We start from the raw sequence: 115,343 nt of genomic DNA, 5'->3' as shown, positions 1-115,343 counted from the left end.
CAACGACCATCTATTCCGGTATCGTGCGGATGCTCGACCTTGCTCTCGGGTCAGCGGCGCAGGCTCTGGAAGGGATGTTCCTTGTCGCGCCGGACAAGCGGGAGATTGATGTGCGGGAACAGTTGAAGCGACCGGCTTTCAGCAGGATTGCTGATCTGAAAGTCCGGTATCTGCCTTATGGAGCACTGGAGAAGGATCGTGAGGCAATCAGGCGTTTTGGCCATGGTCTGAAACCGATACAGAGCATTTCCCATCTTCTGACCCCAGTGTGATATCTGCAGTACATCGCCTGTTCTGACGCAAGTTACGATAAGATTGAAGCGACTGCAGCCCACCCTCGCATTGACCCCTTATCGGTCGTATTAGGCTTCGCCTTATTCGCGGCCGTAACCGCGGCTTTCGCCATCGAATCAGCCTCGCCTGCAGTGATCATGATTGGTATCACGATATGGAGGCTGACATTTGGCGAAGTCACGACGTTGCTCCAAACCGCGCTGGCCGATACGGCCAGGAAGATGCCGGGATGATGATCCGGGCCTTTCCAATCTGGAACTTTAGGGTCGTGAAAGAAAGCCTGTTCCAGACCAACATTTTATGATGCGGATATTCCGTCGGCCGCAACACGAAGATGAAGAGCTTGTCCCGGCTGTGGCCGAACATTTTCTGGTGCGGATCATCTCAGGAGAAGCACAGGTCGAGGAACGCGAACTGACAGGTGAATGGACGAAAAGTGAGGCCGGGTCCGGATCATTTTTCCTGACACAGACCGATGCGCCTTACCTCATGCGCTGGCAGGCTGATCCGGACCGTCCGTTTGAAGTCCTGCATCTTTATCTGGGCCCTACTCTGGTGAACCGCGTCGCCCGATCGTTAGGGCTTAATCCATCACGGCTTTCCATGCGCGCAATTTCCGGTGTTCAGGACGCATTTATCTCTGGCGTTCTGACAGGCCTGACGGCCGAGATCCAGACGACTCATTCGGCCAGTTCTCTATTTGTGAACGGACTTCTGGAAAGTCTGACCGTCCATCTTCTCCGTCATTATGCCCAGACACAGCCTTCGCCCACGTCCAGACCCGCACAACTGCCAGCGTGGAAGCTACGTAGGCTCAGGACTCATAGCCAGAACAAGACGGTTGCGGCGAGGCAGACTGCCGAGAAGAAGACGGTCGGGCATCTGTCATAGCGTGTTGCGACCCGTCTCCAGTCCTTGAGCCTGCTGAACATGATCTCGATACGGTGGCGTATTTTGTATTTCCGTTTGTCGTATTTGACCGGTTTTGCACGAGATTTTCGACCAGGAATACAGGGTTTGATCCCTTTCTCCTCCAGGGCCTCTCTGAACCAGTCAGCGTCATAGCCCCGGTCTGCCAGCATCCATTCGGCTGGTGGCAGACTGTCCAGAAGGGCAGCGGCACCAGTATAATCACTGATCTGACCTGCTGTCATGAAGAAGTCGAGCGGACGTCCGTTCCGGTCGGTGACAGCATGCAGCTTCGTATTCATCCCGCCTTTGGTCCGCCCGATCAAACGGCCTGAGCCCCCTTTTTTAACCGCAGGCTCGAAGCCGTGCGATGTGCCTTGAAATAGGTCGCATCAATCATGATTGTCTGAGGCTCTGCCTTGCCAGTAGCCAGTCCCTCCATCATGCGGATGAATACCCCCATAGCGCTCCAGCGCTTCCAGCGCTTCCAGCGGTTGTAGAGCGTCTTGTGTGGACCGTATTCCCGGGGCGCATCACGCCAGCGCAGACCATTTCTGTTCACGAAAATGATCCCGCTCAACACACGACGATCATCAACGCGAGGTTTGCCATGGCTCTTCGGGAAAAAGGGCCGCAGACGATCCATCTGCTCCTCCGTCAACCAATACAGGTCACTCATCTTCAGTCTCCTCACAGAGGCTGAATCAGATTTCCGCAATCATATCAATGGGTCCTGAGCCTAGCACTACAGTTGCATTTTGTGTCGTGAGTGAGCGCGGATAGCACTGGCCTGATGCGTTCGTCGAAAGACGGACCATCTGAGGATGTGAGAGACGGGTAGTCTGCGTTGTGCAAGTTTTACGACGAGGCGCCTGATCTCCTGAATGGACCAGCGGACAAGGACTGTCGTGTTCTGAGTTGTGTTTTTTTCGGTTTCAGTGAGTTTGCCTGGTAACGGACACTGGCCATGACGGCATAGGCCAGCATGACCAGAGAGACGTGCCGATGCCAACCATGCCAGGAGCGGGTCTCGTTATGATCAAGACCAAATTCGTTTTTGGCCGTCTCGAACCCTTCTTCGATCCTCCAGCGCGTCCCTTCAACGTTCACCAGTTCCTGCGTGGTTGTCCCTTTCGGGCTCCAGGTCGTAAAATAGGCAAGGTCCCCGTCAGCGATGTTTCGGCGGATCAACAGGCCACGTGTCCATGGTCCGGCTATAGGGCAGTCAAATTCTTCAGCATCCAGATCAGCAAGCGGAAGATACGCCCAGTCATAAAGTCGCTCACCTTTTGTGCCGTGCCCCGCTGACAGACGACGCCAGGCCTGGTCTGGCAGTCCTGCTGCAATATCTTTCGCCTCTCCGGCAATCAGCGGTTCCGTTGCCCATGATCCGAACCAGTGATTGCCCTTGACCCCAAGCACATATCCAATTCCTGCCCGGCGAAGCGTGCGTTCTACGTCGCCCACGCCATACACGCTGTCTGCTGCAACCCAGCGGAACGGCACACCGGCCTCAATACTTCGCTCAATCATCATCGAGGCTAACGCCGGTTTGGTTGCAAACACCACGTCATCGGGAACGTGGGCCCGCTTCAGACGCTCAGGCTTTGATGTCCAGTCTTTCGGGAGATACAGGGCGCGGTCAATAAAGGCATGCCCCCGTTCCGAAACATAAGCGCCAAACACACCAATCTGGCAGTTCGTGATCTTGCCGGCAGATCCCGTATACTGCCGCCCCACACCGCAGGACGCCTGACCCTTCTTCAGAAAACCGGTCTCATCAATGACCAGCACGCCCTCTTCAGTGCCCAGATGCTCAATCACATAATCCCTGACGACGTCACGAAGGGCATCGGCATCCCAGTGCCCGCGTCCCAGAAGCGCCTGCTGCCGCCATGGACCAGGATCTCCTGCGGCTTCCGCTCGCATCCATCCCGTCTTGCGTGGTTCATTGCCAATCAAAACATCAAGAAAAGCACAGGCCGAATCTACGACACGTTTTTGCGTGAACAGCGGCGCCATCCGATCCTTGGCGGACCGAAGCGAGCGCGCCCATAATTCCAGCGTCTCTTCAACAGACGTACCGCCACTCATCATATCCTGAATCATGGTTACCCATAGATTCAGAACTCAACACAAAATGCAACTGTAGTGCTAGCACTGACTTGTGCGTCAGGAGGAAGAACGTCCTCATATAGACGTCGGCCTGTCGCCAGACGCCTGCCGAGCGCTTCGATGAAGCCTTCATAACGCTCGGCCGCCTGCGCCCGTGCAGCAGCAGCCGAGCTTTCGGGCAAGGCGGGCGTCATGATCATCCAGAAACGGATGAACTGGGCCAATGTCTCGACGGTGATCCCGGTATCGCGCTCCAGTCGGGACAGGCGTTTATCGACACGGTCCAGCCGTCGGGTCAGTGCGGCCTGTCCGGTCCCCTCTTCAGGAGAGAAAAAGACAGACAGAGCCGTCTCGACCACGAGGGAGCCGGACTGACGGCGACGGGTGGCCGTATCACTGACAGCTTTGAACAGATCGGGATCGAGATAGACCGTCATCTGCTGCTTCTTGCGGGAGCGTTTCATGGTCCACCGATCTCCATCCCATCATCACGGTCAATGGCGGCCAGCCGCGCTACCTTCTGAAGATCCATAAAGTCCCGGTCCCACCGTGTCGTGCGATTGCCAGCTTCGGGTGATTTCGTCTGCTCCCGCGTGTCATCCCTCTCCGTACGCGGTGGAATATCACTCGGATCGGCGTCCGGTGTGCGCTTGTGACCGGCCCCCAGAGGCGTTTCTTCTTCCTGCGTTGACAGTGGGGGGGCGGCACCATGCACCACCGTCTCGGGCAAGGGACGTCTGGTCCAGTCATCCGGTTGTATCGCGGTCGGTGCTGATATCGTTCCTGGTTGGGGCGGTGGCAGTGCGCGCTCCCGGAAACGGGCATCACTATAATATCGAGCTTTCTTCGCACGAACGGGTGGCGTCCCCGCCGCCATGACAATCTCGTCGGTTGGTGGAAGTTGCATGATTTCACCTGGCGTCAGAAGCGGGCGGGCACTTTCCTGCCGCGAAACCATCAGATGCCCCAGCCAGGGTGACAGGCGATGCCCGGCATAGTTTTTCTGTGACCTGATTTCCGTGGCAGTGCCCAATGCATCTGAGACCCGCTTGGCAGTCCGTTCATCGTTGGTGGCAAAACTGACCCGGACGTGACAGTTATCGAGGATCGAATTGTTCTGACCGTAGGCTTTCTCTATCTGATTCAGGCTCTGGGCGATCAGAAAAGCTTTGATGCCGTAACCACCCATGAACGCGAGAGCGCTTTCAAAGAAATCAAGCCGCCCGAGCGCCGGGAATTCGTCCAGCATCATCAGCAGGCGATGGTTATGCTTATGCGCGTTCAGATCCTCTGTCAGTCTGCGCCCGATCTGGTTCAGCATCAGACGGATCAACGGTTTGGTGCGACTGATATCCGAGGGTGGCACGCTGAGATAAAGCGTGGTCGGACGACGCCCTTTGACAATATCCGCAATCCGCCAGGCACAACGCGAAGTGACTTTCGCGACGACCGGATCACGATACAGGCCAAGAAACGACATGGCGGTGGAGAGCACACCAGACCGTTCGTTGGGAGATTTGTTCAGCAGTTCACGGGCGGCGGATGCAACCACCGGATGCGGGCCATCCTTGCCCAGATGCTTCGTCTGCATCATCGCAGCAAGCGTGGCTTCAATTGAGCGTTTCGGATCAGACAGAAGATTGGCAACACCGTAGAGCGTCTTGTCTTTCTCCGCATACAGAACATGGAGGATGGCGCCCACCAGCAGAGAGTGTGATGTTTTCTCCCAATGGTTCCGGCGTTCAAGCGATCCTTCGGGATCGACAAGCACGTCCGCGACATTCTGGGCGTCGCGTACCTCCCACTCCCCCTGCCGGATTTCAAGCAGGGGGTTGTAGGGATCAGAGGCAGGATTGGTCGGATCGAACAGGAGCACGCTGCTGAAACGCGCCCGAAAACCTGCGGTGATCTGCCAGTTTTCTCCCTTGATATCATGGACGATGGCTGATCCCGGCCATGTCAGCAGGGTCGGAATGACAAGCCCCACCCCCTTACCGGAACGGGTCGGCGCGAAACACAAGACATGTTCAGGACCATTATGACGGAGATAATCCCGTCCATACTGCCCGAGAATGACCCCATCGGGATCGAGCAATCCGGATTGCTGCAATTCCTCACGGCTGGCCCAGCGTGCGCTTCCATAGGTTGCGGCCCGTCTTACCTCACGAGCCCGACGAATGGAAAGCGCGACCGCTGCCACAACAGCCAGTACGCCGCCACTACCGGCGATCCACCCGCCCTGATTAAAAATATCCGGGGCATAGGCGTCGTAGACATACCACCACCAGAAAACCATGGGGGGCCAGTAGACAGGCCAATGATGCGCAAGCGTGAATCAGGGCTGACCAAGCTGGGGCTGAAAGCCCAGTTTCCACGCCACCCATTGCGTCGCCATCCACCATGACAGGATGATCATGAGCAGGACGACGCTCACCTGCCCCCATAAAATCCGTGATCCGGACATAGTGCTTTCCTCCATAGAAACCCATGGAAGAAAGGAAACGAAGACACTTAACTGGATTCAATGTTTTCCGCCCTACCTGCGCGGCCCGGCGCAAAGAGGCGTAAAATTGTCGGCGCAAGCGTTACCAGAACCCATTCCAACAGCGTGTCTGGTCTTGGCGACAAAACGCACTAACGGCAGAAGTCCGGACATGTGCTGACCAGCCATGCAGGCATAGTCATACCTCGACGCACAATCTGACCATTCTCGATTTCAAGCACAGGCTCCGGCATAACGCCTGAATTATCGGAGATGACAACACGGTCAGACAGGCCAATAACAGTCGGAAGATTGGCGAGACTGCCAATATATCGTCTGCGAATGGCTTCCGGTTCAATGAAATGTCCACCACCCGCAGCACGTGCCCTGACGCGCTGAACATTCATTTCGACCGACGCCAGAGCAATATATCTCAGCTCGATATGATATCCGGCGTTCCGCGCCGCCGTGATGCGACGGATTACGGAACGGCCAGATAATGTCGTTTCGAGAGAAATCGACTTCCCGGCGGCCAGCGACGCGTTGAATATCTCGATGGCTCGCCGTCCGGCCTCCCTGTCTGCATCGCGCGGGCTGCCTGGGTTGATCCCCCGCGCTATCTGGTCGGGGTCAATGACGATGTCGACCGGCTCAATGTCAGCGCTCGTGCCAACCCGCAGACTGCTTTTTCCGGAGCCGTTCGGTCCTGCGTAAATCAGTAATCGTGTCACGCGGGATAGGGAAAATCTTCGTCGCGGAACTCTTCCAGCGGTGCAAGACGTTCAACCCGACCGCCGGGAAATTCGCGCACAACCCATCCCTTCTGGACATAGGTCATGATCTCGCCGCTCGCTGTCCGGGCTTCCCGTGCCCGCTCGCCAGCAACGCGGACCGCCTCAAAGCTGGCCCATGCATAGTGCTGCCGCTCCTGCATCTTGTATTCGGACATGACGACCCCGTTTATCCATGACGTTCTATGGAGTCACTCATAGCACAATCGTTGTCTGACGCGCAGAGGTCTTTTGCCCAGACGGACATCAGGCCTGCGTTGATATCCCCACAGAAGCCAGAACACCGACCGCTTCCCGTCTGAGCGGTTCTATTTCGTCGAGGGCCGCCAGCCAGAATGTAGCTCCTTGCAAACGTGTCAGGGCGTCCGTGGCTGCCCGCATAGGGTCATCAACCGCACCCTTTTCGAGGATTTCCGCCATTCGGGCGCGCAATGCAATTACGAAATCCCGGACAGCCGTCTTCGCCTCTGGCGTGTCAATCGGGACTCCGAAAGCCAGGTGGAAGCCTACACATCGTCCACGCTCGCTAAAGACTGCGACAATACGGTCGATCAGTTCTCGATAAGTGTGCATCCAGTCGACTGCCGGATCGGGAAGCCCTTCAAAAGTTTCCTTCAGGGTCAATTCGAGAACATCAACGACGAGCGATTCCTTACTTGGAAGACGATTATAAAGACTGGACTTCTTCAGACCGACCCGCTCGGCCAGGTCGTTCATCGAAGCGCCGGTGTATCCCCGTTCCCGGAAGAGTTCGCGCGCAGCAATCACGATATCGTCATAGGATGCTTTCATCTTTATTCTTCCATTAAGACCGATCGGTCAGGTTTCCTGATTCCGGGATCATTTCATTCTCAAAGTGTCAGTCCATCGTCAGGAGACTCAGTCATGAAACTCTATGATCTCGATGTATCCGGCAATTGCTACAAGGTGCGCCTGTTTGCAGCCCTTACCGGCATTCCTCTTGACCTTGTGCCGGTTGATTTTTCCAAAGATGAGCAACACAGCTCGTTGTTTACGGACCTGAATCCATTTCAGGAAGTACCGGTTCTCGTCGATGGCGAGACGGTCGTCCGGGATTCTCAGGCCATTCTCGTCTATCTGGCTTGCAGTCTGTCCGACCAGCGATGGTGACCCGATGACAGACGCGTTCAGGCGAACATTGTCGGGTGGCTGTCAGTTGCAGCCTGTGAGATCCGCAATGGGCCGAATGCCGCACGTCTGATCAGGAAGTTCGGTGTCGATCTCGACATGGAGGCCGCCCTTCACTGGAGCACCAAGATTCTTCCAATCCTCAACAAACATCTGGAAAGCCGAGAGTGGCTGGCATCAAGCCATCCTACAATCGCCGACTGTGCAGTCTTTCCTTACCTCTCGGTTGCGCACGAGGGCAGTGTGGACGTAAGGCCTTTCCCCGCGTTAATGGCGTGGATGACACGGGTCAGCCGTCTCCCCAATTTCATCCCGATGCCCGGTATGCTGACGTTACCATACTAAGTTGGCCAGCGAAGCGGGCGATCAAAGCCCGATCCCCATGTCCCGCTTCCGGCCGAACGACCAGTCCACGCCCCCGTCCTCCCGTGCGACGCCGGAGACATGACGTCCGATCTGTTTCTCCTGCGATGGCGTCCAGGGAACAAGCTGGAACCCGAGGCCGCCATCAATCATAGCAAAGCGCCCCGAAGCGAGGGTCAGCCGCTGTCGGTAGGTTCCAGTGACGTACTCGCCGGCCTCAGCACTCTGGATGGGCTGGCCGGTTTCGCGCGCCAGACGCCCGGCCACGTCCCGCATCTCCAGCGCCCGCATGGAGGCGACCATGCCACGCGGATAGCGCACGCGCGCTCCGTCCTGCTGTGCGATCCCCTGCTCGACCAGATGAGCGCTGCGCTGGCGTAGCGCGTCACGCACTTCCGCGCCGAAACCACCCTCTCCCAGCGCCACCGGTTCGCGAGCAACAAGCTGGCGGTCCAGCCATGTCGCGCCCCGCGCCAGCACCTGCTCTCCGATCGGCAGATCGGACCGCACCGCAAGTGTCGCCCGTCGCTGCCCCTTCGCATCCTGATAGGTCCGCAGTTCAACCAGCCCACCGTGCGGCACGTCGCCGGCCGCTTCCAGTGATGGCAGATGGACATGGTGCGTGCGCCCGTCCACGCCGTCGATCACCGCATAGGCACTCCCCTTCAGTTCATCATCCAGACCGCGCGCGACCAGACGTCCGATCACCGGCTCGGCCGGGTCTTCCCCGGCCAGCACCCATGACGACGAGGGCCGTTCGATCCCCTGTTCACTCAGACCACGGTGGATGCGTTTGATGATGTCATTGCGCTGCCCCATCTCGCGCAAGGTGACTTCCGCCGTTTCCTCCAGCCGCCATTGTCCGACCCCGACCTCATGGGCAAGGCCCATCCGTTCCAGTCGCCGCAGCCGTCCGACCTGGAGGGATCGAAGAACCCCTGATTGATGTGCTTGGCCGGTAATTTCTGGGTTTTGGCGATTTGATTGACGGTTTTTGCGATGGCCTCCGGTCTGCGTTTTGAGCAGATTGGGAGTTGTCCTCCGCTGGATGGCTATGCGCTCGCGTTCAATCTTTCGAGGAAGAGGAAGCGGCGCATATTGTAGACGATATTGGCGAGCCCGATCCTCATGGTGGCTCGGCTGATACCGACAGTCCGGACAAACAGCCCCGTCTGTGACTTCTGATCGGCAAAGACATGCTCGACATGCGACCGGATAATGGATTTTCCTGCATTCGATTTCTGGATATGCCGGGGCATAGGCTTGAGATGCGGCTTTTTGCGATGAACCTTGGAGACAAAGCCCTGCTTTTCCATGAAGTCTTCATTGGCTTTTGAGCGGTAGGCCGTGTCAGCCCAGACACTTGAGGCTGTATTGGTTTTATCCAGCAGCCCCTCTCTCAATCGCGCGCCATCACTGGCGGCGGCATGCGTTGTTTTCCATTTCCGGATGAACCGGTATTTTCGATCGATGGAAACATGCGATTTATAGCCAAAGAACGGGATGGCGAGATCGCTGGATGGCATGGTTCCATCATCCTGCCGCTTCGCCTTCGTGAACTTCAGTGTCCATCGCGCATGACGATCCTTGTGCGACAGCTTTGCGGGTTTGTCCTGCCAGTCTTCAGGAATACGTCCTTCCCGAAGATCGGCTTTCTCTGCATTGGTGTTCCGCTGCTTCGGAGCCGCTACCAGCGTGGCATCCAGGATCTGGCCTGACATCGGCAAATACCCGGCGTTGCGCAGGGTGGCATCAAAGCGGTTGAACAGCCCATCGATCGCACCCGCCTGGGTCAGACGCTTTTGACACAGCCAGACCGTTTTGGCATCCGGCACCCGATCTGAAAGTCCCAGACCAAGGAAACGCATAAAGGAGAGGCGATCGTTGATCAGATATTCCGTCCGCTCATCAGACAAATTGTTGAGCGTCTGGATCACCAGAATTTTGAACATCAGCACAGGATCAAATGGCGGTCGTCCGCCTTTGCTGCCGTCAGAATACGCCAGAGCCTTCTCCAGGTCAGGGCGGAAGACTTCAAAATCCACAGTCCGGGAAAATGCTTCGAGCTGATCACCAAGCCCGCTCAAGCGGGCAAGCCGCTCTTCAACGTCAAAAAATCCCGTCTGCTTCATGATCCATACTCCAATCAACGCAAGGAAAATGGAATCACAGAGCAGACCTCAATACCAGAGGGTTTTTCGAACCCTCCACCTGCAGTCATGGCAGCCGCTGCTGCATTATGGCACCGATCCCTTCACCAATGGCAGGCGGGCGCAGTTCTCGCGCGTGCTGGCGTTCTGCGTGCGGGCCGACTACCTCAGTGGCGGGGTGGGCTGGCTGGTGGGCACGCTGGGCGTGGCGCTGTTCGGCACGGCCATGGGCTGGCCCGCAGCCGACCAGGGGGCGGCGATGCTGTACATGACCACCATCGCGTTCATGAATTTTTCATGGTCGGCGGGGGTGTTCCGGCTGTGCAATTCCTTCTGGCTCAACATGCTGGTTGACCTGTCGGGCACGTTGGTGCGCACCGTGGGGTCGGGGCTGGGCTTCCTGTATCATATGGGGCTGGATTATTACCTGCTGGTGTGGAGCATGACACAACTGGCCATGTTCACCACCAGCACCGGGCTGGGCCTGCTGCAACTGCGGCTGGCGGGCGGCATCCGCTTCAATCCGTTTGCCCGCCTGGCGGAGGGCGATGCGCCGGGCATCTGGCGCTTCACCCTTTCCACCAGTGGCAACCATGTGCTGAGTTCGGTTTTCAACCAGTTCGGCACGCTGCTCGTCGGCGGCCTGCTGGGTCCGGCCGATGCCGCCGTCTATCGCGTCTCGCGCCAGATTGGCGAGGGCATTGCCAAGCCGGCCCAGCTCATGGTGCCCGCCCTGTACCCCGAATTCATCCGCCTGCGTGACAGGCAGGACTGGTACGGCATCAAGCGCGTGACCGTGCAGCTTTTCCTCACGATTGGTGGTTTTTCCATCGCCCTCATGGGGGTGGCGATGCTGATGGGCAACATCCTGCTGACATGGATGCTGCATGTGCACTGGCATGGTGGCCGCCACCTGATCATGCTCATGCTGGGCAGCGCCGTGCTGGGCCTGGGCATCGTGCCGCTCGAACCACTGCTGACCGTGATCGGCCAGGTCTCGCGCGTGCTCCGTGCCCGCATCATCGTGACCCTGACCTACCTGCCTCTGGTTTATGCCATGACCCGGCTGTGGCGGCTTGAGGGGGCTGCGGCGGCAGGCGTCGTGGCGGGACTGATCATGTTTGGCATCTGCCTGCGCCCGGTGCTGGCCTGGTTTGGCCAGATGGCGCCGGGCCGTGCACCCGCCCGCCCCGTCACGGCGGAAACACAGGGCGGGGAAGGCGGGACGGGCACCTCCTGATGGACCGCCCCGCTCAGATCAGAAGCTCGCCGTCAGGCTCACATTGAACGACCGCCCCATGCCGGGCAGGGCGCGCAGGCTGCCGGTGGCGGCGTAATCGGCCAGCGACCAGCCGCCCAGCGGCAGTTCGTATTTCTGGTTCAGCACGTTGTCGATGCTGGCATCGAGCGTCATGTAGCGCCAGTGATACTGCCCGCCCAGCCCCAGCAGGGCATAGCCGGGGGTGCGGGGTTCGTTGCGCACCCAGTCCACCGTGTCCTTGGCCTTGACGAAGGTCATCTCGACCCGGCCGCTCCAGTTCTTCCACCGTTCGTTCAGCGTGACGCTGCCATTGGTGGGCATCTGGTGGTACAGCCCCGCGCCATTGGTCAGGTCCTGCCCGCGCACCCAGTTGAGGTTGGCCACGATCTCGCCCCGGCCAAAGCGGGCATTCTGCCACAGCCGGTAATTGCCCGATCCGTTGATGCCGTAGCTCTGGGCATTATGGTTGGCAAAGCCCAGCGTGTAGAACTGCCTCGCGCTGGCAAGGCGGTAGGCGTTTATGTAGTCGTGGGTGTAGGTGTAGTAGGGCTGGACCTTGAGGTCCCACCGGTCGCCATCGGGGTCATGCCAGTCAGCGGTGATGGAGGCGGTATTGGCGACCTCGGGCTTGAGGTCGGGGTTGCCCACGTAGCCGTTGCCATCGCCAAACCAGTTGATCATGCTCGTGACCATGGCCGAGCGGCCCCAGGCATAGCGCTCGTACAGGTTGGGCGAGCGGGTCTTGCGGGCATAGCCGCCCTCGATGGTCAGGTCGCGGCGTGGCTTCCAGCGCACCAGGGCGGTGACATCGAAGTTCACATCCGTCCGGCCCCGGTCGGTGGTGTTGAAGGCATTGGCCGCGTTGATGTTGGCCATGTTCATCATGCTCATGGTCGATGAATAGCCCGATACCGGGCCGGTATTCATCATGACCAGGTCATTGCGAAAGCCCAGCAGCGTGGTCACGCGCGGGGTCCAGGCGGCCTCCCATTCCACAAAATGGCCCAGCCGGTCGCGGTGGCCGTTATTGATGCTGTGATAGGTGTCCGGCCCCATCATCATGCTGCCCGCAACCGGCGGCCACCAGTCATTGAGGCCGGAATGGTCGAACGAACTGCCCAGCCGCAGGGTCTGGCCTTCCGCCAGGGGGATGGTGGCCTTGATGCTGTAGCCGGCCATGCGGGCATTGGTGTTCATGGGCATGTGGGTGGTCTTGGCGCGGTCGGGCAGGAAGTCCATGGCGTGGTCCTCGCGCTGCCAGTAGCCCCGGGCCTCAAGCTCGCCCCAGTCGAACGTGCCGAGATACTTGCCGTTGACGAAGGTGGAGCGGTTGTTCGTCATGTCCATGTACTGGTTGGCAAACCCTTCATGCGGGGTGTCCTGCTGGCCAAAGGTCAGGGCCAGCAGATGGTTGCCCTTGTGCACGCCAAAGGTCACGGCATGGTTGTAGGTCAGGTAGCTTGTCGAGCGCACCAGCCCCGCATCCCCGCCACCTTCATAATCACCCGCCTGCGCGTAGGAGGCATTGTAGCGCAGGCTGAACGTGTCATTGGCCACCGTCAGGCTGCCCGAGGCGCCATACCCGCCGCCATTGCTGCGATAGGTGCCGGTGACATGCCCGGTCACGAGCACCTTGCCATGCCTGGCAAACTGCGGGTCCTTGCGCTCGACATCGATCGTGCCGCCGGTGCTGTCGCCGCCCATGCTCACGGGGGTTATGCCCGCGATGGCGGTGGCGGTGTCCACGCTGTCGGGGTCGATGAAGGACAGGGCAGGGTTCATGTGGTTGGGGCAGCCCGAGGCGATGCGCACGCCATCGACCACGGTGGCCACGCGGTCATCGGCCATGCCGTTGAGCACGGGCAGCGAGGCCAGCCCGCCTGCGGAATACGTGCTGACACCGGGCTGGTTGCGAAACAGGCTGGCGGCATCGGGGCTGCTCAGGCTGGCCGCCGTGCGCTGCGTGGCGGAAGGGGACGCCGCTGAAAGCAGGCGGTCGCCCATGGGGGTGCTGTCCGCCGTATCCTCGATCGAGAGGCCGGGCAGGGTCACGGTTGTCTGGGCGCGCGCGCCCAGCGGGTGCAGGGAGGCCGCCAGCATGCAGCCGCCTGCGGCCACCACGAGGGGGGGGGCCGTTTTTTTCATGGAAGTCACTTTTCATGTCCTGAACAGGAAAACGAAAGACGCGCACGCCCGTATGGACGCGCGGCAGCGCGTGAGTTCAGGAGATGGAAGGTGGCCCGCAGGCCGGGGGCAGCCCCAGCGGAGTGGGAGGGGGCGCGCGGGGCTGGCGGGGTTCGTGCCGGTGGGCGGCCCATGCCATGGGCGGCAGGGGCAGGAAGGGCAGAACCACCAGCGCAAGGGCAGGCAGGTGCAGGAGCGGGCAGAGCGGGCAGCCTTCGGCATGGTCGTGGCCATGGGGGGGCATGTCGCCATGCTCATGGGGCGCGTTCGCCATCGCCATGTGGTGATGCGGCGGCGCTGCGTGGCGTTCTGTCCGCGTTGCGACGGGAGCGATATCGATTCCCGTCAGCCGCATGATGGTGCCGCGCGGCAGTTCGCCGGGCAGGCTGCGGCTTTCAACCAGCAACTGGCCCCATAGCCCCAGGCACGCACACAGCACCATGACCCAGCGGATCACAGGCATGTCATGCATGAAGGGGTGGCGGGCTTGGCCCATGATGGACAGGTTCTTTGCGGTTGTAAGATAAAGGCGGTAACAGGACAGTGTTCTCGGAGGTCGGGGGCTTTTTGTCAAATGACAAGGCAGCCCGCGCCCATGCCCCAATGGATGGAAGCGTGCAGCAGCAGGACAGAACGGCAGGCCGGATTCTTGTCACGTCAACCGGCCCCGCCGGCTGGCGGCGCGGGCGGCTGCTTGCGGGCTGGGCCATCATGGCTGCCGTGCTGGGCCACGGCCTGATTGCCGCGTGGCTGCTGCCCGCCCGCGCGCCCGTGCCCGCGGCCCCAGCGGAAAAAAACAGCATTCAGGTCTTTTTTGACCAGCCCGGGGTTGCACCGCCCCCGCAAGAGGCTACGCCACAGCCACAGCCACAGCCACAGCCAAAAGCCGTGGCCACGCTGCCTGCTGTTACCGCCCGGTCCGCCGTGCGCCCTGTTGCGCAATCCCGGTCACCGTCTGCTCAGCCCTCGGCCCAAGCTCGTGTTGCCGCACCGGTTGGGTCTGCCCCTGCGGCAACGCAGAATGGCCCGGCCGTGCCTGGCGCAGCACAGACTGCGGCGGTTGTGCCAACCGCGCCCCATTGCACGCCCCCCGCCTGGCGTTACCCCGCCATGGCCCGTCACATGCATGAGGAAGGCAATGCGCTGGTTGATGTCGTGCTGGGGAGCGAGGGGCAGGTGGTACAGGTCAGCCTGAAATCCGGCACCGGCTATGATGACCTGGACAGCACGGCCCTTGCCGCTGCGCGCAAGGTCCAGTGCACCCCGCAGGGTCGCCCGCTGGAGGGCACGCATGTCCTGCTGCCGGTTACGTTTCGCCTGCATTAATGGTGAAGGGACGTTCGGCAACCCTGTGCAGGCAGCCGCCTATGCGTATAAGAATGTCCGTTTTAAAAAATTAGCGCGCTGCTTGAGGGCGGGATAGAAGGCTGGTTATCATTTTTTTAGGAATATTTTCCGCATAAAGGGTGTGTCGCCGGAAACATGCGTTTTCTGGTGATGGCAGCCCCGATCACGATCGACCATCCATCCTGACGGTCGGGGCTGTCTTAATTTCTTGCATGGCTAAAGTCAGCACATGCTAAGGGCATCAGAATATATGCCCTGTGTAGCCGATCCATCATGTCATTTTATGCTATAAAAATGAATAGGTGATATATATAATGAGATAAAAAAAGATAATATAAACAATCATTCCTAATGCATTTGGAGGGATCGAAGAACCCCTGATTGATGTGCTTGGCCGGTAATTTCTGGGTTTTGGCGATTTGATTGACGGTTTTTGCGATGGCCTCCGGTCTGCGTTTTGAGCAGATTGGGAGTTGTCCTCCGCTGGATGGCTATGCGCTCGCGTTCAATCTTTCGAGGAAGAGGAAGCGGCGCATATTGTAGACGATATTGGCGAGCCCGATCCTCATGGTGGCTTGGCTGATACCGACAGTCCGGACAAACAGCCCCGTCTGTGACTTCTGATCGGCAAAGACATGCTCGACACGCGACCGGATAATGGATTTTCCTGCATTCGATTTCTGGATATGCCGGGGCATAGGCTTGAGATGCGGCTTTTTGCGATGAACCTTGGAGACAAAGCCCTGCTTTTCCATGAAGTCTTCATTGGCTTTTGAGCGGTAGGCCGTGTCAGCCCAGACACTTGAGGCTGTATTGGTTTTATCCAGCAGCCCCTCTCTCAATCGCGCGCCATCACTGGCGGCGGCATGCGTTGTTTTCCATTTCCGGATGAACCGGTATTTTCGATCGATGGAAACATGCGATTTATAGCCAAAGAACGGGATGGCGAGATCGCTGGATGGCATGGTTCCATCATCCTGCCGCTTCGCCTTCGTGAACTTCAGTGTCCATCGCGCATGACGATCCTTGTGCGACAGCTTTGCGGGTTTGTCCTGCCAGTCTTCAGGAATACGTCCTTCCCGAAGATCGGCTTTCTCTGCATTGGTGTTCCGCTGCTTCGGAGCCGCTACCAGCGTGGCATCCAGGATCTGGCCTGACATCGGCAAATACCCGGCGTTGCGCAGGGTGGCATCAAAGCGGTTGAACAGCCCATCGATCGCACCCGCCTGGGTCAGACGCTTTTGACACAGCCAGACCGTTTTGGCATCCGGCACCCGATCTGAAAGTCCCAGACCAAGGAAACGCATAAAGGAGAGGCGATCGTTGATCAGATATTCCGTCCGCTCATCAGACAAATTGTTGAGCGTCTGGATCACCAGAATTTTGAACATCAGCACAGGATCAAATGGCGGTCGTCCGCCTTTGCTGCCGTCAGAATACGCCAGAGCCTTCTCCAGGTCAGGGCGGAAGACTTCAAAATCCACAGTCCGGGAAAATGCTTCGAGCTGATCACCAAGCCCGCTCAAGCGGGCAAGCCGCTCTTCAACGTCAAAAAATCCCGTCTGCTTCATGATCCATACTCCAATCAACGCAAGGAAAATGGAATCACAGAGCAGACCTCAATACCAGAGGGTTTTTCGAACCCTCCATCTGTATCGATCATTATTGCACGGATTGTATGGTATATGGTCGAATGGAATATCATCGAATGTATGGAAATTCCATCCCATGTCAGCATACCCCTATCTCGCCCACTGGAAAGAAGAGATCAGCCGGAGTCCGAACGCGATTTACATGACGCTGGCCGATGCCCTGGCGCTTTCCATCCGCAAGGGCGACCTGAGGGAAGGCGACAGGTTGCCACCACAGCGCACGATCGCGGAGTATCTCGGCACCAATCTGACGACCGTGACCCGGGCCTTTACCGAGGCCCGCCGACGCGGCCTGATTGACGCAACGGTCGGCCGAGGAACCTTTGTCCGTGTCGGCGCGGGGGAAAGCCACTGGCGCCATACGGGACCGGCTGTGGTGGATCTGACCATGAACCTGCCACCGATCCCGCAGGAACCACCGCTTCAGCGGATCATCCAGAGCGACATCGCAGCCATCCTGAAACAGCAGGATCTGAACAGCCTGATGTCCTACCGGGTGACGGGTGGCACACAGGAAGAACGCCAGCTTGGCGCGAAATGGATCGCGCCCGTCATCGGTCAGCGGCGAACGGATGAAATCCTTGTCTCACCTGGTGCCCAGAGCGCTCTGGCGGCCACTGTCAGCACCCATACCCAGCCGGGCGATGTGATTGTCACCGACCGTATTGCCTATCCCGGCATCCGGACCATCGCGGCGCAGTTCGATCTTATTCTGGTCGGCGTGGACAGCGACATGGACGGGATGATGCCGGACCAGCTCGATCGCGTCTGCGCCGAACATCATCCCCGGATGCTCTACTGCATTCCGACCATCCACAATCCCACCACGGCCACGATGTCCCTGCAACGACGCAAGGATATCCTGAAGGTTGCCCAGCATCATCATCTGCATATTGCCGAGGATGACCCCTACAGCCTGCTGATGGACAATCCGCTACCGGCGCTGGCAGCACTCGACCATAGCCGTGTCAGCTACGTGGCTACCCTTGCCAAGACGCTCAGTCCGGGCCTGCGCATCGCCTATGTGGCCTTGCCCAATGCGGACATGACCCGACGGGTCGCGGCGGCCATCCGGGCCATTGCGCTCACCAATGCCGGTCTGCTCAGCGCGCTGACGGCGCGGTGGATGCAGACAGGGCAGGCGCATACGATCCTGCACGCCATCCAGAAAGAACTGCGCCTGCGCCAGTCCATTGCCCGCAGGGTGCTGGGGGAGGGGCATTGCATGAACCCCGACGGGCCGCATGTGTGGCTGAAACTGCCGGACTGGTGGGGCAGTGCGGATTTTGTGGCCTATGCCCGCAGGCGGGGACTGGCGCTGGTGCCCAGCACCGTTTTCACCATCAGTGGCGAGCCGCCGCAGCGGGCCCGGATTGCATTGGGCAGCGCACCGGATGCTGCAAGCCTTGAGGAATCCCTGCATGGCGTGCTGTCGGTCCTGCAACACAAACGCTCACCCGGCTTTGCCGATATTGTGTGACCTGCGCGCAGTGTCTGGAATCGATGGGACCATCTGATTCCGGGGCGCGCCATGCGGGCACACGGAAAAACAAAAAGGCACTTCATTCACGACTGCGTGACTATAAAATCAAGCTAAAACAGACCTTTATGGATACACCTTACGATTGTATGGTTGTCGTATATTTCTTGTATGCCTCTGTCGTGGCAGGATGGCGGCATGTAATCTGATTTGATCCGTTTGTACCTTTTTCATAAGGCATACAATATTTTGGCTCTCTGCCATCCCGTGCCACGTTTGCCTCGGCAACGCGGTCAGTCCCGGCTCCCTGCCGGAGACCGCAGCACACGGGAGAGATACCATGCCGAAAGTCGAACACGCTCCGTACAAAGACGGCGACTGCTTCGTCAATTATGAAAACAAGGTTTTTGAGGACGTCAAAGCCCAGCCCGGCGAAAAAGCCCTCATCACCTTCCACACCGTCGCCAATGAAGGCTCGGTCGGGTTCGTCAACCTGCTGCAGGCCACCCGCCTGATCCGCAAGGGCTTCGAGACGTCGGTGCTGCTATATGGACCGGGTGTCACCCTTGGTGTGCAGCGCGGCTTTCCCCGTCTGGGCGACGAAGCCTTTCCGGGGCACATGAACTGCAACAAGCAGATCGCAAAAATCCTTGAGGAAGGCGGAAAGGTCTATGCCTGCCGCTTCGCGCTTCAGGCCCTCTACGGCTACGGCGAGCAGAACCTGATCCCCGGCATCACGCCGATCAACCCGCAGGACGTGCTCGACATCATCCTGCTGGCCCGGCGCGACAACGCCTTCATCCTCAATACCTGGACCCTCTGAAGGCCGAAGGGAGGACCGCAAGCCATGTCCCGTATCGTTCGCGCCGCAGCCATCCAGATCAGCCCCGTCCTTGGTGACGATGGTCTGGGAACTGCCCGGAAAGTCTGTCAGGCCATCCGCGAGGCCGCCGAAAAAGGCGTGAAACTGGCGGTCTTTCCCGAAACCTTTGTGCCGTACTATCCCTATTTCTCGTTCATCCAGCCGGCTTTCCGCTTCGGTGGGGAGCATCTGGCGCTTTACGAACGCGCCGTCGTCATTCCCGGTCCGGTCACCGACATGATGGCCGAGGCCGCGCGCCAGACCGGCATGGTCGTGGTGCTGGGCGTGAACGAGCGCGATTTCGGCACGCTCTACAACACCCAGATCATCTTCGACGCCACGGGTGAAATCCTGCTCAAACGCCGCAAGATCACGCCCACCTACCATGAACGCATGGTCTGGGGGCAGGGCGATGGTTCTGGGCTGAAAGTGGTGGAAAGCGCTGCCGGTCGCATTGGCGCACTGGCCTGCTGGGAGCATTACAACCCGCTCGCCCGCTACGCGCTGATGACCCAGCACGAGGAAATCCACTGTGCCCAGTTTCCGGGCTCGCTGGTCGGGCAGATCTTTGCCGACCAGATGGAAGTCACCATCCGGCATCACGCGCTGGAATCCGGCTGCTTTGTGGTGAACGCCACGGGTTGGCTCACCGAAGAGCAGATCAAGGAAATAGCCCGCGATCCCGCGCTGGAAGGGCCGCTGCGGGGTGGGTGCTTCACGGCCATCGTCTCGCCTGAAGGGAAGCTGCTCGGCACACCACTGACGGAAGGCGAGGGGATGGTGATTGCCGATCTCGACTTCGCCCTGATTACCAAGCGCAAGCGGATGATGGATTCCGTAGGGCATTACGCACGGCCCGAACTGCTCAGCCTGCTTCAGGACCGGCGGCCCGCCCGCACCGTTCATTACGTTGGGGAAGCCAATCCGGTTCCCACATCTACAGATGAGGCTGCGTCATGACCATTCCGACGCTCGGTACACTTTCTGGTCGCAAGCTCGTTACCGACCTGCAATCCTTCGGGCTGCAGATCGGTGAGCAGACCGGCGGCATTGCCCGCAAGGGAGGCGCCGGTCCTTCGGATCACAAGACGATTACCATTGCAGGCCAGACCGTCATGGTCCCGGTCTATACATCCGGCGCGCGGCATTCACCATTCCAGGCCAGCCCGCCGGACCAGCACGGGGCCAGCACGCTGCTACGCGATGGGCAGACACTGGGCACGATCCATTTTCCGGCCGCCCCGCGCTTTTACGGACTGAGCACGGCGGACGGCATTCCCTACTGGAAGATCGCCCTGCTGCATGGCCGTGACACGCTGGCGACCACGGTGCACCAGACCTGCATCCGCTATGCCGACCGGCGCACCTCCTGTCAGTTCTGCGCCATCGGCCAGTCGCTGGAGGCCGATCGGACGATCGCTTACAAGACACCGGCGCAGCTTGCCGAGGTCGCCAAGGCCGCCGTGGAACTGGACGGCGTGCGCGACATGGTGCTGACCACCGGCACGCCCAATGTGGTTGATCGGGGTGCTGCCGTGCTGGCGGAATCAGCCCGTGCCATTCGGGCGGCTGTGGATCTGCCGCTTCAGGTCCAGTGCGAGCCGCCGCGCGATCACGGCTGGTTCCAGCGCCTGCGCGACGCCGGGGCCGACAGCCTGGGTATGCATCTCGAAGCCGCAACACAGGCGGTGCGCGAGAAGATCATGCCCGGCAAGGCCACGGTCAGCGTGGATCGCTATATGGACGCTTTCGCCAGCGCCGTGCCGGTCTTCGGGCGCGGGCAGGTCAATACCTACATTCTGGCCGGTCTTGGCGACAGCGCCGCAGATATTCTGGCTCTGGCCGAACGCCTGATTGCGCTCGGGGTCTATCCCTTCGTGGTGCCGTTCGTGCCGATTTCCGGCACACCGCTGGAAAATCACGCGCCGCCTTCGGCCGATTTCATGAAGTCCGTGCTGGCCCCACTGGGGCGCATGCTGCGCGAGGCGAACATGAAATCCACCGACATCCGCGCCGGGTGTGGCCGGTGTGGCGCCTGTTCCTCCCTTTCGGCGTACGAATAATGACAGCGATCCTCGAAGGCGTGGACGACCGCCCGTTCATCCCTACGGAATATGTCGTGCGGCTGGTCCGCACGCCGTGGGAACGGGCTGGCTACCATGCGCTGCGCCGCGACGTGTTCTGCACCGAACAGCAGGTCTTTGCGGATGATGACCGGGACGCAATCGACGCGGTTGCCATTCCCATCATCGCGGCGTGCTGCATGGCGGGCATGCCGGACCGGGTGGTGGGCGCCGTGCGCATCCATGAAGCCGAACCCGGCGTCTGGCGCGGCTCCCGTCTGGCCGTCCATGAAGACCATCGCAGGCTGGGACGGATCGGCGCGGAACTCATCCGCATGGCGGTCAGCACGGCGCACGGGCTTGGGGCCACGCGGTTCCTGGCCCAGGTGCAGGAACAGAACGTGCTGTTCTTCCGTCGCCTGCACTGGAAAAGCCTCGGGGCCATGACCCTGCATGGGCTGCCACATCACGACATGCAGGCCGACCTCTCACGCTATCCGGCGCATGGGCTGGACCAGACCTGGCTGCTGCGCCCGCAGCCTCGTAACCGGCAGGTGGCATGATGGCACACGAACTGACGACACTGCTGCGCACGCTTCGACACGGTCGGGCCCTTGCGGGCAAACAGGATATTGCCGAAACCGTCGCAATTCTTGGTCGGGATACAAGCGATGGTATCCGCCTAGGAGATGACTGTGCTGCCATACCGGATGGCGATGGCTATCTCCTGCTGGCCAGCGAGGGGTTTCAGGACAGCTTCGTGCGCGCCATGCCGTGGTTTGCCGGCTATTGCGGCGTGATGGTCAATATCAGTGACATCGCGGCCATGGGCGGTCGCCCTGTGGCTGTGGTGGATGCGTTGTGGAGCGATACATCCGAGGCGGCCGCGTCCATTCTGACCGGTCTGCATGAAGGTGCGCGCACCTATGGCGTGCCGGTTGTCGGCGGTCATACCAACATGCGCAGCACCCATAATTCGCTGTCGGTGGCGATCCTTGGCCGTGCCCGTCATCTGCTGACCAGTTTCGATGCCCGACCGGGCGAAGTCCTGATCGCCGCCATCGACCTGCGCGGCCGCTGGCACGACCCGCACCCGTTCTGGGATGCGAGTTCCGCACTGTGTCATACTGAGGGGGCGGCACGCCTTCGGGGTGATCTCGATCTCTTGCCCGGCATTGCCGAGGACGGGTTAAGCCGCGCCGCCAAGGACATCAGCATGGCCGGACTGCTGGGCACCGCCCTCATGCTGGCAGAATGTTCGGGTATCGGCATGACCATCACGCTCGATGACATTCCACGTCCCGACGATGCACCAATGGAACGCTGGCTGTCCGCATTCCCCAGCTATGGCTATCTGCTGACGGCCCGGCCCGAGGCGGCCGGGGCAGTCATGGCCCGCTTTCATGGGCGGGGCATAGCGGCTTCTGTCATCGGTCAGTGTGACAGCACGCAGCGGCTGGATGTCACATGGGCGGACGAGAAGGAAACCTTCTGGGATCTCGCCCGGATGCCTCTCATGGGGTGTGCGCCATGAGCCTCTCCATCGGCATCCTGACCCATTCCACCAATCCGCGTGGCGGCGTGGTGCATGGCATGGCGCTGGCCGAAGCCCTGTGCGACGCAGGCCACGACGCCACGCTCATCGCGCCGGATGTAACCGGGGTCGGTTTCTTCCGCAGGCCCCGCTGCGCCACAAACTGCATCCCGGCTGTGCCCGAGCGCGACCTGCCAACGCTGGTGGAACGCCGTATTGGCGAGATCAGGGACGCCCTGCGTGGGCAGCCTTTTGACGTGCTGCACGCACAGGACCCGATCAGCGCCAATGCACTGGCCGAACTGGTGGAAGAGGGGCGGATACCGGGCTTTGCCCGCACGGTCCACCATCTTGACCATTTCACACACCCGGTCCTTGCCGCGCGGCAGGAACGGGGGATCAGGGCGGCGGCCGAACTGTTTACCGTCAGCACAATGTGGGAAGATGTCCTGCGCAACGACCATGGCCGCGAAGCCCCGGTCGTGGGCAACGGGGTTGATCCCGTGCGCTTTTCGCACGTCCCAACCGCGCACGATGCCACGTTGCGGGCGCGGTATCATCTGCCTGCCGACCGTCACCTGATCCTGTCCGTGGGCGGGATCGAGCGGCGCAAGAACACGCTGCAATTGCTCGACGCATTTCTGGCCCTTCGCCGCGAGCGGCCTGATGTGCATCTGGTCGTGGCGGGCGGGGCTTCGCTGCTGGATCATTCTGCCTACCGCACCCGGTTCATGGCGCGTCTGCGCGAAAGCGGTGCAGCCGATCATGTCACCATCACCGGGCCGGTTGCGGATGGAGACATGCCTTCATTCTACCGGCAGGCGGATATGCTGGCCTATCCGTCCATAACCGAAGGGTTCGGCCTGTGCCCGCTGGAGGCGCTCGCCTGTGGCACGCCAGTCGTTGTGCCGGAAATCGCGCCCTTTACCGAGCATCTTTCGCGGGCAGATGCGCTGTGGTGCGACCTGGCGCGCCCCGACACCCTGTTTCTGGCCTTGCGGGATGCCCTTGGCGCCCAAAACCGCGAACGCTTCCGGGCTAGTGGCCCCGCAACCGCCCGCCGTTTCGACTGGGGCCACGTCGCCAGTCGGCACCTCCCCGCATATCGGTGTCTGGCAGCGCGGTCGCGCACCGATGCCCTTGCTTCAGGAGTTCTTTCACCATGCCCGAAATGACCTTTCGTGTGCGCTGGCCCGATGGGAAGGAGACTGACTGTTACTCCCCCTCGCTGGTCATAAGGGACCACTTCACGCCCGGTCAGGATTATCCGGTCCGGGAGTTTCTTGAAAAGGCGGACACCGCCCTGACGGACGCCAGCGAGCGGGTTCGCGCCCGCTACGGCTTCCCATGCAGCCGCGCCCTTGGCCAGCTTCAGGCCATAAGGCAGGCCAGTGCGCCTTTTCTGAACCAGTCCGACGCGCAGGTGCGCGTCCTGTCTTTCAGTTATTGAGACGAAAAGAACGACCATGACACAGAACGAAAAAAGCATCCCCGTCATCATCGTGGGCGGCGGACAGGCCGGGCTCTCCATGAGCTGGTATCTCTGCCGCGAGAAGGTGGAGCACATCGTCTTTGAGGCAAAGACCGCCTGCCATTCGTGGGATGATGAACGCTGGGACAATTTCTGCCTGGTCACACCGAACTGGCAGTGCGAACTCCCCGGTCATCCCTACAAGGGAAAAGACCCGCACGGCTTCATGGTGAAGCAGGAAATTATTGACTACGTGAAGGGCTTTGTCGCCTCCTTCAATCCGCCCCTGCGCGAGCACACAGCCGTTACCTCCATCACCCGCCATGAAGGTGGTGGCTACCGCGTGGTGGCAGGTGGTGAGACGTGGCACGCAAAGCATGTGGTCATCGCATCGGGCGCATATCAGGACGCGGTCATCCCCGGCTATGCCAGCGCGATCGACCCCGCCATCCATCAGGTTCACTCGCAGGATTACCGCAACGCGGCCCAGTTGCCGGCAGGGGCTGTGCTGGTCGTGGGCAGCGGCCAGTCCGGCGCGCAGATTGTCGAGGACCTGTTCCTTGAAAAACGCAAGGTCCATCTCTGTGTCGGTTCCGCCCCGCGCGTGTCGCGCTTCTACCGTGGCCGCGACGTTGTGGACTGGCTTGCGGACATGCACTTCTACGACCTTACGGTGGATAATCACCCTCTGCGTGACGGTGCACGCGACAAGACCAATCATTATGTCACCGGTCGAAATGGAGGCCATGATCTTGATCTGCGCCTCTTTGCCAAGGAGGGCGTTGGCCTGCATGGCACACTGGAGACAATCCGCGATGAAGTGGCGCACTTCGCGCCGGATCTGAAGGAAAACCTTGATGATGCGGACAAGACCAATGCCGACATCAAGAAATCCATTGACGCCTACATCGCCCGTGAAGGGATCACGGCTCCGACCGAAGCCCCTTATGTGCCTGTGTGGGAGCCCGATGGCAGTAACACCCCGCTCGACCTGAAGGCTGCCGGAATCACTTCGATCCTCTGGTGCATCGGCTTCCGCCCGAACTATCGCTGGATCGACGTGCCGGTCTTCAACGGGGCCAACAAGCCGGTCTGGCATCGCGGCGTGACCGATGCGCCGGGCTTCTACTTCCTCGGCCTGCCATGGCTGCACACCTGGGGATCGGGACGGTTCTCCGGTGTTTCGCGTGATGCCGCGTGGCTGGCCAGCCAGATCACCGGCAAAGACGTGCCTGTAGCCTGAACGGAGTAAAGCGCCATGCTTCCATGGACAACATATGAGGCGATGTATGACGCGGCCACAAGCCAGCCAGAACAATTCTGGCTGGAGGCGGCGCAACGCATCACATGGAAGCAGGCACCTGTGAGCGCATGCAGGACACGGGCGGATGGCTGGCATGACTGGTTCCCCGACGCCACGCTCAACACCTGCCATAACGCCGTGGACCGGCATGTAGCGGACGGACGCGGCGGGCAGGCGGCGCTGATCTGGCATTCCTGCGCCACGAAGGAACGGCAGGTGGTAACCTACCGGGAACTCCAGGGCAGGGTGGCCGGGTTTGCCGGCGGCCTGCGCGCGCTGGGGGTGGAGAAAGGCGACCGCGTCCTGATCGCCATGCCCACCATGATCGAAACCGCCATCGCCATGCTGGCCTGTGCGCGGATCGGGGCGGTGCATGTGGTGGTTTTTGCCGGTTACGCCGGACCTGAGCTGGCTCGGCGGATTGATAGCGTGGCGCCGAAAGTCATCATCATCGCCAGTTGCAGCTTTCAGGGGCAAACCACCATACCATCCCAACTCGCCCTGAATGAGGCGCTAGCCGAAGCCGAGCATAAACCCCAGGCCTGCGTGATCGTGCAGCGAGCGACCTGCCCGGCTCAGCTTCTGCCGGAACGGGATCACGATTTCCATACGCTGGAACAGTCCGCGCCGGCAGAGCCGGTCATGCTGAGATCTGAAGATCCACTGTATATTCTTCATACATCCGGCACGACAGGTCATGCGAAGGGCATCGTGCGCGACAATGGCGGGCATGCCGTGGCCCTCGCCCTGTCCATGGAGCTGATCTATGGCTGCGAACCCGGCGATACGTTCTTCACGACATCGGATCTGGGCTGGGTGGTAGGCCATTCCTACGGGGTCTATGCACCGCTGCTCAGCGGCTGCACCAGCGTGATCGTGGAAGGCGGCGCATCGGCTTCCGCCATCCGCGCGCTTTGCCATGAGCACGAGGTGAAATGCCTGTTCGCCACACCCACCCAGATGCGCCTCATGCGGCAGGAAAGCCGCAACCTGTCAGGGGCCATCCTGCCTGCACTGGCCCGCATTTTCGTGGCCGGGGAATATGCGGACCCGACATTGCTGGAGTGGGCACGATCCTATTTTTGCAAACCCGTGGTCAATCATTGGTGGCAGACCGAAACCGGATGGAGCATCACCGCGCATTTCTTTGGCCTGCCCGAGCGTGAGCCGGTTGCGCTCATGAACGACATCGGGCGGCCTGCACCGGGATTCCGTCCGGAAATCATGCTGTCCATACCCGGTGAACAGTGCGGCGAAATTGTCCTCTCCCTGCCGCTGCCACCCGGCTGCCTGGCTGGCGTATGGAAGGATGGAGCGATCCATGTTCCTACAGCTTACCTAGACGAGACCGGCCAGTATTATCGTACCTTTGACGAAGGTATGATCGAGGCCAGCCGCGCCGTGCATATGCTCGGGCGTTCCGATGATGTCATAAAGGTCGCGGGCCGGCGAATTTCGGGCGTACAGATCGAAAAGATCATCGCCGCCCATCCAGAAGTTCATGCCTGTGCCGTAGTGGCCACCCCTGATGAACTGAGAGGCCAGCGACCTGTCGCCTATGTAGTACCTAACTCCGGCGTAGAAGGCAGACCTTCTTCCGAGGAGATAATCGGACGGGTCAATCACGCACTCGGTCGCTGGATTGGTCTTAAGGAAGTCCGCTTCGTCAAACATCTGCCGACAACGGTTTCAGGAAAGATCACGCGGAAACGCCTGTTGGTATCTTAACGTTATCAGGCTCGTACCAGATCATTCTTACGGAAAAATGGTGAGCTCAAACAGACAGTCCGGAGACTCTGCACTTATCAATATGTCATGGTTAAAGGATTATTAGAAAGACGACAGAATGGTAACTGAAGGCGTCTTCAAAAATCAAAAAAATAACAGATGCCTGCATCTATCAGACAGTGCGAATATTCCAACAACAAAACCGTCTAGAAGTCTGCATTTATTGAAATTTTATATTTCTTATAACTGCGACTGAATCAGGATTTGGGGAATTACCCATGCAACCATCTCACGATATCGCGCTGCTTCTTGCACGCTTCCAGTTCGCCTTTACCGTAGGCGTCCATATTGTTTTTCCTGCCTTTTCAATCGGCTTGGCAGCCTATCTGGCCGTACTGGAAGGATTATGGCTTAAAACCGGCCGTGCGGCCTATCTTGATCTCTACCGATACTGGATCAAGATATTCTCGATCGTCTTTGGGATGGGCGTCGTCTCCGGACTGGTCATGTCGTATGAATTCGGCACGAACTGGTCAGTTTTCTCGCGGAAAGCCGGGCCTATTACAGGTGTCCTCCTATCGTATGAAGTCATGACAGCCTTCTTTCTCGAGGCGGGCTTCCTAGGGGTCATGCTCTTTGGCATGAACAAGGTGGGACGCGGCCTGCATTATGCAGCAACATGTTGTGTCTCGGTCGGCACACTCATCTCGATGACATGGATCCTGGCATCAAACTCATGGATGCAGACGCCGCAGGGATACACGATTGATGCTGCTACCGGTCGCTTCATACCTGCGGACTGGCTTGCCATCATTTTCAATCCCTCTTTCCCTTTCCGGCTTGTGCATATGGGTCTGGCGGCCTTTCTTTCGGTTGCCTTTATAGTAGGGGCGACAGGGGCGTGGCATCTGCTCAAGGCACGCCGTGCGGGCACCCAGGCAAGCGAACCAGTGCGCCTGATGTTTTCCATGGCGATGTGGATGGCAGCCTTCGTTGCCCCTCTGCAGGTCCTCGCCGGTGACGCCCACGGGTTGAACACGCTCAAATACCAGCCGGTTAAAATTGCTGCGATGGAAGGGGACTGGGAGTCAGAAGCACGTGCCCCTGAACTACTGTTCGGTATTCCCAACATGAAAACCGAACATACGGATTATGCCATCAGGCTGCCGCTGGCCGGGTCGCTCATCCTGACACACAGCCTGAATGGCAAGGTACCGGGCATGAAGGATTTCCCGCGTGACCAGCGTCCGCCTTCTCCCGTGATCTTCTTTTCCTTCCGCATCATGATTGCGCTGGCGATGCTTATGGTCATTGTCGGGTTCTGGTCACTCTGGCTGAGGCACAGAGGAACTCTGTTTAGCAGTCCGGGATTTCATCGGGTCGCCGTATGCATGGCACCGGCCGGTTTCATCGCATTGCTGTGCGGTTGGGTGACGACCGAGGTTGGGCGTCAACCATGGACCGTTTATGGTTTGCTCAGGACATCCGATAGTGTTTCCCCGATTGCTCTGTCCAATATGGCGCTGACGATGACCGTCTTTGTTGTGGTCTACGTAATCGTATTTGGATCAGGCATCGGCATTCTGGGCCGCCTGCTAGCAGGGGCACCACAGGAAGGAGAGCATGAGACCAGCCCCTCTCATGCCCCGGATATTCTAGCCACAAGCACTCATCCCAAAGTCATCAATCCCTCTTCTGGCGAAGGAGCCTGAACATGATGGACGTCGCATACTGGCTTCCGATCATATGGGCCGTTATTCTGGTCGCTGCGATCACCATCTATGTCGTCCTTGATGGGTTTGACCTTGGCATCGGAATGCTGTTCGCCGTGGAACGGCATGACGGCCGCAGGGATGTGATGGTCAACACCATTGCCCCTGTATGGGACGGAAACGAAACGTGGATGGTCCTTGGTGGCGCTACGCTTTACGGGGTCTTTCCTGGGGCCTATTCAACCCTGCTTCCCGCGTTTTACCTGCCGATCGTGCTCATGCTGGTTGCCCTGATCTTCCGGGGTGTAGCCTTCGAATTTCGTATCATGACACGCGGGACTGGACGCGAAAAACTGTGGGACGGTGGCTTCATGATTGGATCGGGAATCGCTGCTTTCTGCCAGGGCGCAATCCTCGGCGGAGTTGTTCAGGGAATCAAGGTCGTGGATGGAGCTTTTGTTGGCAGTTCAATGGACTGGCTGACCCCATTCAGCGTGCTGTGCGGACTGGCCGTCATGTGCGGTTATGCCCTGCTCGGGGCAACTTGGTTGATCTGGCGCACAACCGACGTGCTAGAAGCTTCCTGCCGCAAATGGGCGAAGCTGCTGGCAATCGGGTTGTTTGTATGCATCGTCGCTGTCAGCCTGTGGACGCCTATGTTGCACGCACCCTACCTGCGACGCTGGACCGAGTGGCCCAATATCGTATTTGTCGCACCCGTTCCCCTTCTGGTAATCGCACTAGGTTTTCTACTGACCATCGGTCTGCGTCGTGGGCATTCCAAAGGACCCTTCCTGTGTGCTCTCGGTTGGTTCTTTCTCTGCCTGTCCGGACTCGGGATTACGGTATGGCCGTATGCTGTTCCGCCCGGGTTGACGCTGTGGGATGTATCATCCCCCCCATCCAGTCAATTTTTTCAACTGGTCGGCACCGTCATCTTGCTGCCGATCATCCTGACCTACACAGTCTACTCCTATCGTGTGTTCCGGGGAAAGGTAACGGAAGCAGATGGCTATCATTGAGATTGTACAGGGCAATGGGGACAACGCGCCCCGGCGCCTTAGCCAGCGTATAGGTTGGTTCATCGGCATATGGACGCTTAGCACAGCAGCGTTATTCGCAAGCGCACTACTCGTTCACATGATCGTACCAAAATGACTAAATCTGTGGTTGTTCCGACAACCACAGATTCATTTTTTAACATTGATTATACCCAGTTAAATTCTTCCCACGATCTTATTGAGCCGTTTAGCGGCGATCTTTTGCCTGATTTCGGGTCGCCGGAAATAAATCGGTATCTCACAGAGCAACGGGCCGCCGTCCCATGCTGTTGCCATGATCCGCATTGAACTAGGGCGTTTCGTCAGTTAAGCGGGAGGATTATGCCGCTTGTACTCCCGTTTGATCTGTGATGTTTTCTTCCTGTTGATGGGACGGGAAGAGTGTGAATGCGACGGTATGGTCTGAGCGACAGTCAGTGGAAGCGGATAGCTCACGCGAGCCAGGCCATGCGTGCAGGACGACTGGTCATCATGGTGGACGATGACAGCAAGTAGAACGAAGGCGACGTGGTCATGGCGGCTCAATTCGTGACGCCTAAGCGGCCCAGAAACATAGCGAAACGGCCGACATCGCGAAGGTAATTGCGTTGCGTTCCCTGGGAGAACCGCCGCACCGCCATGTCATCAAGCAGGCGCTGGCGAAGGTGACTGATTGCAGCAATGCACAGGGACTCCGTTATCATCCGGGCTCCTTTTGGTGGGAAAAAGCCAGAGTGCTTGGCCCGATCAGGACAGTTACAAATAAAATAGATCTCTCACGCCGTGGTGACAGACTTCCATGTCACACCAATCCCGCGCAGCGGGTTCGTTCATTCAACTGATCGGTGCATGCGCGGACACTGCTCAGATCGGCAAGGTCCAGGGCAACCAGTTCAGATGCTCAGCCTACGCGTTCTACCTCAAGTCAGACGAGGTGGTAGGCCTCCTGTTGTATTCCACATGAGGCTTCCCAAATCCTTAGGAACTGCGTTTTTTAAGAAGGATCTGTCATGCCCAGCCTGTTTGAGCCGATTGAACTGGGAAGCATTTACGCAAAAAACAGAATTCTCATGGCGCCGCTGACACGTGGCCGGGGCACCCGCGAGCATGTACCCACTCCCATCATGGCCGAATATTACGCGCAACGCGCTGGGGCCGGTCTGATTATCTCGGAAGCGACTGGTATCAGCCGCGAAGGTCTTGGCTGGCCGTATGCGCCGGGTCTGTGGTCGCAGGAACAGGTAGAAGCCTGGAAGCCTATCACCGCTGCAGTCCATACAAAGGGCGGAAAGATCGTGGCCCAGATCTGGCACATGGGCCGCATGGTGCATTCCAGCGTGACGGGTCAGCAGCCTGTGTCCTGCTCGGCGACAAAAGCACCTGAAGCGCTCCATACTTATGACGGCAAACAGGCTCCCGAAATTGCCCGTCCTCTTACCAGGGAGGACATTGCCCGCATCCTGGACGATTATGAAAACGCCGCTCGCAATGCTCTTCAGGCAGGCTTTGACGGTGTGCAGATTCATGCCGCCAACGGTTACCTGATCGACGAATTTCTGCGGGACGGCACCAACCATCGTTCCGACGAGTATGGCGGTTCGCCGGAAAACCGCATCCGCTTCCTGCGTGAAGTCACGGAACGCGTAATCGCAACGATTGGCGCGGACAAAACGTCAGTACGGCTGTCCCCCAATGGCGATACGCAGGGCTGCATCGACAGCCATCCCGAGCAGGTTTTTGTGCCGGCGGCAAAGCTGTTGAACGACCTCGACATCGCTTTTCTTGAACTGCGCGAACCCGGACCGAATGGCACGTTCGGCAAGACCGATCAGCCCAAGCTGCATGGCCCGATCCGCGAAGTGTTTAAGAAGCCGCTGGTTCTGAATCAGGACTACACACGCGATGAAGCGATCGAAACAGTCGCAACCGGTGTTGCAGATGCCATTTCATTCGGTCGCCCATTCATCGCCAATCCGGACCTCGTGCGTCGTCTGGAAGACAATCTGCCCCTGAACAAGGACGATATCCGCACCTGGTACTCGCAGGGTGCAGAAGGCTATACCGATTATCCACTTGCTCGCTGACACCCTATTTTTTCCCGCAAGCTCCTTCCAGGGAAAGGAGCTTGCATTTTAACTATAGAAAACATTTAGATGCCGACCTGATACTTGTCATGTGCAGGATGAAATCACTTGAATATTTCTACCCCCTGTCATGAATTTGAATGTTGCGAAAGCCTGTTTTTGGTAGTCCCTATGACAGCCGACTATCTCCTTTCTCCCAAGTCAGACATTTCATTCCGGCTGTTCATGTGGGGAGAATTATCGTCGAACAAGGCGGCCATGATCTCTGAAGCGGATGTGTCCGCCGGTACCTCGTGTCCGCCCTGTGCGTCTTCACGCATGCCTTTGCTGTTCATACACGCGCAGATTCAGATCCGTGAGATCCAGGATAGGCGTCGGGATCTGATGGACGCGTGCCCGCCTGACCAGATCACCAATAATCTGCTGCGCCTCCACAGGAGCGCCCTGCAGCAGATCCCGGAACATGGAGGACGTCAGGGTGGAGTCCGTTTTCGTCAGGAGACTGACAGTGCTCTTCAGGGTGGCATCCCGCAGGGGATAACCGGCGGCAGCGGCCGTTGACGCACATTCATGGATCACCGCCTGTGCAAAATCCTGACCGGCTGGCTGGGTGGCGACATCCCCTACGGTTCCGCGCATCAGGCAGCAGATGCTGCCCAGGACGGCGAGCAGAACCCATTTGTCCCACATGTCCTGCAGGATGTGGGTGGAACACACGGTTTCAAATCCGGGGCCTGACAGGGTTTCCGCAATACTGCGCGCCGCTGGCGTATCACGACCGTCCCGTTCCCCCACGGAAAGCCGGGGGAGGGAGCCCGTCTGGACTATGCGCCCCTGCGCATCAAGCTTGCTGACGATAAAGCACGTCCCCCCCATGACCGCGGCAGGGCCAAAGCGGTCTGCCAGAATATCAAGATGCAGCATGCCGTTGAGGAGTGGGACAATCTGTGTTCGCGGTCCCACCGCAGGCGCGAAATCGTTCATTGCACCCGTCAGGGAATAGGCTTTTACGCTGAGCAGGATGATGTCGTAGGGACCCTCAATCCCACCGGCCATCACCATCCGGGGGGCGATGGTCACGTTGCCAACGGAACTGATCAGGCACAGGCCCTCGGCACGGAGCTGCTGCAGGCGCCTTTCGCGCACCAGAAAAGTCACGTCATGCCCGACGCTGGCCAGGCGCGCGCCAAAATACCCACCCACGGCCCCCCGCGCCGACAACAAGAATTCTGGAGTTCATGACGCTATTTCCTCTCTTTGATCCGCCCCTGATGTGTTGCGGTTGAAGGCGAGTTGAAGCGCTCTGGCGGCAGGGGTCAAGACAGGCTCAGAATCTCGATCTTCCCGGATGTCGGGCCTTGATGCTGGCTTCGTCGATATAGGTCTCGACGACCTGAAGGCTTTTGTGCCGCGAGAAGCGCTTCAGTTCCAGGAGATCATACCCGTCTTTCGCCCCCGTGGTGATGGCCCCGCGGCGCAGGCTGTGCCCGCCAAAGTCCCCCTCAAGGTGGGTGTCGCCGCAGCGTTTGCGGATGATGTCCGTGACGGCCCGGTCCGACAGGGCGTGCGGCCCGATCCTGGGCGGGGCTCCGACGGGCGTGGCGCCCGCCCTGCGGTCCCGCGCGGACCAGATGCGCCGGAAGACCGGACCTTCCGTAATCCCGGCCTGCCGGAGCCAGGTCTCGTACGCCAGAACCGGGCAGTTCCGGGTCAGGCCCCGTGGGATGCCGATCAGTGCGCCCTTGCGCTGGGGATCGCCCTTGGACCGGCCCAGCCGGATCTGCAGGCCATCCTCGTCCACCGTGATGTCGTCCACCTTCAGCGCGGCAAGCTCGGAGCGCCGGAACGCGCCGGCAAAACCGAGCAGGAGAATGGTCCGGTCCCGCGCACCGACCAGATCATGCGAGCTGATGGCCTCGACGACCCGGACCAGCCTGTCCCAGGTGAGCGCGGTTTTCTGGCGGGGCAGGGTCTCCTTTGCCTCCCGACGGATGCCGGCAAGTGTTGCGGTCACCATCGGGTGGGCGGTGGGTACGGCAATCTGCGCCAGGTGGTGCAGGTAACGCAGGGCGGCACGATGCAGGTCGATGGTGCTGGTCCTGCGCCCCTGCAGCGCCATGTCGGCCAGATAGGCAGCAACATCCTCGCTGCGGGCCGGAAGGGCGGGCAGGGCGTGACCGGCAGCCCAGCGGCACCAGGACCGCACGGCGGCGCGATAGGTGCGCAGCGTGTTCTCGGCCTTGCTGCGGTGCATATAGGCATCGGCGGCCTGACGGGCCGTGGCCAGGCGGCCATCATGTTCGGGTACGGGCTGTGCCGAGACGACGGAAAACCATTGCGCGACGGCAGCGGCCGGCTGGCCGACGGGCGCAGGGGGCGCTGCGTCTGCCGTCTCGGAACGGGAGCCTACGGACTGGAGCGGCCGGAACCAGGCCAGGAAGCTGGGCGCGCCATCATCGATTTCCAGATCGACGGCCAGTTCAAACCCTGATGGGATATCGGCGACATGGTCCTGAGCCATCTGTTGGGCGGCCGACGCATACGGCACACCCTGGGCGAGGGGGGTATCCGGGGAATAGCTACCGTCCGGCAATTCGATGCCCGCCAGAAGCAGGGGCAGGGGTGGTGTGAAACGCGCGGTCGAGAGGATTTCGCGCCAGCGTGCCGGGTCCTGTGTCTCGGCCAGACGCTGCTGCGTCAGCAGATCAACGCGGGCGTGCAGTGCGGCCTGCGCCTGCCTGCTGGTGCCGAGGATCCGGACGTCGCTCAGCATGGCAGGGTTGCCTGCGCGTATGACCCCTGACGGTCACCTAGGCAGCAGGGAAGGAGTCCGCAGACAGGCGTGGCGAAAAGGCTCGGAAACAGGCGCATTTCGGGATTTTTGTCGAAAATCCTAATTAATGGGAATAGAAATCCTATTTTATCAATCATATATTTTATACCTTAATTATGAAAATGTCCTCAACTATGGGGAAAAATGTTCTTTAATTATGCGAGAAAATGATTCTAAAATTTTCAAGAGTGAGGCTGCTTTCGCCTCATTTCAGTCATCAGACTTTTACAGTGTAACTTTCATCAAGCGGACATAAAACGACCATGCCCCACAGGCGATCGAGCCTAAATCCCGCAATACAAGAAAGTCTCGGTTAGCCTTCCCTGCTAAATATCCGGCGTGCTAATTCTTTTATTTATTAATCCATACTGTAAGATTTTATTTCGGTATTTTTCACATTCATCTTTTTTTGCTTTCCTCACACTGATAATGCGTCCGTAATCTTCTTCGTCGCTATTTTCTGCTTCCTGCACGGTGTAAACAATATAAAGAATTGTAGTTCCCCCGTCAGAGCTGCCTATTGCCCTTAATCTATTTTCATAATGGCGTTCATCTAGGGCCTGTTAGGGCTTGATCCAGTCTGCTGCGGCAGCGATGTGGATGACCGCGAGGAACGACGTTGCTGTTTTTTCATATCTGGTTGCGACAGCGCGCCACTCCTTGAGGCGAGCCCAGAGGTTCTCAACGAGATGCCGACACCGATAGGCCCATTTGGGGCAGGCGACCGGGCCATCGCGTCGTTTCGCGGGAATGGCTGGCCGTGCTCCCATGTCCCATATCCGTTCACGCATGGCGTTCGACGCGTAGCCCTTGTCCGCTACTACCCACAGGGGAGTGGCGGGAAGGCTGTCGAGCATGGCTGGTGCCAGAGACAGTTCATGAGCCTGTCCAGGGGCCAGCGCAAAACCGAAGGCTTTTCCATGTCCATCAGCGATCACGCAGACTTTTGTGCCATAGCCGCCGCGAGAGCGGCCAAGTGCTTCACGATGGTCTCGCTCTTCGAAAGAGGCCCCTTTTTTTGGGCTCCCGCCGCTTTGTGGTGAGCCCTGATGTTTGTGCCATCCAGAAAAGTCATTCCGAATGCCACTCCCTGTTGTTCCTGAACCAGTGCGAGCAGCCGCTCCCATACGCCGAGCTTCGCCCAGCGGATGAAAAGCTGCGCAGCCCGCCACCACGGACCCAGTTCAGCGGGGATACTCCGCCATTTCGCGCCATTCTCATGACGCCAGAAAATCGCTGCTATCGTCCGCCGCAGATCATGTGGCGGCGTCTTGCCCCTCGGGCGAACCTCCTCAATCAGAGGTTCCCAGATCGCCCATGTCTCGTCCGTAAAGGTGCCTGTTCTGTCTCCTTCTTCCATCCCTACAATATGGGAAGAAATTCAAGATCTAACAGGCCCTAAGTCGGCCCAAAAACGCGGAAGCGTTTGGCGCACTCTGGTCATACTTGCGACAGGAGTTGGACCTGTGAGCAAAGCCAATTCGACGCGCGGCATCTCGCTGCGAGCCTTGCAGGGCCTTGATGCTGACGAAATACAGCCATCTGATGCGCGTCCTAGCGAGCTACATGAACTCACCACCGTATCTTCTGAAACCCTGGAGACAATTGCATCAGTATTTTCCGGAACGGACCTTGCGAAGGACGAGGGCCGCATCCGGATCATTCTTGATACCCAGCGCGCCGTAACATCTGCGTGGGAAAAGGCTGCGCGTTCCTTTCTGGAAATCGGCCGAGCATTAAATACGCTAGAAAATGCACTTTTTTCGAGAGAAGAAAAAAACCGTCTTAAAGCCAGTTTCGAACGCTTTTTCCCTTTCTCCGAACCGGTGGCCTCCCAGTTGCGTCGGATCGCAAGCATGGTGGATAGTGGCCGAATTAGCGAGACGTTACTACCGGGTTCATATAGTGCAGCGTATCAGCTGACTTTGCTGGGACCAGAGGAACTTGAAGCGGCGCGCGAGAAGGGCCTCGTCGGACCCAGCGCGTCTCGTTCTGCAATCATAGCATTCCGAAAGTCAATCAAGCGGCCTGCATCTCATGTTGATTTTGCCGCGCTCGTAACAGAGGCGCGGCGCCTTAGATCCACTAGGCGCCAAATGCTGGAACAGCTTGTTGCCATCCGAAAGCGCTTACGTGAAATCGACGAACTTATCGGTGACGAGTAAAAGTTCCGAGAGAGCATTAGGAGGCCAACCCCTGCATCTATTACGGGATCGGCAACGCGACCTTCTACACAAGACGATCGAAATACGGTGGGCTGGAGGTCTCGAAGCTTGAGGAGCAGCAAGTAGGAAACTCGTGAGACGCCCGGCATTACGGCATAATGCTCTGACCAAGGCGGTGTCCAAACGGGATTACTCGCAACGGCGGGGGCGGGCCTGTAGTCGCATCACCGTCGACCCGAGGACGTGGCGCTATGCGTCGTACCGTCCATGCGATACCGAGGTGCGCGGCCTACCGCGCCACCTTGCGGGCGAACGATGCCAGCTTCCCTATCAGGGTCGGCACATCTTTCTGGAATGCGAAGGAGTAATCCTGATCCACAAAAAGCTGTTCCGGTTGTATCGCAAGGAAGGGTTGTCGGTCCATTAGTGTGGTGTCCTGAAACAGGAAATGGGCACCTACTCGCCGACGCCGGTGCCCGACGGTCCTAATTAGCGCTGGACAACGGATGTCGCTTCCGCGTGCTGACCGTTGAGGACGACTACACGCGAGAGTGCCTAGTACTAGTCACCTGAATCTGAAGTTCGGCTCATTGTCTTATGACAAAAGCGCTTCACCGAGGCGAGGATCTGGTCGGCTGATTTGACCCACCGATACGACCGTGGGTTTTTGTTATGTGCATCGATAAAAGTTGTGATGTCGGCTTCGAGTGCAGTTGTTGACCGATGCACGCCGCGTTGGAATTGCTTGCGCGTCAGTTCGGCGAACCAGCGCTCTACCTGATTGATCCAGGAAGCCGAGGTGGGCGTGAAGTGAACATGCCAATGCGGGCGGCGGGCGAGCCACGTCTTGATCGTGGTCGTTTTATGTGTGGCGTAGTTATCCATCACGAGATGAACATCCCGGTCATCAGGGATCTCGGCGGCGATACGTTTCAGGAAATCGAGAAATTCCATGGTACGATGACGTTTGTAGCATTTGCCGATTACCGCACCTGTTGCGATGTCGAGGGCTGCAAACAGCGACGTCGTACCGTTCCGGAGATAGGTATGGGTACGTGGTTCCGGCACGCCCGGTACCATGGGCAGGACGGGCTGTTCGCGGTCCAGCGCCTGGATCTAGGATTTCTCGTCGACGCACAGCACGATCGCGCGGTTCGGTGGCGACATGTAAAGACCGACAATATCCCGAACCTTGTCGACAAATAGCGGGTCCGTCGACAGTTTGAAGGTTTCAGTCCGATGCGGCTATCTTCGACTGTTTGTCCGCAATTAGTCTACTGATTTGCCTCTATGCGACGCAGATGTTTTCATCGTCTACTTTGAGTGAGGACTTTAGCGGGACCTAGGAAACGCGACTACCGTGCGTTTTGGCTCAACAGGTGGAGGTGAGGGAACTAATGTCAAACCCACAGCACTCAGTTTGACTACCGCCTCTGGATATACTGCTAGCGCCAAGTTGAGTTGAGCGCAGAAGGTATCACGGAAATGGTCTAGGCGTTTTACGCCAGCGCCAAACTGGGCGTGAAGACCCTTCCAAGTGATTGGCGTGTCCTTCTGGAGGACATGCAGCCGATATGCAAGCCAGCAATATATGTCTAAAGCCATCGAGTGTTTACTGATCGCTCGAATTGCGGATTCCTGGATAGGAACAGGATGTCGACGAAGCTGATCGTAGAATGTTTCACTTAGCTTCGTCCGCGCTAAAAGCTGTCCCCCGCTAGAGTCCTCGCCATCTTCCGTAAACAGTGCTTTATCGACTATAAGTTGTTGGACTAATGCTGACTTTCCTGCTTGTTGGACCTCGAAAGTGAGACGACAGCGCGTGATGCGGAGTGCCTGCTCTCTTACGTCGGCTATCGTTTTGCCGCCAGGAGAGATGTTCATCTTCTTAAGCCAGTCGCGAAGCGACTTTCCGAGCTCAATTTCGCGACTCTGGGTTCTTAGAGCCTCGGTTTGCAGATATAGCAGTATAAGTCTGGCTCGACTTCCGTATGGGACACCAATCCATTGAAGTTCCCCATTCGGAAGCGTTCGTCGACCTGGTTCTACGAGAAGGTTAACTCTGTCGGTGCGAACTTGCCAAGGTGCAGAGTCGGGTTGTTTTTTATGTGGGAGCGGTGCTTGGGCCCAGCCGCTATACATGAAACCTAGTCCGGCATCTTCGTCCGTCAGATATGCGGCGGCCGCATCAACGACGCGGCGGTCCATGTCTAGCTGGAGTACATGCTGTCGACCATGCTCCTGAAGCAAGTCATGCACTTCCGCCATCATGGCTCCCCTAGGCATATGTATGTTGGCTCGATTCTGCGTCCATGATGCACGGATTTGTTCAGAATGTCTCTGAGGACTGTAGCGGGATCTAATACTAGTTAAAACTAATTGTATTCTAATATTAGTTTGTCCCGTTAGTGTCCTCGGGATAACTTATGCGAATCGTGCTTGCTCCGTAAGCACGTGTCGCTAGAGTCCTCAGTTTTTCCGCTACAGTCCTCAGTACCCTGTTGGTCACCTCGCAAAAGGGAGGTGTAGCGAATCGGTATCTCTGAGGGCATCAAGTTTCCCGTCAGAGTCCTCGATTTGCAGATAGCGCTAATTTGGCGCCCCGTCAAAGTCCTCAAAACTGAGAAATTTTCAGGTTAGGAGGCTTCTAACAGCCCGATTTTCCTTGATGTTCGGCGGATAAACCTGTTTTTGGCGCACAAAACCCCGCTAGAGTCCTCACTTCGAGGGCCGTTTTGCGATCTGTTTCGGCTCCAGATTTCTGGCATATCTCAGAAATTAACCTTGCGCGTCGCATGTTCCCGCCAGAGTCCTCAGTTTTTGCCTCTGAAAGAAACTCCATGAGGACTCTGGCGGGAATGTAGGCTGGAACAGGTGTTCAGAACTTTCACTTGGTCGGGTAGCGCGCTGAGATGCTGGCTCCGTCGATGTACGTTTTACGGTCTCTCGGGATAATGTCGTGGCGTGGGCTACGCCCGCCAAAGTCCTCATCTGGATGTTGTGGTTACACTGGGGGCTGACGTCTGTGATCACGCGTGACATAGCCCTGTCTATTTCCGCAGGCTCTGCGAATCGACCCTCTCGGATATCCCAACTGATCTACCCAGTGACGCCGTTGTGAGTCGCGGCAGGGAGATAATCAACAGGTCTTCATCAGGGGAAATACTGGTTTCCTGATATTCTGCTTTTTTGCTGTGTGTCCACTGGACGAATGCAGGTGAAAGCATGATCGCAATCAGGAAATTCCCCGATTTATTGCCGGGCTTTAGCTGGCGGGATATCGAGGTGAATGGCGTGCGGATCCGCACGGCTACCGGCGGAAACGGACCGCCGCTGCTTATGCTGCATGGTCATCCGCAGATGCATCTGACCTGGCACAAGGTTGCGCCCGCACTGGCGAAACGATTTAGCATCGTGGCCCCAGATCTGCGGGGTTATGGTGATAGCGCCAAGCCTGAAGGTGGGACGGATCACGCCAACTATTCCAAGCGGGCCATGGCGGCTGATCTGGTTGGCGTCATGCACCAGCTTGGATTTGAACGGTTCATGGTTGTCGGGCATGACCGGGGCGGACGGGTGGCGCACCGCATGGCGCTGGATGCACCGCAAGCGGTGGAAAAACTGGTGCTGATCGATATCGTACCGACAGCAACGATGTATGCCCGGACCAATATGGAATTCGCCCGACGCTATTTCTGGTGGTTTTTTCTGATCCAGCCCGCCCCCCTGCCTGAAAGGCTGATCAGTGGAGATCCGGACTTTTTTCTCGAAAGCCACATTGCAGGACAGATCAAGATACCAGGATCGGTCGATCCGCGTGTCATGGCCGAATATCGTCGATGCTACGCCGACCCGGCAATGCGTCATGCAGCATGCGAAGACTACCGCGCTGCAGCAGGTATCGACCTCGTCCATGATGCGACTGATGCAGACAGGCGGATTGAGGTCCCATTACTGGCTCTGTGGGGCGCACGCGGCACCGTGGGCGCGCTATATGATGTTGTCGAGACATGGCGCGAAAAAGCAGTGGACGTGCGGGGATACGCGATCGACTGTGGTCATAGTCCGCAGGAAGAAGTACCGGCAGAGTTGTTATATCGGCTTGATGCGTTTCTCTGACCTTCGCGAAACAGTTGGAGTAAAAGCTCGATTTTACCTCATTACAGTCAGTTATGCTTTGAAAAGCAGACCCGTTCGATTCAGATGACGCGATCGCTCGAGATACCGATTGGTTGTGTGCGGATTCAGAGGTTACGGAGCGACTTTTAACCCGGATCGGCGGGAAGCAGCCGCATGTTCCAGATAGAGCCGCAGCATCGTAACGGCTTCCTTGTTCTGTGCCTGGCGAGGGACCGAATGATCCTGTGGCAGGGCAAAGATCGTCTTGACCAGATGCAGCAGCATCACAGCCCGTTCGTCATGTGGACCCGGAGAACCACCCAGCCGTGCCAACAACTGGCTCATGCGCCCGATCAGCGCCTTGCGGAGCGTTCCTGTCCCATCTGGCAGGGTAATCCCGCTGTCGAGCAGGGAAAGGACGACTGAGCGTTCCGTCCGCAGACGCTGGATGATGTCCAGCAGTCCTTCTGCTGCATCACGTGGCGACAGCGGCGGATCGCGGTCGACCAACTCATCCAGGGCATGCAGGAGTCGCGCGCCGTAGCGTTCGAGCACTGCGGCGGCCAGCACGTCCTTGGTCGGGAAAAAACGGTAGAGCGAACCGATTGCCGTGCTGGCGCGGGCAGCGATCTCGGTCATTGTCGCCGCCTCGTAAGATTTCTCGCCAAAGACCGTTGTCGCGGCTGCGAGGATCGCTTCAACGCGGTCGCGTCCGCGCTGCCGCTTGGGCGCGAGTGGTGATGAACGGGGCGGGCTTGACATAATGCGAGGGTACCCTCAACTTTCTTTTATGCGAGACAGTCCTCGCATAACCGATTTTCCAATGCCGGTCGATGTTTGACCCGACCATGTATCCAGATCCCGGAAGGCGCCGATCCGTGAACAGATTTGACCCGCGAACCACCGCCCTTGTCCTCATTGACCTGCAGAATGGCATACTTGCCCTGCCAACCGCCCCGCGGCCATCGTCGCAGGTGCTGGAGAGCAGTAAATCGCTTGCTGCCCGCTTCCGGCATGCCGGTGCTACGGTCGTACTGGTTCGGGTCGCGTTTGCACCCGACTTTGCCGACGCGCCACCCGGTCTGGCCGACCAGCCCTTAAGCCCGCCGGAAGGCGGCCTGCCAACGGACTGGGCGCACCTGGCCGATGGGCTGGCAGCACCCGGCGATATCGTCATCACCAAACATCAGTGGGGGGCATTTACCGGCACGGAACTTGACCTGCAATTCCGCAGGCGGGGCATCCGGACGGTCGTGCTGGGCGGTATTGCTACGAATTTCGGGGTTGAATCCACCGCACGGCACGGCTGGGAACTTGGCTACCATATTGTCATCGCCGAGGATCTCTGCACTAGCCTGTCAGCAGACCTTCATGATGTTTCCGCCCGCTCGATCCTCCCGCGGATTGCACGCGTGCTGCCTTCCGATACAATCGTGTTTGGCGGTTAAGCGGTGAGGGTAGGGCCATCAGCGTGGCTGCTGACCGGGCGATGGGGCTTACTGGCGCTGCTTTCGCTGGTTTTCGGTATGCTTCTGGCCGTCTTACGCCTGCCGGCCGCGCCGCTGCTGGGACCACTGGGGGCGGCGGTCGTACTGGCCACACGGGGCGACGCGGTCCGTATTCCCCGCTGGGCCTTTCTTGGCGCACAGGGCGTGGTCGGGGTCATGATCGCCAGCTATCTTTCAGCCTCGATCTTTCACGAAATGGCAGCCAGCTGGCCGGTCTTTGTTGCCGGTACGTTTTCTACCCTGTCTGCGGCAGCCCTTCTCGGCTGGCTGCTGACACGTTCGCGCCTGCTACCCGGCAATACCGCGATCTGGGGTTCGTCACCCGGTGCGGCCACGGTCATGACCCTGATGGCGGAATCATACGGGGCAGATATGCGGCTCGTCGCCTTCATGCAATATCTGCGCGTGGCGTGCTGCGCCGTCATTGCGGCTGTTATTGCGCGCGTGGCCGGAACGCCGTCCGCCCCGCTGGTCGTGGCACAGATCCTCTCATGGCAGGGTGCTTTACTTGCGCTTGTGATCGCGCTGGCAGGCAGCGCCTTGGGCACCCGTCTGCGCGTGCCGGCCGGGGGACTGCTTGTGCCCATGGGGATCGGGATGGCTGCAAGGCTTGGCGCCCATCTGCCGATCGAACAGCCGCATCTTCTGCTGGTCGCGGCCTATGCCCTGGTCGGGTGGGGCATCGGCATGCGGTTTACGCCAGATGTGCTGGCTTATGCCGGACGTGTCTTTCCACGTGTGCTGGGTTCCATCCTCGCGCTGATTGCGGTGTGTGGCGGCTTTGCATTGGTACTTGCACGGCTGGCGCATGTGGATCTGCTGACGGCTTATCTTGCAACCAGCCCTGGCGGGGCTGATTCCGTCTCCATTATCGCCTCGACCACGAAAGTGGACATGCCTTTCGTCATTGCCATGCAGGTCGCCCGGTTTTTCTGCGTTCTGGTCACCGGGCCAGCTCTGGCGCGTTTTCTGTCCCGCAGATCGTCGGGAAAAGGGCAGCGCGATGTGTCGCAAGAAATACACGGGAAATAGGCGAAAAGGAGGAGGGGCTTGCTGAAGACCAATGCGACAGATCCCGCCCTTACAAACCCGCTCGCACTGAGGCGTGACGACAATTTTGGTTGATGGCGGGAGCAGCGATTTGGCCATCAGGGTATAGTCATTTACCCCGCTTGTCTGGTGCGCGGCATCTTCTTTCGCCGTATCTCCGTTTGACGGTCATATCCATTCCGATGATGTCATAGCTTCCTGAAGTCGCGTGGACTGATGCCGGTTAGAGGTGGTCCCCATTTTTCGGACAGGGCGATAAGCTATCATCTGGCCTGAACGAGGACGGGTTTTATGGGCAAGGTTACGCGGAAGAGGTATGCGGCAGAGTTCAAGTCACGGGTTGCGCTGGAGGCGATCCGTGGGGAACTGACGCTGGCGGAACTGGCTTCGAAACATGGGGTACATCAGACGATGATCGCCCAGTGGAAACGGCAGGCGATCGAGGGGATGGCGGCGACCTTTTCCGGGAAGACGGTGGCTGAGCCCCCGGTCAGCCCAGCTGACGTGGAGAAACTGCACGCGAAGATAGGCGAACTTCTCGTGGAACGGGATTTTTTACGCGATGCCTCTGCTCGGTTGGGCGTGATCAGAGGCGGCAGATGATTGACCCGAAGCGAGCGCGTCTGCCGATAATCCGGCAATGCACGCTACTGCAACTCAACCGGTCGGGCGTCTACTATCGGCCTGTGCCACAGAGCGAAGCCAATCTGGAGCTGATGCGGCTGATCGACGCCCAGTTCCTGGAAACGCCGTATTATGGTTCACGGCAGATGACATGGCATCTGCGCCGCCACGGACATGAAGTGGGCCGCAAGCGGGTCCGGCGGCTCATGGCGATCATGGGCCTGCGGGCGATCTACCAGAAGCCGCGCACGACCGTGCCCCATCCGGAGCATCGGAAATATCCATATCTGCTACGGGATCTGGTCATCAATCGGCCTGACCAGGTCTGGTGTTCCGATATCACATATATTCCCATGAAACGGGGATTTCTCTATCTCGTGGCGATCATGGACTGGTTCACGCGCAAGGTCCTGTCCTGGCGTCTGTCGAACACGATGGACGTGGAGTTCTGTATCGAGGCGCTACAGGATGCCCTCATGCGCTATGGCGCCCCGGACATTTTCAATACTGACCAGGGGTCGCAATTTACGACACCCCGTTTCAGCGGGATACTGGAAGAGCGTCAGATCCGCATCAGTATGGACGGGCGTGGGCGATGGCTGGATAACGTGTTCATCGAGCGTCTGTGGCGGTCGCTGAAATATGAATGCGTCTACCTGCACGCGTTCGAGACCGGATCAGAGCTGAGGGCCGGGCTTGGCAGATGGATCGCCCATTATAACGAAAGGCGTCCGCATACGGCGCTGGCTGGACGTACGCCCGATGAGGCGTATTATGACGTGCCGACGCCATCTGGTCCGGGGTTAACCCCGGACCAGATGGCCAACAGCAACGCCGTCAGAAGGGCGGCATAACAACAATCGGGTATAGCTTATCAAGCCCGCAAAACTGTCCGAACGGACGGGACCACCTCATCTATTGGCATATCGGACATAATCTTCAAGTAGTTCGGTGCAGCAGTGGCCCATACCTGTCACTTGAACAAGGTTTCCGGAACTCCCGTTTCGTTTTCAGAAAAATTACCAAATTTGACAGCAAGAATAGGCAAAACAAACAGGTTAAGTATCATTGATGTCATGAGCCCTCCAAGAATGACAGCTGCCATAGGTCCTTCGATTTCCCGCCCAGGCGCATTCATATCAACAGCCAGAGGCGCCAGTCCAAGCGCCGTAACGAGCGATGTCATGAGTACGGGGACGACGCGGTCTCTGGCCCCCCGGAGCGCTGTTGTTACTCCCCATGTGAGATCTTCCCGCTCGACCAAAGCCTCAAAATGCGAAATCATCATCACCGAATTCCGAAGCGTAATCCCGAATAGTGTAACGAAGCCGACTGTTGCCCCCAGAGTTAGCGTTGTGCCGGAAACAATGATTGTCAGAATGCCGCCCACAAATGCGAAGGGAAGATTGACGAGTATCAGAGCGAGATTGCGCCATCCTTGTGTGATTATTGAGAGCAGAATCATGACCGCTATGGCAGCGAGCCCGGAATTTATAAACAGTTCCCTGCGTGATTGTGATTCAGCTTCCGCTGCGGATGTAAACTGAACGTAGGCTCCAAGAGGCAGTTTGATATTTTTTGCTATAGCCGTGCGTGCGTCCTGAACGAAAGATTGAGCTGATCGTCCTGTAACATTTGCGGTGACAGTCTGTGTTCTCTGTGCTCCCAGATGTGACACCTGATAGCGACCGTTCGTCTCATATATGTCCGCAACAGCGCGGAGTGGTACGTAGTTTCCGTGAACAGTATGCAGTGGCAGGGAACCGACAGACGCAACATCATTACGACTTGCGTCATCAAGACGAACCATAACATTAAAAGCCGCAGAACGCTCGTATATCTGCCCCACGGTTTCACCCTGCCAGGCTGTATGGATGGATCGGAGTACATCCGCCGACCGAAGCCCCCAGCGCTCCAGATCAGCAGGGCGTAGCTGAATAGCAAGTTCCGGAACACCAGGAGGTGCTTCTATCCGGACATCTGTTGCGCCATGTATCTGATGCAACATGCGGACAATATTATTTGCCTGGATATCCAATACATCCAGATCATCGCCAATAATATTGATTGCCACAGCCGAAGACGAACCAGAAAGGGTTTCGTTTACGCGCATCGTCAAAAAACTACTGACAGAAAAACTGGCCCCAACGAACCCGTCAAGCGCTTTGCGAACGCGGGCATCAATCTGTCGGGAAGCCTTCCCATCCACCTGATTCAAATCAACCTCAAACTCGCTGGTATGTGGTCCATACGTGTCCTCATCCAGCGAGGCGCGTCCGACTCTCTGAGCAACCGAACGGATTTCGGGAAGCTGACGAAGTTTTTCTGTAACCTGTCTGCCTAATTTCAGAGACTGTTCCAGGGAAGTCCCCGGAACTGCCGTCATATGAATGATAAGGTGGCCTTCCTTGAAATCGGGAATGAAATCGCTTTCAAGGAATGGAAGGGCCGCAAACCCTATCAAGGTGGTCAGGATCATCCCGCCTATAACAAATCGGGGATGGCGCATTAATCTGGCCAGAAGACGTTCATAAGCTCTGGCGGTCCATCCTGCCAGGGGGGGCTCTCTCCGGATTTCTCCAGGCGTCGCCAAGAGCCATGCGCAGAGTGCAGGTACAACGGTTACAGCAGCGGCAAGAGAAGCCATGACCGCAAGAACATAAGCTGTTGCCAGTGGAGCAAACAGTCGTCCCGAAAGTCCGGGAAGGGCGATGACAGGCAAGAAAACGATAATGACAGCAAAGGTCGCGTAAACCACTGCACTGCGGACTTCAACGCACGCATCGAGTACGACGCGCGCTGTAGATGCGGGCTGGACCAGAAGCCGGTTTTCACGCAATCGGCGTGTAACATTTTCGACCCCGATCACGGCGTCATCCACAACCTCGCCGATGGCAATAGCAAGGCCCCCCAAGGTCATGGCATTCAAAGTAACCCCGAGTGTCTCCAGCAACGACAGGGCTATCAGAATAGCCAAAGGTATGGTGGCGCAACAGATTGCAGCGGTTCGCAGGTCAAAAAGGAAAAGAAAGATTACGACAACCACCAGAAAACCGCCCAGAAGCAATGCTCGTGTGGCATTCCCCAATGCGGTCGTAATGAAATTGGCGGGTCGGAACAGGTCAGCATGCAATGTAATCCCCTGTCCCTGCAATTGCGGGCGGAAATCGGTAAGTGCCGCCTCGATTTCCCGGGTCACGGCCATTGTATTGGCACCGTACTGTTCCCATATATTAACTACAATGCCTGTCTTTCCCTCGATACTGGCCGCACCGAAGGCAGGAATAGGGGCTTCAGTTACAGTGGCAATGCTGCCCAGTGTGACAGCACCATTATCAGAGCGGACAATCACAGTGCGGGCCAGACTTTCTGGCGTCAGGGCCTGACCGTCAGACTGAAGAACGACTCTTTGGTTCGGGGTATCAATAAAGCCGGCCCCCTGTATGCCAGTCGCTTCCTGGGCAGCCGCAAGGACGTCATCGAGTCCGATATGATGCAAGATGAGTTGGTCTGGATGTACCTGTATCTGGAGTGACCGACGCTCCCCGCCAAACACGCTGACTCCAGCCACACCAGGCAACGCCAGCAGACGCGGCCTTAATGACCAGTCAGCAAGCGTGCGCAACTGCATAAAGGACTGTTGTTCCGACGTCAGACCGATCACCAGTACCAGACCGGCGGATGAGGTCAGTGGCGTCATAGTCGGAGCATGAACACCGGCTGGCAATTGCTGTGCAACAACATTCATTTGTTCCCCGACCAGTTGCCGGGCTCGATAAATATCGGTCGATGTCGCAAACAGGACGTTGACGACTGACAGTCCCTGAATCGAAGTCGATTGCACGCGCTGAATACCCGGGAGGCCGGTCAGGGCAATTTCCATTGGGCGACTAACCAATGTTTCGACCTGTTCCGGCGTGAAACCAGCGGCTTCGGTCTGGATCGTGACCCGTGGCGGAATGAATTCCGGAAACACATCATAGCTGGCATGTCTCAAGCCATACAGGCCATAGAAGAACAACAGACATGCGGTTGCGATAACCACGCCCCGGAAGCGGATCGAAAACCCGATAATAGCTGCCTGAAGGCTGAAAGAACGTCCCGTCATCAGTCGTCATCGTCTCCTGATTCAAGCTGAGCTCGGAATTCTTCAGACAGAAGTAATTGCGTACCCTCTATGACGATTTGCGTTTCGTGTGTGATTTGTCCTGGAGTATCTTGGATCAGGTAGCCACCTTCTCGGTCCGGCACGTCGGTCGTAAGGGGTAAGCGTGTAAATTTTCCGTGTCCGTTATCACGGTATATCCACGACTTACCTTGCAGCCAGATAATAGCTGATGCAGGTATCCGGATACCGGGACGTTCCTCTTCGGTAGGCAGGAGAACGGAAACATTCATGCCCGCGACAAGCTGACTTTCAGCCGACGCAAAATAGAAAAAGCTACGCCCCTGAATAGCAGGATCGGTCATGGTTACAGGAGACAAATAGTGGAGCATTGTCCCGTGTCCACCCGTGTTTCCATAATCGGTCACATCCGCCTGACTTGGTGGGGTTGGTAGATCCGTATCTGGTGGAAGGGTCACCTTGACCAAGACCACTTGTTGTTGAAGTAACTGTGTAATGAAAATTGTATTTTTTTCGGTAGCGTCAGATATGACCGAACCAAATTGCTGTCTGATAATATTAAGTGCGTTATTTACCAGGACCTGTTCTGCTTTTACCATAGCTGAATTGGACTGAAATCTAGCTGTTGTCTCCTGGAATTGTTCCTGAGAGATATTCTGCCGATCGCGATACAGTCCTTTGTCACGATCGAGTTTCGCACGGGCAAGCGTCTGCTGTGCCTGCATGCTCTCCAGCCGCGCTTTCATGTCAGCATAATTACTAACAAGAGTGATAAGTTGTGTTGCGTTCAGAACGTAACCATAGGCGGGAACCAGCTTTCTCCAAGGCACGATGCTGGGTCGTGCAGAAGCAATGCCGCTCTTCGTAACTGCTTCCGGGGAGACCGTCACGGTCGCCTCTGCACCAAGAACCGAAACTGGTTGATCATCATCATCTGCAATGGCAATGTCTGTCCCGTTTAGAACTAGGAAGACAGAAAGACCTGCAAGAGGCAGCCAGAAGGCCCTCGCTTTCATGGTGAATTCCTGTGGTTATTTTCAAGTAGGCCGGAAGCCTGCGCGGCATTGGTGTGATCAAAAATGGGCTGCTGCATGCCATCTTCGATCTGACCTATGGCTTGCCGTTGCTGAATTTCTGCTTCAAGAAGAGCGGTCTCCGCTTGAATCTGCTCTATATGAGTCATAACCATCGTTGGTCGGTCGATTGCACCTGACTGAAGGCGGTGCTGCATCTGGTTCAGCCTTACCCGTACGGTTTTGGCAAGTTCTTCCGCCTGTAGCAGAATTGATGTCGTGCCGCGGTAATTGGCCGTAGCCTGCGAGATGGACTTAAACACCGTGTTCTCTGCACGCCGGAGACGAGCCGCCGCCTCATGCTCCTGCCCAACAGCTTCAGCTATGGGGCCTTCGTTCTGATTGAAAATCGGAATTTGCAGAGAGGGATTTACCTCAAAGCGATTTGAAATATCCCAGTTATAGGCGGGACTGATGGTGACATCGGGATAGCGTCGAGAAACTTCGACCCGTAGAGCCTGTCGGGCGGCGTCATAAGACGCAAGAAGTTCCCGCAGATCCGCGCGTTGCATTACGGCTTGGTATCTCATGTCCTGTGAATCGCGGTATTCTATGAGGTCGGGACAGACATCAAATGCTTTTGTATCAAGAGCAATGGAATCAAGTGCTTCGGCAGGAACCCCGATTGCTCCTGCCAGAGCTGCCTTACGGACGGCATACTCGCGCCGCAGATCACTGACAGACAACTCGGCATGGATCATTTCCGTCCGTACCTGCGATATTTCGAAAGCGGATGCTCGTCCCTGATCAAAACGTGCCTGTTCCAGGGTAAAGAGTTCGCGTTTAGCTGCCGCAGTCTCTTCCACAAGCTTGAGGCGCCCGGATACAGCCCAGACGCCGAGAAGAGCAGACCGCGTGTCGCTGCGTAGTTTCCATGCAGTATTGATGACTTCCCATTGCGCGACCGCAGCCCGATATCTGGCTTCTTTGATACGGTGATAACGCCTGCCGAAAAATTCGATCAGTATTGACGCGCCGTAGCCGACGTAATGAGCCGATGGGCCACCCAGCACCGTGAAACTGGGATTGGGCAGTTGACCGGCTGTCTTGATTCCAGCGCGAGCCGTTTCCAGTTCAGCTTTAGCTACAAGGATATCGGGATGAAAATACAAGGTAGCAAGCGTCAGGCGAGTGATGCCCCATGCGTTTTCCTGACTCGATACGTTTGGTCCGAGAACTTTTGTAATGAATTCTTGCAATCCGGCATCCGTAAATTGACGGCTGGAAAATTTCTGGACATCTGATTCCGGCGAAATATTTGAGTGACCACTATTTGTGCAGCCACAGAGCAGGGGAAAAATCAGGAGAATGAATGCCGCATTATAGCGTGTTCGTCTCCTTACCTGCTTAATATATTCTAGAGTATTATATGATTTATACATTGATATGTCGTGATATATCTGATTTTTTATCTGTTAGTTCTACTTTCGATTGTCGCATAATCTGCACACCTCCACTAATACCAAGCATCGCAAGGATGGAAGCTACCGCAATATCCGGCCACGCAGAACGAGTGCCAAACACGCCCAGAGCTGCCAGCACAACGGCAACATTTCCGATCGCATCATTACGAGAGCAGATCCATACGGAACGGCGGTTGGCATCACCTTTCCGATGTGTCCATAATATGAGGGCACAGGCTAGATTGACCGCGAGGGCAAGCAGACCAATGCCGCCCATTGCGTCTGGGTGAGGCGGATGGTTGCTGTTCATTACCATCCACCCAGCATTGGCCATTACCCATATCCCAGCCACGAACAGGGTCAGGCCTTTCAGAAAGGCCGCGCCAGCTCGCCATCGCAATGCCATTCCGGCAACACTGAGGCTTATTGCGTAGTTGGCGCTGTCGCCAAGGAAATCAATCGCGTCCGCCTGTAAGGATGCAGATCCAACCGACACGCCAGCCCCAGCTTCAACGGCAAACATGCTGGCATTGAGAAAAAGCGCGATCAGGAGCGCTCTCCGCCATGATTTATTGATTGGTAGCGGCGTATCTGTGCATCCACCACAGCATCCTCCTGCCATCCAGCGCCTCCCTGACGAATCATCTGTTTTAATGTATGCTGCCTGTAGCAACTACAGGGTCAAGAGGCAGGGAATGCGATCGATTGGCGCCTTGGGAAAGGCAACGAATACCAAAGTCGAGACGATCCGCTATTATGAACGGATCGGACTGCTGGCTCCGCCACAGCGGACCGATGGCAATTATCGCGTTTATGATGATGCGGCGCTCGCGAGACTGTCTTTTATTCGTCGATCCCGTGATCTGGGTTTTTCATTAGATCAGGTAAGAGTTCTATTATCCCTAACGGATCAGGGAACCCAGGATTGTAAGACAGTTGATAGAATTGCTCGTGACCATATGGCAGAGATTGAGCACAAAATTGCGGATCTCAAGGCATTGCGTCATGAACTTTCTACGATAATAAAATCATGCCGGGGAGGTAATATTTCAGAATGCCGAATTATTGAAGCACTTTCTCCGTTTGATAATTAGTTCTCCTGACTTTTTTCGCAGCTAGTCGATTCTGTATTTGATGGGAAGATTACCCGAAATAATTATACGGCCTCATCCTCACGTGTCAGAATCTGAAAAATCCTCATGGGAAATTCAAGGACTATACGTGCTCCCATGGTGGCAGTTTATGATCAGGCCAGTTCTGAAGCAGACATTCTGCTGCCCCCCCAAGTCAGACGTTCCAGTCCGGCGGTTCATGCGGGGAGAAATTATCTTCGAATAAGGCTGGCATGATCTATGAAGCAGATATGTCTACTGGTGCGTCTTCACATGTGAAGGCGAGTGGAGGCGTTCTGGAAAATGGGGTCAAGACAGGCTCAGAATCTTGACCTTCCCGGATGCCGGGCCTTGATGCTGGCCGCGTCGATATAGGTCTCGACGACCTGGAGACTTTTATGTCGCGAGAAGCGCTTCAGTTCCAGGAGATCATACCCGTCCTTTGCGCCCGTGGTGATGGCGCCGCGGCGCAGGCTGTGTCCGCCAAAGTCCCCCTCAAGGTGAGTGTCGCCGCAGCGTTTGCGGATGATGTCCGTGACCGCCCGGTCCGACAGGGCGTGCGGCCCGATCCTGGGCGGGGTTCCGACGGGCGTGGCGCCTGCCCTGTAGCCCCGCGCGGACCAGATGCGCCGGAAGACCGGACCTTCCGTGATCCCGGCCTGCCGGAGCCAGGTCTCGTATGCCAGAACCGGGCAGTTCCGGGTCAGGCCCCGCGGGATGCCGATCAGAGTACCCTTGCGCTGGGGATCGCCCTTGGACCGGCCCAGCCGGATCTGCATGCCATCCTCGTCCACCGTGATGTCGTCCACCTTCAGTGCCGCAAGCTCGGAGCGTCGGAACGCACCGGCAAAACCGAGCAGAAGAATAACCCGATCCCGCGCACCGACCAGATCATGGGAACTGATGGCTTCGACGACCCGGACCAGCCTGTCCCAGGTGAGCGCGGTTTTCTGGCGGGGCAGCACCTCCTTTGCCTCCCGCCGGATGCCGGCAAGCGTTGCGGTCACCATCGGGTGGGCGGTGGGTACGGCAATCTGCGCCAGGTGGTGCAGGTAACGCAGGGCAGCACGATGCAGGTCGATGGTGCTGGTCCTGCGCCCCTGCAGCGCCATGTCGGCCAGATAGGCGGCAACATCCTCGCTGCGGGCCGGCAGGGCGGGCAGGGCGTGGCTGGCAGCCCAGCGACACCAGGACCGCACGGCGGCGCGATAGGTGCGCAGCGTGTTTTCGGCCTTGCTACGGTGCATATAAGCATCGGCGGCCTGACGGGCCGTAGCCAGGCGGCCATCATGTTCGGGAACGGGTTGTGCCGAGACGACGGAAAACCATTGCGCGACGGCTGCAGCCGGTTGCCCGACGGGCGCAGGGGGTGCTGCGTCTGCCGTCCCGGGACAGGCTCCTACGGACTGGAGCGGCCGGAACCAGGCCAGGAAGCTGGGCATGCCATCATCGATTTCCAGTCCGACGGCCAGTTCGAACCCCGAGGGGATGTCGGCAACATGGTCCTGAGCCATCTGCTGGGCCGCCGACGCATACGGCACGTTCTGGGCGAGGGGGGTATCCGGGGAATAGGTACCGTCCGGCAATTCGATGCCGGCCAGAAGCAGGGGCAGGGGTGGTGTGAACCGCGCGGTCGAGAGGATTTCGCGCCAGCGCGCCGGGTCTTGTGTCTCGGCCAAACGCTGCTGCGTCAGCGGATCAACGCGGGCGTGCAGCGCGGCCTGCGCGCGCCTGCTGGTGCCGAGGATCCGGACGTCGCTCAGCATGGCAGGGTTGCCTGCGCGTATGGTCCCTGGCCGTCACCTGGGCAGCAGGGAAGGGGTACGCAGACAGGCTTGGCGAAAAGGCTCGGAAACAGGCACATTTCGGAATTTTAGCAGGCATTCTGGAAATTTTCACCTACTTCCGACAAGATAACTTATCGGAAGTAGGTTTTTGATCGGTCGGATTTTTCCCGGCGAGGAAGGGAGGGAACAGAAAGTCCGGAAAACCGCGCCTTTCAGGATCAATCAGGCGCTTTTTCGTTCTCTAAACACCCATTAACGTGATACGACGCATTGTATGAAGCGCAAACGCCTTAATATGGTCTGTGTCAGGAGGCGTGTTTTCCCGCTGAGGGTGGACAGGCTGCCCGCTTCGGGCGCCTGTCCGCTGCTGGCCCGCAGGGCGTTCGGGGCCGAAAACCGGGGATCCGATCAGAATGGCTGAGACCGGCCGACCGCTGCAGGCGGCGCGGCCGCCGACCGGGCTATCGCCGGCCACGGCGCGGGCTTACGCAGCGTCGTGGCGCGCCTTTGTCGGCACCCTGCCCGCCGATAGCGGCTTTCCGGTCGGCCCTGTGGCGGTGGCAGCGTGGCTGGAGGCCCGGGCCAAGGCCGGACGGCCGCGGCAGAGCCTGGTGGTGGATCGCGCGGCGCTGACGGCGTGGTGTGCCGCCAATGGCGAGGGGCTCGATGTCGCCCTGCCCGCTACGCGGGTGCGCCGGACCGGGGCCGGGGTCGATGCGGCTTCCCTGCTGGCCGCCGCGCGACGTTGCGGCCCCGATTTGCCCGGCCTACGCGACCGGGCTTTGCTGTTGCTGGCGGCCACGCTGGACATCGGCGCTGAAGCGCTGGCCCGGCTGACGGTGGAAGACATCAGCGACACGACAGACGGCATGACCGTCGCCCTGCTGCGGCCCCGGTCCGGGCGTCATCAGTTGCGTCGCCTGCGGCGGCGTCGGGATCCGGCCGTCTGTCCGGTGCGGTCCTGGGCGGCCTGGCGCGATGCGGCGCAACTGCGCTGGGGGGCAGCGTTCCGGGGGATCGATGCGCACGGCACGGTCGGGGATCCATTGTCGGTGCCAGGGATCCGGTTCGTGCTGGACCGGGCGCTGGGGTGCCCGGATCGGCCGTCCCCACGGGCGCGCCGGACAAAATCGGGATCCCCGCCAGAGTCCTCAGTCCGGACGGCAGCGCGTCAACGCATGCTGAGACCGACCCCAGACTGGATCCGGACAATGCTGACGGTGAGCGGTCCGGTAGACGAAGTGGCCCGGTTCCGGCTGGCGGCCCAGGGTCCGGGGATCATTCCCTGGCAGGTGGATTTCGACTACGAACAGGCACGCCTGCTGGCGCCGATGGCGGGGCAGGGCGCGCAGGCAGTGACGCTGGCCCGGCTGCTGCGCCAGGCATCCGAACGCCTGCATCGGATCGCCCTGCAGCACCAGGCGGCAGGCACGCCGTCATGCGCGTTTGACCTGCACCGGCTGGTACCGGTTCCAGGGGCCATTCTGGAAGCAGGAGCGGACTCCCGCGTGGCGGCAGCCTGGCTGCAGGCACAGTGGGGCACGCTGCTACCGTTGCGCCGGGTGGAGGTTGAAGCGATGTGCGACCAGCGCGCGCGCCGCAGTGCCCGGCTGGTCTACCGCTTCTGGTCGGCGGAATGGACACCGTGGCAGGCGCTGGACCGGGTGCGGACGGACTGGCCAGAGCTGGTTTTCGACATCCAGCCGCAGTACGCGCGCACTGATGCCGGGAAGGCCACCAATGCCGCCTGACGAGGACGAAGACTGGGGTGATCCGCCGCGTCGGTTGCCGCGTCCAGCGGTGCCGGAATTCCATGTCGAGGGGTTTGACGGGCCGCTGGACCTGCTGCTGGATCTGGCGGAACGGCAGCGCCTGGATCTGGGCATCTTGTCCATTGCGGACCTAGCGGCCCAGTTTGTGGATGAGGCGGAGCGGCTGGCCCAGACCACGCCACTCATGCAGCGCGCGGACTGGGTGATCTGGATCGCCCGGCTGGTATTCCTGCGCTCGCGGCTGCTGTTTGCCACGCAGGCGGAAAAGCAGGTTGCCGAGAGCGAGGCACGCCGGACGGCGGACCAGATCGAGGGGTTGTTGCAGATGCGCGCGGCAGCGGACTGGCTGGAGGCGCGACCGCAGCTTGGCGTGTCGGTTTTTACGCGGGGCGGAACAGACGTGGATCGTAGTGTTTCTGTACGGAAGGGGACGTATTTCAGTCTGATGGAAGCCTGCCTTGGTGCGCTGGAACGGGAATTGGCACGGGTCGAGACATCCGTCCCGATTTATCGGATCGATATGCCCTCCTACTGGCGTGTGAGCGATGCATTGGTCCTTATGCGTGAGAAAATAAAGAATGGAACCTTTCGAAGCATATGGGACTGTGTTCCTGCGATGGCGTCTACCAAACCTGAGGGAACCATTGGTTGTCGAACGGCTGTGGCTGCGACATTTGTGGCCGGGCTGGAATTGGTGCGCCAGGGAGACGCGTCGATCGATATGGTCGTGTTTCCCATGGCATGATGTTAGCGATTGCAGACTCTTTGGAATGAGCGGGACAACGCCACGATGGAATGGTGTGCACGGCAGCCGAAGGCAGCACAAGCGCAGCGATATGCCGCTCTGCAACGTAGCGGCAGCCTTTTCCCTGTTCTAGAGAATTTCTTGGCTTTCGTTGTATCCTATGACCTCAAAGAGGTCGGCATCTGGGGCAATAGTGCCGCATTGACAATATGTTGCTGTCCGAACTGTACCGCCGCCTCAAGCTGCGCGTGTCGTGGCAGTTCTTCAATGACCGTTGCTTCCGACTACTCACTCTCTGATGGCCACCTGAAAGAGATCGAGAATATCTTCGAGTGCGAAGATTCCATGAAGATTCATCCTAGCAGCTTCCGATAGTTTTGGAATGGCACGTTCGAAGATTGCCAGATTGATTTCCTCATTCAATCGGGAGGGATAGAGAATACCGTCAGGTTTGGCAGGATGGTTATGGAGTGCGAGTGACCATTGGCGCGCGGGACGCTGGTCCGACCCGCCGACTACATCGCTGGGAATGCCCATCCTTAAGGGATTGTCGCTCCGCAGATCGACAACCCGCAAATCAGTGACCACCACGATCTCTGCATAATCACGGTCGGTGATTTCCTGCTCGGCGAGCAGAAGCTCTCCGATTACGCCATCACGACTGTCGCGCAGGATGGCTTCCACGAAACAAACCTTCAGGGTGCTGCCGACATAAAGAACCCCAAACCGCTCAGGTGGCGGCAGATCCCTAGAGGGTGTTATGCACCTTGAGCGAGTATAGCGGCGTTTCTGAGCATGAAACATGCGAAAGCGACGACATGGAGACTTGCGAGGGTTGAAGCGTAACGCTCGTAGTCCTTGACGAGCCTGCGGCATCGTGTGGCCCATGCGAAAGACCGCTCGACGACCCACCGGCGCGGCAGCAGGACAAAGCCGCGCTTGGCTTCGGGCAACTTGACGACTTCGAGTGCGATACCGTGCGTGCGAGCCGCCTCGTCTGGTTTTGAGCCCGTATATCCCTGATCGACATAGGCCAGTTCGACGCTTTCGTCAGTGGCCTCCTGAATGGCAGCGGCGAGGCGTCCGACCTCGGCGCGATCATCCCGATTGGCTGGCGTGACATGCAGGGCCAGCAGGTGGCCCAGCGTATCCACAGCCATATGCAGCTTCGAGCCCCGTTTGCGTTTGGCCCCGTCGTAACCGGCGCGAGGCCCGCTCTCGGGTGTCGAACGTAATGTCCGGCTGTCGAGGATGGCTGCAGTGGGTTCCGGCAGGCGACCAGAAGCCATGCGCAAGACGGCACGTAGATCGCAGGCCAGCGTCTCGAAGCAGCCGGCATCCATCCAACGACGAGACTGCTGATAAACCGCCGACCACGGCGGCAGATCGTTTGGCATCGCGCGCCAGGCAATCCCGTAGCGGATCACGTAGCGCAACCCGTTGAACAGTTCGCGCAGATCATGCCGCCGCTGTTCCGCGTCCTCTCGCATCAGGACCAGATACGGAACGACCAGAGACCATTCTTCGTCTGATACATCAGAGGGATACGGTTTGCGTGCGGGTGCCATCCCTCATTACTGCACCAATCAGGAACGAAAGTACATAACACCCTCTAGGATCGCTGAACCGGCTCTCGTTCTTGCCGAAACCCAGAGTGTCCGAAAACCGCCGCAACAGAATGCGCCCATAACGGGTACCGGCTGGTACTGTTGTCATAGCGAGGTCAGCTTGGTCGAAGTTGCTGGGGGGTAGGCTTGCGGACGACATTTACGCGAAGGTGCCCTCGGCGATACTGGCCGCGACCGAGAGGACGCGTTTATCTTCTCCTTTCTCCAAGGCCGCGATTGCAGTCCGTCCTTCGAGTTCAGGGTGCTTCTGGGTAAGGAACCGGTAAATGGTCCACGGACTGTCGCCAAGCGCGGTAAACAGGTTCGGGATGATAGTGAACGGACGACCGTCGCGATCGAGTTGCCAGGTCGGGTAACGATAACCGCGCGTCGGGCCTTCGAGGCCGATCAACTGGCGAGCGTGCCGACGGGCATTCACCGTGACACGGGTTGTTCCCATGCGCCGCGCCAGTTCTTCCGCCGTCACCATATCCTCACGGGCAAGAATGCTGGCGGCCAGCGCCTTGCCACGCGCCTTCGCGCGCGCCAGACCGCTACCGGACGTGCGCTCCGCCGCTTGCGTGCCTGCAATGTCCTGATTCTCTGGAGGATGCACAATCCGAACTGTACCTTCGGGCGTGACTTCGACTGAAAAGCGGACGCCACGTCCTGTTTTCCGGGTCTCCGCCAGCGCGTGGCCGAGATTTTCGATCACAGAGCGTGCTGTTCCCACCTGTCTGGCGACAGATGTCAGCGCAGTGCGTCCGACAGGAATAGAAACGGGTTGCACGCCGCGTGCGCTGAGAACCACAGCGCCGCTACGCGTTTTCGCCGCAAGACGGCGCGATTTTGTGGTGAAAGAGGATGCAGTTGCTCGGGGTATGGCGTATCTCCTGCCGTATACTCCTCATTTTCGATAAATCTGTCAAGTCCGATAAGTTCGTAAAGGTATGGCATTTAATGTCATGCTTTCATGACCTGTTAGCAGCCTGTCAGTTGTCCAGAATTTCCAGGGCTGGAAGATTCTTCACAATCTTCATGGTTTCCAGGCTGATCGTGATGACACGCAGGAACAGGTCCAGCGGATAGCGGGGGTCGTTCATGGTTTCGATGGCCCAGTTATTGGCATCATTGACGATACCGCTGGCCTTGTCGGTCTTCACGCATTGACGTTCCACGACCCAGTCGAGGGCAGGCTTGCCGTTCACCACGTAGTCGTAGGCTTCCAGAGGGATACCTGTGATAGTGATGCGGTCATTGTAATGCAGGATGGTTTTGTTCTTGCCCTTGCCATATTTCATCTGTGTCACCCGATAGTTGTCGGGTGACAGTGATCCTTTACCGTAGTCAATCTCCACGCCTTCATAGATGTGTTGGCTATCAAAATTTACGTGCATTTCGCCCAACCTGCGACCAGCATCCGAGAAGGCTTTGAAGGCTTCATATGTCTTCATGCGGGGAATGCGGGGCAGTTCCTTTCGCAAGGTATCCGCGTAGCGTTCCCGATATTCGGGCGAATGCAGAAGGCCATAGACATAATAGAACAAGTCTGCCTTGCTGATTTCCTTGCCCGGATAGGCATCCTGAAAGTGCTTCAATCCCTCATCTGTGATGGCTTCGCGTCGTACAAGACGTGGTTGAGAAGGTGTCTGTTCAAATAGACTGCCTTGGGAAGTGTTCATTGGCTGTCCTCCGTTTCGTAAAGAAACATCGGAAAGCATTGGCCTCCGTGTAGAAGGTGCAGGTCCGGAGTGCAGGATATCATCATTGTTGAGAAAGGCCGGTCTTCTCCCGGACTGGCTATGCAAATAACAAGATTCTTCTCTTGTACTTCTGCTGTTGACCGAGTATAATTGTCCTGTCCTGTCCTGTCCTGTCCTGTCCTGTCCTGTCCTGTCCTGTCCTGTCCTGTCCTGTCCTGTCCTGTCCTGTCCTGTCCTGTCCTGTCCTGTCCTGTCCTGTCCTGTCCTGTCCTGTCCTGTCCTGTCCTGTCCTACTTCTTCATATAAATATTCAGAAAAGCATTGTGTTCCACCATCACTTTGCAAATCTGGGACAGACTTGCTCATGAGTGCAAACTGACTGTCATCATTCTGGCGTTGCTTAATCATAATCACTCTATTATCCGCCTTAGCGCTAGGAAACAGTCGAGGCATCTGGTAAATCATGTCGTTAATCTGCCGGTCAAAGTACATCCACTGACAGAAAAATGGCCGGTAAACCGATTTTACGACATGCTCAGGGTTAAATAATGCTGGCTTATCTCGGGTAAAATCCTGAAGCAGTGAACGATTCCAGCTTATCTTTCGTGGATCACTATCGACAAAATTTTTGGCCTTTTCTAATCGTTCTTTTGAAGATGCATCAGGGTATTCATTCTGAAATCGTTCTCGTTCCGAATTATACACATCAATCATGGACCGCATATCTTCGGTTAATACTTGATGGGATGAATTGTAGCACCATGCGTCACGGGCTGTTGCAACGCCACGGGAAAACAGACTGAACAGCACAGGTCCCGCATCCTTATCCTTGCTCCCAATGGCAATAAATTTTCCAAAGCTGTCATCCCGTTGCCGTAGCCAGTCGCCATGTTCATCCGGCGTGATTGTCTGCCACAGGTCTTCGCCAGTCAGGCCATTGATGCTGGCCAGTTCCTGAATACGTTTCAGCTTCTGCTCACGGGTCAGATAATCCCCAATATCGTGGAACAGAATACGACCCTGTTCCTTTGCATTTGGATTCTTGACCATGAGGGAAATGGCAATCGGCGCCCGGCTTCCAGCATCGAATATCTTTCCACCTTCTTTGCGAGATGTTTCCCCTGATGTACGCTGGTTCCCCCGCAGATGAAACACATGGATGGAGGAAAATTCTTCGGCCAGACACTGACGCAAACCATTTGCCGTATTGGCATCCAGAAAGCCTGCGTTGGTCACGAAACCGATGACGCCACAATCCCCAATGCGGTCAGATGACCAGCGGATGGCGCGGATATAGCTGTCATACAGGGCGCGCTTGTTCGTGGCGCTGGACCGTTCCGCATAGGTCTTCGCAATCCGTGTATCCAGGGTGGGATAGGTCACATTCTGGTTGTTGTCGTTTCCGCTTTCCTGCCCGACCGAGTAAGGCGGGTTCCCCATGATGACACGGATATCCAGCTTTTTCTGTTTGCGGATGCGCCGATTGTTATCTTCCAGGGTTGAACTCACCAGATCATGCGGTTCGTTCAGCCTGAAGGTGTCCGTCAGGCAGATACCCTCGAAGGGTTCATATGTCCCGTCCATCAGATCGGAGAACGAGGCCTCGATATTGATGGAAGCGATATAATAAGCCAGCAGGACGATTTCGTTAGCGTGCAGTTCCTGTCGGTATTTATGGAGCATCTGCTCCTTCGTAATCAGCCCGCTCTGCAATAACCGAGTGATGAATGTGCCCGTGCCCGTAAAGGGGTCCATGATATGGACACCCTTGCTCCCGAGGGTCTGACCGAACTCGTTTTCCAGCACGTCATTGATGGAACGGATGATGAAATCCACCACCTCAATAGGCGTGTAGACAATACCCAGGCGGTCCTTCAGGCGTGGGAAGGCTTTCTGAAAAAAACCGTCATACAGTTCCTTAATGACCTTCTGGCGGCCGTAGGAGGTATCAATCCCCGAAGCCCGTTCACGGACGCTGGTATAGAATGCCTCCAGCCTGTCGGTTTCTTTGTGCAGGCTATGCCTGTCCAGCGCATCCAGAACTGTCTGCATGGCTCTGGACATAGGGTTGTCGCCAATGAAGCTATGGCCGGAGAACAGGGCTTCGAACACGGGGCGGGTGATGAGATGTTGCGCCAGCATCTCGATGACTTCGTCCTCGCTGATGCTGTCGTTCAGTTCCGTCCGCAGGTCTGACGTGAATTCCTTGAACGAGGTCCGGGCTTCCACGTTGTTGGGATTCTCCAGAATGGTTTTGATGCGGGTGATGTGGGTCTGAGCAATTTGGGCAATATCGTCGGCCCAGTCTTCCCAGTGATGGCGGTTGCCGACCTTCTTGACGATTTTGGCATAGATAGCCCGTTCGATTTCCCCGACTTCAAATTGCAGGGTTTCCTGCCTGTCGTCGTCAGGGAATGAAGCCTTCTTTCCAATTTTGTAGGACGAATGGGCTTTCTGGGCTGTGCCTGTTGTCAGGGCCTTTGTCTTGGCCGTGATCTTCTTCGTGACTGCGATGACTTCCATGCGGGATGTGTCAGGTCTGGCCTGAAGATCCATCTTGTTGACCATGTGATCAAAACGGTCATCGTGAGAACGCAGGGCCTGAAGCACCTGCCAGACCACCTGATAGGTCTTGTTGTTATCCAGAGCCTGGTCTGGCTCAACCCCAGCCGGGATAACTACGGGCAGTACGACATAGCCGCGCTTCTTACCAGGTGCGACCCGCATCACACGGCCTACGGACTGGACCACATCCACCTGTGAATTCCTGGGGGTCAGGAACAGGACTGCATCCAGCGCCGGCACGTCCACCCCTTCCGACAAGCAACGGACATTGGACAGAACCCGACATATGCCTTCCGGGGTCTCGTCCTTCAGCCAGGCGAGTTTGCCTTCCTTTTCGCTGGCGTTCATCCCGCCATCGACGTGTTCGGCTTCGCAGATCAGACGGGCTTCAGGTTCAATGCCTTCCTGTTCCTGATATTCCTCCACGACCTGCTGGAACATATCGGCAATCTGGATGGAACTGACCTTGGGTGTTCTGCCCTTGTAGTCAGGAGAAATGACCTGGCAGAAGGCGACGGCCCGCTTCATCGGTTCGGGGACAGTTGTCCCTTCACGAGGCAATCCGCCCGTCGCCAGCGCCTTCCAGCATCCGACAATTTTGGAGGCATCGGAGACGGTCAGCCCGTTATCGGGATCATCCAAGAGCTTCTGGACGCTACGGCTGACGGTTCCTTCGTCAACGGCCAGCACGATGACCTTGTAGTCCACCAGCAGTTTGCGCCGAACGGCCTCGGAGAAGGTGATGACATGGAACTCAGGCCCGTAGATGGCCACATTGTTCATGCCATAGACAGTGGCTCCTTCCTTTTCGGCCTTTTCCTGCGCCACATCGCCGTAAATACGCGGGGTGGCAGTCATGTAGAGGCGGTGACTGCCAGCCAGATAATCCTGGTTATGGACGCGGACGAAGGCGCTATCATTTTCCTCCCCCCCGAAAGTGACCCCTGTTGTCCTGTGCGCTTCATCGCAGACGATCAGATCGAACTCGGGGAGGTCATGCTCCTTCTGGGCACGGCTGATGACATCGATGGAATGATAGGTCGCGAACACGACCGTCATATGCGCGTCGTCATGCCGTTTGGCATGTTCGGTCGCCAGACGGCCGGGACTGGTGGTTGCCGGGTAGCGGATTTCGTGGATGTTGACCTTAATCTCGTCGTCGTTCTTCGCCTTCTTTTTCCCCACGTCACTGTCGGAACAGACCGCGAAGCTGTGGAGCGGAACCTGGCTTTCCTGGGTCCATTCGGTCAGGGTCTGGGACAGCAGGGAGAGGCTGGGGACGAGAAACAGGACACGACCACCGGCACCGACCTGCTGTTCCGCGATTTTCAGGCTGGTGAAAGTCTTGCCCGTCCCGCAGGCCATGATCAGACGGCCACGGTCATGGCACTTGAAGCCTGCCAGAACCCGGCGGATAGCGGTTTCCTGATGCTCGCGGGCTTTCTTCTGCGCCCGCAGGATAGGCGCAATCTTGGGCTGATATTGCGACCAGTCAATCAGGCTGGTTTCCAGGTCATACAGATCAATCTTGCTGACGGGCGGATGCTGGTCCGCAAGCGATGCCTCGGCATTGTCGGTCCAGTGGTTGGTCGTGGCGACAATGATACGTCGGGCAAAATGCTTTTTTCCCGAGGCGGTGAAAAAGCTGTCGATATCCTGTTTGCTAATACGATGGGACGAGGCATAAAATTTACATTGGATAGCATGGTATTCGCCGGTTCCCCGCGTTCTGGCGACCAGATCGATACCCGTGTCTTTCGCGACATAGCCTTCTTCGGTTGCCCAGTCCTTGTATGTCCATACCTGGTCATACAGGTCCGCGTAGCTCGGCTCTGTCCGCAGATAGCAGACAATCAGTTCCTCGAAGTAGGTCCCTTTCTCGCGCTCTGTGACGGATAGATTTCTATAGGTATCAAGCAGTTGGGAAAGCGCGGACATAATCGGGCAAGCCTTTGGACGGTCTGAAAATCACGTCTGGCCAGATTAACCTTTGCCACAGGGATGGGGAATAGGGCCTATTGACGAGAGGTTTTTCCAGACTGACGTGGACATGATTCAACGCTGGTCTTTGCAGAAATCTATGGATGAATGGCGCCCACCTCCCGATTGGCAACAGTGGTTAGGAAGCCGAACAGGTCATCCGTCGTCTCGCCATCGGCCAGTTTCCGCACTGACGTCCATTGGCACCAGATCCCTGCAAAAAAAGCCAGAGGCTCCCCATCGCTGCGGGCAAACCAGACGGGCCTACTAGTCCCATCCGGCAGGCGCTCCGGTTCAGAAAAAGACGTGAGCGGCACCAGGCAGCGATGCGCCACACCTTCCCAGCGCTTCCACCAGGTCGAGGTGGGATTGCGGATATTGGTCACACCCCGATCGACCCTGTGGCCTTTCAGGTAGCCCGGCGGGGTCGGCATGCCCCAGCGTGCCATGACCAGTTCCCGCCCATCCGGCGCGTTCCGCACGATGGGCGCCATGGTGTTGGGCCAGATCTCGGGCAGGGGCCGGAGATTGCCGGTGCGGTCGGTCATGACCCGGGCCGCCTCCCGGATCGCCTGCTGGCTGCCGGTCATCGCATAGAGGTTGCACATCACGCCGTCCTTTCGCGAGTCCGGATATGGGTGTCCTGCCGGGCAGTATCCACCCTGCAGGAAGGGGATGGCCGGACTGTTCCTGATAAACCCCTCCAATCCAGACAGTTTTCATCGAGCCTGGACCGTGTGACAGGCCTGTGCCCGCGTCCGGATCACGGCCGCTTTTCCAGAATGGGTTGACATTCGTCACTGTACCAGAACAAATAACGAACACAATCGCTGATTCCGTGTCAGAAACACCCGAATGGACTGTCCACCCCTATGCCCGCACCCGAACCCCGTCCCGCGCTGGAGGCGCTAAGAGCACAGGTCAGTCGCCTCGAAGGCCAGGGCCGGCGCAGACGGGGCGTGCTACCCTTCGGTGTGCCCGAGATTGACGGTCGCCTGCCGGATGGTGGCCTGGCGCTGGGCGCGCTGCATGAGGTGGCAGGCGGCGGCCATGACGCCCTGAATGCAGCGGCATCCGGGCTGTTTTCTGCCGGGATCGCAGCCCGGACACGCGGAAAGGTGCTGTGGATCGCCACCCGTCAGGACCTGTATGCCCCGGCACTGCAGCAGGTCGGCCTGTCGGCGCGACGGACCATCTATGTCGCGGCCAGTTCGGACGTCGATGTCCTGGCCTGTTTCGAGGAAGCATTGCGCCATCAGGGGCTGGGCGCGGTTGTCGCCGAGGTCGCCCGCCTGTCCATGACAGCGTCACGCCGCCTGCAGCTGGCGGCCGAGACATCCGGTGCGCTGGGCATCGCCATACGGCGCTGACGGCGACAGACGGATGCGGCCGATTTTGGCCAGCCCACGGCTTCGGTTACGCGGTGGCGCGTCTCGGTCCTCCCATCCGTGCCGCTGCCAGTGCCCGGCGTCGGCCGGTCCCGCTGGCTGCTCGAACTGATCCGTGCCCGCGCGGGCGAATGCGCCGATTTCGAAGTGGAGGCCTGTGATGCCAAAGGGAGACTGGCACCGTGTCGTCTCGCTCTACCTGCCGCTCTGGCCGACAGACCGGCTCAGGAAGCGGCTGGGCGGCGACGCGCCCGCGCCTGACTGCCCATTGGTGCTGGCCGGACGGGAAGGGCGGCGACGGGTCGTGCTGTCGGTCGATCTCGCCGCCCGTAGGCTGGGTCTTCGCCCCGGCACGCCTGTCGCGAAAGCGCAGGCGCTTCATCCCGATCTGCTCATCATGGACGCCGACCCGGACGGTGACCGGGCTGGACTGGAGCGGCTGGCGCTGTGGTTCCAGCACCGCATCGCTCCCATCGTGGCCCCCGATCCGCCAGACGGCATCGTGCTGGATACGACCGGTGCCGATCACCTGCATGGGGGCGAGGCCGTCATGCTGGAGAACATGGTCACCCGCCTGAAGGAGTCCGGGATCACGACCCGGGCAGCCATTGCCGATACATGGGGTGCGGCCCATGCGCTGGCGCGCTATGGCCGGGGACGCATTACCCTCGTGCCGCCCGGTGAGACGGCGGCAGCGATCACTGATCTGCCCATCGAAGCCCTGCGCCTGCCAGCGGACATCATCGATGGCCTCCATGGGCTGGGCGTGTCACGCATCGGCCCGCTGGCCGGCATGCCACGCGCGCCGCTGGCCCTGCGCTTCGGTCCGGATGTCGCCCGCAGGCTGGACCAGGCTTTCGGACGGCAGGCGGAAGCCATTGTCCCGGTCCGGCTGCAGGCACCGGTGCAGGTCAGCCGGAGCTTTGCCGAACCGATCAGCGCCGCCGAGACCATAGCCCGCTACATCACCAAACTCGTACCGCCCCTGTGCGCCGGGCTGGAGGAACGCGAGCAGGGTGTGCGCCGCCTCGACCTGCTGCTGCACCGTGTGGACAGCCGCACCGAGGCCGTCCGTGTGTCCACGGCCATGCCGGTGCGGGATGTCAGACGCCTGACCCGTCTGCTCTGTGACAGGATCGAGACCATCGATCCGGGCTTCGGAATCGAGCGCATGGTGCTGACCGCGTCGCTGGCCGAGCCGATCCTCCACCGCCAGGGTGTCTCCACCCTGATCGAGGAGGAAGAAGCAGACGTCTCCGACCTGATCGATACCCTGGCCAACCGCGTCGGCACACAGGCCCTGTATCGCTTCGCCCCGGTGGAAAGCGACGTGCCAGAGCGAGCCGTCTGCCGCGTGCCCGCCCTTGCAGCCGAGGATGGAAAGGAGTGGCCGGATCACTGGCCACGCCCCACCCGCCTGCTGCCCCGTCCCGAGCCGATCCAGACCATGGCGGTGCTGCCCGACCATCCACCGGTCTTCTTCATCTGGCGCGGCATCCGCCGCCGGATCAGGTGCGCCGATGGCCCCGAGCGGGTCTTTGGCGAATGGTGGAAAGGGGATACCGAACTGACCACCGTGCGGGACTATTTCCGGGTGGAAGACACCAGCGGGGAAACATTCTGGGTTTACCGGACCGGGGATGGCGAACATGGTGAAACGGGTTCGCAGGGCTGGTTCCTGCACGGTTTCTTTGAATGAGCATGCCATACGCCGAACTGCAGGTGACGACGTATTTCTCGTTCCTGCGCGGCGCATCCTCACCGATTGAACTGTTCGAGCAGGCGAAGGCCCTTGGCATTGAAGCGCTGGGCATCTGCGACCGCAATTCCCTGGCGGGCATGGTGCAGGCCCATGTCGCGGCCAAAGAGACCGGCATCCGCCTGGTCGTGGGCTGCCGTCTCGACCTCGCCGATTTTGCGCCCGTGCTGGTCTACCCGACGGATCGGGCCGCCTATGGTCGCCTGTGCCGGCTGCTCACCCTTGGCAAGGCCCGGGCCGGGAAGGGGCAATGCCATCTGCTCTGGGAAGATCTGGTAGCATGGGGCGACGGGCTCCTTGTGATCCTGCTTCCGGATACGGCGAATGATGCCTGTGCCCTGCAGCTTCGCAAGCTGAAGGACGCCTTTGCCGACCGGGCCTATATGGCACTGACCCTGCGGCGCCGGCCCAATGACCAGATGCGGCTGTATGAACTGGCGAACCTGGCCCATCAGGCGCGGGTGCCAGCGGTCGCGACCAATGACGTGCTGTTCCACACCCATGACCGGCGCATCCTGCAGGATGTGGTGACCTGCATCCGCAACCACACCACCATCGACGAGGCCGGGTTTGCCCGTGAACGCCATGCGGACCGCTACCTCAAGCCGCCCGCGGAAATGGCGCGGCTGTTCAGCCGCTATCCCGAAGCGGTAGCCCGGACCATGGATATTGTGGAGCGCTGCCGCTTCAGCCTTGATGACCTGGCCTACCAGTATCCCGATGAGGTCTCCGTCCCCGGCCAGACGCCGCAGCAGGCGCTCGAAGCCCTGACCTGGAAAGGGGCGGCAGCGGCCTATCCCGAAGGCATTCCGCCCGAGGTCAGGAAAACCCTCGACCATGAACTCGCCCTGATCGGGCGCATGGACTATGCACCGTATTTCCTCACCGTCCACAGCATCGTCCGTTACGCCCGCTCACAGGACATCCTGTGCCAGGGGCGGGGATCGGCGGCCAATTCCGCTGTCTGCTACGTGCTGGGGATTACCGCCATCGATCCGGCACGGACGTCGCTGCTCTTCGAGCGGTTCGTCTCCGAAGAGCGCCGCGAGCCGCCCGATATCGATGTGGATTTCGAACACGCGCGCCGGGAGCAGATAATCCAGTGGATTTATGGTCATTATGGCCGTAACCATGCGGCCCTTACCGCCGTGGTGACGCGTTATCGTGCGAAAGGGGCGTTGCGTGATGTCGGCAAGGTCATGGGCCTGCCCGAAGACCTGATCCGCACCCTGTCCGGCCAGATCTGGGGCTGGGGGCGCAAGCTGGATGAGGGCGCGCTGGATGAAACAGGGATCGATATGTCCGACCGGCGCATCCGGCTGACGCTGGATCTGGCGCGCTGCCTGATTGGCGTGCCGCGCCACCTGTCGCAGCATCCCGGCGGGTTTGTCCTGACCCATGACCGGCTGGATGAGCTGGTGCCGATCGAACCGGCGGCCATGGACGCTCGCCAGATCATCGAATGGGACAAGGACGATATCGATGTCCTGAAATTCATGAAGGTCGATGTGCTGGCCCTTGGCATGCTGACCTGCATGAAGAAAGGGCTGGACCTTCTGGCCGAACACAAGGGGCAGCGTTACACGCTGCAGACCATCCCGGCCGAGGACCCACGCACCTACGCCATGATCCGGAAGGCCGACACGATCGGGGTGTTCCAGATCGAGAGTAGGGCGCAGATGTCCATGCTGCCGCGTCTCAGGCCCCGGGTGTTCTATGATCTGGTGATCGAGGTGGCCATCGTCCGGCCCGGTCCCATCCAGATGGGGTGGACGGCCTCCATGCGACATCAATGTGCCATGATGAGGTCGGAAGACCATTCAGAGGAGACCGCCCGGATGAAAGTTACCATAATCGGCCTGGATATCGCCAAGTCTGTTTTTCAAGTGCATGGCACGGACGCAAGCGGAAAATGTCTGCTCAAGAAGAAACTCGGGCGGAGTGAAGTTATCTCATTCTTTGAAAAGCTGGAGCGCTGCCTGGTCGTACTCGAAGCCTGTAGCACGTCGCATCACTGGGCTCGTGTCATCCGTGACACCGGTCATGAGGTAAAACTCATTCCCCCTGAAATGGTCAAACCATTTGTCAAACGTGGCAAGAAAAACGATGCTGTTGATGCCGCCGCGATTTGTCTTGCCGCGATCCATCCCGACACGCGCTTCGTCCCGATTAAAAATCGGGAGCAGCAAAGCCTGTTATCGCTGCACTCAACTCGTACCCTTCTGGTCAAACAGCAAACGATGCTGGTGAATGCGTTGCGTGCACTTGCAGCGGAATTCGGTTTGATTGTTCCCCTTGGAAATGCCCGTCTCCCCGAACTTCTGGCGAAAATCGAAACCTCATCCAATCTGCCTGATGCCCTGAAACAGACAACCATGCTGCTCTTTGAACAGTATGGTCGACTGAACGAAAGCATAGAAAACCTGGAAGGAGGTATCCGGACACATGCCAAACAGGATGAAGATGCTCGCCGTCTTTTGACCATCCCGGGCATTGGTCCGGTAACCGCCTCCCTGATTGTCGCGTCTGTTACCGATATTGGGGCCTTCGATACGGCCCGGCACTTCGCAGCCTGGCTTGGTCTCGTACCGCGCCAGCATTCATCGGGCGGAAAAACCCGATTGGGCAGAATTACCAAAACGGGCAACCGGGAAATAAGAAAGATGCTCGTTCTGGGCGCAACATCCATGCTTTACCGCGCACAGAAATGGGATAGCGCTGCGGGAGTATGGCTTTGCAAGCTTCTGGAACGTCGCCCGGGCCGTCTGGCAACCGTGGCGTTAGCCAACAAGCTGGCCCGGATCATCTGGGTTTTGTTGTCGCGCAAAGAGATCTATCGTCCGGCCGGTCGCAGTGTCGCTATAGTCTGACATGTACCACCAGGATGATGGATACCGGAATAAGCTCCGGTAGATCCGGCAGTATGCACTGACCGCGTGATGGGAAAGACTGTAATCAGAAGCAGTTCAGGCAATACCGAATGTCCCCATGTGCCATTGAGCACGAGATCCAGATTGGTGCCTGACACGCAAGCGAACACCCATGATGGCCAGCGAAGGATTTCGCATAAACAGGCCGGACATAAGGGCGCATCTGACCGGATCTCCACATCATGACAGTATCAGTGCATTTCGCTGGAGCGAAAATACGCAGAAGAAAGATACGACAATGCAATCAATGTGACCTCTTGCATCGTAAAGGCCGTCCACATAAGGGCGACATGGTGCATCCCTACCTGCGCCGACGGGCCGGGCAGGAGAAAGAAATCTACCCGACGCCGGAACTCGAGAAGGTGCTCAGGAAGACGCTGGGCATTCCGCTGTTCCAGGAACAGGTGATGCAGGTGGCCATGGTCTGTGCCGGGTTTTCGGCGTCCGAGGCCGACCAGCTGCGCCGCGCCATGGCGACGTTCAAGAATACCGGCACCGTCTCGCGCTTCCGCACGCGCCTGATCGAAGGCATGACGGCGCGGGGCTATCCCGAGACCTTTGCCAAACGCATCTTCCAGCAGCTTGAGGGGTTTGGCAGTTACGGCTTTCCCGAAAGCCATGCCGCCAGCTTCGCCATCCTCGCCTATTCATCATCCTGGATGAAATGCACCCATCCGGATGTGTTTCTGGCAGCACTCCTGAACAGCCAGCCGATGGGCTTCTACGCCCCGGCCCAGCTTGTGCGCGATGCGCGCGAGCACGGGGTCGAGATCCGGCCGGTCTGCATCAACGCCTCGCGCTGGGACAGCACGCCTGAAGGCCCGGAGCGGGATGACGGGCTGTTTGCCGTCCGTCTGGGCATGAACCTGGTGAAAGGGCTGGCCAATGAGGATGCGGCCCGGATCGTAGCCGCTCGGGGCGACCGGCCCTTCGCCTCGGTCGATGATTTGTGGCGCAGGGCAGGGGTGAAGGGGGCAGCCCTGACCCATCTGGCCGAGGCGGACGCCTTCCGGCCGGGACTGGGCCTAGCCCGGCGCGAGGCGCTGTGGGCGATCAAAGCACTACGTGACGAACCCCTGCCGCTGTTTGCCGCAGCCGCCGTCGTGCGTGAAGCGGAAGAACCCGACGTGCTGCTCCAGCCCATGCGGGACGGGGCTGAGGTCGCGCGCGATTACAACCGTACCGGCCTGACCCTGCGGGATCATCCCGTGGCGTTCCTGCGCCCTGATCTCATCGAACGCGGGATGGTGACGTGCCGGCAGGCCTTCGAGGCAAGGGACAGGAGCAGCCTGTCGGTGGCTGGACTGGTGCTGGTCCGCCAGCGACCCGGTTCGGCCGAGGGCGTGGTGTTCATGACGTTGGAGGACGAAACGGCGGCGATCAACGTGATTATCTGGCCCGACATGTTCGAGCGCTTTCGTCGTGTGGTCCTCTCAGGCCAGATGCTGGGGGTTGTGGGGCGGTTGCAGAAGGAAGGGGAGGTGGTGCATCTCGTGACGCGTGAGATTGTGGATCTGTCCTTCCTGCTGGCCGATGTGGGAAATCGGTCGTTGCACGATTTCTCCGACCCTGAGCAGGGTCGCTTGCGAGAAAATATCGTGGTTAAGGCACGAAATTTCCATTGAACGCTCTACAGGCATAATCGTCCCAACGGGCAGCATCGGGTTATTTTTCAGGCTCGCGATCCCGATGAGGACGATCCCTGAAGATACGAGTGCCATGACAGTAAAATACTGATTTTACCTCAGCACTGACACGCAGGCTGCATCATGCGGCAGGACCGTGCCGTAGGTTTCGCTGTAGCGTGACGCAAACGCTTCCCGCTCCAGTCTCTCGCAATAATCAAGATACCGGATCAGGGCCCGCTCGGCGCGCATCGTGCGTCCATAAAGCCGTTTATAATGCTGCCAGAGCATCATGACGTTGACCGACCAGGCATCATAGGCATGCGCAGCCACCCGTTGGCGGATTGCTGTGGGCAGGGCGTCAAAGGCTGCCCATTCATCACCCGCATACCGTCGCCACATCTCGTGTCGTAATGTTCGTTCGTTATAGGCCTTTACCTTACGCATCTACCATTTCTCCCTGCCCCCAGACCGGAAATGGATCAGGCAGATGGGCGAAGGGCAGCGGATCGAACCGCTCCATATTCAAATCGGGCACAAGGCAGGCATCCAGAGCCGCACGAAGGGCAGCTTCGTCCATCTCTGCCGTACCGATAAACACGATCTCCTGTCGGCGATCCCCATAAACCGGGTCCCATTTCGACAGGATCATGTCGCGCCATTCATCGCTATCCGGCCACTGACCTCTGGGTATCGTCACCCACCAGCGTCCCGTTGCCTGCGTGCGGACCAGTGCACCGGCCTGCCCCAGTTCGCCCACCCAGTGCGGGCGGGTCGCCAGCCAGAAATGGCCCTTGGCCCGGATCACGCCCGGCCAGGAAGAGTCGATAAAGGCCTTGAACCGTTCCGGCACCAGCGGGCGGCGGGCACGCCAGACGAAAGTGTGGATGCCATATTCCTCGGTCTCGGGAACATGGTTATGGAATTCGAACAGTTCCTTGTACCATAGTGGATGCTTATGGGCCCGGTCATAATCGAACCGGTGTGTATCCAGAATGCGCGCGCAGGGCACGACGCCCTGATCGGTTTCGATAATATCCGCATCGGCATTCAAAGCCTGAATGACCTGCCGCGCGGCCTCGCGCTGCGCCGGTGTGGCGGTCGAGACCTTGTTCAGCACCACCACATCGGCAAATTCGATCTGTTCGACCAACAGGTCAACCAGTGCCCTGTCATCCTCCTCGCCTGCCGTCTCGCCCCGGTCGCGCAGGAAGTCCGTCGAGGCGTAATCCTGCAGCAGGTTGACGGCGTCCACTACCGTGACCATCGTATCGAGCCGCGCAATGTCAGATAGGCTTTCGCCCGCTTCATCACGAAACTCGAATGTCGCTGCAACCGGAAGTGGTTCGGCAATCCCTGTCGATTCAATCAGAAGGTAATCGAAGCGGCCTTCTTCCGCGAGCCGCCGCACTTCGTGCAGCAGGTCGTCACGCAGCGTGCAGCAGATGCAGCCATTGCTCATCTCGACCAGCGTTTCATTTGTTCGGGACAGATCGCTGCCGTCGCGCACCAGATCGGCATCAATGTTCACGTCGCTCATGTCATTGACAATCACCGCGACTTTCCGGCCTTCGCGGTTATTGAGCACATGGTTGAGAAGCGTCGTCTTCCCGGCTCCCAGAAAGCCGGAAAGAACCGTTACCGGAAGTCTTTCGCGCATGACGGACACCATTCATTCGGTTGCGATCCACCAAACTTATATGGTACGTTATAATATAACAATCCCTAAAGGACCTCGACATGAGACCGGCCTGCCCGACCCGTCAGCGCCCTGTCATTCCGGCACCGTTCCAGGACATTGACAGAAGTGAATGTTTCATCGTTCAGGAAGAGCGCCACACAGGGCAGGAGATCATGCAGGCCGCAGCATTGTGGAATGCCCATGGCCCGGACCTGTTTCTCAGTCGGGGCACTATTGAAATTCTTGAAATCGAGTTGCGGACTCACTTACCGGCAGGCACGCAGGCGCTTGCTGACGACGCCCTGAATCTTGCCTGTCGTTATCAGCGCCTGTCGGGCACGGCCGAAATCCGCTTCCGGCTGGAAAAGGTCAGACACGACAGTTGCCGCCGCTTTCATGTTGACCATGTTCCGTTACGCCTCCTGTGCACCTACACTGGCCCTGGGGTTCAATGGAAACATGCTGACAGCGAGATCATCCATGATACGCCAGCGTGCTGGATCACCCTTCTGAAAGGGCGGTTATATCCCGGCTGGTCGACAAAAGGGGCAGTACTGCACCGTTCGCCGCCCATCTCGGATCTCCCGGTTCCTGTTACGCGCCTGCTTCTGACCCTTGACCATCCGGACGCGTGTGGCATGGGATGACAATGACGCCTTAACGCCGTAGCATTCAGGTTGCTTTCGGCTATGATCGCCAACGCTCTTACCCGACAGCAGGGCGAACTGTCGGTGTGATGGACAGCCCGAGTCATGGTTAAATCGTATCAGCATGGGCCGATCGCTCCTTTGTTTGGAACGATGAACTGTGGCGTAGCGCCGATATGAAGGTGGCGGGCATAGTGTCCATGACACTGAAGCACGAAACAGCGACGCGTGATATTATTGTCGGGCTTAATATTAGTCTGTAGTTTTGTCAGGGCAAATGCCGGGTTTTGGACTGCTTGCGGAAAGAAAAGGGAAGGGCGCCATCTGGTCGCGAGATTGTCGCCCTTTCCTACGCCTGTTGGCGCATGGGGAAATCGGCAACCGAAAACAGTACGTTGTGATGGATATTGGCGAGTTCCCCATAAATATCGCGGAAAAATCTCGTAATTGTCATTGAGTATCTGGCGTGACTTCAAGTCAACGCCAGTTCTCACGTTTTTAACTTCAAGCCATTTTAATGGGCATTAAGCTGAATGTTAGCGCCATTACGATATCCAAACCGGTTTCGATTTGCATATTCAGTAAAGGCACCGAAACCCAGACCCAGTGTGGTCCACATGATGATCTGCATGCCTAAGGAATCAATCCTGAAATTCCAGAGCAAATCAGCAGGGAAATTAGAGGGGACTTCATTAACCGCAGGAAGTAACTCGCCTGTTGTAAAGACAATCAGAATATAACACGCGCCTGCAAGATAAGTTGATGTCCATGCATTATATTGCTGACGTAAGCGTCCCTGAAGCATTGTGGCTGCGATCATCCCCAGTAGGGAGACCAGCATCATTATAAAATACAATTCTGTCCGCATGCCAATTGTATCCGGGTTTCCTACAGATGGCGGGTTGGCAGGATACTTGATGCTTGGCACCATATATACTGCAATAATCCCGGTTATCGCCAGCAGAACAGACACAACACGAGAGTCTGTGCTTTTCATGCGCCCATTTGCATAAGAAAATACAAGAGCGAAAAGGCCGCCAAACGCTGTCGAGTAAACCATTACACCTGTGAGCAATCCGTAACTGGCTTGAAGTTTCCGGCTTACAAGTTCCGGCTCTTCAACATCATGGATGCCTCGCTCCAGATCTGCCTTGGCTTTAGCCTCGTCCATGGCAGATTCAAATGCAATGGCATGATCCACCTGAGGTTCGCCAAACACTTTTGCGAAACCGAATACCAGAATGCCGGCCAAAAAACCGACGAGCATTCCGCGAATAAGTAGGGTGCGGACCATCATTCTGTTTTCCATGTCAGTGGCAGGGGAAACCCAGAAGATGGCGACTGTCATGCACCCACTCGTGCACATACATGCCAGGAATAATAGATGTCGCACCTTCTTCTGCGCCGACAAAATAAAGGGCCAGCAGCATCAGTAAGCCGAAAACCAACCACGGCGCTATCTCCCTGACGGGAATAGGCGCGGGAGAGGGGATAGCGTGGGAACCTAGTGCAGTATCAGACATTTTATACGACTCCTCAGGAAAAATGCGTCCTGTTTCGCTCGGAACGGAGCCATGCGCGGGTCTGACTTTCGGGTAGAAAATTGTGTTCTACACCTGCTTACAGTGGCGCAACCGTGCCGGGATTTCACCGGCTTCCGCGTTTATGGCCTGCAGGGGTATAATCTACTCTCCCTTAATCTAAAACTCCTAAAAGAGTATAGCCTGACATAATTTGACATGAACTACCACGGCCGCAGGTGAAACGCCGAAGCGCAGGCGGTCAATATCCATCAGGAAGGGATTTCTCTAATTATCCTGTCTTGCCTTTTTGGGGATAAGAATTTTATAACACTGTCTATCAAGTCGACGGTCCCGTGCGAACGGGTGAAAAGGGAATGTCGTATAACTCTGGCTGGGGCAATTTCCCCGGGAGTTCAGTCGACAGCTGCCCCCGCAACTGTAGACGGCGAGCATTGTGTCCTCAGCTACCAGATTGGGTAGCAGCCACTGACTTCGGTTGGGAAGGCGGATGCAACGTGGTGACCCGTGAGTCAGGAGACCTACCGTCGAGTTCAGATATGTCGCCGGGCGGGTGGAGCCGGAGGCGGATCAAGGCGTGATGCATTTTCTTCTTTGACGCTCTGTCGCGACGGCATGCGTGTTTGTTTCCCAGTCGGGAAATGACTGCATTCGGAATTGTTGCTCCTTTTCCCGACGCTTCCCCGACAGGCTCCCTCCATGACATTTCTTGACTCTCCGGGCGATACGCAACGCTCGGCTCGTGTGCTTTTTATCAATTCCACTCTGGTAGGAAGTCTCTTCGCATACTCAGCCGCTTATGCTCAGGCTCCTCAGACCCAGATCGAGGAAGATCGGGCGCGCCTTGGCAACTCCACTCCGCTGGTTGAGCAGATCGACCCAGCAACCATACGTGATTCGGAGCGCGCGCAAGCCGATGCTGCGGAGAAGGCGGCTGGTGACGATAAACTCGACACCAGTGGTAACCTGCTAGGCAATATGTGGGGCGCGCGGTCATGGATGTACAAGCACGGCATCAGCTTCGACATCCAGGAAGTCGATGAACTCTGGGGCAACGGGACTGGCGGTTCGGCTTCTGGTAATGATGGTGCAGGCGGATCAGGCACCGGCCCGTCCTACGACGGTGTAACCATGCCCACGCTGACCGTCGATACCGAGAAACTGTTCGGGCTGAAGGGGGGGCTGTTCAATGTCAGCGCACTGCAGACACGCGGGCGCTCGATCTCGCAGGACCATCTGGCCAATTTCAACCCTGTCAGCGGATTTGAGGCTGACCGTTCCACCCGCCTGTTCGAACTGTGGTACCAGCAGTCTTTCCTTGGCGGCAAGCTGGACGTAAAGATCGGCCAGCAGGATCTTGATACCGAGTTCCTGATCAGCGATTACGCCTCGCTTTACCTCAACGCCAATTTCGGCTGGCCCATGGCGCCCTCGGTCAACCTGTACGGCGGCGGGCCGTCCTGGCCGCTGTCGTCTCCCGCCATCCGGATCCGCTACCGGCCGAGCGAGAAGTTCACCTTCATGTTTGCCGCAGCGGACGACAATCCGCCGGGTAACCGCTATAATTCTACCCCCATCCAGCAGGCTACCGGCTCCATCAGCGGCTATAATTCCGATCCCACCAGCCAGACCTATGATGGCGCCAACGGCACCAATTTCAACATGGGCACCGGTGCCCTGCTGATGACCGAACTGCAATACGCGCTTAACCCGCAGCCGGCCGACATGTCGAACGTGGCCAAGAATCCTGGCCTGCCGGGCGTGTACAAGCTGGGCGGGTTCTATGATACCGCGAAGTTCGCCGACTATCGTTACAACCGCAATGGCGGTTCGTTAGGAGCTGCCGTGGCCAACGCCACCGCAGCCACGCCACAAAGTGACCTGACCCCGCGCTGGGACCGGGGTAACTGGATGGTGTATGGTATCATCGACCAGATGATCTGGCGGCCGTCGCTCACATCGGCCCGCTCGGTGGGCGTGTTCGTACGCGCCACGGGTAATGGCGGTGATCGTAACCAGATCAGCTTCGCTATTGACGCCGGCCTGAATCTTAAGGCGCCGTTTAAGGGGCGCGATAACGACACGATCGGTCTGGGCTGGGGCATTGGTCGCGCCAGTTCCGGCCTGCGGCAATTTGACCGCGACAGTCAGACGCTTGTGCAGGGCAATGAAAACCATCTTGAACTGACCTATCAGGCGCAGGTTACGCCGTGGATGGTCATGCAGCCTGATTTTCAGTACGTATGGCACCCTTCGGGCGGCGCGCCGGATTGGACCGGTTTGCGCCGCGTAGGTGACGAAGCGATTTTCGGCCTGCACAGCAGCATTACTTTTTAAGTATAAATACACGAACAGAAAGTACTAATTTATATTATTGTTAAATCATATAAAACGTATGAATATGATAAGACGTAGAGTGTACTTGGCCGTCTGATCAGCATTGAAAGGAAAACATTGCTGAAAAGTGGAAGGTGGTGGCATATTCGCCTTCTATATAGTCAGTGGTTCCGTGCAAACGGATGAAAAGGGAACACCGTTCCGCTTCGGCAGGGTCCGTCCCGGAAGCCAGTCGGTGGCTGCTCCCGCAACTGTAAGCGGTATGGGGTCGTGTCGTCCATTTTCTGAGGGGAATGGGCCACTGTTGTGTCAGCAACGGGAAGGTAGACACGATCTGCGATAATCCGTGAGCCAGGAGACCTGCCACTGTCGATCTCACGGCCGCCGGGCGGGATGAACCGGAGGCAGGAGCACGGCTTTGCAGCACTGCATAGGCTTGCCTGTCGCTGAACGACACGGCACTTCCACAATTACAAACTGGCATGATGATGCGCAGACCTGCGGTGAACCCTCATGCTACTGACCGGGACGCTTGGTCTCTCGGGTTTTGATACCCCCGCATTGACCGCTTTGCAGCGGCGCACAGGCGTCTCGCATGTAGCGTCCAATTCCTGCCCGGATGACTGGCATCGCGTGTGGCAGACAGCACAGATGGTGGGTGTGGGGAAGGCTCCTCAGTGCGGCAGGAAGCGCATGCCCGAACTGACAGATCAGACGTTCTTCCACTTATGCAGCAATCCTGTCCGCGATGCATTTGTTGATGCATGGCAACGCGGGATCGCGACTGTGCCTGTGCTTCTAGGGCCAGTGAGCTTTCTTGCCGCATGTGACCGGACTGACGGCACGGACCCTGTCCTGTTGTTATTGAAGCTTCTTCCGGTGTACATCGAGATTCTACACGAACTCGCCACGGCAGGCTGTTTCTGGGTTCAGATTACGGAACCTGTCACAACGGCTGGTCCGATGTCGAAAGAACGCCAGACGGCGATGGAACTGGCATGGCGGAGCATGGCAGAGGTGGCATCCGGACATGCACTATCCCTCGTCTTCGTCGGGGGAGGAGGGGGCTTCTGGCGTAACCTGCCCCACGTCATGTCATTGCCGATGAATGGCCTTCATATCGATATGGTGCGCGGCGGCGCAGAACTTCCATCGGTGCTCTCTAATCTTAATCCGCGCTGTGACCTTCTTCTGGGAGTTGTGGACGGCCTGAATCGGATTCCAACGGATGTCTATAGCGCGATGCGATGGATAGATAAGATCCGTGCAGAATGTCTACGAAGGCGCGTGATTATTACACCGTCTACGACAATGCGTTTCACCAATAAGGACGGTAGGCAATTACCGCCTGAGGTTCACAATACACTTTCAGACTTGGCGAAGGTTCAACGTGCTTGCGTGGCGGCGACCTTCGTCCATTAACAAGATTTTGGAGGAATTGTCATGGGCATGACACATACTCTACTGCAACCTTTTGATCCGGACCACAATGCACAATGGTATCCCGCTTTGCGCAGTGCAGATCTGAGACATCAAAAAGCAATCGGGGTTTATTGCGGCAGCAGACCGGTTGTCATTGTCCGTCCAGAGGCAGGGCTGGTGTTCGCACTTGATGACCGGTGTACGCATCGTCAGGTACCACTCAGTCGTGGCGTGGTCAGCGGAACCTAGAGGTGGACCCGTCTGTTCGGACAGTTTTTGGGTTTGAATAAGCTATACCCGGTTGTTGTTATGCCGCCATTCTGACGGCGTTGCTGTTGGCCATCTGGTCCGGGGTTAACGCCGGACCAGATGGCGTCGGCGCGCCATGATACGCCTCATCAGGCGTTCGTCCAGCCAGGGCCGTATGGGGACGTTGCCCGTTATAATGGGTGATCCATTTCGTGAGCCCCACTCGAAGTTCTGATCCGGTCTCAAATGCGTGCAGGTAGACACATTCGTATTTCAACGACCGCCACAGACGCTCGATGAACACGTTGTCCAGCCAGCGCCCACGCCCGTCCATGCTAATGCGGATCTGACGTTCTTCCAGGATACCGGTAAAACGGGGCGTCGTGAATTGTGAGCCCTGGTCCGTGTTGAAAATCTCCGGGGTGCCGTAACGCATCAGCGCATCCCGAAGTGCCTCAATACAGAACTCCGCGTCCATCGTGTTCGACAGACGCCAGGACAGCACCTTGCGCGTGAACCAGTCCATGATCGCCACGAGATAGAGAAATCCCCATTTCATGGGAATATATGTGATATCGGAACACCAGACCTGGTTAGGTCGATCAATGACCAGATCCCGCAGCAGATATGGATATTTCCGATGCTCCGGATGGGGCACACTCGTGCGTGGCTTCTGGTAGATCGCCCGCAGGCCCATGATCGCCATGAGCCGGCGGACGCGTTTGCGCCCCACTTCATGTCCCAGGCGGCGCAGATGCCATGTCATCTGCCGCGAGCCATAATACGGCCTTTCCAGGAACTGGGCGTCGATCAGCCGCATCAACTCCAGATTGGCCTCACTCTGTGGCACAGACCGATAGTAGACGCCCGACCGGTTGAGTCGCAGCAGTGTGCATTGCCGGATTATCGGCAGACGCGCTCGCTTCGGGTCAATCATCTGCCGCCTCTGATCACGCCCAACCGAGCAGAGGCATCGCGTAAAAAATCCCGTTCCACGAGAAGCTCGCCTATCTTCGCGTGCAGTTTCTCCACATCAGCAGGGCTGACCGGGGGCTCAGACGTCGCTTTCCCGGAAAAGGTGGCCGCCATCCCCTCGATCGCCTGCCGTTTCCACTGGGCGATCATCGTCTGATGCACCCCATGTTTCGAAGCCAGTTCCGCCAGCGTCAGTTCCCCACGGATCGCTTCCAGGGCAACCCGTGATTTGAACTCCGCCGCATACCTCTTGCGCGTAACCTTGCCCATAAAACCCGTTCTCTCTCAGGTCGGATTATAGCTTATTGCCCTGTCCGAAAAATGGGGACCACCTCTGCTGGATACGGATAGACGATCAAACGTTATGCTGGCAGGATGGAAAATGTATCCTGTTTGACGACACATACCCTCATGAAGTCCAGAACAATACATCGGATCATCGGGTAGTGTTGCTTATCCAGTTTGAACGGCCCACATACGGAGTTGGCCGTCTGGTTCAGGGTATGTTTCTCAAGGTCGTTCGTCGTTCGGCATTCGTGCAGGAAGCCAAAAACAATCTTGCACACTGGCATGCCCTCCATCATGAGATGGCCCGGACAGAACGCCAAACCAGCGGACTGACTGTTTGATCCAGTCATGGTAACAACGGGAAGGCGCAGAATGATAAAGTGTAAAAAGTGCGGTGCTGATTTTTCATGTCAGCCTGAAGGTGCGTGCTGGTGCATGGAAAAGCCCCGTGGCCTGCCGGTTCCGACGGATGATCAGGCAGGGTGCCTCTGTCCTGTTTGTCTGGATGCCCTGACGAACCAAGGCCCTGAGACCGAAAGAAGATCATCTGGCAATAGCCAGTAACCCTTCAATATCCAGACTGCTTTCCATGGTGGAAGCAACGGTTTCAAGGGCGCGTTCCACCCGCGCTGTGTAATCCAGTCCATCGGAGCGTGCGCCCCATCTGTCCAGCCATGCCGCGCGTTGGCCAGTCATGTCAAACAGACGGTGCACATAGCAGCCTGCAATACGACCGTCCGGGCTTATTGCTCCGTCCAACCGTCCGTCGTCGCATCTGATTAGGGGCATGACCCGGTGATGTGATCGAACTGTTTCCCCACAATGAATTTCGTAGCCACTGAATCGCGCGCTATCGGAAAGCGTCATGCCTGAAGTCTGGTTGATCTGCTTGTCACGGGTCAGAACGGTATCAACCTCCAGAAGTCCAAGTCCTGGTATCGTGGTCGGGTTCCCTTCTATTCCGTCGGGATCATTTATGGTCTGTCCCAGCATCTGATAGCCACCGCAGAGACCGAATACATATCCACCCCGCCTGACGTGTCCCGCCAGATCAATATCCCATCCCTGCCGCCTGAAAAATTGCAGGTCTGCTATTGTCGCCTTGCTACCAGGAAGGAACACGACATGCGCGGACGCGGGAAGGGGCTGCCCGGGCCGGATCCGTGTGATCTTTACATGCGTTTCACCTTCCAGCGCATCAAGATCATCGAAATTGGCAATGCGGGGCATAAGGGGGACGGCTATCTCGATCCGTGAGGCCGCGGAACAGTCAACATCTTCAGGAATACTGTCTTCAGAAGGCAGTTCACGTATACTGTCTATCCAAGGAAGAACGCCAAGCCCCTTCCAGCCGGTAAACTTTTCTATGAAGTCATACCCAGATTGGAAAATGCTGGCGTCTCCCCGGAGGCGATTAACGATGAATCCCTTGATCAACTCACGGTCATCTGGATCAAGAACAGCATGGGTACCGGCGAGTGACGCGATAACGCCGCCCCGGTCTATATCGCCGATCATGACGACCGGAACATTCGCGGCTCTGGCAAAGCCCATATTGGCGATGTCGCCCTGACGTAGATTGATTTCCGCCGGGCTGCCCGCGCCCTCGACAATCACGAGATCGGATTGGCTACATAATGTCCTGAAGGCGGTCAGAACCTCGGGCAGGAATGCGGCCCGGCCACCGATAAAACTCGAAGCGTGCAGGTGTCCTTTTGCGCGTCCACGGACGATAACCTGCGCTGTATGATCACTTTCCGGTTTCAGAAGGACCGGATTCATAAGGGTGGAAGGGGCAATACGGCAGGCCTGCGCCTGAAGTGCCTGCGCCCGACCGATTTCACCTCCATCTACCGTCACGGCGGCATTGTTCGACATATTCTGGGGCTTGAAAGGCCGGACCGTCAGGCCACGGTTAGCGAAAACCCGGCATAAACCTGCCGTCAAAACGGACTTTCCGACATCGGATCCCGTGCCCTGCAACATGATCGCTGTCATGGAATCAGCCGCAGTCCGTAGCGCTCTTGATCGTGTCGGCAGGCACAAATCGCTCCATGCCTTCGTGACCCCAGGCTGCCATGCGAAGCAGTTCGATATGCATGCGCGCGCGACCACGTCTTGTAGCGGGTATTTTCAGATTTTCCGGTGTTCCATGTTGACGAACATGGGCCTGGAATGTGCCTGAAACCTGCAGGTCTTCCTCCATGCCGAATTCCTCAAGCAACGGCAGAAAGGATAGATCGGCAAGCCGGTCATAATCATGGGAATCATCATCGGACGGTCGGAACGGTGCCGCCGGATGAAGTGTCAGGAAAGGCTGCCAGCCTTCCGGAATGGGATCGAGGGCGGAGCAGGGTCGTTTCAACCTCACCAGTTTTGGCAGCAGGTGGGTATGGGCGCCGAGCGGAGAGTCTCCATCAGGTGCGGGAACGGGTTGGTAGACCTCCAGTCTGCCAGCAGGTGAAAGCATGACCCTGTGGGGCTGGACTTCCATCAGAAGCGCAAATGCTGCTGTGACGACGGCCAATGGGTCATCCGTGTCAACAGCAAGGGCTTCGACCAGGCGGGCATTTTCTGTCCTTACGCACATCCGGACCCGGCCCACGCCAATTCCAAGATCAATCAGCCACGCATCACGATCCTCTGGTCGGACAGCGTCCGCATCCTTTCCCAGAACCTTCAGGGTATGCTTCGCGGTCAGTTGTAACGGGCCGCATAACGCCATGCTATGCCGCCAGCGTCTGCCTTTTCCGACGAGAGAGTCCCACGCAAGGGCATGCAAGGGTTCGCTGGGACTAATGCGTATGGCACCGCGTTGGGTGACGATCTCCAACCCGTCAGGACATGGGGTGAGGCAGACCCTATCATCCGGAACATGATGGAATTCGCCGATCGCACCAAATGTTCCAATGCTCCAGCCGTTACGGAGATCCAGCGCCAGTGAAGTCAGCATGGAGGGCGTGATACGTTTCATCGGAAATATCCTGTGATTCATCAATCAGGCTGAAAATAACAGCAATCCTGACAGGATACTGAAAGATTGAATGCGGGTTGACAAGAACACCCCATCCGATCAGAATCGTTCCGACGGTGTCCCCTTTCGGGGGGATGAAAAGGGAACAGAGTGCGGATTGCGATCCAATGCTCCGGCTGCCCCCGCAACTGTAAACGGTCTGTCCTTGCATTACCGGATGTCATGATCCGGGCCACTGGAAACCGCGGTTTTCCGGGAAGGTTGTGCAGGACGCTACGCCGTGAGCCAGGAGACCTGCCGTCATGATGGTTGCGACCGGGAACTGTCGGGCGGGGTGTCCTGACGGTGTGGTGTTACAGGATTCCGTGCAGATCGGAAATCCTGTGGCAGCGCGCTCTCGTGGCAACGATGATGTGACCGCGAGACCTGAACCAGATGATCCTATTCCGTAATCTGCTGATTGCTTCCACCACGTTGATGACCATGGGGGTTGTAGTGGCGCGTGCCGATGATTCAGTCAGACAGCACGCGCCGCAAAAACAGTCCGCCAACCAGTACGTCATCGAGAATAAAAAATCGAAAGCCGTTGTTTCGTTGGGGGATACGGGTCTTCCCGAACTGATCAGCGTCAGTGCCGCCCGTCGGCCGACCTCCACCGATGATATCGGCACCAGCATGACCATCATCACGGAAAAGCAGATCCAGACCCAGCAGCGGCGCAGCCTGACGGATATTCTGGCACGCCAACCGGGCCTGAACGTGGTCCAGACAGGCGGCCCAGGGGGCACGTCATCCATTTTCATGCGTGGTAATAATTCCAACGAGGTCAAGGTCCGCCTGGATGGCATGGACATCAATGACGGAAGTTCCACCAATGGCATGTTCGATGCCGGTCAGTTTGTAACCGACGGCATGGGCCGGATCGAGATACTGCGTGGGCCTCAGAGCGGCCTGTACGGCGCCGACGCCATGGCGGGGGTTATCGACATTACCACGGCACAGGGGCAGGGCCGTTTCAAGCCGTTTGTCCGTATCGAAGGCGGTGGGTATGGTACCTTCAATCAGACCTTTGGCGCACGCGGCAGCAAGGGACGTTTTCATTATAATGTAGAATTCTCCCATTACCGGATGGACGGGTTCAACAATATCCCTTCCTATATCGAGCGTTATTATGGGGCCAACCGGCAGCAGCGGCATGAAGGCAACCGGAATGACAACCGTGGCGTCAATATCAGGCTGGGTTATGACGTCACCCATAATTTCGATCTTGGCCTGACCGCACGGCTGATACAGAGCAATTATCATTCCTACTCTCTGTATGACCTGCAAAGTGAAAATCTGTATGGTGATAAGGGTGTGCGGGAACAGAACAACCAGAACGAGGCCATCGTGCGCGGGACGGCCCATCTGGTTTCCTTTCACGGGCTTTTTGATCAGGTGCTTGGCCTTGGCTACATGACCAACCGCAACCGCTGGACGGAGACGGGCACGAGTTACGGCAGCCCGGTCAATCCAGACCCGGATTATTACCGTTCCAGCCGACTTAAGGTGGACTGGCACGGCACGTTCAATTTCAAGCAGTATGGCCAGCTTCTGATCGGTGCCGAACATTTCCATGATACGTTCAATACCAGCCATACGGCCTCAAGCATGTGGGACAGCGGATACGATACATCCGCCAGCATGGATACGACCGCAGGTTACGGGCAGTATCAGGGGAACTGGAACCATATTCTGTATGGTGCGGCCAATATTCGCTATGATGCCAATTCGCGCTACGGCAACCACGTGACATGGCGCGTGGCCCCGGCAATCCATGTGCCGGGCACCGGAACCATCATCAAGGCCAGCGCCGGTTCCGGTTTTCATGGTCCTTCGCTGTATCAGTTATTCGCAAATCAGGTGGGTGTGGGTTATTCGGAAAAGGGCAATCCCAACCTGAAGGCGGAACAGTTGATCGGCTATGACGCGGGTGTTGAGCAGAAACTGCTGCATGACCGTCTGAATTTCGGCGCAACCTGGTATGACAACCGGGTCAGGAACCTGATCCAGTCCTCGCTTTCGATTGATTCATCATATGACTACAACTACTCATACGCCAATGTGGCGAAGGCGCGGATGTATGGTGTGGAAGCCTTCCTGAACTGGAAGGCGCTGAGCAATCTGGAATTTAACCTGAGCTATACCTGGACCCACGCCCGGGATGAGACGAACGACGTCCAGTTGCAACGCCGTCCCCAGCACAAGTTCAATTTCAATACGACATGGACCCCCATTCGCGACCTGACCTTTTCGGGCAATATCCTGTATACTAGTGGCTGGCGTGATCTGCCGGTTATTGGCAGCGAGTCCTGCAGCACATGCGCCAAGGGGCATGGTTATTTCACCATCGACGTGGCTGCCAATTACAAAATCAACCGCTACGTTTCCGTCTATGCCCGCGCCGACAACCTGCTGAACCGCCAGTTCGAGGACCCCATCGGCTATCTGCAGCCTGGTCGCGCCGGTTATGGCGGCTTCATGCTGAATTATTGACATGAAAAGCGTGGTCGCAGGGATGATGGCGGGTTTCCTTGCCTGTGTCCCGTTGGCACCGGCATGGGCTCTCCCGCGCGTGGCTTCGCTTAATCTCTGCACCGACCAGTTGTTGCTGCTGCTGGCCGAACCGGGCCAGATCGTCGGTATTACGCCGCTCGCCCGGGATTGCTGGAGCGCGGTGCTGTGCGAACAGGCACGACAGGCTCCCGTATTGCGACCCACGGCGGAAAGCATCGTGGCATCCCATCCCGATGTCGTGCTGGGTGGCATCTATACCGCGGCCGTCGCGATGCAGGCGGGGCGGGAAGGGGGCGCACAGGTTGTAGCCCTGCCACCCGCCAAATCCCTGACGGATATTCCGGTCCAGATCATGACGGTCGCCAACGCCATCGGCGTTCCTGAGCGTGGGCAGCAACTGGCTATGGCCTTTGCCACGCGCCTGGCCTCCCTTTCAGTCGAGCGCAGTGCCACCGATCCTACGGCGGCCGTCTATGCTGCCAACGGCTTTGTCACCCATAAGGGCTCGCTTCCGGATGATGTCCTTGCCCATGCCGGCTTTCGTAATTACGCAACGATCATGGGGCACCAGTCATCTTCCCGTTTTTCCATGGAACTGCTGATTGCACGGCCACCCGATCTCCTGATCCTTGACCGTTCGGGGAAGGGAACGTCCCTTGCACAGTCCATGCTGGATCACCCGGCGTTGAAGCAGGCCTTTGCCGGGCCGCATCATCTGGATCTGCCCGCACGGCTTTGGTTGTGTGGCCTGCCACAGACACTGGATAGTGTCGTCATGCTGCGTAACGCACGGCACAACCTTGAAATGTCCGCCCCATGAAACCTGCCCATCAAACCATGCTGCTGAACGTCATGCTTCTGGCTGGTGTCATGGGGCTGTTTGTTACCTCGCTCATGTGGGGAGAAACCCGCATCATGTTTTCACATGCACTGGAGGACCTGCTGGCCGGGCGGCATACCGCAGGCGCGATCATTGTGGAGCGCCTGCGCCTGCCGCGTACCCTGCTGGCCATCCTGGTGGGCGGGACGCTTGGCCTGTCGGGGGCGGTTCTGCAGGGCTATCTACGCAATCCGCTGGCCGATCCCGGCATCCTGGGGGTATCAGGTGGAGCGGCACTTGGGGCGGTCAGCGTGTTCTATACCGGCCTCATGCAGGTGTCCATCGCGGCCCTGCCGCTGGGTGGGCTGACGGGGGCGCTGTGTGCGGCGGCCGTGCTGATGGGACTGGTGGGACGTGGTGGCACGCTGGTGTTGCTGTTGGCGGGGGCTGCACTCAGCAGTTTTGCCGCAGCCCTGACAGCACTGGTGCTGAACCTTGTGCCCAGCCCCTATGCGTCATTCGAGATCATGCACTGGCTCATGGGGTCGTTGACGGACCGGACCTTTACCCATGTCTGGATCTGCTTGCCGGGTGTGGTGTGTGGCACGCTGCTCATGCTGTCCGCGGGGCGTGCGCTGGATGCGCTGACATTGGGGGAGGATGTGGCCGCAAGCCTTGGCTTCCAGCTGCATGGCCCGCGCGGCGTCCAGACGCGTATCGTGCTGGGCGCGGCGCTGGCCGTGGGCTCATGCGTGGCGGTTTCAGGAGCGATCGGCTTTGTGGGACTGGTGGTGCCGCATCTGTTGCGGCCGCTTGTGGGATTCCAGCCGTCGCGGTTGCTCTTGCCGTCATTTCTGGGGGGAAGTCTGCTGCTGCTGCTGGCGGATATGGTGGTACGTCTGGTGGCGGTCGGGCCTGAACTGCAACTGGGCGTGCTGACCGCGCTTGTCGGGGCTCCAATCTTCTTCGCCCGCGTCATTATGCTGAAAAGAACCGTGTCATGATCCTGCTCCAGGCACGCGACGTGTCGCTCCGGCGCGGGGATCGGGCTGTTGTTTCGGCCGCGTCACTGACTCTTGCGAAGGGGCGGGTCATTGGCCTGGTCGGGCCGAACGGCGCAGGCAAAAGCACCTTCATGCGTCTGCTGACGGGGCTGGAGACTCCCGACTGTGGGGATGTCCGGCTTCTTGATCGCGACATGAGCCAGATCCCACCCGCGCTGCGTGCCCGACAGCTTGCTTTCATTCCGCAGGATGGGGGGACGCCGCCACCCATGCCGGTGCGTGCGCTGGTCGCGCTCGGACGCCTGCCGCATGGGCAGGCGGGCGATCATGCCGTCCGTCACCCGGCGGTGGGCCACGCCCTTGATGTCACCGGCTTGCAGGACCTGTGCACCCGTCCGGCCAGCCACCTGTCAGGCGGGGAGCGGGCTCGCATGAATCTGGCGCGTGCGCTGGCGACCGATACGCCGGTCATACTGGCGGACGAGCCGATCGCTGCACTCGACCCGGCGCATGCCCTATCCATGATGCAGCTTTTCCGCCAGCAGGCAGGGCAGGGAAAGGGGATCGTCGTCGTGCTGCATGATCTGGTTCTGGCGACCCGTTTCTGCGATGAACTGGTGCTGATGGATGATGGCGCCGTCATCCGCCATGGCCCGGCCCTGCAGGTGCTGGATGATGATATCATGCGCGTCGTGTACGGCGTAACGGTCCGACGGGTCGAGGACGCGGTCCTTCCGTGGTCCCTGTGCCGCTAACGTGTGCGGCCCGCTGGGACATCCTGCCCATGACACCTTGCGTCCGGCCGCCCGGTTCGGGCACAATGTTGTCTTATCAAGTCGATGGTCCCACGCGAGTGGGTTAATAGGGAACGCCGTCACGCTCCGGCCGGGTCATGAACCCGGGAGCCAAGTCGGAGGCTGCTCCCGCAACTGTAGGCGGTATGCCGCCGGTTCATTTCACCCGGACGGGGTGAGTCACTGTTTCCGAAAAGGAAATGGGAAGGCAGAACCGGCTGGCCATGATCCGTAAGCCAGGAGACCTGCCATCGTCATATATCAAGCCGTCGGACGGGATGTGCCGAAGGCGGGAGAAGCTTAATGCCGGTATGGCAGAAAGCCGCGTGCCATGATGGCACGGCCGAAGGCGTGCCTGCGCGCCAGTATTCCATAGATCACTTCCCGAATACCGCCAGACTGCTTACGGCGACACTTGGTTTTCCCGATGCTGATGAGATGCGTGGGGTGCGATGCCAGCACGCGGCAGGCATTTCCCATATCGCTACGGCCAATAGCCCATGGCGGGACAGAGTCGTGCAGACTGCCCGCATGTTTGGCGTGGGCACCGACAATACAGTCACAGCCTGTGATCCGATGCACGGCAATTACAGAAAGCCCATCCTCAGACCGGGGCAGGCGTTCCATCTTGCGCGCAACTGGCCCCGCGACGCATTTCTTGCAGCGGAACAACTGGGTATCAGCACCCGGCCTGTTCTGCTGGGGCCGGTCAGTTTCCTTGCGTTATGCGGCATGACAAAGGGAGACAGTGTCGGCCAGGGACTGATGCGCCTGCTACCCGCCTATATTGAATGCTTCGAACAACTGAACAACGCGGGATGCTTCTGGATCCAGATTGATGAGCCAATCCTTGCCCATCCTGGCCTGCCCGCAGCCACGCTGACCCATATGGACGTTGCTTGGCATGTCCTCAGTGAAGCATCAAGGGCCACGTCACTTGTTCTGGTCGGGGGCGGCGGGGGCTTCGGGCGACATCTTCCTTTTGTGCTGCAGCTACCTTTTGGCGGCCTGCATGTGGACGTTGTGCATGGCTATCGCGATTTCCCGTATGTCCTGCAGCATTTCCCGGCGTATCGCTGGCTCTCGCTGGGGCTGGTCGATAGCTGCAGCGCGGCGCCTACCCACATCGGCATGGCGCACGGCATCGTGGAACAGACGCTGCGTTCGCATCGGCCGGATCGTCTCATGATCGCGCCATCGGGTGCGTTAAGTGACAGCAATGCCCTGACCGATCCGGACATTACGAACGTCCTGCCGCAAAAAATGTCCGAAATCGTGGCCGTGGCCAGCCGACGCACGATAGCACGTCGCAGCGCATCCATCCGCGACTTTTGCGAAAATGATATCCGTTTTGTCCCATGCGCTGATAACAGCGTGAGACATTGAAAATATCATGACAGGAAATACATCGGAAGCAGCCATCCCGGATGGGGCTGCTTCGCCACATCCGGATATCCGTCGTGTCCGCAGCAATCCGGATTTCTGGTATCCGGTTGCATGGTCGCGTGAACTTCGTCGGGGCAGGACAATTGGCGTACGGTACGCGGGGCAACCCATCGTGGTGGTCAGGCCCGAGGCCGGGGCCATCTTTGCGCTGGATGATGTTTGCCCCCACCGGCAGTTACCACTCAGCAAGGGAGAAGTGTGTGGAGATTTCATTCGCTGTGCATACCATGGACTGAAATACAGTCGGCGTGGCCAGTGTTTTTCCCCCGGCATGAAGCTGGAAAATGAACCGCCACGACTGCGGACATGGGCATGCCGGGAGAAGGATGGCCTCATCTTTGTGTTCATGGGGGATCTGGAAAAATCCGATAGCATTGCGCTGCCGGACTTTCCGCGTGTCCGTGACCCCCATTACCGTACCCGCCGGTTTGGAAAAGTCGTGCAATGTCACTACAGCTTCATGCATGAAAACCTGATGGACATGAACCACCAGATCCTGCACAGCCGACTGGTCGGAGGCATGAAACCACGGTTTCTAGGCATGGATCGGGGAGAGGATTTTGTGGAGGCCCGCTATACCTTTGCCCGCACGTCTGGCAGGCAGCCGCTGAGCGAGGCTCTGATTTACGGGCAGCGTCGCAAGGATGGCCGGGATTTTGCCTATCGGGATGTCATGACCATCCGCACGCAGTATCCCTATCAGACATTGCGGATCGAGACGGAGGGGATTGATGAACCGGTCATGGAACTGTGGATTGCATATGTGCCACAGGACCGGGAAGAATTGATCAACCGGGTATTTGGCCTGCTCTCCATACGCAGGTTGAAAATACCATTTTTACTGGATCTGGCGTGGCCGCTGCTGATCGCCTTTACGGAGCGTGTTTTCACAGAAGATCGCGAAATTGTTGAACTGGAGCAGCAGGCCTGGCGGGAGCAGGACGGCGACCGGAATCAGGAGGTCTTTCCAGTTATCATGGCGCTGCGCCAACTGCTTATCCAGAATGGTATGCCGTCCCAGAAAGACGTAGGATAATAAACTGATAGATGCCCATGCCCCGTCTCAAGGCGCATGGGCATCTTCTCCTGACCAGGCACCACGCAGATCAGGTGCTCATTTTGCAGTTCGGGCCGATATGACCGCTATAAGGAAGCCATGTCTGTGTCTGTCCGAACATCGGAATCCCGAGATAGCCCCGTAACTTGAGTTGTCCGGACTGGTTAACCCACATGCGCGCTTGATACACATGATTGGTATTGGGGTCGAGAATGGACCCGTTCCACCGGTCTGGTTGATCCGGATCCGGCACGAAGTCCCGCAGCATGGGCAACCCACATTCCGAACGGCCCGTCTGGTCGCGTGGGATGTCATCACTATAGTTCAGGCCAACCAGCTTTCCACACAGATGGTCGCCACACCGTGTGATCTCGAAAACACCCTTGTGATTTCTGGTGACCCATTGCCCCAGAACGGCGGGCGGAACTGTTGTCGCTGGAGGAACTTGTGCGTGAACAGCAGCCCCTCCAATCATGATACTGAGTATTAGCGAGACACAGGTTGCTTTTTGCGCAATATTCATGATGTGTCTTTCGTCGCTTCGTACATGACTAAAATTATGGGACATCGGCGGATCTATCGGGGAATTCGGATCGAAAAGCGCATGATTGATGCCCCGAGATGCGCGCCATGGGAATGAGCGGCGAGGGTGCTATCTACGCCATGGACGTTTTCCATGATAGCCTTGTCGCGCCTGCTGCCCATTGCTGCACCGGCTTGAAGGGCCCAGTAAGGGTCTTCAGCAACATGCGGGCGTCCCGTGCCGGTTGTCAGAAACGCGCCGGTCCCGCGATGCTGCATCACGATGTTTCCGCCAGAAACAGGAAACATGGGGGGCATTGATCGGCCGCATTGGTCTTCCCATGACGCATGGGAAATCTCCTGCCTTCGGTGCATCCCGCCCGACGACGTGGTTTGCAGACGATGGCAGGTCTCCTGGCTCACGGATCATGGCCAGCCAGTTCATGCCTTCCCATTCCCCAAGGGAAACAGTGGCTCACCCGCAGGTGAACGAACTGGTGGCATACCGCATACAGTTGCGGGAGCAGCCGCTGACTGGCTCCCGGAACAGAATTGTCCAGCCAGAGCGTTACAGCGTTCCCTTTTAACCCGCTCGCGCGGGGCCATCATCAATCAAGGGTCTCATTCCATTATGCGCGAAGTGAGAGGAACGCCCAATTCCTCGAAACGCGATGCCGGCCTGCATGGAACGAAGAGCTTGTTGATGCCAATCAAACTTGTCGCTCCGATCCAATAAGTGTAGGTCACTCAGTGTCTTCATCTTCGAAACACGCGGGCGGGGATACGCGCCCGCGCGTTAGCCACTATGTTGTCAATCAGGCGTTCGGGCTTGATGCGCTATACAAGTGCATGGCGGCGTCACGCGCGCCAATTGTCCATTGCGCGGAAATATAGGCCTGAAGCAAGGCCATGAGCGCCTCGACCCCGTGCGTGTCCGATAAATCGCGGGCTGTATCCACATAGGCGAGAGCTTCTAATAGCAGGGGCGAAAACAGTTCCTCAAGATAGTCGCCCCGCGCCTTCGGCGCAGCGGGTAATCGGCCAGCGGAAGGTACCAGACGTAGGAATGTTTCAAATCCATCCGCACGAATGCGGTCTTCCGGATTGGGGGCAGGGAGTTCAGTCTTGGCTATTGCCTGAATTACATCTTCCCGCAGAGGTGCGGATTCCATAAGGCGGGATACCGAGACAGAACGCTGACGTCGCCGCTGTTGTATGAGAATAAAATCAGGCGAAGGGACGGGAGAGGCCATTTTTCGTTTCACCGGGAATCGGAGCGGATTAACTGGAAAGATCTGCATCGGACAGGCCTTCCTGCGTCAGGAGGCGAGCATCCTCGTCACGCCATGCCGCGATTATGTCTGGGTTCTGACTGAGCCATCCAATTCTCTCGGCACAATATACAGGAACTCTGAATTTCTGACCGCGCTGATTGTTCAGGATTGTTCCTGTCTGGTGCAGGCGCCCGTCTCGTGTCCAGAAAAGACGCTCCTGGTTGGTGATCCCCAGAATCCGTCGAACCTGTCGCGGCGTAAACGGACGAAAAGACAGCGCGGTGATCTGTTTTTCCACCGAGCTGGCAATAGCCTCCAGAGCATCTGTCCTTTCACGCATGATGGCGGCTATAAAGCGGGCGAAAAGCTGCTTTACCTCTGGCAGACGCAGGCGAAGGGACGAGGATTGATCCAGACAGGCCGCAATAAGCATCCGAATTGCAACAACCGGCTCTGGCTCCGTAATGGTCGCCATTAGGCGCGACGCAATGGAAGGGGGTACCATGCTCATATCTGTGTTCATGGATATTTCTTTTTATCAGAATAAAACGTAGGTACCTGTGTCCTGGGGTCAGGAAAGTACATGCGAATTATAAGCCGCAGGCCGCGAGGTCTGTTGCTAAGGTTGCCTTACGAAGCCGGGATTCATTCAAGCACAGGCTAACGATCCGCATACATATGGAGGCTTGATAGATATATCGATACGCAAAAGAACGCGTCATAGCTGATCTCCTGCCACCGGTCGGTCCCGCCCGGTAGCACGGTTTGCGACGGTAGCAGGTTTCCTGGCTCACGGATCATGGCAGCTCGGTCCTGTCTTCCCACTCCCTTACTGGAAGCAGTGACCCATCTGATCGGACATCAGATGATCGGATCCGGCTACATACCGCCTACAGTTGCGGGCGCAGCTACCGACTGGCTCCCGGATCATCGCAGATCCCGCCAGAGCTTACGGTATTCCCTATTAATCCGCTTGCGCGGCACCACCAGACATAAAAGCTGGTCGCAATATGCGTCAGATTTCGTGATCTACGCAATATGGATTTTCCAAAAAACCTGCGATGACAGAGCATGGTATCCTTCACACAGACGGGAAGCTGGCAGGCTTGCACTGCTCGCGGGCGTGCGTCACACTACCTCTACATCAAAGGCCCCGTGCGAACGGGTTAATAGGGAACGCCGTGCGTTCTGGCAGGACTTATCAGGGTCCGGGAACAAGTCGGTGGCTGCCCCCGCAACTGTAAGCGGAGAGATACCGGATCGTATGTCCTTTTAACAGGACTCGTCACTGGCTATGCTCAACAGGCCGGGAAGACAGAACCGATATCAAGGACCCGTAAGCCAGGAGACCTGCCTTTGTGACGTAACCAGTTCTATCGGGCGGGGCGCCCGACAGACGGAGTGGCGATCATGTCTTCTGTTTTATCTGCTGCGTTCCTCATCCAGCGTGTTCTTTCCTGACCAGTTCTGAAGAATTACATCCATTGGCCAATGGCGTGTCGCGGGTCTAATCCCGTCAAACGCTACAAGGGGAACATGAGAAATGCGTACATATTTTGGCGGCAACCAGCGAAATGGCACAGGTCGATCTTATTTCGGATCGGAGAGCCTGACTCCCGCACAAAAACGGGCCATTCTGTCCCTGCCGAAAGACGGGGGGTATGGAACCTTGCTGGATGGAGGAAGCATCAGATCATCTCTCGTACTGATGGGCTTTATTGCAGGTGGATGTTCTGCGCGATGGGGGATGGGGCGTTCCCGCCTTACCGCACGCGGTCGGGAACTGCGACACAAACTCGAAGGCTGCGGATCTTAGAATCCTGTCGGCAGTATGCGTTGTGAGATAGGAACAGAGAATTTCTACGATACAGAGATCGCCGACCGGTTGGTCCACGGACAAATTTTCAGCGTTCACCATGACTTTATTTCGTGTCTCCGTCGTGAACTCCGGGACAGGAGAAAGACGCATCGACTCACCTGTCGGCACTAAAAAAGTGACTGCGTCAGGCACGGATCACGCTATCCATCTGTCGCCAGGTCCAGCAGTGCTTATCATTTTCTATTCTTTTTGACCCCGTACAGTCAGGCATGTCTTGACTCACTGATTCATACCCGCGAGTTCTATAAAATCGCGTAAATATTGAATGTCTTCATCCGTCTCGCGATGACCAAGAAAGATCTGTTTCGCAATACCGTTTATACCAAGTTTAACAGGATAAAGCTCAAAGCGAGAGGCATATTCTTCGACAAGCCATCGTGGAAGTGCTGCAACACCGCGGCCATGTGATACCATGACAAGCATGATATCGGTCGTTTCTATCTGCTTCTGCTGTCGCGGGGCTATGCCTGCGGGTTGCAAAAACTGCGTATAGATATCGAGGCGCTCTGACGGTACGGGATACGTAATCAGTATTTCGCCAATGAGCTGATCTGGCAATATATACTGGGCATCTCGCAAAGGATGATGGGGGCCTACAACCAGCACCAGTTCATAGTCAAAAACCGGCGTAAATTTAAGGCCTGGCTTGTAGAGCGGATCAGGGGTCACAAGAATATCGATCTCGTTGCTGAATAGCGCACCTATTCCGCCAAACTGAAATTTCTGGCGCACATCTACATCTACCTTGGGCCATCTTGCCAGATAGGGCGACACTACTTTCAAAAGCCATTGATAGCAGGGATGACACTCCATCCCGATGCGAAGCGTTCCGCGCTCGCCAAGGGCGAACTGTTCAAGCCGATCTTCTGCCAGCGTGAATTGTGGAAGGAGACGATTGGCAAGAGACAGGAGCCACTCTCCCGCCTGAGTGAGCACGAGAGAGCGTCCTTCACGTTGCCATATCTTCACGCCAAGCTGGCTTTCCAGCTTGCGGATGGAATGACTAAGCGCAGGCTGGGTCAGATTGAGGCGCGCTCCTGCAGCCGTCAATGAGCCTTCGCGCGCAACTTCCTGAATGATCGCCAAATGGCTGCGCTCAAGAATACTCATGTTCTACGCACCATATATGATTGCCGTTTATACATCTATGAAAACATATCATTTTTCTTCATATATCCGAAACCCTATCTTCCAGAAGCCATACATCATCTGGATAAATCTTCATGGTTACGACCCATAATCTCGGCTTCCCTCGCACCGGCTTCAAACGTGAACTCAAGTTCGCGCTTGAAGCTTACTGGAAAGGCCAGTCTTCCCTCGCCATGCTGGAGCAGGTTGGCACGGAACTACGCGCACGCCACTGGCGGGATCAGGCTGGTCTGGATCTCGCACCGGTCGGTGATTTTTCCTTTTACGACCAGGTGCTGGACATGAGCTTCATGCTCGGAAACCTGCCCACCCGTGTGCGTGACTTCCATGGTGAACAACTCGATAATTACTTCCGGGTTGCCCGCGGTCGCTCAGCAGCGGTTGCTGAAGAAAACACCGGATGCTGCGGCGGTGTCGCCGCCGGTGAAATGACTAAATGGTTCGATACAAACTATCATTATATCGTTCCGGAATTTGATGCCGAGACGACGTTTACCCTTGATGCTTCGCGGTTGCTGAGCCAGTTGGACGAAGCGCGGAAGCAGGGTATCCGGACGAAGCCGGTCATTATCGGCCCGATAACCTATCTTGCACTCGGTAAGGCCAAAGATGGTTCGGACAAGCTGGATCTGCTGCCGCGACTGTTGCCCGTATATGCCAGACTGCTCGATGCGCTTGCTCAGACGGGTGCCGGATGGGTGCAGATCGATGAGCCGGTTCTGGTAACGGAACTGGATGCATCGTGGCAGAACGCTTTCGTGCAGACCTATCAGGCGCTTGATACCCGCCGGGTCAAACTGCTACTGGCCACGTACTTCGGTCAGCTGCGCGAAAATCTGGCCCTGGTGAGCAGGCTCCCCGTGCAGGGCGTGCATCTCGATACCATTAATGCGCGGGAGGAGGTCGCTGAACTGGTAAAGACGAGCCCGCCAGATCGGATAATTTCCCTCGGGATCGTCAATGGCCGAAATATCTGGAAGACGGACCTGGAAGCGACGCTGGACTGGCTGGAACCTGTGGCAAAGCTGCTGGGAGACCGGCTCTGGATCGCGCCGTCCTGTTCCCTGCTGCACGTGCCTGTGGATCTGGCGGCCGAAGAGAAGATGGACGCCGAGATCAGCTCGTGGCTGGCTTTTGCCGTGCAGAAGCTGGACGAAATCCGCGTGCTGGCCCTTGCTCTTGACCGGGGGCGTTCTGCTGTGACGTCAGAACTGGTTACCAATCGGGCTGCGCTGGACTCACGCCACAGTTCGCCCCGCGTAAACAATCCGGATGTAAAAAAAGCCATTGCGGCCATCACTGAATCGCTTGGCCGTCGGATGAGTGAATTTGGGGCTCGCGCAGCAAAACAGGCCGCGCTGCTGCAACTGCCGCTTTACCCGACCACCACCATCGGCTCTTTTCCCCAAACTAGAGAAATCCGTCTCGCGCGCAGTCAGTTCAAATCCGGAAAAATTGACGAAGGAACATATAAGGCAACCATGCGTCGTGAAATCGAACATGCGGTGCGCGAGCAGGAAAAGCTGGGTCTGGACGTGCTGGTCCACGGCGAGGCGGAACGCAACGACATGGTCGAATATTTCGGTGAGCAGCTTGAGGGGTATGTGTTCAGCCAGAATGGATGGGTTCAGTCCTACGGTTCGCGCTGTGTGAAACCGCCGATCCTGTTCGGAGATATCAGCCGCCCCAAGGCAATGACGGTAGAGTGGATCAGCTACGCAGCATCCCTTACCGATAAACCAATGAAAGGCATGCTGACTGGGCCAGTCACGATTCTTAACTGGTCCTTTGTCCGAGATGACCAGCCGCGCTCGGCCTCATGCTTTCAGCTTGCGCTCGCCATCCGGGATGAGGTCCTGGATCTGGAAAAGGCTGGCATTCGCATCATCCAGATCGACGAGGCTGCCTTGCGTGAGGGCCTGCCGCTGCGCAAATCGCAATGGCAGGACTATCTGACGTGGGCGGTGGAGGCCTTCTGCATTGCAGCCAATGGTGTCGCTGATGAAACCCAGATCCACACACATATGTGTTATTCAGAGTTCAACGACATTATCGCCGCCATTGCTGCCATGGACGCAGACGTTATCACCATTGAAACCTCGCGCTCCGACATGGAGTTGCTTGATGTCTTCGAGACGTTCAACTACCCGAACCAGATTGGACCGGGGGTCTACGACATCCACTCACCCAACATCCCCACCGAAGCGCAAATGGTTACTTTGATGGAGAAAGCGAATGAGCGCATTCCAGCACAACGTCTGTGGGTGAATCCGGATTGCGGGCTCAAGACGCGCCAGTGGAACGAGGTCATCCCGGCACTCGTCAATATGGTACGCGCGGCCCGCACGCTGCGGGAGAAGTCGGCCTGAACCGCGGACTACACGTGGCGGACGCTGCAGTCGGGTGATTGTATCAAAGCTGTGACCATTCCCTGACGATAACATGAGAGACTGGTCGCACGTCACCGGAAAGCAATGCGTCTGACCGGCTCTCGCTATCAGGGACCGGGAAGACGCCCGGCATAGCTTTCGTCCATTCGTACTTATCGGTACAAAGCCATTGTTGGCATAACAAATATTATAGAACGTCTTGTGTTCTAAGATAGAGAGGGTACGATATTTCCCATGAGACGGCAGAACTAATCTCCCCCGCAGATTTGGAGCGTGTCTGACCATACCCGGCCTCTGGCTGTGTGGTCCAGGATCATCTTACGCCATTCCACTAGCAGGTGATCGGCAAGCATAAATCCGCCTTAAATCAGGAGTGAACCGTATCGCGACAAGGGCGGGCATGTAGAGCGTCTGCCGAATATAAGTGCACTCACGGCTTATGAAGCTTTTCCCTGCTGCGCGCCCGACTGGCGTGGAAAAGGCGGCATTCAGGCAAGAGAGCCGCAGCCTGCGTTTCGTCCATGGCTCCAAGTTCAGGCATATCGCCAAGAAGCGTTTGTTACCGCCACGGATCAAGGTATCCTGCTGCTTCCGCATGCATCCATCCTATCTTGCGCGGTTCGTTGCCAATCAGGACATAGAGAAAGGCACACATCGACATCGCAACGCGTTTCTGCGTAAACAGCGGCGCGATCCGCTCCTTTGCTGCCCGTGACCCTGCCCCCTGAAATGCCCTCGATTTGAAGTAAGGTCTGTCCATAGGAGACAGACGATGAAGGAAGCACGTTTCACGCAGGAGCAGATCATCGGGATCCTGAAGGAGCATCAGGCGGGCGCTACGGCGGCCGATCTGTGCCGCAGGCATGGGATCAGCGATGCGACCTTCTGCACGTGGCGATCGAAATACGGCGGGATGGAAGTGTCCGAAGCGCGGCGGCTCAAGGCTCTTGAAGAGGAGAACGCGAAGCTGAAGCGGCTTCTGGCGGAGAGCGTGATGGACGTCTTGACCCTGAAGGACCTGCTGGCAAAAAACTAGTGACGCCCGGTTTGCAGCGGGAGGCCGTGACCTGGGCGATGACTGAACGGGATTACTCGCAGCGGCGAGCTTGCCGCCTGATCGGCATGGACCCGAAGACGTGGCGCTGTGCGTCACGCCGCCCGGATGATGCCGAGGCGCGCAGTCGGCTGCGCGATCTTGCGGGCGAACGAGGCCGGTTCGGCTACCGGCGCCTGCACATCCTCCTGAAGCGCGAGGGAGTGACCATGAACCACAAGAAGCTGTTCCGGCTGTATCGCGAGGAAGGACTGTCGGTCCGCAAGCGTGGCGGCCGGAAACGGGCAATGGGCACGCGCTCGCCAATGATGCTGCCCGAAGGTCCCAATCAGCGCTGGAGCCTGGATTTCGTCTCGGACGCGCTGAACAACGGACGGCGCTTCCGCGTGCTGACAGTGGTGGACGACTACACGCGGGAGTGCCTGGCGCTGGTGGCGGATACGTCGCTGTCAGGCGAACGGCTCGGCCGCGAACTCGACCGGATCGGGGAACATCGCGGCTTTCCCATGATGATCGTCAGCGACGACGTCCTATATCGGGAAGCATCCGGTCGATTTGGCAACACGTCTCCATCGGCAGTTTGCACTGTCGTTGAAAAATACTGCAAGCAAAAACCAGGCGGTCTCCACCGCAAAATAAAGGTGCTCCCTGCCATAGCAAACACAGAGTCCAGATCGGCGTGATGGCGCCGTGGCTCTAACCGTCCTGAAGATGGGATGCGATAACCCAGGTGGAGGACCCAAACATTGTCTACAGGGTCGCTGAAGCGCCCTCACGGCACTGAGTGAGAGGGGTTCCTCCACCTGGAACCGGCCCCTCAACAAAGGGCCGGTAATCGTCACCGCGTTTAATGATCGCGTGCACAACGCGTCCCATCTTTGCGGTGATGGCTGTGAACGCCTTGCGGCGCAGGTCCGGATCATGCCGGTCCCTGGCCACATAGCGATCGAACTTGTCACGGAAGCTGTTCTCGCGCTGACGAATGGCGGCCTGAGCTGCCATCCACAATGTGCGGCGCAACCGAGCATTGCCGCGCTTGGACAGCTTCGTTTTGCCGCGATACTGACCCGACTGGTAGGTGGACAGATCCAGACCGCAGAATTTGAGAAATTGCCGATGATGACGAAAACGTCTCAGATCGCCTGCCTCGGCCAGGATTGTCAGGGCATGGATCGGCCCGATGCCTGGCACCTGCTGCAGACGCCGGAAATCGGCATGCTCGCCCAGCAGTTCGATTGCCGCGACCTCAATGTCGTCGCGCTGGGCAATCAGGCGCCGTGCCTCTCCCAACACCAGCCTGAACATCCTGATCGCAGGAGCATCCGGGGCAATCGGCAAGGCGATGGATGTCTGGGCTGTTTCCCAGATGTCGCCAAGTAGACGAGACTTGCTGACCTTGCGACCGACGACGTCCCAGGCTGCCGCGACAAACGCATCCTTGCCGAGCGCCGTGATGCTGGCCGGAACCGGGAATTGCTCGAGCATAGCGAAAAACCAGTCGCTGCGGGTATTGCCCCTGAAACGCTCGATCTCCGGAAAATAAAGCGGCAGATAATGGGTAAGGATCCGGTGCTGGACCTCAGTTTTGGCACGGAAAATCACCTCGTGCGTAACGGACAATTCCTGAACGTCATTGATCCTGTTGGCCAGCGGATCGTGATACGGTTTGGTTGCACCGATCTGGAGCATGTGCAGGAAAGACGGTCGGTGCTGTGGCACTACATCGCACCAGGCAAGCCGCAGCAGAACGGGTTCATCGAAAGCTTCAACGGCCAGTTCCGGGACGAATGCCTCAACGAGCACCTGTTCCGAAACCTCGTCCACGCTCGGACGGTCATCGACGCCTGGCAAGCCGACTATAACGTCGTCAGGCCCCACACCAGCCTCAACGGCATGACACCAGAAGCTTTCGCCCAACACACCAACAAGGTATACAACAACCCACAGACCCTAACTTAAAACTGAGGGCACGCTCGGGGTAGGGTCACTTCAGGCCCAGATGATCCCGATAGCTGCGAAAGCAGGCCGCGCCACACTCCAGCCGCATCAGCGCCCCTTCGGCGATGGCCGGGGCACGACGCGGATCTTCCTCGATCAGCGGAACGATAACCTCCGCGTTCCACGCCGCGGAATGACGCACATCCAGCACGGCATGCAGGTCGAAATAATGCCGGTCATCCGGTTGTACGCCCAGTCGCTTCAGCCCGGCCGCAACCATGGCGGCCCGGCCCGGCGCGGTCAGTTCGATCACGCCCAGCGCGCCGATGCACTGAAACGCCAGATGCCGGTGACAGGCCAAACCGGCCATGGCGTTGGCCAGGGCCAGCGACTGCCAGACCGTATCCTCCGGCCGGGGCCGCAGCCCGAGGGCATGGACCAGATGCGCCAGCATCGGCCCGTGCATGCCGGCTTTCCGGCCATGCCCCATTTCATCCCAGTAATTACGCGCCAGTTCCAGCTTGGGGCGCGTTGGCATGCGCACCTGCACCAGCGCCGTCAGGTCCTCGAAACCGGCTTCTCCCGCTGCTTCCTGTTCCACAAACCAGCACATGGCCGCACGCGGCGCTTCATGCGCCAGCCAGGGGAACAGCCGGTCGCGCTGTCCGGGACCGGTTTGTTCCAGTCCCTCAAACCATGCAAGGAATGCCGCAGGCTCCCGGGGCGCCCGCGCGGCGCGTGGCGCAACCCGCGCACGCAGCGCGCGCAGAAAACCGGCTTCCCCCGCCAGCAGGCGGGGCAGGTCCACACCTGCCCTGCCGTCCTCCTCCGGCAGGCAGGGCGTCAGGCGCAGGCGATTGAGCCTGGCCAGGGCCAGATGGAGATCCCGCTGCGTCCGTTCGATACTGTCGCCAGCCACGATATCGTTCATTGGGGCCATTCCTGTCCTGCTATCGCTGTATCACGGTCAGGCAGATCACGGCGATCCGCTCTGCCACGGATAACGGGCCGCCTTCCAGTTCCTCGCCAAATACATCCGGGTCGAGTTCACTGGCCGCCCACGTGAAATCCCTGCCATCCAGCAGGGCCGCCACATCGCGCAGGAAAGGGTTGTCCCCATCAATGATCGCGGTCCCGGTATACAGCAGCAATGTCCCGCCGGGCGCCAGCCGCTCCATGGCCGTCCTGACGACCGCCAGCGACAGCCCCTCCCCCAGCCTGCCGCCACCGTTGCGGTACAGTCGGCAACCGGGGTCCGGCAGGTAGGGCGGATTGGAGAGGATCAGGTCGAATTCACCCGCAAGCCCCGACAGGAGATCACCCTGCCACGCCCTGATGCCATCAACGCCCGCAATACGCGCATTGATGCGCGCCAGCCGCAGGGCACCGGGGTTGATATCGACCATCACCACCTCGGTCCCCGGACAGGCCTGCGCGACCATGATCGCACCGAGGCCCGTGCCGCAGCCAATATCCACCGCCCGCACGGGCGGCGGGGCGGAGCGCAGATGAGCCGCCAGCACCGCGCCGAACCGGTAGCTGTCCGGGCCAAAAAATACTGCATCCTCGGCGTCGGTGGGAAAGGCGGAATGGAAGAACCCGTTGCCCCCCAGCGTCGAGAACCGGAACCGGCTGCGCCAGGCCCCGTTATCAGCAACGAGCATCCCCGCCTCCATCGCCTGCGCGAAGAGGGGCGCGGGCAGCGCATCACGCCGGAAAGACCGGCTCCAGCCAAAAATATCGACGGGGTTCGCTGCCCACCCATTGCCCGGCCGCGCATTGACACGGCGCTGGGTCTCTGGCGTGGGGCAGACGAACCTGTAGCCTGATCGCAACAGCGTGATGCCCACCTGTTGCATTGCGTGATCCCGAACTGCCGCGGGGAAGATAGGATTGTCCATGATGAAGCCCCAACGCAGCACGAATGACGCCTGTTCCCACCATGCCAGCAACGGCTTTGGCGCGATGGAACGGCTCCCGAAGCCGGTATTGTGTATACCCCTTGTCCTGCAGTGGCTATGGCTGGGGCTGCGCTACCGCAGCCTGACGCTGCCATCGGTCGTCAACCCGGCGATCGAGACCGGGGGACTGGCTGGCGAATCAAAAGCCGCCTGCCTAGCCCGGATCAGCCCGGAGCACGCGTTATGGGTCGCCCGCACCGTCCTCGTCTCTCCCGCTGACATCCCGGCGGCAGCGTCCATGGCGCGGACACTGGGCTACCCGCTGGTTGCCAAGCCCGATATCGGCTGGTGCGGCCATGGCGTGCGACGGATCGATACCGTGGATGGGCTAATGGCCTACATTGCGGCCTTTCCCCCCGACGCCAGCTTCCTCTTGCAGGAATTCGTGCCCGGCCCCCTTGAGGCCGGGCTGTTCTACTACCGTGGCCCGACCGAAGCCCATGGCCGCCTTATCGGTCTCGCCATCCGTCATTCCCCACAGGTCACGGGCGACGGCGTGCGTTCCATCGCGGCCCTGATGGCCGCGGACCCACGGCTGTGTTCGCGGATCGGGCATTACCGGCGCGCCCTCTCCACCAGAGGGATTGACCATGTTCCGCCGCGTGGCGAACGCGTCATCCTTGGCACGGTCGCCTCCCTGCGGGTGGGCGGCCGCTATGAGAACGCCATGCGGCTGAATACCCCCGCCCTTGAAGGACGCGTCGATGCCATAGCCCGCTCCATGAACGGCTTCCATTTCGGTCGCCTGGACGTACGTTTTGGCAGCGAGGCGGCCCTGCAACGCGGAGAGTTCCGGATTATCGAAATCAATGGCGCCGGTTCCGAAGCCATCCAGTTCTGGGACCCGACGCTGCGCCTGCGGGATGCCTATCGTGGCGTGTTCGCCAAGCAGGACGCCCTGTTCGCGCTGGCGGCCCGGATGCGGGCCGATGGCGCGGTCCCGATCAGCGCCATGGCGCTTGCCAGGGCATGGTGGCGGCAACTCAGGCTGATGCGGCGCTATCCTTCGTCCAATTAGTTCATATGGGTTGCCCCGGATCATGATCTGGAACCCGGCCCTGCGCCTGCATGGCCCTGATCGGCACTGTCATGCCACGACATGTGATACCGCCGTCTCCGGGCACGTCGGCCAATAGCCTGTCCCTGTGACGAAAACCCGAAAGGGGGCGGCAAATCGGCCGGGACTGTCGGGACCGCATCAGTTCCCCCGATTTCCATGTAGCCGATGCGACCACGGCCTCAGTCTTTCCGCAATCGGCAAAGCAGGCGTTCCAGCCGCAGCCTCCCCCGGCTGTCCGTCAGCCGCCAGGCTGCCAGGTAGGCCGCGGCTGTCGCGCCGATCAGGTTGCCACTGACGATAAGTGACATCAGCAGGACCTGGTACCTTGAGGCTGCCAAGGGGTTCATCCCCGCCAGGATCTGCCCTGTCATGATTCCGGGCATGGTAATGATCCCGGCGGCCGCCATCTGGTTCGGCGTCGGCAGCAGGGCCGTCCGGATGGCCTGGCGAATCAGGCCGTTCATTGCCTGCGCGCGGGTCGCGCCGAGAATGATCCGCGCCTCGATGGCCTGCCGTTCGCGCGTGATGGCGGACAGGAGTGTATTCATCGACAGGCTTGTTGCATTCATGACATTGCCCAGCAGCAGGCCCGTCAGGGGAATGGCCGTGCGGGCCACATACCACGGGTGGGGCTGGAGGCCGGTCAACAGCCCGATCAGCACCACGATGACCGTCCCTGTTACCGTGGAGGCACCCGCGATCCCGAAATGCCACCACAGACCAAGGCGGACCTGCTGGCGTGACCCGGCTTCCCGGGCGGCGGCGGTGAACATGAAGGCCAGCAGCCCGATGGTCAGCCACACGGAGGCATGACCAAACACGAACAAAAGCACACTGCCGACAAGCGCAAGCTGTACCGCCATGCGCACGGCGGAAACCAGCAGCACCCGCTGCAACCCCAGCGACAGCAGGAACGAAAGCGCGCTGCCGATGGCGATCAGGGCAGCGGCCACCAGCATGTCCCCGGTCGTCAGCACTATGGGTGTCATGGCGCGATTTCTTCCATGTGTCCCCGTGCCATCCGGAACCGCGTCCCGGCCATGCGCCCCGCCTGCCCCATGTCGTGCGAGACCAGGACAATGGCCGTCCCCTGCGCCCTTGCCTCCTGAAGAACGGCTTCAACCCTGTCCGTCGTGGCGGCATCCAGCGCCGAACAGGGTTCATCAAGCAGCAGGACACGGGGATGCAGCAGCAGGGCGCGGATCAGGGACAGCCGCTGGCGTTCCCCCGTGGACAGGCGTGACAGCGGCGAGCGCAGGCAGTCTTCCCGCAGGCCAAGGCGCGCGACCAGCGCGCGCACCGCGTCCGTATCCACCATGTGGTCCAGCACGATATCGGACCACCACGCGGGTTCCGCCGGGACATATTGCACCAAGCGGCGCCACTGCGCCGCAGGCATGCCCGAGCAGGCCTGTCCATCGATGCGTGCATCGCCTTCATGCGGGTCAAGATCCGCGATCATGCGCAGCAGTACCGACTTCCCGCTGCCTGATGACCCGGTGATCGCCACGTACGCCCCCGCCGGGACAGTGAATGCAAACGGGCCACCATGGACACTGCGCAAGGCCAGTACCTCCAGCGCCACGGGCCTGGCCTGATCTGTCGCTACAGTCATCCATCCTCCTGAACAGCCATCCCTGCCCGTTCGCGCGAAGACATCAGCCACGTTGCGTCCAGTCCCGGGCCTTTTCCCATATCTGAATTTCTCGATATGAGGAAATATTATATCCTCGCCGGACATGGCGACCGGCATCGCGCCGGTGTGCATGGCCCGGGCTACGGTCCATTTATGGACAGGTCCCGGCGACAGGACGGCCTGCCCCCGCGCCGGGGCCGTGGCGCTGGCCCCGTCATGGGTGGAAAAGCGGACCATACGCTGCGGATCGCCACGGGACAGGTCGAACTTGCCCCCGGGCGCATCATTTCAACCACGCTTTATAATGGCCAGTTTCCCGGCCCCCTGCTGCGGCTTGAGGAAGGCAGGCTCAGCGTGATCGACATCTTCAATGATACCGATACGCCGGAACTGGTGCATTGGCATGGCCGGGGGCGATCTCAACCGTGGTACCTATACCGGGCAGGTCGGGCTGGTCTATATCGAGCCGAAGGATAATCCTGGCGCCCATGACCGCGAGATATTCCTTGTGCTGAAGGAATTCGCGCCATTCTTCAGCCGTGGCGGCGACATGGCGGTGGGTGCGCTTGCGGGCGACCCGGTAGCCGAACTCCAGCGGCTGGGAAAGGGCGCCGACGCGGTCGCCACGCAAGGGACGAAGGGGTTCGAGGTCGGCTACAGGTCATTCACGATCAACGGCCCATTCAATAAGGTGGCGTATAAGCTGGTGCAGCCGGATAGGGCGCCGTCGGGTAAGCAGGCACGACCGGTACAGGCATCGCCACGCCTGTAGTGGCAGCAACCACGCCCGCGATCAGTCCGGTTACCGCCGCCACAAGCAGGTACTGCGCTCCGGACTGCATCCAGTAATAGCCTGATGGCGGTGCCCACAGGCCATGGTAGCGCCGCCAGTCACGGCCCCGCCACTGCCGCGACCGCCAGTTGACATAATACTCCCCCCTTCGCCAGTCCCTCATATGGCCATGGCCACGCTCCCCGCCACGACGGTCATGACCGCCATGCCCCCATGGCGGATCCGCACGGGCCGTCGCACTAGTCAGGATCAGGCAGGCTGACAGGATGGCGGCCGGAAATCGATCTATCATGGTGCCTCCATCGGCAAGCAGGGTAAGGAACACAGGCTCTCATGGCTTATGCATGAACGTACGCCCCCCCCCCGCGCCAGGACAGGGATTGACATTATTTTATATATCCACAATCAAAGATATATGGATATGGAATCGGCCCTTGCCGCGCTCAGCGCCCTGTCCCAGTCCACGCGGCTGGCTATCTTCCGCCTGCTTGTGCGCCATGAACCGGACGGCCTGCCCGCCGGAGATGTCGCTCGCCATCTTGATATGCCGCAGAACACGATCTCGACCCACCTGGCGATCCTGACACGTGCCGGCCTGCTGAGCGCGCAACGCCACAGTCGGCAGATCGTCTATCGCGCCTGTCTTTCTCGCCTGCGCGAGCTGATGCTTTTCCTCGTCAAGGATTGCTGCGCGGGCAGTCCCGAACTCTGTGCGCCCCTGATCGCGACCCTGTCCTCCTGCTGTCCGTCCCCGGAATCCTGCTCATGACCATCACGATCTATCACAACCCGGCCTGCGGCACGTCGCGCAACGTGCTGGCACTGATCCGCAACAGCGGCGAGGCCCCCTGCATCATCGAATATCTGAAAACCCCACCAAGCCGTGCGGAACTGGTCAGTCTGATCGCCCGTATGGGCGTTCCGGTGCGCTCGGTCCTGCGGGAAAAGGGCACGCCCTTTCACGAACTCGGCCTCGATAATCCGGCCCTGACGGATGATGCGCTGATCGACGCCATGATCGCACACCCCATCCTGATGAACCGGCCGATCGTCGTCACTCCGCTGGGTGCGGCGCTCTGCCGCCCGTCCGAGCGGGTGCTGGACATCCTGCCCAACCCGCAGCGGGGCGCTTTCATCAAGGAGGACGGCGAGAAGATCATCGATAAATCCGGCAAGCGGATCGTTTGATGCTGGCGCTTCTGATTTTCGTTGCCACGCTGGTTTTTGTCATCTGGCAGCCCCGAGGGCTGGGCATCGGCTGGAGTGCCATGGCAGGCGCCGCCATGGCGCTGGCAGCGGGCGTGATCCACTGGCACGATATTCCTGTCGTGTGGCACATCGTCTGGGATGCGACCTTTACCTTCATCGCCCTGATCGTCATCTCGCTGCTGCTGGATGAGGCCGGGTTCTTCCATTGGGCCGCCCTGCATGTGGTGCGCTGGGGCAAAGGGCGAGGCCGGACGCTCTTCCCGCTGATCGTGGTGCTGGGAGCGGTCATTGCAGCGGTTTTCGCCAATGACGGCGCGGCCCTGCTGCTCACGCCCATTGTCATCGCCATCCTCACTCAACTCCGCCTGAGCCATACTGCAGCCCTGGCCTTCATCATAGCGACCGGCTTCGTCGCGGACACCACCAGCCTGCCGCTGGTCATCTCCAATCTGGTGAACATCGTCAGCGCCAATTTCTTTGGCATTGCGTTCGATCGCTATGCCACGATCATGGTCCCTGTCGATCTGGTAGCACTTGGTGCAACGCTGGCCGTCTTGTGGCTGTGGTACCGGCGGCAGGTGCCTGCGACCTATCCCGTCGCCGAACTGCCCGCACCTGCCACGGCCATTCGTGACCCTCATGTATTCCGAGCGGCATTTCCGCTGCTAGCCCTGGTTCTGGCGGCCTATTTCCTGACCGCGCCGTTTCATATCCCGGTCTGTGTCGTAGCCTGCCTGGCCGCCGCAATCCTGCTGCTCGTCGCCGGATATGGCCGGGTGATCTCTGTTCGCATGGTGCTGCGGGGTGCCCCGTGGCAGATCGTGATCTTCTCCCTAGGCATGTATCTGGTGGTCTATGGGCTGCGCAATGCCGGGCTGACCGACTATCTTGCGACCGCACTGGTCTGGCTCGGTCATCAAGGGACGTTCACGGCCACCATCGGCACCGGCTTTCTGGCGGCTGTTCTGTCGTCCATCATGAACAATATGCCGAGTGTGCTGGTCGGGGCGCTGGCGATCCAGCAGGCTCACGACATCACGCCGCTGACACGCGACCTGATGATCTATGCCAACGTCATCGGCTGCGACCTCGGGCCGAAATTCACGCCCATTGGTAGTCTCGCAACACTGCTGTGGCTGCATGTGCTGGCATCCAAGAATCATCGGGTCACGTGGGGGCAATACATGAAGGTCGGGCTGGCCATCACCCCGCCGGTCCTGCTGGCCACGCTCATCGCGCTGGCCCTGTGGCTGCCCCGGGTCAGCCACCCGTAACGCATGAAGGGAACCGCTCCATGACCGCACCTGACCTGCCCGCCCTGCATCCGGAATATCTCGAACGGGTTGACCTCGCGCGGCTTGAGCCACACCCACGGGTTGACCATCCGCCCCGCATCCTGCTGCTCTATGGCTCGCTGCGACCACGCTCGTTCAGCCGCCTGCTGGTGCTGGAGGCGGAGCGCATCCTGAAAGCCCTCGGCGCGGAAACGCGGATATTCGACCCGACCGGCCTGCCGGTGGCGGATTCCGTACCTGCCACCCATCCGAAGGTGCAGGAACTGCGCGCACTCTCGCTCTGGTCGGAAGGCCAGGTCTGGTGCAGCCCCGAACGGCACGGTAACATAACCGCTGTGTTCAAAAACCAGATCGACTGGTTGCCACTGTCCGAAGGCTCGATCCGTCCGACGCAGGGCCGCACGCTGGCGGTGATGCAGGTCTCAGGCGGATCGCAAAGCTTCAATTCCGTCAATGCCCTGCGGGTTCTGGGCCGATGGATGCGGATGTTCACCATCCCCAACCAGTCCAGCGTGCCGATGGCCTATACGCAATTCGGTGATGATGACCGGATGAAGCCCTCCCCGCTCTATGACCGCATGGTGGATGTCATGGAGGAACTGATGAAGTTCACATGGCTGCTGCGGGACCGGGCCGATTACCTCGTTGATCGCTATAGCGAGCGCAGGCAGGACCATCGCCCGCCTGAAGCGCGGTGAGGCCGGGACGGGACGGAACCGTTCGACGTGGTGATTGCGGATGGCGGCCATGCTGCGGGGCCGTAAGCCTGCTACGCTCCAGCCAACGCCAAAGCGGCAACACTTCAGGCTTACCGTATCCGTGATCCTGTGATCTGGATTAATAAACCCCAATCTTCGTGCGACCATCTTGTCGCTTTATCAAAGCTCTTGTAAAAACAAAAAGAAATACTTTGTCATGAACATAGCGTTATGGAATCTTTCCAATTGAAAACCTCCATAAACAGTAAAATCCGTCACGATCCACAAGAAACTACCAAGGTTCTTGTGGTCAACACCCTCCTGACGTGAAGACAAACACCGTGTCCTGATTTCGCATATAGCGATCTTCCTATACCGCCTTGATGTGCCTGGGCATCATAGCCTGCTCATGCCGTTGGCCACGGTCGTTCGAGATTACCAGGATAAAAGCAATAGTGGCGGTCACCGATATTGTACCGGCCCACCTGACCGACACCACTACGAAAGGGGTTCACCCCATGTCACCCTTACAGTCGAGTTGCGCCCTGCCTGAGGCTGCCACGTCTCGAAATGGACGGGAAGGCATCTGTCTTGATCATGACCAGTCCTTGCAGCAATGGATCCTTGCATGATGACCGAAACCTGCAAGGTCCTGATGATCTTCCCGCTTTTCAACGCCAATTCATTCTGGAACTACAAGGAAGCCTGCGATCTTGCGGGCGCACGCTATCCGGCGGCCCCCCTTGGTCTGGTCACGGTCGCAGCCCTCCTGCCCCGGGACTGGGAAGTCCGGTTGGTCAACCGCAATACCGAAGACCTTGTGGATGCCGATTACGACTGGGCCGACATGGTCATGACCGGCGGCATGCTGCCGCAGCGCAATGATGCGCTGCACATCATCGAGACCTGCCGCGCGCGCGGCAAGCCGGTGGTGGTGGGTGGCCCCGACGTGACCTCTAGCCCATCGCTTTACAGCGCCGCCAATTTTCAGGTTCTGGGCGAAGCCGAGGAAATCATGCTTGATTTCATCGCCGCCTGGCGCAAGGGAGCGCGCGAAGGCGTATTCGAAGCGCCGATGGGCAAGACCGATGTCACGAAAAGCCCACTGCCCCGCTTCGACCTGCTGAAGCTGGACCAGTACCTGCATGTTGGCATCCAGTTCTCGCGTGGGTGTCCGTTCAGTTGCGAGTTCTGCGACATCATTGAACTCTATGGCCGAGTGCCGCGCACCAAGACCAATGCGCAGGTCATGGCCGAACTCGATGCCCTGTACGCGCTTGGCTATCGCGGACATGTGGATTTTGTCGATGACAACCTGATTGGCAACAAGAAGGCGCTCAAGAAATTCCTGTCCGACCTGAAACGCTGGCAGAACGAGAAGAACTTTCCATTCGAGTTCTCGACCGAGGCATCGATCAACCTTGCCGATGATGCCGACCTGCTGCGCAGCCTGGCCGATACCAATTTCTTCGCCATATTCGTCGGCATCGAAAGCCCGGATACAGACTCCCTCGTGCTGATGCAGAAAAAGCAGAACACGCGGCGCAGCCTGCAGCAGAGCATCGAGACAATCCACAAGGCCGGGATTTTCGTCAATGCGGGCTTCATCGTGGGTTTCGACAGCGAAAAGGGCAGTGTCGCCCAGGGCATGATCGACTGTATCGAGGATACGTCCATCCCAGTCTGCATGGTCGGCCTGCTTTACGCCCTACCCACGACGCAGCTGACGCGGCGCCTGCTGGCGGAGGGCCGCCTTTTTTCCGGCAGTGAACAGACGCAGTCGGGCGACCAATGCACGGCGGGGCTGAATTTCGAGACAAAACGCCCGCGTCGCGACGTGCTGAACGATTACAGGACGGTGCTTGCGGCCATCTATGACCCAGTCGCCTATTTCGGCCGCGTGCGCAGGCTGGGCCGGATGCTCGGGCGCAAGCGCACGCACCGGATGATAAAGGGTGATTTGCGCAGCTTTGTCCGGCTCATGTTCCGCATCCACCGTGCGGGGCCGGGAACGGCCGGGCAGTTCTGGCGCATGATGCTGGACTGCGCCCTGCATAACCCGCGCGCGCTGCCCTATGTGGTGATGACAAGCGCGCTTTACCTGCATCTTGGCCCGTTTTCACGCCAGGTCATTGCCGAGATCGACCGCGAGATCGCGGATGTGGAACAGGGCCGCTGGCATGTGCCGCCCGTTGTACGTCATGTCAAGGCAGAACTCGTGCCAGCCTAAACCGTGTTAAGGGAAGATGAAGGAGTATGCATGATGTACAATAAAGGCGCTAATATGCATTGCCTGTTAAAGCGCATTTCGTATAAATTCCGACATAACGAAGCTATTCCACTTATCAAAATATATATTGAATTAATGAAAAGAATTGTTCAATAAATAATTTGTTTTAGATTTTATTATACGATATTTTTTCGAAAAATGAGGCGCATCTGGCATAATCATCATATATGGTTACATACAATCATATTATTGAAAACCTGCTCTTTTGCATATGCCCAGCCTGTTCCCGTAAGCGTGCTGAGCGCGGGCGTTACGCCACAGCAGAATATTCCCGACCATATTGACCCGCGCACCCATCTGTCCGGCAACTGGGGCGGAATACGGAACTGGCTGCTGGCACAGGGAATTGATATCCGTATATCGGATACCAATGAATTCTGGTCCAACCCGGTGGGGGGCGCGCAGGCATCCAGCAACTACATCGGGTCCGCCGCGGTTGAAATGGTGACGAATCTGCACACCCTGACGGGCCTGCCACTGGGTACATTTGACATCAGCGCCATGGAAATCCGTGGGCGACCATTCAGTAATACGCCCCTGTATGTTTTCAACCAGACATCGAATATCGAAGCGGATGATAACGGGCGGCTATATGAACTGTGGTACAGCCAGAAATTCATGGGAGAACGCCTGGCCTTCCGGATTGGCAAGCTGGATCTCGGGCATGACTTCATGGTCAGCAGCGTCGGGCTGAACTTCCTCAACGCGTCCTTTTCCTGGCCCATCATGCCCGATAATGACCTGTATGACCAAGGCCCCGTCTCCCCCGTGGCCACGCCTGCGATACGGTTGCGCTATACCCTGTCCCCACACTGGAATTTCCTGTTCGCGGCAGCCGATGACAATCCTGTGGGCGGCCCCTTCATCAACGCGAAGGACCTGTGGAACCAAAACCGCGACCCCGGTGGCACGCGCTTCAGTTTCCGCACGGGCGCTCTTTTCTTCGGGGAGGTCCAGTACCGGCGGACCCTGTACGGAAGGCAGGGCACATATAAACTTGGCGGTTACTTTGATACCGGACGCTTTCCCGACCAGTCCGATCTCAGAAAAAACCATAAAACCAACTGGGCCGTCTACGCCATTGCGGATCAGACGCTGCAGCATTTCGGGCGAATAACGGAGCTTGACGCTTTCATTCGGGGGAACTGGACAGCGGACACCGACCGCAACCAGATCGTCTATGCCGCAGATGCTGGGTTGTCCCTGAAGGGGCCGTTTTGGACGTGCAGGCGACATGGCGGGGTTTGGTGCGGGCCTGGGGGCGGCTAGTCCCTATCTTGCCCAGGCGGACCGGCGTTCTGGCCTGCCCATGCAGGGCACCGAATATCATCTGGAGTTGACCTATCAGATCCCAATCACGCCATGGTTCATGCTTCAGCCTGATATTCAGGGCATCATATCGCCCAGTGGTGGTGTTCTCGATAATAAAGGGCAGCATGTGCATGACGAAGCCATCTTCGGTCTGCATAGCAGCGTAACATTCTGAACCACTCTGTACAAGGTTTTTTTGAAAAGATCCGACCAGACTGTGTTGTCTCGCCTTTTCATTCCAGGTTCAGCTAGAAATTCACATTGGTATGCAACCCGAATACGGATTCATTACCAATCCGGTGCGTCGGACAGGATGGATCTCCCGTGCCGCCCGAGGGGTTCAGGACATATTGGAAATCGGGCTGCACGACCATCCATGGTGTGATCTGGGCCTGATAGGTCAGTTCAAAATGATTTTCGTTTCCCTGCACCAGGGCACCGCGCGCGCGATCATAGGCACGCACGCCTGATGTGACGCGACCGATACCCCAGCCCAGACCAAGTGTATCATTCGTCCTGCCTGAAAAGGGCGCCTTCAGGTTAAGGCCGGCATCAATGGCGAAGCTTATGATATTGCGATCACCACTATTACCCGTCGCCCGGACAAACAGGCCAAGTGCGCGTGATGCATCAGGCGACGGACGCCAGATCAACTGGTCGATTATCCCGTAAATCAGCCAGTTTCCCCGATCCCAGCGGGGTGTACCACCATCCGCGCCAAGAGACAGTCCCTGTGTGTTATATCGATAATCCGGAAATCGTGCCGTATCATAATAGCCTCCAAGTTTATAAACGCCTGACAGGCCCGGATGACTGGCCGCGCGTCCACTGTCGCCAGATTGAGGATTGAAGGCATACTGAATTTCGGTAATCAGTAGCGCGCCGGTTCCCATATTGAACTGCGTGCCACTTCCATCCCTTATGGTCTGGCTGGTGGGGTCCGCCGGGTTTCCGGTCACGCCAAAGACACTGCTATCCTGATTACCCGACGGATTGTCATCCGCCGCCGCGAACATGAATGTGTATTTTTCACCGGGTCGGTAGCGCAACCGGATTGCGGGAGCTGCAAGCGGCCATGAAGGACCGCCAGCATAAAGGTTGACCGAAGGACCCATTGGCCATCCGAAATTGGCGTTGAGGTACAGGGACGCGTAATCGCTGATCAGGAATTCCGTATCGAGATCCTGCTGGCCGATCTTGACGTCCAGCGCGCCCCTGAGAAAGGACTGCTGGTACCAAAGTTCA

The 115,343-nt window shown here is 58.3% G+C and carries 86 protein-coding genes, 16 pseudogenes and 7 riboswitches (2 of these 109 running past the window's edge); of the genes and pseudogenes, 53 read left to right on the top strand and 49 right to left on the bottom strand.

Annotated elements, in window-relative coordinates; translation table 11 throughout:
• On the top strand, positions 1–272 hold the 3' end of the coding sequence (locus GLX_RS15600) for a hypothetical protein (protein WP_014106948.1). Its footprint begins 1,006 nt before the window's first position; the window shows 272 of its 1,278 coding nt (coding positions 1,007–1,278); the start codon falls outside the window, past its left edge; its stop codon occupies positions 270–272.
• 328 nt (positions 273–600) lie between these two features.
• Positions 601–1,125, top strand: a pseudogene (locus GLX_RS19085) (AraC family transcriptional regulator); the annotation flags it as partial.
• On the opposite strand, the gene GLX_RS17725 reads toward GLX_RS19085, so the two are convergent.
• From GLX_RS17725 to GLX_RS15555, 7 genes and pseudogenes are all read right to left on the bottom strand, one after another.
• Positions 1,116–1,882 (bottom strand): IS5 family transposase gene (locus GLX_RS17725; protein WP_110914731.1). Its coding sequence is split into 2 segments (ribosomal slippage): positions 1,116–1,552 and positions 1,552–1,882, totalling 768 coding nucleotides; the frame shifts between segments, so codons are not numbered across the junction. The pseudogene GLX_RS19085 and the gene GLX_RS17725 sit on opposite strands and share 10 nt — an antisense overlap.
• A gap of 179 nt (positions 1,883–2,061) precedes the next feature.
• Entirely contained in the window at positions 2,062–3,312 is a 1,251-nt protein-coding gene (locus GLX_RS15585; protein ID WP_012812328.1) for an IS701-like element IS1452 family transposase, read from the bottom strand.
• A 14-nt stretch (positions 3,313–3,326) separates the two neighbouring features.
• A complete protein-coding gene (locus GLX_RS15580; RefSeq protein WP_010512024.1) occupies positions 3,327–3,782 on the bottom strand; it encodes a hypothetical protein in 456 nt (151 codons plus the stop codon).
• A pseudogene (locus GLX_RS15575) lies at positions 3,779–5,782 on the bottom strand (conjugal transfer protein TraG). The gene GLX_RS15580 and the pseudogene GLX_RS15575 overlap by 4 nt, the downstream one beginning before the upstream one ends.
• Before the next feature lie 170 nt (positions 5,783–5,952).
• A complete protein-coding gene (locus GLX_RS15565; RefSeq protein WP_014106943.1) occupies positions 5,953–6,531 on the bottom strand; it encodes a zeta toxin family protein in 579 nt (192 codons plus the stop codon).
• Entirely contained in the window at positions 6,528–6,749 is a 222-nt protein-coding gene (locus tag GLX_RS15560) for a hypothetical protein (RefSeq protein ID WP_010512019.1), read from the bottom strand. Before GLX_RS15560 ends, GLX_RS15565 begins: the two co-directional genes overlap by 4 nt.
• Positions 6,750–6,837: 88 nt before the next feature.
• The gene (locus GLX_RS15555; protein WP_014106942.1) at positions 6,838–7,383 is read right to left on the bottom strand and encodes a TetR/AcrR family transcriptional regulator; all 546 of its coding nucleotides are present in this window, start codon (positions 7,381–7,383) and stop codon (positions 6,838–6,840) included.
• 93 nt (positions 7,384–7,476) lie between these two features.
• Here GLX_RS15555 and GLX_RS17720 point away from each other — a divergent pair.
• A pseudogene (locus GLX_RS17720) lies at positions 7,477–8,085 on the top strand (glutathione S-transferase family protein).
• 21 nt (positions 8,086–8,106) lie between these two features.
• Here the strand turns inward: GLX_RS17720 and GLX_RS15540 are convergent.
• A pseudogene (locus GLX_RS15540) lies at positions 8,107–9,027 on the bottom strand (DUF3363 domain-containing protein); the annotation flags it as partial.
• Between the two features lie 128 nt (positions 9,028–9,155).
• Positions 9,156–10,238: an IS5 family transposase gene (locus tag GLX_RS15535; protein ID WP_193360697.1), complete on the bottom strand. Its 1,083-nt coding sequence runs from the start codon at positions 10,236–10,238 to the stop codon at positions 9,156–9,158.
• Between the two features lie 25 nt (positions 10,239–10,263).
• On the opposite strand from GLX_RS15535, the gene GLX_RS15530 reads away from it, so the two are divergent.
• Positions 10,264–11,493 carry a lipopolysaccharide biosynthesis protein gene (locus tag GLX_RS15530; protein WP_023524182.1) on the top strand — a complete coding sequence of 410 codons (1,230 nt, stop codon included), beginning with the start codon at positions 10,264–10,266 and terminating at the stop codon, positions 11,491–11,493.
• An 18-nt stretch (positions 11,494–11,511) separates the two neighbouring features.
• Here the strand turns inward: GLX_RS15530 and GLX_RS15525 are convergent, their stop codons facing one another.
• Positions 11,512–13,614 (bottom strand): TonB-dependent receptor, encoded by a 2,103-nt coding sequence (locus GLX_RS15525; RefSeq protein WP_110560079.1) that lies wholly within the window; start codon positions 13,612–13,614, stop codon positions 11,512–11,514.
• 121 nt (positions 13,615–13,735) lie between these two features.
• The gene (locus GLX_RS15520; protein ID WP_014106937.1) at positions 13,736–14,194 is read right to left on the bottom strand and encodes a DUF2946 family protein; all 459 of its coding nucleotides are present in this window, start codon (positions 14,192–14,194) and stop codon (positions 13,736–13,738) included.
• Positions 14,195–14,265: 71 nt separating this feature from the next.
• Here GLX_RS15520 and GLX_RS15515 point away from each other — a divergent pair, with 71 nt between their 5' ends.
• Positions 14,266–15,024, top strand: a complete 759-nt coding sequence (locus tag GLX_RS15515; protein ID WP_231850459.1) for an energy transducer TonB — start codon at positions 14,266–14,268, stop codon at positions 15,022–15,024.
• A 512-nt stretch (positions 15,025–15,536) separates the two neighbouring features.
• On the opposite strand, the gene GLX_RS15510 is transcribed toward GLX_RS15515, so the two are convergent.
• Positions 15,537–16,619: an IS5 family transposase gene (locus tag GLX_RS15510; protein WP_193360696.1), complete on the bottom strand. Its 1,083-nt coding sequence runs from the start codon at positions 16,617–16,619 to the stop codon at positions 15,537–15,539.
• Positions 16,620–16,773: 154 nt separating this feature from the next.
• Between GLX_RS15510 and GLX_RS15505 the strand changes: the two genes are divergently transcribed.
• The 13 genes from GLX_RS15505 (at position 16,774) to GLX_RS17715 (ending at position 30,008) form a co-directional block, all read left to right on the top strand.
• Positions 16,774–18,177, top strand: coding sequence for an aminotransferase-like domain-containing protein (locus tag GLX_RS15505; protein WP_014106934.1), 1,404 nt, complete (start codon positions 16,774–16,776; stop codon positions 18,175–18,177).
• Between the two features lie 340 nt (positions 18,178–18,517).
• Positions 18,518–19,000 carry an MSMEG_0572/Sll0783 family nitrogen starvation response protein gene (locus GLX_RS15500; protein ID WP_010512510.1) on the top strand — a complete coding sequence of 161 codons (483 nt, stop codon included), beginning with the start codon at positions 18,518–18,520 and terminating at the stop codon, positions 18,998–19,000.
• Positions 19,001–19,024: 24 nt separating this feature from the next.
• Positions 19,025–19,999 carry a Nit6803 family nitrilase gene (locus GLX_RS15495; protein WP_014106932.1) on the top strand — a complete coding sequence of 325 codons (975 nt, stop codon included), beginning with the start codon at positions 19,025–19,027 and terminating at the stop codon, positions 19,997–19,999.
• Positions 19,996–21,102: an MSMEG_0568 family radical SAM protein gene (locus GLX_RS15490; protein WP_014106931.1), complete on the top strand. Its 1,107-nt coding sequence runs from the start codon at positions 19,996–19,998 to the stop codon at positions 21,100–21,102. Before GLX_RS15495 ends, GLX_RS15490 begins: the two co-directional genes overlap by 4 nt.
• Complete coding sequence (locus GLX_RS15485; protein ID WP_023524185.1) at positions 21,102–21,665, top strand: MSMEG_0567/Sll0786 family nitrogen starvation N-acetyltransferase; 564 nt, start codon at positions 21,102–21,104, stop codon at positions 21,663–21,665. Before GLX_RS15490 ends, GLX_RS15485 begins: the two co-directional genes overlap by 1 nt.
• Positions 21,662–22,636, top strand: coding sequence for a sll0787 family AIR synthase-like protein (locus tag GLX_RS15480; protein WP_014106929.1), 975 nt, complete (start codon positions 21,662–21,664; stop codon positions 22,634–22,636). Before GLX_RS15485 ends, GLX_RS15480 begins: the two co-directional genes overlap by 4 nt.
• On the top strand, positions 22,633–23,811 hold the full coding sequence (locus GLX_RS15475; RefSeq protein WP_014106928.1) for an MSMEG_0565 family glycosyltransferase: 1,179 nt from the start codon (positions 22,633–22,635) through the stop codon (positions 23,809–23,811). The genes GLX_RS15480 and GLX_RS15475 overlap by 4 nt, the downstream gene beginning before the upstream one ends.
• Positions 23,799–24,086, top strand: a complete 288-nt coding sequence (locus GLX_RS15470; RefSeq protein ID WP_019091908.1) for an MSMEG_0570 family nitrogen starvation response protein — start codon at positions 23,799–23,801, stop codon at positions 24,084–24,086. Before GLX_RS15475 ends, GLX_RS15470 begins: the two co-directional genes overlap by 13 nt.
• Positions 24,087–24,102: 16 nt before the next feature.
• Entirely contained in the window at positions 24,103–25,350 is a 1,248-nt protein-coding gene (locus GLX_RS15465; protein WP_014106926.1) for an MSMEG_0569 family flavin-dependent oxidoreductase, read from the top strand.
• A gap of 15 nt (positions 25,351–25,365) precedes the next feature.
• Positions 25,366–27,138, top strand: coding sequence for an AMP-binding protein (locus tag GLX_RS15460; RefSeq protein ID WP_014106925.1), 1,773 nt, complete (start codon positions 25,366–25,368; stop codon positions 27,136–27,138).
• A 278-nt stretch (positions 27,139–27,416) separates the two neighbouring features.
• Positions 27,417–28,850 (top strand): cytochrome ubiquinol oxidase subunit I, encoded by a 1,434-nt coding sequence (locus GLX_RS15455; protein WP_014106924.1) that lies wholly within the window; start codon positions 27,417–27,419, stop codon positions 28,848–28,850.
• A 2-nt stretch (positions 28,851–28,852) separates the two neighbouring features.
• Positions 28,853–29,872, top strand: coding sequence for a cytochrome d ubiquinol oxidase subunit II (gene cydB, locus GLX_RS15450; RefSeq protein ID WP_014106923.1), 1,020 nt, complete (start codon positions 28,853–28,855; stop codon positions 29,870–29,872).
• On the top strand, positions 29,859–30,008 hold the full coding sequence (locus tag GLX_RS17715; protein WP_081477948.1) for a DUF2474 domain-containing protein: 150 nt from the start codon (positions 29,859–29,861) through the stop codon (positions 30,006–30,008). The genes cydB and GLX_RS17715 overlap by 14 nt, the downstream gene beginning before the upstream one ends.
• 442 nt (positions 30,009–30,450) lie before the next feature.
• Here the strand turns inward: GLX_RS17715 and GLX_RS19080 are convergent.
• Positions 30,451–30,594: pseudogene (locus GLX_RS19080) on the bottom strand (integrase); the annotation flags it as partial.
• A 306-nt stretch (positions 30,595–30,900) separates the two neighbouring features.
• On the opposite strand from GLX_RS19080, the gene GLX_RS15445 reads away from it, so the two are divergent.
• Positions 30,901–31,974 carry an alkene reductase gene (locus GLX_RS15445; RefSeq protein WP_014106921.1) on the top strand — a complete coding sequence of 358 codons (1,074 nt, stop codon included), beginning with the start codon at positions 30,901–30,903 and terminating at the stop codon, positions 31,972–31,974.
• A gap of 312 nt (positions 31,975–32,286) precedes the next feature.
• Here GLX_RS15445 and GLX_RS15440 read toward each other — a convergent pair whose 3' ends face one another.
• From GLX_RS15440 to GLX_RS15430, 3 genes are all read right to left on the bottom strand, one after another.
• Positions 32,287–33,195, bottom strand: a complete 909-nt coding sequence (locus tag GLX_RS15440) for a ketopantoate reductase family protein (RefSeq protein WP_231850458.1) — start codon at positions 33,193–33,195, stop codon at positions 32,287–32,289.
• A 106-nt stretch (positions 33,196–33,301) separates the two neighbouring features.
• Positions 33,302–34,747: a tyrosine-type recombinase/integrase gene (locus tag GLX_RS15435; RefSeq protein ID WP_014106919.1), complete on the bottom strand. Its 1,446-nt coding sequence runs from the start codon at positions 34,745–34,747 to the stop codon at positions 33,302–33,304.
• 623 nt (positions 34,748–35,370) lie between these two features.
• Positions 35,371–36,167 (bottom strand): IS5 family transposase gene (locus GLX_RS15430; protein ID WP_248705283.1). Its coding sequence is split into 2 segments (ribosomal slippage): positions 35,371–35,828 and positions 35,828–36,167, totalling 798 coding nucleotides; the frame shifts between segments, so codons are not numbered across the junction.
• Positions 36,168–36,273: 106 nt separating this feature from the next.
• On the opposite strand from GLX_RS15430, the gene GLX_RS15425 reads away from it, so the two are divergent.
• A complete protein-coding gene (locus tag GLX_RS15425) occupies positions 36,274–36,972 on the top strand; it encodes a hypothetical protein (RefSeq protein WP_007400691.1) in 699 nt (232 codons plus the stop codon).
• 289 nt (positions 36,973–37,261) lie between these two features.
• Here GLX_RS15425 and GLX_RS19395 read toward each other — a convergent pair whose 3' ends face one another.
• The 3 genes and pseudogenes from GLX_RS19395 to GLX_RS15415 all read right to left on the bottom strand — a co-directional run bounded on the left by GLX_RS19395 (position 37,262) and on the right by GLX_RS15415 (position 39,243).
• On the bottom strand, positions 37,262–37,396 hold the full coding sequence (locus GLX_RS19395) for a hypothetical protein (protein WP_010512539.1): 135 nt from the start codon (positions 37,394–37,396) through the stop codon (positions 37,262–37,264).
• A gap of 137 nt (positions 37,397–37,533) precedes the next feature.
• A pseudogene (locus tag GLX_RS17705) lies at positions 37,534–38,217 on the bottom strand (IS630 family transposase); the annotation flags it as partial.
• Between the two features lie 87 nt (positions 38,218–38,304).
• Positions 38,305–39,243, bottom strand: coding sequence for a replication protein RepA (locus GLX_RS15415; RefSeq protein ID WP_041247943.1), 939 nt, complete (start codon positions 39,241–39,243; stop codon positions 38,305–38,307).
• 954 nt (positions 39,244–40,197) lie between these two features.
• Between GLX_RS15415 and GLX_RS15410 the strand changes: the two genes are divergently transcribed.
• Positions 40,198–41,091, top strand: a complete 894-nt coding sequence (locus GLX_RS15410; protein WP_014106916.1) for an alpha/beta fold hydrolase — start codon at positions 40,198–40,200, stop codon at positions 41,089–41,091.
• 132 nt (positions 41,092–41,223) lie between these two features.
• Here the strand turns inward: GLX_RS15410 and GLX_RS15405 are convergent, their stop codons facing one another.
• Positions 41,224–41,853, bottom strand: coding sequence for a TetR/AcrR family transcriptional regulator (locus tag GLX_RS15405; protein ID WP_014106915.1), 630 nt, complete (start codon positions 41,851–41,853; stop codon positions 41,224–41,226).
• Between the two features lie 116 nt (positions 41,854–41,969).
• Here GLX_RS15405 and GLX_RS15400 point away from each other — a divergent pair, with 116 nt between their 5' ends.
• The 3 genes from GLX_RS15400 (at position 41,970) to GLX_RS15385 (ending at position 45,127) form a co-directional block, all read left to right on the top strand.
• Positions 41,970–42,539: a hydrolase gene (locus GLX_RS15400; RefSeq protein WP_041247923.1), complete on the top strand. Its 570-nt coding sequence runs from the start codon at positions 41,970–41,972 to the stop codon at positions 42,537–42,539.
• Between the two features lie 3 nt (positions 42,540–42,542).
• The gene (locus GLX_RS15395; protein ID WP_014106913.1) at positions 42,543–43,631 is read left to right on the top strand and encodes an AbrB family transcriptional regulator; all 1,089 of its coding nucleotides are present in this window, start codon (positions 42,543–42,545) and stop codon (positions 43,629–43,631) included.
• A gap of 309 nt (positions 43,632–43,940) precedes the next feature.
• Positions 43,941–45,127, top strand: a protein-coding gene (locus tag GLX_RS15385) for an IS3 family transposase (RefSeq protein WP_110914815.1) whose coding sequence is annotated in 2 segments (ribosomal slippage) — positions 43,941–44,199 and positions 44,199–45,127 — 1,188 coding nt in all. Because the reading frame shifts where the segments join, the coding sequence is not laid out codon by codon here.
• Between the two features lie 119 nt (positions 45,128–45,246).
• Here the strand turns inward: GLX_RS15385 and GLX_RS15380 are convergent.
• From GLX_RS15380 to GLX_RS15365, 4 genes are read right to left on the bottom strand one after another with little or no spacing between them, the layout of a single operon-like run.
• Entirely contained in the window at positions 45,247–48,381 is a 3,135-nt protein-coding gene (locus tag GLX_RS15380; RefSeq protein ID WP_014106912.1) for an efflux RND transporter permease subunit, read from the bottom strand.
• On the bottom strand, positions 48,381–49,415 hold the full coding sequence (locus GLX_RS15375; RefSeq protein ID WP_014106911.1) for an efflux RND transporter periplasmic adaptor subunit: 1,035 nt from the start codon (positions 49,413–49,415) through the stop codon (positions 48,381–48,383). The genes GLX_RS15380 and GLX_RS15375 overlap by 1 nt, the downstream gene beginning before the upstream one ends.
• Positions 49,412–50,854: a TolC family protein gene (locus GLX_RS15370; RefSeq protein ID WP_014106910.1), complete on the bottom strand. Its 1,443-nt coding sequence runs from the start codon at positions 50,852–50,854 to the stop codon at positions 49,412–49,414. Before GLX_RS15370 ends, GLX_RS15375 begins: the two co-directional genes overlap by 4 nt.
• On the bottom strand, positions 50,847–51,497 hold the full coding sequence (locus GLX_RS15365) for a cation transporter (protein ID WP_014106909.1): 651 nt from the start codon (positions 51,495–51,497) through the stop codon (positions 50,847–50,849). The genes GLX_RS15370 and GLX_RS15365 overlap by 8 nt, the downstream gene beginning before the upstream one ends.
• Positions 51,498–51,570: 73 nt before the next feature.
• Here GLX_RS15365 and GLX_RS17700 point away from each other — a divergent pair, with 73 nt between their 5' ends.
• Positions 51,571–51,969: a MerR family transcriptional regulator gene (locus GLX_RS17700; protein WP_014106908.1), complete on the top strand. Its 399-nt coding sequence runs from the start codon at positions 51,571–51,573 to the stop codon at positions 51,967–51,969.
• 338 nt (positions 51,970–52,307) lie between these two features.
• On the opposite strand, the gene GLX_RS15360 is transcribed toward GLX_RS17700, so the two are convergent.
• Entirely contained in the window at positions 52,308–53,753 is a 1,446-nt protein-coding gene (locus GLX_RS15360; RefSeq protein WP_014106907.1) for a tyrosine-type recombinase/integrase, read from the bottom strand.
• 434 nt (positions 53,754–54,187) lie between these two features.
• On the opposite strand from GLX_RS15360, the gene GLX_RS19285 reads away from it, so the two are divergent.
• Positions 54,188–55,525 carry a site-specific integrase gene (locus GLX_RS19285; protein ID WP_014106906.1) on the top strand — a complete coding sequence of 446 codons (1,338 nt, stop codon included), beginning with the start codon at positions 54,188–54,190 and terminating at the stop codon, positions 55,523–55,525.
• A complete protein-coding gene (locus GLX_RS15350) occupies positions 55,515–56,291 on the top strand; it encodes a segregation and condensation protein A (RefSeq protein ID WP_014106905.1) in 777 nt (258 codons plus the stop codon). The genes GLX_RS19285 and GLX_RS15350 overlap by 11 nt, the downstream gene beginning before the upstream one ends.
• Positions 56,292–56,579: 288 nt before the next feature.
• Here GLX_RS15350 and GLX_RS15345 read toward each other — a convergent pair whose 3' ends face one another.
• From GLX_RS15345 to GLX_RS15325, 5 genes and pseudogenes are all read right to left on the bottom strand, one after another.
• Positions 56,580–57,095, bottom strand: coding sequence for an RES family NAD+ phosphorylase (locus GLX_RS15345; RefSeq protein WP_050856178.1), 516 nt, complete (start codon positions 57,093–57,095; stop codon positions 56,580–56,582).
• Positions 57,050–57,859, bottom strand: a complete 810-nt coding sequence (locus tag GLX_RS15340; protein ID WP_014106903.1) for an IS5 family transposase — start codon at positions 57,857–57,859, stop codon at positions 57,050–57,052. The genes GLX_RS15345 and GLX_RS15340 overlap by 46 nt, the downstream gene beginning before the upstream one ends.
• 199 nt (positions 57,860–58,058) lie before the next feature.
• Entirely contained in the window at positions 58,059–58,613 is a 555-nt protein-coding gene (locus GLX_RS15335) for a hypothetical protein (protein WP_041247921.1), read from the bottom strand.
• Between the two features lie 277 nt (positions 58,614–58,890).
• The gene (locus tag GLX_RS15330; RefSeq protein ID WP_014106901.1) at positions 58,891–64,104 is read right to left on the bottom strand and encodes a DEAD/DEAH box helicase; all 5,214 of its coding nucleotides are present in this window, start codon (positions 64,102–64,104) and stop codon (positions 58,891–58,893) included.
• A 143-nt stretch (positions 64,105–64,247) separates the two neighbouring features.
• Positions 64,248–64,754, bottom strand: a pseudogene (locus tag GLX_RS15325) (SOS response-associated peptidase); the annotation flags it as partial.
• A gap of 264 nt (positions 64,755–65,018) precedes the next feature.
• On the opposite strand from GLX_RS15325, the pseudogene GLX_RS15320 reads away from it, so the two are divergent.
• The 4 genes and pseudogenes from GLX_RS15320 to GLX_RS15305 all read left to right on the top strand — a co-directional run.
• Positions 65,019–65,795 (top strand): annotated as a pseudogene (locus GLX_RS15320) (ImuA family protein).
• Positions 65,695–67,233: a Y-family DNA polymerase gene (locus GLX_RS15315; RefSeq protein WP_014106898.1), complete on the top strand. Its 1,539-nt coding sequence runs from the start codon at positions 65,695–65,697 to the stop codon at positions 67,231–67,233. The pseudogene GLX_RS15320 and the gene GLX_RS15315 overlap by 101 nt, the downstream one beginning before the upstream one ends.
• Positions 67,230–70,112, top strand: a pseudogene (locus GLX_RS18750) (IS110 family RNA-guided transposase); the annotation flags it as partial. The gene GLX_RS15315 and the pseudogene GLX_RS18750, both read left to right, overlap by 4 nt.
• A gap of 386 nt (positions 70,113–70,498) precedes the next feature.
• Positions 70,499–71,848: pseudogene (locus GLX_RS15305) on the top strand (helix-hairpin-helix domain-containing protein); the annotation flags it as partial.
• Positions 71,849–71,962: 114 nt separating this feature from the next.
• Here the strand turns inward: GLX_RS15305 and GLX_RS15300 are convergent.
• Together GLX_RS15300 and zigA are read right to left on the bottom strand one after the other, a co-directional pair.
• Complete coding sequence (locus GLX_RS15300; RefSeq protein WP_014106895.1) at positions 71,963–72,295, bottom strand: DUF6525 family protein; 333 nt, start codon at positions 72,293–72,295, stop codon at positions 71,963–71,965.
• The gene (gene zigA / locus GLX_RS15295; RefSeq protein ID WP_014106894.1) at positions 72,288–73,520 is read right to left on the bottom strand and encodes a zinc metallochaperone GTPase ZigA; all 1,233 of its coding nucleotides are present in this window, start codon (positions 73,518–73,520) and stop codon (positions 72,288–72,290) included. Before zigA ends, GLX_RS15300 begins: the two co-directional genes overlap by 8 nt.
• Positions 73,521–73,588: 68 nt before the next feature.
• Here zigA and GLX_RS17685 point away from each other — a divergent pair, with 68 nt between their 5' ends.
• Positions 73,589–74,176 (top strand): DUF1826 domain-containing protein, encoded by a 588-nt coding sequence (locus GLX_RS17685; protein ID WP_014106893.1) that lies wholly within the window; start codon positions 73,589–73,591, stop codon positions 74,174–74,176.
• A 514-nt stretch (positions 74,177–74,690) separates the two neighbouring features.
• Here GLX_RS17685 and GLX_RS15285 read toward each other — a convergent pair.
• Positions 74,691–75,470 carry a CbtA family protein gene (locus GLX_RS15285; RefSeq protein WP_050856181.1) on the bottom strand — a complete coding sequence of 260 codons (780 nt, stop codon included), beginning with the start codon at positions 75,468–75,470 and terminating at the stop codon, positions 74,691–74,693.
• Positions 75,471–75,486: 16 nt separating this feature from the next.
• Positions 75,487–75,699 (bottom strand): CbtB domain-containing protein, encoded by a 213-nt coding sequence (locus GLX_RS15280; RefSeq protein ID WP_023524197.1) that lies wholly within the window; start codon positions 75,697–75,699, stop codon positions 75,487–75,489.
• A 329-nt stretch (positions 75,700–76,028) separates the two neighbouring features.
• Positions 76,029–76,260: riboswitch (cobalamin riboswitch) on the top strand.
• A 156-nt stretch (positions 76,261–76,416) separates the two neighbouring features.
• On the opposite strand from GLX_RS15280, the gene GLX_RS15275 reads away from it, so the two are divergent.
• The 3 genes from GLX_RS15275 to GLX_RS17680 all read left to right on the top strand — a co-directional run bounded on the left by GLX_RS15275 (position 76,417) and on the right by GLX_RS17680 (position 79,725).
• The gene (locus GLX_RS15275; RefSeq protein WP_014106891.1) at positions 76,417–78,054 is read left to right on the top strand and encodes a carbohydrate porin; all 1,638 of its coding nucleotides are present in this window, start codon (positions 76,417–76,419) and stop codon (positions 78,052–78,054) included.
• 148 nt (positions 78,055–78,202) lie between these two features.
• Positions 78,203–78,436, top strand: a riboswitch (cobalamin riboswitch).
• A 311-nt stretch (positions 78,437–78,747) separates the two neighbouring features.
• A complete protein-coding gene (locus GLX_RS15270; protein ID WP_231850456.1) occupies positions 78,748–79,476 on the top strand; it encodes a uroporphyrinogen decarboxylase/cobalamine-independent methonine synthase family protein in 729 nt (242 codons plus the stop codon).
• A 21-nt stretch (positions 79,477–79,497) separates the two neighbouring features.
• Positions 79,498–79,725: a Rieske (2Fe-2S) protein gene (locus GLX_RS17680; protein WP_014106889.1), complete on the top strand. Its 228-nt coding sequence runs from the start codon at positions 79,498–79,500 to the stop codon at positions 79,723–79,725.
• Between the two features lie 58 nt (positions 79,726–79,783).
• Here GLX_RS17680 and GLX_RS15265 read toward each other — a convergent pair.
• Positions 79,784–80,970 (bottom strand): IS3-like element ISGxy1 family transposase gene (locus GLX_RS15265; RefSeq protein ID WP_148268689.1). Its coding sequence is split into 2 segments (ribosomal slippage): positions 79,784–80,712 and positions 80,712–80,970, totalling 1,188 coding nucleotides; the frame shifts between segments, so codons are not numbered across the junction.
• Between the two features lie 35 nt (positions 80,971–81,005).
• Between GLX_RS15265 and GLX_RS17675 the strand changes: the two genes are divergently transcribed.
• Entirely contained in the window at positions 81,006–81,329 is a 324-nt protein-coding gene (locus GLX_RS17675; protein WP_231850455.1) for an aspartyl/asparaginyl beta-hydroxylase domain-containing protein, read from the top strand.
• A 202-nt stretch (positions 81,330–81,531) separates the two neighbouring features.
• Here GLX_RS17675 and GLX_RS15250 read toward each other — a convergent pair whose 3' ends face one another.
• Together GLX_RS15250 and GLX_RS19065 are read right to left on the bottom strand one after the other, a co-directional pair.
• Complete coding sequence (locus GLX_RS15250) at positions 81,532–82,986, bottom strand: cobyric acid synthase (RefSeq protein WP_014106887.1); 1,455 nt, start codon at positions 82,984–82,986, stop codon at positions 81,532–81,534.
• Positions 82,987–82,990: 4 nt separating this feature from the next.
• On the bottom strand, positions 82,991–83,962 hold the full coding sequence (locus GLX_RS19065) for a DUF6925 family protein (RefSeq protein ID WP_227744510.1): 972 nt from the start codon (positions 83,960–83,962) through the stop codon (positions 82,991–82,993).
• A 97-nt stretch (positions 83,963–84,059) separates the two neighbouring features.
• A riboswitch (cobalamin riboswitch) is annotated at positions 84,060–84,278 on the top strand.
• Positions 84,279–84,397: 119 nt separating this feature from the next.
• Between GLX_RS19065 and GLX_RS15240 the strand changes: the two genes are divergently transcribed.
• The 6 genes from GLX_RS15240 to GLX_RS15215 all read left to right on the top strand — a co-directional run bounded on the left by GLX_RS15240 (position 84,398) and on the right by GLX_RS15215 (position 91,618).
• Complete coding sequence (locus GLX_RS15240) at positions 84,398–86,497, top strand: TonB-dependent receptor plug domain-containing protein (RefSeq protein WP_010516556.1); 2,100 nt, start codon at positions 84,398–84,400, stop codon at positions 86,495–86,497.
• Position 86,498: 1 nt separating this feature from the next.
• Entirely contained in the window at positions 86,499–87,338 is an 840-nt protein-coding gene (locus tag GLX_RS15235; RefSeq protein ID WP_014106885.1) for an ABC transporter substrate-binding protein, read from the top strand.
• A gap of 17 nt (positions 87,339–87,355) precedes the next feature.
• Positions 87,356–88,342: a FecCD family ABC transporter permease gene (locus tag GLX_RS15230; RefSeq protein WP_407927274.1), complete on the top strand. Its 987-nt coding sequence runs from the start codon at positions 87,356–87,358 to the stop codon at positions 88,340–88,342.
• Positions 88,339–89,097: an ABC transporter ATP-binding protein gene (locus tag GLX_RS15225; protein ID WP_014106883.1), complete on the top strand. Its 759-nt coding sequence runs from the start codon at positions 88,339–88,341 to the stop codon at positions 89,095–89,097. Before GLX_RS15230 ends, GLX_RS15225 begins: the two co-directional genes overlap by 4 nt.
• A 68-nt stretch (positions 89,098–89,165) precedes the next feature.
• Positions 89,166–89,403: riboswitch (cobalamin riboswitch) on the top strand.
• 36 nt (positions 89,404–89,439) lie between these two features.
• Complete coding sequence (locus GLX_RS15220; RefSeq protein ID WP_014106882.1) at positions 89,440–90,522, top strand: uroporphyrinogen decarboxylase/cobalamine-independent methonine synthase family protein; 1,083 nt, start codon at positions 89,440–89,442, stop codon at positions 90,520–90,522.
• 7 nt (positions 90,523–90,529) lie between these two features.
• Entirely contained in the window at positions 90,530–91,618 is a 1,089-nt protein-coding gene (locus tag GLX_RS15215) for an aromatic ring-hydroxylating oxygenase subunit alpha (protein ID WP_014106881.1), read from the top strand.
• Positions 91,619–91,688: 70 nt separating this feature from the next.
• On the opposite strand, the gene GLX_RS17655 is transcribed toward GLX_RS15215, so the two are convergent.
• From GLX_RS17655 to GLX_RS15195, 4 genes are all read right to left on the bottom strand, one after another.
• Entirely contained in the window at positions 91,689–92,162 is a 474-nt protein-coding gene (locus tag GLX_RS17655; protein WP_023524204.1) for a DUF2147 domain-containing protein, read from the bottom strand.
• A 386-nt stretch (positions 92,163–92,548) separates the two neighbouring features.
• Positions 92,549–92,783: riboswitch (cobalamin riboswitch) on the bottom strand.
• Between the two features lie 193 nt (positions 92,784–92,976).
• Complete coding sequence (locus GLX_RS15205; RefSeq protein ID WP_014106877.1) at positions 92,977–93,462, bottom strand: hypothetical protein; 486 nt, start codon at positions 93,460–93,462, stop codon at positions 92,977–92,979.
• Entirely contained in the window at positions 93,443–93,958 is a 516-nt protein-coding gene (locus GLX_RS15200; RefSeq protein ID WP_014106876.1) for a hypothetical protein, read from the bottom strand. The genes GLX_RS15205 and GLX_RS15200 overlap by 20 nt, the downstream gene beginning before the upstream one ends.
• A 235-nt stretch (positions 93,959–94,193) precedes the next feature.
• A riboswitch (cobalamin riboswitch) is annotated at positions 94,194–94,438 on the bottom strand.
• A gap of 128 nt (positions 94,439–94,566) precedes the next feature.
• A riboswitch (cobalamin riboswitch) is annotated at positions 94,567–94,807 on the top strand.
• Between the two features lie 726 nt (positions 94,808–95,533).
• Positions 95,534–96,424 carry a LysR family transcriptional regulator gene (locus GLX_RS15195; RefSeq protein ID WP_014106875.1) on the bottom strand — a complete coding sequence of 297 codons (891 nt, stop codon included), beginning with the start codon at positions 96,422–96,424 and terminating at the stop codon, positions 95,534–95,536.
• A gap of 113 nt (positions 96,425–96,537) precedes the next feature.
• On the opposite strand from GLX_RS15195, the gene metE reads away from it, so the two are divergent.
• Positions 96,538–98,832 carry a 5-methyltetrahydropteroyltriglutamate--homocysteine S-methyltransferase gene (metE, locus tag GLX_RS15190; RefSeq protein WP_014106874.1) on the top strand — a complete coding sequence of 765 codons (2,295 nt, stop codon included), beginning with the start codon at positions 96,538–96,540 and terminating at the stop codon, positions 98,830–98,832.
• Positions 98,833–99,415: 583 nt separating this feature from the next.
• Here metE and GLX_RS18265 read toward each other — a convergent pair.
• Positions 99,416–99,613 (bottom strand): annotated as a pseudogene (locus GLX_RS18265) (hypothetical protein); the annotation flags it as partial.
• A gap of 12 nt (positions 99,614–99,625) precedes the next feature.
• On the opposite strand from GLX_RS18265, the pseudogene GLX_RS17640 reads away from it, so the two are divergent.
• A pseudogene (locus tag GLX_RS17640) lies at positions 99,626–100,434 on the top strand (IS3 family transposase); the annotation flags it as partial.
• Between the two features lie 223 nt (positions 100,435–100,657).
• On the opposite strand, the pseudogene GLX_RS15175 reads toward GLX_RS17640, so the two are convergent.
• A pseudogene (locus GLX_RS15175) lies at positions 100,658–101,605 on the bottom strand (transposase); the annotation flags it as partial.
• Between GLX_RS15175 and GLX_RS15170 the strand changes: the two are divergent.
• Positions 101,600–101,866 (top strand): annotated as a pseudogene (locus GLX_RS15170) (integrase core domain-containing protein); the annotation flags it as partial. The pseudogenes GLX_RS15175 and GLX_RS15170 overlap by 6 nt on opposite strands.
• Positions 101,867–101,891: 25 nt before the next feature.
• Here the strand turns inward: GLX_RS15170 and GLX_RS15165 are convergent.
• Both GLX_RS15165 and GLX_RS15160 read right to left on the bottom strand, forming a co-directional pair.
• The gene (locus tag GLX_RS15165; protein WP_023524212.1) at positions 101,892–102,776 is read right to left on the bottom strand and encodes an iron-containing redox enzyme family protein; all 885 of its coding nucleotides are present in this window, start codon (positions 102,774–102,776) and stop codon (positions 101,892–101,894) included.
• Positions 102,777–102,795: 19 nt separating this feature from the next.
• Positions 102,796–103,704 (bottom strand): methyltransferase, encoded by a 909-nt coding sequence (locus tag GLX_RS15160; protein WP_014106869.1) that lies wholly within the window; start codon positions 103,702–103,704, stop codon positions 102,796–102,798.
• 40 nt (positions 103,705–103,744) lie between these two features.
• On the opposite strand from GLX_RS15160, the gene GLX_RS15155 reads away from it, so the two are divergent.
• Positions 103,745–104,824: an ATP-grasp domain-containing protein gene (locus GLX_RS15155; RefSeq protein WP_041247918.1), complete on the top strand. Its 1,080-nt coding sequence runs from the start codon at positions 103,745–103,747 to the stop codon at positions 104,822–104,824.
• A gap of 221 nt (positions 104,825–105,045) precedes the next feature.
• Here the strand turns inward: GLX_RS15155 and GLX_RS15150 are convergent, their stop codons facing one another.
• Together GLX_RS15150 and GLX_RS15145 are read right to left on the bottom strand one after the other, a co-directional pair.
• Positions 105,046–105,855 (bottom strand): ABC transporter permease, encoded by an 810-nt coding sequence (locus tag GLX_RS15150; RefSeq protein ID WP_014106867.1) that lies wholly within the window; start codon positions 105,853–105,855, stop codon positions 105,046–105,048.
• Positions 105,852–106,481 carry an ABC transporter ATP-binding protein gene (locus GLX_RS15145; RefSeq protein WP_014106866.1) on the bottom strand — a complete coding sequence of 210 codons (630 nt, stop codon included), beginning with the start codon at positions 106,479–106,481 and terminating at the stop codon, positions 105,852–105,854. The genes GLX_RS15150 and GLX_RS15145 overlap by 4 nt, the downstream gene beginning before the upstream one ends.
• Before the next feature lie 174 nt (positions 106,482–106,655).
• Between GLX_RS15145 and GLX_RS17635 the strand changes: the two are divergent.
• Positions 106,656–107,181, top strand: a pseudogene (locus tag GLX_RS17635) (multicopper oxidase domain-containing protein); the annotation flags it as partial.
• Positions 107,182–107,185: 4 nt separating this feature from the next.
• Here GLX_RS17635 and GLX_RS17630 read toward each other — a convergent pair.
• On the bottom strand, positions 107,186–107,587 hold the full coding sequence (locus GLX_RS17630) for an RcnB family protein (protein WP_023524214.1): 402 nt from the start codon (positions 107,585–107,587) through the stop codon (positions 107,186–107,188).
• A gap of 123 nt (positions 107,588–107,710) precedes the next feature.
• Between GLX_RS17630 and GLX_RS15135 the strand changes: the two genes are divergently transcribed.
• The 6 genes and pseudogenes from GLX_RS15135 (at position 107,711) to GLX_RS15110 (ending at position 114,273) form a co-directional block, all read left to right on the top strand.
• Entirely contained in the window at positions 107,711–108,064 is a 354-nt protein-coding gene (locus GLX_RS15135; RefSeq protein ID WP_014106863.1) for an ArsR/SmtB family transcription factor, read from the top strand.
• The gene (gene arsC / locus GLX_RS15130; protein WP_014106862.1) at positions 108,061–108,483 is read left to right on the top strand and encodes an arsenate reductase (glutaredoxin); all 423 of its coding nucleotides are present in this window, start codon (positions 108,061–108,063) and stop codon (positions 108,481–108,483) included. The genes GLX_RS15135 and arsC overlap by 4 nt, the downstream gene beginning before the upstream one ends.
• On the top strand, positions 108,483–109,778 hold the full coding sequence (locus tag GLX_RS15125; protein ID WP_010509914.1) for an arsenic transporter: 1,296 nt from the start codon (positions 108,483–108,485) through the stop codon (positions 109,776–109,778). Before arsC ends, GLX_RS15125 begins: the two co-directional genes overlap by 1 nt.
• A gap of 20 nt (positions 109,779–109,798) precedes the next feature.
• The gene (gene arsH / locus GLX_RS15120; RefSeq protein WP_007396744.1) at positions 109,799–110,497 is read left to right on the top strand and encodes an arsenical resistance protein ArsH; all 699 of its coding nucleotides are present in this window, start codon (positions 109,799–109,801) and stop codon (positions 110,495–110,497) included.
• Positions 110,498–111,125: 628 nt separating this feature from the next.
• Positions 111,126–112,727, top strand: coding sequence for a B12-binding domain-containing radical SAM protein (locus GLX_RS15115; protein ID WP_010509921.1), 1,602 nt, complete (start codon positions 111,126–111,128; stop codon positions 112,725–112,727).
• 198 nt (positions 112,728–112,925) lie between these two features.
• Positions 112,926–114,273 (top strand): annotated as a pseudogene (locus GLX_RS15110) (carbohydrate porin).
• Positions 114,274–114,346: 73 nt separating this feature from the next.
• Here GLX_RS15110 and GLX_RS15105 read toward each other — a convergent pair.
• Positions 114,347–115,343, bottom strand: partial view of a carbohydrate porin gene (locus GLX_RS15105; RefSeq protein WP_023524216.1) — the 3' portion only. The gene runs 545 nt beyond the window's last position; 997 of the gene's 1,542 nt are visible here — the last part of the coding sequence; its start codon lies off the right edge, out of view; its stop codon occupies positions 114,347–114,349.

Source organism: Komagataeibacter medellinensis NBRC 3288, from assembly GCF_000182745.2.
Lineage (GTDB): Bacteria > Pseudomonadota > Alphaproteobacteria > Acetobacterales > Acetobacteraceae > Komagataeibacter > Komagataeibacter medellinensis.
The sequence above is the reverse complement of the archived record's forward strand: the minus strand, read 5'-3'. Positions and strand labels throughout refer to the sequence as shown.

Bases quoted from the DNA above. Each gene is read 5' to 3' on its own strand.
- GLX_RS17700 (WP_014106908.1), top strand. From the start codon at position 51,571: ATGCGATCGATTGGCGCCTTGGGAAAGGCAACGAATACCAAAGTCGAG.
- GLX_RS15470 (WP_019091908.1), top strand. From the start codon at position 23,799: ATGCCCGAAATGACCTTTCGTGTGCGCTGGCCCGATGGGAAGGAGACT.
- GLX_RS15530 (WP_023524182.1), top strand. From the start codon at position 10,264: ATGGAATCACAGAGCAGACCTCAATACCAGAGGGTTTTTCGAACCCTC.
- GLX_RS15225 (WP_014106883.1), top strand. From the start codon at position 88,339: ATGATCCTGCTCCAGGCACGCGACGTGTCGCTCCGGCGCGGGGATCGG.
- GLX_RS15460 (WP_014106925.1), top strand. From the start codon at position 25,366: ATGCTTCCATGGACAACATATGAGGCGATGTATGACGCGGCCACAAGC.
- GLX_RS15240 (WP_010516556.1), top strand. From the start codon at position 84,398: ATGATCCTATTCCGTAATCTGCTGATTGCTTCCACCACGTTGATGACC.
- GLX_RS15315 (WP_014106898.1), top strand. From the start codon at position 65,695: ATGCCAAAGGGAGACTGGCACCGTGTCGTCTCGCTCTACCTGCCGCTC.
- GLX_RS15250 (WP_014106887.1), bottom strand. From the start codon at position 82,986: ATGACAGCGATCATGTTGCAGGGCACGGGATCCGATGTCGGAAAGTCC.
- GLX_RS15465 (WP_014106926.1), top strand. From the start codon at position 24,103: ATGACACAGAACGAAAAAAGCATCCCCGTCATCATCGTGGGCGGCGGA.
- GLX_RS15555 (WP_014106942.1), bottom strand. From the start codon at position 7,383: ATGAAAGCATCCTATGACGATATCGTGATTGCTGCGCGCGAACTCTTC.
- GLX_RS15135 (WP_014106863.1), top strand. From the start codon at position 107,711: ATGGATATGGAATCGGCCCTTGCCGCGCTCAGCGCCCTGTCCCAGTCC.
- GLX_RS15480 (WP_014106929.1), top strand. From the start codon at position 21,662: ATGATGGCACACGAACTGACGACACTGCTGCGCACGCTTCGACACGGT.
- GLX_RS15505 (WP_014106934.1), top strand. From the start codon at position 16,774: ATGTCAGCATACCCCTATCTCGCCCACTGGAAAGAAGAGATCAGCCGG.
- GLX_RS17630 (WP_023524214.1), bottom strand. From the start codon at position 107,587: ATGATAGATCGATTTCCGGCCGCCATCCTGTCAGCCTGCCTGATCCTG.
- GLX_RS15445 (WP_014106921.1), top strand. From the start codon at position 30,901: ATGCCCAGCCTGTTTGAGCCGATTGAACTGGGAAGCATTTACGCAAAA.
- GLX_RS15280 (WP_023524197.1), bottom strand. From the start codon at position 75,699: ATGTCTGATACTGCACTAGGTTCCCACGCTATCCCCTCTCCCGCGCCT.
- metE (WP_014106874.1), top strand. From the start codon at position 96,538: ATGGTTACGACCCATAATCTCGGCTTCCCTCGCACCGGCTTCAAACGT.
- GLX_RS15350 (WP_014106905.1), top strand. From the start codon at position 55,515: ATGCCGCCTGACGAGGACGAAGACTGGGGTGATCCGCCGCGTCGGTTG.
- GLX_RS19285 (WP_014106906.1), top strand. From the start codon at position 54,188: ATGGCTGAGACCGGCCGACCGCTGCAGGCGGCGCGGCCGCCGACCGGG.
- GLX_RS15285 (WP_050856181.1), bottom strand. From the start codon at position 75,470: ATGGTCCGCACCCTACTTATTCGCGGAATGCTCGTCGGTTTTTTGGCC.
- arsH (WP_007396744.1), top strand. From the start codon at position 109,799: ATGACCGCACCTGACCTGCCCGCCCTGCATCCGGAATATCTCGAACGG.
- GLX_RS15580 (WP_010512024.1), bottom strand. From the start codon at position 3,782: ATGAAACGCTCCCGCAAGAAGCAGCAGATGACGGTCTATCTCGATCCC.
- GLX_RS15220 (WP_014106882.1), top strand. From the start codon at position 89,440: ATGCCGGTATGGCAGAAAGCCGCGTGCCATGATGGCACGGCCGAAGGC.
- GLX_RS15160 (WP_014106869.1), bottom strand. From the start codon at position 103,704: ATGCAACAGGTGGGCATCACGCTGTTGCGATCAGGCTACAGGTTCGTC.
- GLX_RS15270 (WP_231850456.1), top strand. From the start codon at position 78,748: ATGCCCGAACTGACAGATCAGACGTTCTTCCACTTATGCAGCAATCCT.
- GLX_RS15300 (WP_014106895.1), bottom strand. From the start codon at position 72,295: ATGCGTAAGGTAAAGGCCTATAACGAACGAACATTACGACACGAGATG.
- GLX_RS15145 (WP_014106866.1), bottom strand. From the start codon at position 106,481: ATGACTGTAGCGACAGATCAGGCCAGGCCCGTGGCGCTGGAGGTACTG.
- GLX_RS15405 (WP_014106915.1), bottom strand. From the start codon at position 41,853: ATGTCAAGCCCGCCCCGTTCATCACCACTCGCGCCCAAGCGGCAGCGC.
- GLX_RS15205 (WP_014106877.1), bottom strand. From the start codon at position 93,462: ATGCAGATCTTTCCAGTTAATCCGCTCCGATTCCCGGTGAAACGAAAA.
- GLX_RS15500 (WP_010512510.1), top strand. From the start codon at position 18,518: ATGCCGAAAGTCGAACACGCTCCGTACAAAGACGGCGACTGCTTCGTC.
- GLX_RS15330 (WP_014106901.1), bottom strand. From the start codon at position 64,104: ATGTCCGCGCTTTCCCAACTGCTTGATACCTATAGAAATCTATCCGTC.
- arsC (WP_014106862.1), top strand. From the start codon at position 108,061: ATGACCATCACGATCTATCACAACCCGGCCTGCGGCACGTCGCGCAAC.
- GLX_RS19395 (WP_010512539.1), bottom strand. From the start codon at position 37,396: ATGGACCGACAACCCTTCCTTGCGATACAACCGGAACAGCTTTTTGTG.
- GLX_RS15165 (WP_023524212.1), bottom strand. From the start codon at position 102,776: ATGAACGATATCGTGGCTGGCGACAGTATCGAACGGACGCAGCGGGAT.
- cydB (WP_014106923.1), top strand. From the start codon at position 28,853: ATGATGGACGTCGCATACTGGCTTCCGATCATATGGGCCGTTATTCTG.
- GLX_RS15345 (WP_050856178.1), bottom strand. From the start codon at position 57,095: ATGTTTCATGCTCAGAAACGCCGCTATACTCGCTCAAGGTGCATAACA.
- GLX_RS15375 (WP_014106911.1), bottom strand. From the start codon at position 49,415: ATGAAAGCGAGGGCCTTCTGGCTGCCTCTTGCAGGTCTTTCTGTCTTC.
- GLX_RS15525 (WP_110560079.1), bottom strand. From the start codon at position 13,614: ATGCTGGCGGCCTCCCTGCACCCGCTGGGCGCGCGCGCCCAGACAACC.
- GLX_RS15115 (WP_010509921.1), top strand. From the start codon at position 111,126: ATGATGACCGAAACCTGCAAGGTCCTGATGATCTTCCCGCTTTTCAAC.
- GLX_RS15520 (WP_014106937.1), bottom strand. From the start codon at position 14,194: ATGGGCCAAGCCCGCCACCCCTTCATGCATGACATGCCTGTGATCCGC.
- GLX_RS15495 (WP_014106932.1), top strand. From the start codon at position 19,025: ATGTCCCGTATCGTTCGCGCCGCAGCCATCCAGATCAGCCCCGTCCTT.
- GLX_RS15475 (WP_014106928.1), top strand. From the start codon at position 22,633: ATGAGCCTCTCCATCGGCATCCTGACCCATTCCACCAATCCGCGTGGC.
- GLX_RS15235 (WP_014106885.1), top strand. From the start codon at position 86,499: ATGAAAAGCGTGGTCGCAGGGATGATGGCGGGTTTCCTTGCCTGTGTC.
- GLX_RS15340 (WP_014106903.1), bottom strand. From the start codon at position 57,859: ATGGCACCCGCACGCAAACCGTATCCCTCTGATGTATCAGACGAAGAA.
- GLX_RS15455 (WP_014106924.1), top strand. From the start codon at position 27,417: ATGCAACCATCTCACGATATCGCGCTGCTTCTTGCACGCTTCCAGTTC.
- GLX_RS17680 (WP_014106889.1), top strand. From the start codon at position 79,498: ATGGGCATGACACATACTCTACTGCAACCTTTTGATCCGGACCACAAT.
- GLX_RS15230 (WP_407927274.1), top strand. From the start codon at position 87,356: ATGCTGCTGAACGTCATGCTTCTGGCTGGTGTCATGGGGCTGTTTGTT.
- GLX_RS15435 (WP_014106919.1), bottom strand. From the start codon at position 34,747: ATGCTGAGCGACGTCCGGATCCTCGGCACCAGCAGGCAGGCGCAGGCC.
- GLX_RS15365 (WP_014106909.1), bottom strand. From the start codon at position 51,497: ATGGCAGGAGGATGCTGTGGTGGATGCACAGATACGCCGCTACCAATC.
- GLX_RS15275 (WP_014106891.1), top strand. From the start codon at position 76,417: ATGACATTTCTTGACTCTCCGGGCGATACGCAACGCTCGGCTCGTGTG.
- GLX_RS15380 (WP_014106912.1), bottom strand. From the start codon at position 48,381: ATGACGGGACGTTCTTTCAGCCTTCAGGCAGCTATTATCGGGTTTTCG.
- GLX_RS17685 (WP_014106893.1), top strand. From the start codon at position 73,589: ATGAGACCGGCCTGCCCGACCCGTCAGCGCCCTGTCATTCCGGCACCG.
- GLX_RS15370 (WP_014106910.1), bottom strand. From the start codon at position 50,854: ATGTATAAATCATATAATACTCTAGAATATATTAAGCAGGTAAGGAGA.
- GLX_RS17655 (WP_023524204.1), bottom strand. From the start codon at position 92,162: ATGAATATTGCGCAAAAAGCAACCTGTGTCTCGCTAATACTCAGTATC.
- GLX_RS15585 (WP_012812328.1), bottom strand. From the start codon at position 3,312: ATGATTCAGGATATGATGAGTGGCGGTACGTCTGTTGAAGAGACGCTG.
- GLX_RS15200 (WP_014106876.1), bottom strand. From the start codon at position 93,958: ATGAACACAGATATGAGCATGGTACCCCCTTCCATTGCGTCGCGCCTA.
- GLX_RS15155 (WP_041247918.1), top strand. From the start codon at position 103,745: ATGATGAAGCCCCAACGCAGCACGAATGACGCCTGTTCCCACCATGCC.
- GLX_RS19065 (WP_227744510.1), bottom strand. From the start codon at position 83,962: ATGAAACGTATCACGCCCTCCATGCTGACTTCACTGGCGCTGGATCTC.
- zigA (WP_014106894.1), bottom strand. From the start codon at position 73,520: ATGGTGTCCGTCATGCGCGAAAGACTTCCGGTAACGGTTCTTTCCGGC.
- GLX_RS17715 (WP_081477948.1), top strand. From the start codon at position 29,859: ATGGCTATCATTGAGATTGTACAGGGCAATGGGGACAACGCGCCCCGG.
- GLX_RS15485 (WP_023524185.1), top strand. From the start codon at position 21,102: ATGACAGCGATCCTCGAAGGCGTGGACGACCGCCCGTTCATCCCTACG.
- GLX_RS15215 (WP_014106881.1), top strand. From the start codon at position 90,530: ATGACAGGAAATACATCGGAAGCAGCCATCCCGGATGGGGCTGCTTCG.
- GLX_RS15360 (WP_014106907.1), bottom strand. From the start codon at position 53,753: ATGCTGAGCGACGTCCGGATCCTCGGCACCAGCAGGCGCGCGCAGGCC.
- GLX_RS15560 (WP_010512019.1), bottom strand. From the start codon at position 6,749: ATGTCCGAATACAAGATGCAGGAGCGGCAGCACTATGCATGGGCCAGC.
- GLX_RS15195 (WP_014106875.1), bottom strand. From the start codon at position 96,424: ATGAGTATTCTTGAGCGCAGCCATTTGGCGATCATTCAGGAAGTTGCG.
- GLX_RS15490 (WP_014106931.1), top strand. From the start codon at position 19,996: ATGACCATTCCGACGCTCGGTACACTTTCTGGTCGCAAGCTCGTTACC.
- GLX_RS15415 (WP_041247943.1), bottom strand. From the start codon at position 39,243: ATGATGGCGGAAGTGCATGACTTGCTTCAGGAGCATGGTCGACAGCAT.
- GLX_RS15125 (WP_010509914.1), top strand. From the start codon at position 108,483: ATGCTGGCGCTTCTGATTTTCGTTGCCACGCTGGTTTTTGTCATCTGG.
- GLX_RS15150 (WP_014106867.1), bottom strand. From the start codon at position 105,855: ATGACACCCATAGTGCTGACGACCGGGGACATGCTGGTGGCCGCTGCC.
- GLX_RS15410 (WP_014106916.1), top strand. From the start codon at position 40,198: ATGATCGCAATCAGGAAATTCCCCGATTTATTGCCGGGCTTTAGCTGG.